We start from the raw sequence: 113,654 nt of genomic DNA, 5'->3' as shown, positions 1-113,654 counted from the left end.
CGTCTTCGTCGCGATCGGCAACGATCCCCGCACTGACCTGGTCAAGGGCAAGCTGGATCTCACCCCGGAGGGCACCATCGCCGTCGAGGGCCGGTCCTCGAAGACCAGCGTCAAGGGTGTCTTCGCCGCCGGCGACGTCATCGACCCGACCTACCGCCAGGCCATCACCGCCTCCGGTTCCGGCTGTGTCGCGGCCGTCGACGTCGAGCACTACCTCGCAGACCTTCCGGTCGCCTAGAACAGCACGCTACCCCTCCACGAAAAGGACAAGGTTATGAGCAACGCAAAAGACGTAACAGACGCAAGCTTCAGCACCGACGTGCTCGCTTCCGACAAGCCGGTCATCGTCGACTTCTGGGCCGAATGGTGCGGCCCGTGCCGCAAGCTGGGCCCCATCCTGGACGAGATCTCGGTCGAGTACAGCGAAAAGGTCGACGTGGTCAAGGTCAACGTCGATGACAACCCGGCCATCGCGGCCGAATACGGCATCACCTCGATTCCGGCCGTCTACCTCTTCCAGGGTGGCGAAGTGAAGGGCAGCGTCATCGGCGCCCGCCCGAAGCAGTACTTCGAGAAGGAATTCGCGGACGTCCTGTCCTAGTTCATCCTGACCGGCACCGGCCGGTCTCAGCACGACGACGGCGGCTCTCCCCACTAGGGGAGGGTCGCCCTTTCGTTTCTGTTCCGATGAGAGAGATATCGCGGTTGCCGCGACTATTATCGCTTGGCTGCCTAGTTCCACTCAGCCGGGTGAGCGTTATTCTGGCTGGATATCAACCGAATATGTTGGTATATACAGAGCGTATTTCCGTAGAGCTCCAGACACCCCATGCCACGGGGGCTGCGTCCTAGAGCCACCAGGAGTACCTCGACGAACAGGTCAATTTCTTCGGTGAATCCAGGAAGTGATCGACTTGGTCGTCAACACCTTGGCATCATTACCCGTCATGCGGAGTGTCGACACCGTCGTGTTTCACGTGAAACATGCAGTAGCAGCACTGGGCTCCGGCGGATGAAAACGGACTCACCGCAACTGAACTCAGACTGCTGCGACCTTTCGGAGGCAACACTCGGCCGGAACTGGAGTGCCCATTCACTGTTTCACGTGAAACATGACCTGTGCGTTCGCGTACTTTTCGAGACACCCTGAACTAGCTGGTGGCACCCTTGGCGGCATTCTCTGAGTCCCGCCTCCCACGGAGTGAGTTCGCCGCAGAATGGACTCACCTCAGCCGCCCTTGCGGTGAGGGCCCTGGATCGAAACGGCTGGACCGAATATGTGCATCTTGATCGGGTTCGAAAGCCGCCAGGGAGAGTGCCGATGCGGTTCCATCTGCTCCAGATCTTTAGAGAAGTGGTCAGGCCCCACACGGAGTGAATCCGGGATTCAGGAACCTTAAAAAATGCCGAGCCACCACAGTCAAACCCAGGAATATCCAGCTTCTAACTATTACGGTTTACTTTCTTCTCTAACAGCTCTCGGGCGCCCGACATTTCTACCTAGTTCTTGCGTCAAGACCGTAACCACCACCCATCTCCTCACACACGGCCAGGGTGTGCATCGCGGTCGCTTACGCGGGGAGACGAGCCAATCCCTCTCTATAACCTGTTTCACGTGAAACGTTCAATGCCGGTAGCGGTGTGCCTATGGAGGTAGGCCTCCGGAGGCAGGACATCAAAGCAACCCCACCGCGGTCGCAGGTACCGGGGATCAGGTTCCGGAGTGAAAATGACCATCGAGACCATGCCCGAGCCTTGTTTCACGTGAAACCCTCACAACCCTTCCCAGTCACCACCTCCACCCATCCCTGTGCCCAGAGGGGGGTGGGCGGCGAGAGGGGCAGAGCGAGTCTCCCAGCAGACGACGAGGGTGATACGAGGGCAGTGCTCCCAGTGGCGAATCCAACGGTCGGCCCGAAACCGGAGGATCAGGGAGGCCATTGTAAGTGTGGGAGTACGCTACCCAGGCTGAAGCGCTAATCCTCAGCCTTGCTTCGGGTGATCCACCTATCCAGGCCCGATACTGCTCAGGGACCTTCAAAGGCGCGAGTTGTGGGCCGCTTCGACCTACGACGGTCCACCTCATGACACCGGGCAGTCAGCTGGAAATGATCAGGTATTCAAGCCGACGGCGGTAACCGTCAGTTACGGGATGATCAGGTGAAGTTGAGAAGCTTCGGCGGGGTTGGGTTAGAGGGACGCGTACGCCCACGCACTTAGCGAATGGCCCCAGGTGGGGGATCGGTAGCCATGAGCATTCACGGCCGTGCTCCACTTTCCCGCCCTGCTGCGGTGTAAAGGTGTTGGAGGGACCCCAACATCTTGGTATCGACAACTAGCCTGTAGAGCCCCCAGGTCGATGGCGTCTATGAATTCCTTGCGCAACCGACTCCCGACAGCGTCCCACCTGACCATAGGGACCTACGAGAAAAATCCTGCTACGCGCTCGATTCAGGGAATGAACGGAACCACAGTGCTCTCTGGGGAGGACAGCAGGATGGGTCCGTTCAAGCCGAGCCGAGGTTGGTCGCTTGTCATCCAACCTGGGTGCCCCTCACCCTTATGGGTCGGCTGCGCCAGTTGGGCACGTAGTGTTCTGCTAGCGGCATCAGTGTGGGCCTGGCGCCCGCGCGAGGCACTCGTCCCCAGGGCCAGATCATCCTGAGCAACACACGACAAGCCCCCATGAGAGCGGCCGACTGCCATTCCGGGGGAGCCCGTCCTGGTCGTGGCTAACCCGAAGCGCCATGTACCTCAGCAGGACCGGCGCATCCCAACGGAACTTGCCTGAGGCGACGCATCGGACTGAGGACGCCGTCCAGTCGTCTGGCCCTTACCGAACCATCTCTTGCTGGTCACTCTGCGTCGCAGAGGGGCCAGTTCGGGCAATTGATCTCAGGCGCCATCGACATTGCCGGTAGCAACTAGATTGCCGTCGCTCACTCGACTGTAGTGACCATTCCCTCCATAGACACAGGGGGAGTGCAGGAGCATCTGCGCCGGCAGCCCTATGCTCGAATCCCTCAGCCCAGAGGCCCCGAAACCCTACGGCGAAGTCTTGGGGCCGCCCCGCTGTAACGGTGACAGCCGTGGATATCAGCGCGCACGGGCGCCAGCATTCAATCACCATGTCCATTCTCGGGCGTCTCCAAGCGTGGATATCCACTGTGGCTATCCACAGCGATATCCACAGTCCTCCGAGAGATTGCACACAGTCTTATCCACAGCCTCGCGATGCCTCATCAACAGTTCCCCTTGAGGGCGGGTCGGCCCGGACCAATCTCGCAGATGAGGAGAGGGCCGTCTCGTGGAGAAACGGAATTGTTTGTTTTGTTAGATGGCCGGGCCGCCGGCGGAAAGTTAACCCATTTGTGGCGAGATTTCGGCCAGTTCTGGGGATATTCGGCCGCACTCTGCCCGGCGGCAGTGTTTCACGTGAAACAAGCGCTGTCGCGGCTACTCCCACCGCTTACTTCACCCCAAGCAATATTCTCGGGTACTCACATCTGAGACCATTTAGACCACGATGTCCGCCGATCTTTCCACAAAGTTATCCACAGCAATATCCACCGGCAAATTGGCTCTCAGAACCTGTGGTGATGGCTGCGAAGTTCGCCCTCGGCCGGTACCGATTCAACCCACTCAGGCAAACGCGAAACGGTCGCTACCGAGTTCTGGAAATCACTGGCGACTCATCGATGACATCCACCCTCCGACGGCACGCCGTTAGTCGTCGTTACCTGCTCACCGTCTTGCCGGTATTGATATTGGCCATGCCTTACAAACCTGACGAGCAACTCCCATCCAGATATCGTCGGCCCCGGTTACGAGTTCAGCCGCCGCGGGCAGGGGAGCCGGCTTCCGGGGTGTGGAGTCCGCCGTGTGGCTCGGCCGTCCACGTGCTTGGGTCGAAGATCCGCACTCGGTTCTCCCCGGGCCGGCGTCCCGGGGCCGGTGTCCGTGGTCCGGTGTCCGTGGTCCGGCGTCCGGCGTCCGGGGCAAGTGTCCGGGGGCCGGCATCCGGCGTCCGGGGGCCAGCGTCCGTGGTCCGGCATCCGACTCTGGGTTTCGGTTTCGGAGCTCTGAGGTCCGAGGTCCCAAGTCGGAAGTCGTGGGGGAGACTCTCCATTGCGCGGCCCTGAAAAGACCTTGCCTATTAGGAGCCGACATCCGTCAACTAGCCTTGGGACTCCAGCAAGCATGTTGTCCCAGGCTGCCTGCTCTATGCGCCTCTTCGAACATCACCAGTCAGGACTGGGCAGCTGACCCCGATACCTGGCGCTTGCCGCAGATCAGTACCGCACATGAGAACAAAAGGCCACGACCTAGCCACGGGCAGTCTGTACAAGCCACTGATGCACCCGCCGAGCACGATGATCCCATCGAGAGCACTTTGGCGAGAACAAGCAGAGGGAGTGCGGCGCGGAACGAGAGTCGGCTAGTCGGAAGATGCTCTGCGCGATCCGCTCTCGGTCGCTGAGGCAATCTTCAGTAGCCGGAGCCCACTGATGCCGCAGTACATTAATCAGACTCGAGGTGGCACCCATAGGTTCAGGAGCGCACAACACTCAGGGTTGGGCGTCAGAGCGTCGACGAGCCCAGGAGCTCGCACACCTCCTTGAGCGCCCTGCAGACCCAAGTCTGAAGCCAGGTCGCCCTAGTACTAAAGGTAGCGCCGTGGCTATCCCGGGAGACCGTCAGTAGGCGGCCCAGCCTCCCCGCCCGGACAGCACCTCAGCCTCCCGTCGGGACGGATGCCTAGGACCTGGATTCTAGGACAGTAGCATCGAGCCGACGCAAACCGTTTCACGTGAAACATGTACACAGATCCATGATTGATTTGTAGGCTCCAGGCCTTTCATCCACGGTCTTCGCGCTTGTAGTCGAGACCTATCCTTCGCGGAACTGCGACGTTGTCTGCGGAACGCAGAGATGTGGATCGACCTGTCCAAGGAGGCCACAGCACATCGCGCCTGCAGACCTTTCGGAACTCTGAGGGAGGACCTACATCGCAATATGTACGCCGACGTCTCGGAACCTGGCCCATTAAGCATCAATCCACTCATCAGGCTCATGGGCGGGGACCTTGTTTCACGTGAAACAGCATCGAAAACAGCAGCCCCAAATGGAGGCAAGCCGAAGGCTGCCTTGGTTGATCCCTCAGTATCTCTTGATCGCCGCTAAGGCCCCCTAACATCAGAACGCCTAGGCGCCCCCGACAGGGGATGAGCACCCGAACAACAACAGCAAATCCGCCGCAGACTACCGAGCGCGAATAGCGACCAATCACCCAACTGCGCCTCGCCTCAAGCAATCCCTACGCACACCTCGCCCCACAACAAGTTCAAACCTAGTGGCACGAGAGGAGACCTACCGAGCCCGCCCAACGAGGTTTTGGCCTGGCCAAACCGACGAATAGGGGGTTGCTGGAGCCAAAGGTGGACTGTAACCGCCTCGAATGCGTCCGGAGAACCACAGTCGGCAGGGAAACTCAATGCGCCCCAGGGCAGGCTTAGAAGGCACCGTACAGCGCTGCAGAAGCAGGAAGGCGTCCACCGCGCACGTCCAGCTCGAATGAGGCTAGAAAGCGACATCCGGCGGATCTAAGCAGCCCTCTATGGTCGTCATCATCCGGTGAACCCGCAATCCGGTCTAACGTCAGGACATGGACTCCCGGGCCCGGCACGCAGCCGACGGGGCGCACCCAGACTCCCAGGCCCCTCGGCCGTGCGCCAAGCACCACACCGCGCCGCCGCACGCCCACAAAAGAGCCTCGGTTTGGGTGGTCTCATCGACCCAACCCGGTAGGAAAACCAGGATCACGCAAGCTACTGCGTGCGCGCAGGCCGGTACGTAGGATTTCTTGAACTGGGTAAGCCAACCGACATGCCGTTGACGCCACCAGGCTCGTACCTTCAACACCGGTGACACTGGTGGATACTAATGGGGGATTCGCACCCAGCGTGGACGTCATCACCACCCATAGCCACGAACACGCAGACCACCCAGCCGGCGATGGACGCACAAAAGAGGGCCCGTTTCACACGAAACGGACCCTCCCAAAGATGAATATAAACTCTAGGTCGGATTACCCGGTGTCAGAACATCCATGATGCGGTTCAGGTCTTCCACGCTGGCGAACTCGATACTGACGCGTCCCTTGCGCGCACCGAGGGAGATCTTCACGTTGGTGTCCAGACGGTCCGAGAGCGACGATGCCAGGTAGTCCAAGCGCTCGTGCCGTGCACCGGGGCGGGGGATGTTGTTCTTGGCCGGGGCAGCGGGGCTCTGGTAGAGAGTGACGGCCTCCTCAGTGGCCCGGACAGACATGCCCTCGGCAACAATCTTCTGGGCCAGCCGTTCCATCGCGGCGGCGTCCGGAAGTGCCAGCAGGGCGCGGGCATGCCCGGCCGACAGCACACCGGCTCCAACACGGCGCTGCACCAACGGCGGGAGCTTCAGCAGACGCAGGGTGTTGGACACCTGCGGACGGGACCGGCCGATGCGGTCCGCCAACTGCTCGTGAGTGGTACCGAAGTCTTCCAGCAGCTGCTGGTATGCGGCGGCCTCTTCCAGCGGGTTGAGCTGGCTGCGGTGAAGGTTTTCAAGCAGTGCGTCCCGAAGGAGGTCATCATCGGTGGTGTCACGGACGATTGCGGGGATGGTTTCCAGGCCGGCGGCCTGTACTGCCCTCCACCGGCGTTCACCCATGACCAGCTCGTAGGTTTCTCCACCTTCTTCGGTTGAAGTCCGGACGACAATTGGCTGGAGGACTCCGATTTCGCGAACGGAGTGAACGAGCTCCGCCATGTCGTCCTCATCGAAGACCGAGCGGGGCTGTTTACGGTTGGGGTGGATGTCGCCGACCGGAATTTCAGCGAAGCGGACCCCGGGGACCGCAACCAGGTCCACGCCGTTATCGGCAGCCGGAAGCTCGGGCTCAGACTCTTCAAGCGCAGGGGCCTCGGCCGCCACCTTCGATGCGGCCGCACGATTCCGTCCGGACGTGTCCGGACCAGCCGAGGCGGCCGACTTACCCTTCGCCGCGGCAGCAGACTTCCGGGCAGGTGCCTTGGCGGTCGTATCCGACGGAGCCGGTCGGGACGTCGTCGTCTCCTCCGGCCCAGCAGATGTGGACGCAGCAGACTCGGGGGCAGCAGCATCAGGGGTTGCCTCTACCGGGGCTTCCTCGACAGCCGGCGCCTCGCCGGAGCGCTTGCTGGCCGGCGGGAAGAACAGATCCACGGGCCGGGACGGGGCCGCACCGTTTCCGGAGGCGTTAGCCGAGGCGGAACTTGGAATCAGTGCGCCAAGTCCGCGGCCCAGGCCGCGTCGCTTATCGCTCATGGATAAATCCCTCCATTGGAAGAGCGCGGCATGCTCCGGCTCTGGCTAGTGCAATTGTTGAGAAGATTCTAACGTTCGGCGATTTCAGCGGCGGCTTCCAAGTAGGACAGCGCGCCGCTGGACGACGGATCATAGGTCATGACCGTCTGCTGGTAACTGGGTGCCTCCGAAATGCGCACGGAGCGGGGAACCACGGCACTCAGAACCTTCTCGGGGAAGTGCTCACGAACCTCCGCGGCCACTTGGGCGGCGAGGTTGGTACGGCCGTCATACATGGTCAGCAGAATGGTCGAGACCACCAGGTCGGCATTGAGGTGCTTCTGGATCATCTCAATGTTCTTCAGCAGCTGGCTCAGACCTTCCAATGCGTAGTACTCGCACTGGATGGGAATGAGGACTTCACTGGCGGCGCAGAAAGCATTGACCGTCAGGAGACCAAGGCTCGGCGGGCAGTCAATGAAGATGTAGTCCAGCCGCTCCTCGCCGTTCTTGGCGCGTTCCTTGGCGTAGACGTCGATCGCCCGGCGGAGCCGCTGCTCCCGTGCCACCAGGCTGACGAGCTCGATCTCGGCTCCAGCCAGGTGGATGGTGGCCGGTGCACAGATCAGCTTGGCGATGTCCGGGCACGGTGCGACAACGTCCTGCAACGGAACATCGTTGATAAGCACGTCGTAGATGCTGTCGACATCGGCATGGTGTTCGATGCCAAGGGCGGTGGAGGCGTTGCCCTGCGGGTCGATGTCGATGACCAGCACGTTGAGCCCGGCCGCGGCCAGCGCTGCGGCGATGTTCACCGTGGTGGTGGTCTTGCCGACGCCGCCCTTCTGGTTGGACACGGTGAAGATACGGGTCTTCTCCGGCTTTGGCAGCTGCCGGCCCAGGAGGCGCTCCCGGCGTTTGTTTTCGTGGGCGAGTTCCCGTGCAATCGGGCTGGAGTCATCAATCGAATCCAGTACATTGCCGGTAGACATCGCCGAGGTTTCACGTGAAACCGACGAGGAAGATGAGCTGCTTGCAACCAAAGAAGGTTTGCTTATGGCGGAGGAATGAGAGGCAGAAGGCGCCATGAACGATCGTGCAGACCCCAGGGACACAAACGGCGGAATCCGTTGCGCGGAGGCTTCGCTACTGCTCACTTGACACTCTCACTCTCGCTCGGCGTTGACTGCCGCTAACTAGCCTAACCTCTTACCCCTCAACACAGCGGGCGCCGGGCGGACGCTACGCCTTCTTTAGGGGCTTATTCACTACGATGCGGACCACGGTGGTGGGCTCCTCAAGGAGATCCTCCCCGACAACCACGACGGACGTGTCCACGCCCCCCAGTTTGCGGATGGTCTTTGCGGCTTTTTCGATCTCTTCACCGGCGCTGCGGCCCTTGATGGCCACGACTTCACCCTTGCCCTGGAGCAGCGGGATAGTAAGCCCGGCCAAGTTGGTCAGGGCGGATACCGCGCGCGCGGTGACCACGTCGGCGTCGACCTGTCCCACGGCCAGCTCGGCACGGGTGCGCATCACCGTGACGTTGTCCAGACCGAGGTCATCGACCACTTCCTGCAACCAGATCACGCGCCGCTCCAGCGGCTCGATGAGTGTCAGTTCAAGGTCCGGACGGGCGATGGCCAGGCATAGCCCCGGGAGCCCGGCTCCGCTGCCGACGTCGGCCACGTGTTTGCCGGGCGCAATCTCACGTTCGATCACGGCACAGTTCAGCACGTGCCGGCTCCACAGTCGGGGCACCTCACGCGGGCCGATCAGGCCGCGTTCGGTACCGGACGTGGCGAGGTGCTCCACATAGCGCCGGGCCAGGTCCAGCCGGTCACCAAAAATCGCTTCGGCGGCCTTGAGTTCGGCCGCGGTAATCTCCACCATCATGCTGCTCTGCGGAGTCACTCTGCGGAGACAACGATGTGCCGCTGGGCACCCTCGCCCTCGGACTCGCTGACGAAGCCTAGGTCCGCGACGGCGTCATGCACGATTTTGCGCTCGTAAGCGCTCATCGGCTTCAGCGCCACCGGACCACCGCTCTCCTTGACCGAAGCGATGGCATCCTCGGCAATCTGCTGCAGGTCGCCGGCACGGTCCGTGCGGTACCCGTTGATGTCCAGGACCAGCCGGGAGCGGTTCTCCGTGGCGGCGAGGACGGCCAGACGGGTCAGTTCTTGCAGGGCCTCCAGCACCTCACCGTCGCGGCCCACGAGGTTCTCCAAGCCGGAGTTGTCCTCCTCGGCCACGATCGAGATGTAGGTCCGGCCGTTGCGCACCTCGATGTCGATGTCACCGTCGATATCCGCGATGTCCAGGAGTTCCTCGAGGTAGTCGGCGGCGACGTCGCCTTCCTCCTCCAAGCGGCTGGCGGTGTTGCTCTTGCCCGCGGGCTGGCCGGCTTCGGTATCCGTGGCTTCCGGGGCTTCAGCATCGTTGCTGGGCGCGGCCTCGTCGCGGACGTCTTCCTGGGACAGCGGCTCGGCGGCAATGGCGTGGTCGGTGCTCTCGGCAGGCATTACTTCCTCTTCCTGTTCTTGCGCTGGGGCTGGACGCGCTGGCTCTTGGCGACGGCGGCGCTGGCAGCGGCTTCCGCCTCTGCCTCGGCGTCGGCCTTCTTCGCACCCAGCAGGGGCAGGTTGGGCAGGCCCTTGGCGGCACGGCGCTCGGCCAGGGCCTTGGCGGCGGGGGAACCGGGGGTGGGCATGCGACGGATCACGAAGAACTGCTGGCCCATGGTCCACAGGTTGGTGGTGGTCCAGTAGATGAGGACACCGATGGGGAAGTTGATGCCGCCGACGCCGAAGACCAGCGGCAGGATGTAGAGCATCATCTTCTGCTGCCGCATGAAGGGGCTGGCCATCGCGTCTTCAGACATGTTCTTGGCCATGATCTGCTTCTGCGTGATGAACTGCGAGGCGGTCATCGCCAGAATCATGACGATCGAGAGGATCCAGACGGCGGTCTGGTTTCCGCCGCCGCCATGGAGCAGCGAGGCCGACAGCGGAGCACCGAAGATGCTGGATTCGTCGAACTGCCGGACCTGATCGATGTTCATCGCGCCGATGCCGGTGCCACCGGCCTTGGCGGAGCTGATGCCGGAGAGGACCTGGAAGAGGGCGAAGAAGAATGGCATCTGGATCAGCATGGGGAGGCACGCGGAGAACGGGTTGGTTCCGTGCTTCTTGTACATCGCCATCTGTTCCTGCGCCATGGCCTGGCGGGAAAGCTGGTCGGTCTTGCCCTTGTACTTGTCCTGGAGCTTCTTCAGGTCCGGCTGCAGCAGCTGCATGCCGCGCTGGGCCTTGATCTGCTTGACGAAGACGGGGATCAGCGCGGCGCGGATGACCAGCACCAGGCCGATGATGGACAGGGTCCAGGTCCAGCCGTTGGCTGCAGGCAGGCCAATGAAGCTCAGTCCGTCGTGGAAGCCGATCATGATGGCCGATACCAGCCACTTGAACGGGGCCAGAATTGCTCCAAAGATGTCCATACGTTATTCCTCTTCGTCAGGCCGCGGGGCGGCCTTCTCCATCAGACTGTGCCGCCAGGTACTTGTCCGGGTTGTTCAGCACGACAATTCGGGGGGTGTGGCCGGCGGGCCACTCCCGGTGACCGGCGGGGACATGGTCCACACCGCCGGAATTCCATGGGTGGCAACGCAGCAGCCGGCGTACCGCCAGCCCGGTGCCCTTGACCGCCCCATGGACCGTCACCGCTTCCAGCGCATAGGCGGAGCAGCTCGGAAAGAATCGGCAGACCTGGCCGTACAGCGGAGACACAACCTTGCGGTAGGCCATCAGCAGCAGAATGATCAGGTTGCGGGGCAGGTGCCACAGCGCGCGGCCCAACCAGGCGGCGGCCTTGGACACGCGCGGTGCAGGACCGGGGACGACGGCGGCAGCTCGATTACGCACGCGGTGTCCCTTCCTGTGGTGTCTCACTCGAAACCTTGGCAACGGCCTGCGGCGCGCGGCCGGCCAGCCGCTTGAGGGTTGCTCCCAAGGCGGCATCGTAGTCATTACGCAGGGTCTCCCAGCCGGCGGACGCCGACGCGGGCAGGGCCCTGACGACGATGGCAAATCCGACGGGATAAGTGCGCAGCGACAACGCACCAGCTTCTCTCAGTCTCCTCTTAACGAGGTTCCTGACAACAGCGTTCCCGACACTCTTGGAAACGATGAAGCCGATGCGGCTAGGTTCGCCGTCAGGTAAAGCTGCCGTATATAACACTAAGTTCCGGCGTCCATTGCGGACGCCGGAACGTACAGTTGTTGAAAAATCGGTAGAGGTCCTCAGACGGTTCCGGGTGGCTAGCACCGCTCAACTCGCAAAAGGGTGATGACCGATAAGTCAGTATTTACGCCGACAGTTCGGTGCGGCCCTTGCCACGACGGGCTGCCAGGATGGCGCGGCCGGCACGGGTACGCATACGAAGGCGGAAGCCGTGCTTCTTGGCTCGACGGCGGTTATTCGGCTGAAAAGTCCGCTTGCTCACGTTAGTTACTCCAGTGGATCAAAGGTGCGCCCACCCGATCAAAAAAGGGGAAGAACTGGCCGACGCTAAGTTTTGTATGTGCCGCTACCCCGCTCCCGGTGACGCAGGCGTCTGGGAGAGCTTCAATGAAGCGAAAAGCGGACACAAAGGACTTCACAACGTTAGGGGAAAAACGGCTGCAGAGTCAAACCGGAGGGGTCGCCGGCGATCATCCCCAGCTGTGGCTAACCTGCCCCCGGGCCTGTGGATGAAGCACATCACAAGCCCCCGGAGAGAACCACAACGGTGTAATTATCCACAGGTCAGTTCCCAGCTATCTTCTGGGCTTTTCATCCCCTAGAGTGTCCCAGTAGCCCATTATCCACTGTCTGTGTACAACCCTGTGGATTACGCCGGGACCACACATCGAGTCCCGGGCGGTGCGGCTGCGGTAACGCCAGCAAGCAAGGTTTGAGGAATTCATTGATGACGGTAGACGAAGCCGACCACGCCAACACCGTCGGGAGCTCCTGGCGCCGGGTGGTTAGCCTCCTGGAAAACGACCACCGGGTTACCCCCAGGCAGCGCGGTTTTGTCATCCTCGCCCAGGCGCAGGGCCTCATCGGCTCCACACTGCTGGTGGCCGTTCCCAACGAACTCACCCGAGAGGTGCTCCAGACCCAGGTCAAGGAAGCCCTCGACGACGCACTGCGGGACGTCTTCTCCGACGAGATCCGCTGCGCGATTGACGTCGATACCGAACTGGTGCCCCTGCACGTCGAACCCGAAGCGGCACCGGAGCTGACCCGCACGGCCGATCCCGCCGTCGAACTCAAGCCGCAGCCCATGCTGCCGAGCACCTCACACGAATTCGGCCGGCTGAACCCGAAGTACGTCTTCGACACCTTCGTGATCGGTTCCTCCAACCGGTTCGCGCACGCGGCCGCCGTCGCCGTTGCCGAAGCCCCGGCCAAGGCCTACAACCCGCTGTTCATCTACGGTGACTCGGGCCTCGGCAAGACCCACCTGCTCCACGCAATCGGCCACTACGCCCGCCGCCTCTACAGCGGGATACGCGTCCGCTACGTCAACTCCGAAGAGTTCACCAACGACTTCATCAACTCGATCCGCGACGACGAGGGCACCAGCTTCAAGACCACCTACCGGAACGTCGACGTCCTGCTGATCGACGACATCCAGTTCCTGGCCGGCAAGGACCGCACGCTCGAGGAGTTCTTCCACACCTTCAACGCCCTGCACAACAACAACAAGCAGGTGGTCATCACCTCGGACCAGCCGCCGAAATTGCTGGCCGGCTTCGAAGACCGGATGAAGTCCCGCTTCGAGTGGGGCCTGCTGACCGACATCCAGCCGCCGGAACTGGAAACCCGCATCGCTATCCTCCGCAAGAAGGCGCTCAGCGAAGGCCTCTCCGCGCCGGACGATGCCCTCGAGTACATCGCCTCCAAGATCTCCAGCAACATCCGCGAGCTCGAAGGCGCCCTGATCCGGGTAACCGCGTTCGCCAGCCTGAACCGGCAGCCGGTGGACGTTGCCCTCGCCGAGATGGTGCTCAAGGACCTGATCACCGACGACGGCGCCCAGGAGATCACCTCGGCGCAGATCCTGACCCAGACCGCGGACTACTTCAAGCTCACCATGGAGGAGCTCTGCAGCAAGTCCCGGACCCGGACCTTGGTCACCGCACGCCAGATCGCCATGTACCTCTGCCGGGAGCTGACCGACATGTCGCTGCCCAAGATCGGCCAGGAGCTCGGCGGCCGGGACCACACCACGGTGATCCACGCCGACCGCAAGATCCGCGAACTGATGGCCGAACGCCGTGTGATCTACAACCAGGTCACCGAACTGACCAACCGGATCAAGCAGCAGCAGCGGAATTCCTAGCCCCGCATCCGCGTACTCATACCTTATTAACAGGGGGCTGTGGACAAGCCTGTGGATAGTTAAGGGGACAACGGCAGTTAATGGGCTTAAAACCCTTAAGCCGCCTGTGGATCGACGAAACGGCCAAAAATCTTGTCCCCATCCACACCCTGTTTAAAACCTGACGGACCCACAGCTCATGAACAGGGCTTAACCGCGGATCGGCGGGCCGGGACCGGGTTATCCACAGTTTCCACAGCAGTTATTAACACTACTAATCCCAAGAAAATGAAATTCCCTCAAACAACAATCTCCCTCCACCCCACCGCGGTCCGGCCCAGGCCGAACTGAGGGCCCGGCCGAAACCACAGCGATGTAAGCCGGGGATGGGAGAACCCGGATCTTGGGGCTAAGCTGTCTGCTGTGCGTCCGTCCCCGGTCCCACCGTGTCCCCGCGCCGTCCCGGCGCATCCGGGACACGTCGTCCGGGGAACCGCATGACCACCACAGACCAGCTCCGGCGGCGCCTTCGGCACCCGCCGGCCGGTCCGTTCCAGCGATGTCAGCAGCAATGAAAGGCGGCACCCTTCCGTGAAGTTCAGAGTCGAGCGGGATGTCCTGGCCGAGGCAGTGACCTGGACCGCCCGGTCCTTGTCTCCGCGGCCGCCTGTTCCGGTACTGTCCGGCCTGCTGCTCAAGGCCGAGGCGGGCACCGTGAGCCTCTCGAGCTTCGATTACGAAACCTCCGCCCGGCTGGAAATCCCGGCCGACATCAGCACCGAGGGCACCATTCTGGTTTCCGGCCGCCTGCTCGCCGACATCTGCCGCAGCCTGCCGTCCGCACCGGTTGACATCGAAACCGATGGCAACAAGGTGACGCTCTCCTGCCGCCGAAGCAGCTTCCACCTGGCCACCATGCCGGAAACCGAATACCCGCCGCTGCCGGCACTGCCCCCGATCAGCGGCACCGTCCCCGGCGACGCCTTCGCCCAGGCGGTGTCCCAGGTCATCATCGCGGCCAGCAAGGACGACACCCTGCCCATCCTGACCGGTGTCCGGATGGAGATCGAGGATGACCTGATCACCCTCCTGGCAACCGACCGCTATCGCCTCGCCATGCGCGAGGTTCCGTGGAAGCCCGCCACCCCGGGCATCTCCACCAGCGCGCTCGTCAAGGCCAAGACCCTCAACGAGGTGGCCAAGACCCTCGGTGGCAGCGGCGACATCCACCTGGCCCTGGCCGACGACGACAGCCGGCTGATTGGCTTCGAAAGCGGCGGCCGCACCACCACCTCGCTGCTGGTGGACGGGGACTACCCGAAGATCCGTTCGCTGTTCCCGGACTCCACCCCGATTCACGCCACCGTCCAGACCCAGGAGCTGGTCGAGGCCGTGCGGCGTGTCTCCCTCGTGGCCGAGCGCAACACCCCGGTCCGCCTGGCGTTCACCCAGGGCCAGCTGCACCTCGACGCCGGTACCGGCGAGGACGCCCAGGCGTCCGAGGAACTCGAATCCCAGCTCACCGGTGAGGACATCACCGTGGCCTTCAACCCGCACTACCTGATCGAAGGCCTCAGCGTCATCGAGACGAAGTTCGTGCGTTTCTCCTTCACCACGGCACCGAAGCCGGCGATGATCACGGCCCAGAAAGACGCCGACGGCGAGGACCAGGACGACTATCGCTACCTGGTCATGCCCGTCCGCCTGCCGAACTGAGCCTCCCAGCTTTACCCGTACCACCGCGCAGAAAAGAGTTCCCCGTGCACATTGGATTGATCGGCCTTGGAAAAATGGGCTTCAACATGCGCGAAAGGCTGCGGAACGGCGGCATTGAGGTCACCGGTTTCGACCGCAACCCCGAGGTTACCGACGCAGCCACCATCGACGAACTGATCGCCGCGCTTCCGGCTCCCCGGCTGATCTGGGTCATGGTCCCCGCCGGAGACATCACCGACGCCGTCATCACCGAACTCGGCGACAAGCTCGAGGCCGGTGACCTGGTCATCGACGGCGGAAACTCCCGCTTCACCGAAGACCAGAAGCACGCGGCCGCGCTGGCCGCCAAGGGTGTCCACTTCGCCGACTGCGGCGTTTCCGGCGGTGTCTGGGGCCTGCAGAACGGCTACGGCCTGATGGCCGGCGGCGACGCCGCAGACATCGAGCGCGCCCTGCCGGTCTTCGATGCACTCCGTCCTGAAGGTGACCGGGCGGACAGTTTCGTCCACGTCGGCGGTGTCGGCGCCGGCCACTACGCGAAGATGGTCCACAACGGCATCGAGTACGGCCTGATGCAGGCTTACGCCGAGGGCTACGAACTCCTGGCCGCCAAGGACATCGTCACCGATCTGCCCGGCACTTTTCGCGCCTGGCAGAAGGGCACCGTAGTGCGCTCCTGGCTGCTCGACCTCATGGTCAAGGCCCTCGACGAGGACCCGGGGCTGGAGTCGATTTCCGATTACGTCGAGGATTCCGGTGAGGGTCGGTGGACCGTCGAAGAGGCCATCGCCAACGCCGTTCCCGCCCCCGCCATCACCGCCGCGCTGTTCGCCCGGTTCTCCTCCCGCGAGGACAGTTCCCCGGCGATGAAGATGGTCTCCGCGCTGCGGCACCAGTTCGGCGGACACGCCACCCGGCCCGCCAAGTAATTTCAGGGACCCTGACCCCGGCGTGTACCTAGAGAAGCTTTCGCTGACGGATTTCCGCAGCTACGCCCAGGTTGACCTGAGCCTCGAGCCCGGGGTCACGGTCCTTGTCGGGTCCAACGGCATCGGTAAGACCAACCTGATGGAAGCCATCGGGTACCTCGCCACGTTGAGCTCGCACCGGGTCAGTTCGGACGGCCCGCTGCTGCGCTTCGGCTCCGAACGGGCCATGATCCGGGCCCGCCTGGTCCGCGGCGAGCAGTCGACGGTGCTGGAGCTGGAGCTCAACGCCGGGCGGGCCAACCGTGCCCGGATCAACCGCAGCAACCCGGTACGGGCCCGCGACATCCTGGGGATTTGCCAGACGGTGCTGTTCGCGCCCGAGGACCTGGCCCTGGTCAAGGGCGACCCGTCCAACCGGCGCCGCTTCCTCGACGAACTGCTGGTCAGCCTCATGCCGCGGCACGCCGCCACCCGCAGCGATTACGACCGGGTCCTGAAGCAGCGCAACGCGCTTCTCAAGTCCGGCCGGTCTGGCAAGTTCACCGCCGGGCACGAGGCGACCCTGGATGTCTGGGACCAGCACATGGCCCGGGCCGGCGCCGAGCTGCTGCATGCGCGCCTGGAGCTGGTGGAACTGCTGCTGCCGCACCTGAAAAGTGCCTACGCCCAGCTCACGGACGGGTCCAAGGAAGCCGGCGCGGTGTACCGCTCCACGCTGGACGGAATCTTCGACGGCGATGGCGACGGCTACGATTCCGTGGCATCCGCCGTGGCCGCCGCACCGGCGGAACAGGAGGAGGACCTGCGCCGGTTGACCGTGGAGGAACTCACCGAACGGTACATTCGCGCCTTTGCGGCGTCCCGCCGTCGTGAACTCGAACGGGGCATCTCCCTGGTGGGCCCGCACCGCGATGACCTGGACCTGACCCTCGGGCAGGCCCCCGCCAAGGGCTACGCCTCGCACGGCGAAACCTGGTCCATGTGCCTCTCGCTGCGGCTTGCCTCCTACTACGTCATGCTCGACGACGCCCGGACCGGCGGGTCGGCCCCCATCCTGATCCTCGACGACGTGTTTGCCGAACTCGACGTGCAGCGCCGGCGTAAACTGGCCGCTATAGTCTCCGGCGCGGAACAGGTCCTGGTGACCGCCGCCGTCGAAGGCGACATCCCGGCGGAACTCGCTGGCCGGCGGGTAAAGGTCATTCCGGGAGGCATCGATGAGCCGGACAAGCCACGAGTGACAGGCGATGAATAAGGACACCGACGGCGCGCTGCAGCCCGGCCGCGACCCCGACGACATCGACGCCGCCCAGGCGGCGCTCAATCGCATGCGTGACGCCGCGGCCGCGCGGGGCGAGATCCGGCGCAAGGCGCCGCCTAAGCCCGGAAGTACCCAGAAACCCGCCCGCGGCGCCGGCACCCGGGGCTTCAGCCAGTTCCATGGCAACGGCCGGGACCCCCTGGGCCTGGGTAAGGTGGTGGGCCGGCTGGTCGCCGAACGCGGTTGGACCTCCCCGGTGGCAGTCGGCTCGGTCATGGCACAGTGGCCGGCGCTGGTCGGACCGGAAATTTCGGCACACTGCACCCCCGAGAGCTTCACCGACACCACCCTGCACGTCCGCTGCGACTCCACCGCCTGGGCCACCCAGCTGCGCCTGCTCAGCCTGAGCCTGCTGGAGAAGTTCCGCGTGGAACTCGGCGACGGCGTCGTCACCAGCATCCAGGTCCTCGGCCCCGCGGCCCCCAGCTGGCGGAAGGGTGCCCGCACCGTCAACGGCCGCGGCCCCCGGGACACCTACGGCTAGGCCGCACGCCGCGCCATACCCCTATGCCGTCCACCGGCACCGCCGCCCGAAGGTATGAAGCAGTTGTTCCAAAACCATTGAAAAATCCACAAACGGCGTGTAGGGCGCTCGGACGCCCCGGTTCGGTATAGGAACCCATCCGGAACACCCCGGGAGCATTCCAGGCGGGGCCAGTGGCCTCTCAACGGCAATTACACCCGCGTTTACCCCGCCAGAATGCGGGATTCGGCCCTATAACACGGTAGAATCAGGGAAGATAACTGGGCGCCGATGCAACGTCGACTGAGTCCGTTTCCGACGCGGTTTCTCCTGCGTGGAATCGGTCCCGGCCAGCCATGCCGCCGGCGCCGTCAGTGACGTGCCCGTTGGCAGCGGCTGTTTCCTTGGAGACGGCCGCGGCCGGCCTTCAACGAACATAGAGGAGTCGAAAGCGCCTGTGGCTAACGACAATGCAGAAATCCCGGCAGCGGACACCGCGGACGGAACCGGCCAGGCGGCCGCGCCCGCCGAGACGGTCACTCCCCGCGAATACGGGGCCAGCGACATCACCGTTCTTGAGGGCCTGGAGGCGGTCCGGAAGCGTCCGGGCATGTACATCGGCTCCACCGGACCCCGGGGCCTGCACCACCTGGTGTACGAAGTGGTGGACAACTCGGTCGATGAGGCGCTGGCCGGGTACTGCACCCACATCGAGATCGTGCTGCAGGCCGACGGCGGCGTCAAGGTGGTCGACAACGGCCGCGGCATCCCCGTGGACATGCACCCCACCGAACACAAGCCCACGGTGGAGGTCGTCATGACCATCCTGCACGCCGGCGGCAAGTTCGGCGGCGGTGGATACGCGGTCTCGGGTGGCCTGCACGGCGTCGGCATCTCCGTGGTCAACGCTCTCTCCAGCCGCGTCAATACCGAGGTCCGCCGGCAGGGCCACGTCTGGCGGATGTCCTTCGCCGACGGCGGCAAGCCCCAGGGTGAGCTGGTCAAGGGCGAAGAGACCTCCGAGACCGGCACCACGCAGACGTTCTACCCGGACGGCAGCATCTTCGAGACCACGGAATTTGACTTCGAAACCCTCCGGGCCCGGTTCCAGCAGATGGCCTTCCTGAACAAGGGCCTGCGCATTACGCTGACCGACGAGCGCCGCGCCGCATCGGAGACCTCCAATGATGAGGACCTGAACCTCGACGCCGTCGAGACCGAGGGCGAGGTTCCGGCCGAATTCCACACCGTGGTCTACCAGTACGACGACGGCCTGCTGGACTACGTCAAGCACCTCAACTCCGGCAAGAAGGTCGACGTCGTCCACGAGGACGTCATCGCCTTCGAAACCGAGGACACCGAGCGGCACATCGCCCTGGAAATGGCGATGCAATGGACCAACGCCTACTCCGAAAGCGTCCACACCTACGCCAACACCATCAACACCCACGAGGGCGGCACCCACGAAGAGGGTTTCCGCGCCGCGATGACCTCCCTGATCAACCGCTACGCGCGCGAAAAGGGAATTATCAAGGAAAAGGACGACAACCTCACCGGCGACGACATCCGTGAGGGTTTGACCGCCGTGATCTCGGTCAAGCTCTCCGAGCCGCAGTTCGAGGGCCAGACCAAGACCAAGCTGGGCAACTCCGAGGTCAGGGGCTTCGTCCAGCGCGTGGTCACCGACGGGCTCGGCGACTGGCTGGAGCGCAACCCCGGCCCGGCCCGCGACGTCATCCGCAAGGCCATCTCCGCGGCCCAAGCCCGAATGGCTGCCCGCAAGGCCCGCGACAACGCCCGCCGCAAGAGCCCGCTGGAATCCTTCGGCATGCCCGGCAAACTCTCCGACTGCTCGTCGAAGGATCCGCAGAAGTGCGAGGTCTACATCGTGGAGGGTGACTCGGCAGGCGGCTCCGCCAAGCGCGGCCGGAACCCCGAGACGCAGGCCATCCTGCCGCTGCGCGGCAAGATCCTGAACGTGGAACGGGCCCGCCTGGACAAGGCCCTCGGCAACGCCGAAGTCCAGTCCATGATCACCGCCTTCGGCACCGGCATCGGCGAGGATTTCGACCTGGCCAAGCTGCGGTACCACAAGATCGTGCTGATGGCCGATGCCGACGTCGACGGCCAGCACATCACCACGCTGCTGATGACCCTGCTGTTCCGCTACATGCGCCCGCTGATCGAGAACGGCTATGTCTACCTCGCCCAGCCCCCGCTGTACCGGATCAAGTGGTCCAACGCCCCGCACGACTACGTTTACAGCGACCGGGAACGCGACGCCAAGCTGGTGTCCGGCCAGGCCGCCGGCCGCCGCATCCCCAAAGACAACGGCATCCAGCGCTACAAGGGCCTCGGCGAGATGGACTACACCGAACTCTGGGACACCACCATGGACCCCGAGCACCGGACGCTGCTGCAGGTCACCATGGACGATGCCCTCGCGGCCGACCAGATCTTCTCGGTACTCATGGGCGAGGACGTAGAATCCCGCCGAAACTTCATCCAGCAGAACGCCAAGGACGTTCGGTTCCTCGATATCTAGCGGCTTCGCCCCCTGCATATCCCGGAACCGATATATACCTGAAACGGAAAATATAGACTATGAGTGACGAAACACCGGAAGTTCCCGTCGAATCCGGCGCGGAGCCCGTGCTCGAAGGCAACGTCCTTGATACCGATGTGCTCACCGACCGCGTGGAGCAGGTGGACCTGCAGACCGAAATGCAGCGCTCCTACCTCGACTACGCCATGGCCGTCATCGTCGGCCGCGCCCTGCCGGATGTCCGCGACGGCCTGAAGCCGGTCCACCGGCGCGTGCTTTACGCGATGTTCGACGGCGGCTACCGCCCGGACCGCTCCTTCAACAAGTGCGCCCGCGTGGTCGGCGAGGTCATGGGCCAGTACCACCCCCACGGCGACACCGCCATCTACGACGCCCTGGTCCGCCTGATCCAGGACTGGACCATGCGCTACCCGCTGGCGCTGGGTCAGGGCAACTTCGGCTCGCCCGGCAACGACGGCGCCGCCGCCCCGCGGTACACCGAAACCAAGATGGCCCCGCTGGCCATGGAAATGGTCCGGGACATCGACGAGGAAACCGTCGACTTCCAGGACAACTACGACGGCAAGAACCAGGAACCGACCATCCTGCCGGCCCGCTTCCCGAACCTTCTGGTCAACGGGTCCTCGGGCATCGCCGTCGGCATGGCCACCAACATCCCGCCGCACAACCTCCGCGAGGTCGCCGACGGCGTGCAGTGGTACCTGGCCAACCCGACCGCCAGCCGCGAGGAACTGCTCGAGGAGCTGATCCAGCGAATCAAGGGCCCGGACTTCCCGACCGGCGCCACCATCCTGGGCCACAAGGGCATCGAGGACGCCTACCGGACCGGCCGCGGCTCCATCACCATGCGCGCCGTCGTCAACGTCGAGGAACTCCAGGGCCGCACCTGCCTGGTGGTCACCGAGCTGCCCTACCAGGCCAACCCGGACAACCTGGCGATCAAGATCGCCGAGCTGGTCAAGGACGGCAAGATCTCCGGCATCGCCGACCTCCGCGACGAGACCTCGGGCCGCACCGGCCAGCGCCTCGTGATCGTGCTCAAGCGCGACGCCGTCGCCAAGGTGGTGCTGAACAACCTCTACAAGCACACCCAGCTGCAGGACAACTTCGCGGCGAACATGCTGGCAATCGTGGACGGCGTGCCCCGCACGCTCAGCCTCGACGCCTTCATCCGCCACTGGGTCACGCACCAGATGGACGTCATCGCCCGCCGCACCCGGTACCGCCTGCGCAAGGCGGAGGAGGAAGCGCACATCCTGCGCGCCCTGCTCAAGGCCCTGGACGCTTTGGACGAGGTCATCGCCCTGATCCGCGCCTCCACCACCACCGAGGCCGCCCGCGACGGCCTGATGGAACTGCTGGAGATCGACGAACTGCAGGCCCGGGCCATCCTGGACATGCAGCTGCGCCGGCTCGCCGCCCTGGAACGCCAGAAGATCCAGGACCGGCACGCCGAACTCGAAGCCCTGATCTCCGAGTACAACGAGATCCTCGCCTCCGAGGCCCGCCAGCGGGAAATCATCAGCACCGAACTGGCCGAGATCGTGGCCAAGCACGGCGACGACCGGAAGACCAAGGTCCTGATGGGCTTCGACGGCGACATGTCGATCGAGGACCTCATTCCCGAAGAGGAAATGGTCGTCACCATCACCCGCGGCGGCTACGTCAAGCGCACCCGCAGCGACAACTACCGCTCCCAGCAGCGCGGCGGCAAGGGCATCAAGGGAGCCCAGCTGCGCGGCGACGACGTCGTCGAGCACTTCTTCGTCACCACCACCCACCACTGGCTGCTGTTCTTCACCAACCTGGGCCGCGTGTACCGGGCCAAGGCGTACGAACTGGCGGAGGCCGCCCGCGACGCCAAGGGCCAGCACGTGGCCAACCTGCTGGCGTTCCAGCCGGACGAGCACATCGCCCAGGTCCTGGACCTGCGCGACTACCAGCACGCCCCGTACCTGGTGCTCGCCACCAAGCGCGGCCTGGTGAAGAAGACCCGGCTCGAGGACTACGACACGAACCGGTCCGCCGGCGTCATCGCCATCAACCTGCGCGACGGCGACGAGCTCGTCTCGGCCCAGCTGGTCTCCGAGACCGATGACCTGATGCTGGTCTCCCGCAAGGGCCAGTCCATCAGGTTCACCGCCACCGACGAGGCGCTGCGCCCGATGGGCCGGGCAACGTCCGGCGTGACGGGCATGAAGTTCCGGGAGGACGACGAGCTGCTCGCGGCCGACGTCGTCCAGGACGGCTCGTTCGTCTTCATCGTCACCGAGGGCGGCTTCGCCAAGCGCACGGCCGTGGAGGAATACCGCCTCCAGGGCCGCGGCGGCCTCGGCATCAAGGTCGGCAAGTACCAGGAGGAGCGCGGACACCTGGTCGGCGCCCTGATCGTCCAGGAAGAGGACGAGGTCCTGGTGGTGATGGAAGGCGGCAAGGTGGTCCGCTCGTCCGTGGCCGGCGTGCCCGCCAAGGGCCGCGACACCATGGGCGTCATCTTCGCCAAGCCGGACAAGAACGACCGCATCATCGCCGTGGCCCGCAACAGCGAACGCGGCCTCGAATCCGAGGAAACAGCAGCCGAGGGCGATGCCGGAGATGAGGCTACGCTGCCGGATGACGTAACGTTGGCTGGAGAAAACGGAGCCCGCGAGGGGTCCGGAGACACAACATCAGTACCGGCCCCGGAGTCAGATGAGCCATCAGGGGATGCCGAGCTGGACGAAGACAACCCCGGAGGTAACCCGTGAGCAATTCCGACTCCTATCCCAAGTCGAGCAGTGGCCCCGGCAACGCACGGCAGCCGTCGGCGGCCCCCCGGGTGAATGCGCCGTCGCGTCCGCAGCAGCGTCCCGGCGTCGCGGGCTCCGGCCAGCGTCCCGCGGCCCCCGGCCAGCGGCCTTCCGTCCCCGGGCAGCGCCCCTCGGTCCCGGGCCAGCGTCCGGCCGGCCAGGCCAGCCGCCCGGAAACGGCCGGCGCGCGTCCCGGTCAGCCCGGACTGGTCAAGCCGGCCCCCAAGGCCAAGGTGCGCCGCGCCCGCCTGCTGGTGAGCAAGGTTGACCCGTGGTCCGTGCTGAAGATGTCCTTCCTGCTCTCGGTGGCCCTCGGCATCGTCACGGTGGTCGCCGCAATCGTGCTGTGGACCGTCCTGGACCTCACCGGCATCTTCGATCAGGTGGACGGCCTCCTCGGCACCCTGGCCGGGTCCGAGAGCGGCGGCTTCGAACTGAAGAAGGTAGCTTCGCTGGGCCAGGTGGCCTCCTTCGCGGTCATCATCGCCGTGATCAACGTGGTCCTGCTGACCGCCCTGTCGATGCTCTCCGCGGTGCTGTACAACATTGCTGCCACCCTGGTGGGCGGCATCGGTGTGACCCTCACGGACGACTAGAAATACCCGTTTTGCCCGTGATTTAGCGGGTAAATGCCTCGATTTGAGATCGGGCCGGGATGTGCTGTAAAGTCATATCTCGGCCCGATGAGGCATCGGGGCGTATAGCTCAGGCGGTTAGAGCGCTTCGCTGATAACGAAGAGGTCCCAGGTTCAAGTCCTGGTACGCCCACGGAACCTGTACTGGTTCTTGTAAAGGAACGCGCAAGCGGACCGGAACGGGGTGCATGTGAAGAAGTTGCTGGTAGTTGCAGCTACGCTCGCAGGCGTCCTGGTCTACAGGAAAGTCCAGGAAGCCGAAGCCCGGAAAGCAATCTGGAGCGAATCGACCGACACGGTCGACTAGCCGGATTGGCGGGTTGCTCCGATGGGGGCATGGCGCAATTGGTAGCGCACCTGCTTTGCAAGCAGGGGGTTCGGGGTTCGAGTCCCCGTGCCTCCACCATCGAGAAGTCCCGGTCAGCGGAAACGCCGGCCGGGACTTTTGCTTTAAGCCTCCCTTTCCCGGATTCCGTCACGGCACTGGCCACCGCTGTGCGCACATTAGGGTTGAGGCGTGACCTTCCTTCTCGCCGCCCTGGGCGTCCTTGGTGTGGCCTCCTCCGGCCCCCTGATCGCCGCCACCCTGGGCGCCACCACCGTCAGCGCCCTCGCCATCGCGTTCTGGCGGAACGCCATCGGTGCCGTCGTGATGGCCGGGCCCGTGCTGGTCCGCCAGCCCCGGCAGTTCGGCCGCGTCACCGGCGCCGAGTTCCGCTGGTCCCTGGCGGCCGCCGTCGCTCTCGCCCTGCACTTCGCCTGCTTCATCACCTCCCTGCAGCTCACCTCCGTGGCCGCCGCCACCGCGCTGGTCTGCCTGCAGTCGGGCTGGATTGCCGTCTTCCAGCTGTTCCGCGGCGTCCGGCACGGCTGGCAGGTCCTGGCCGGGCTGGGCCTGGCTTTCGCGGGCGTGGTTGCCATTACCGGGTTCGATATGGGGACCTCCCCGCAGGCCCTCACCGGGGACCTCCTGGCCGTCGCCGGCGGGATGCTGGCCGGCGTTTACACCCTCGCCGGCGGCAAGGCACGGCAGACAATGAGCACGGGTGTCTACACCAGCCTCTGCTACGGCATGTGTGCCGCTGTCGTCGCCGTCCTGGCGCTGGCCAGCGGACAGCCCCTGGGCGGCTTCGAGGCGGCCGGCTGGCTGGGCATCCTCGCCATCACCGTCTGCGCCCAGCTGGTGGGCCACACGGCCTTCAACCACCTGCTGGCCACCATGAGCCCGCTGCTGGTGTCCATGATCATCCTGCTCGAAATCCCGGGTGCCGCCCTGCTGGCAGCGGCGTTCCTGGGTGAGAAGCTGCCCGCCGGAACCTACGTTGGGCTGGCCATGATCCTGGTGGGACTCGCCGTTGTCGTCCTCGGCCAGCGCCGCTCACGCGCCGTGCGCCGCAGTGCCGCCCGTCTTGCTGAGCTCGGCACGGACTAGCCCGTTCGGAATTAACTGCGGGTTACTGGCCCCCGCGGCGTACCGGCTGGGCCGTGTTCACGGTGTGCAGGGCACGCAGCAGCTTGGCCGGGAAGTACACCGAGAAGAAGACCACCATGGGTGCCTTGAGCGCCATCTTCTTGACGTTGTGGGCCTTGTAGGTCCGGTCGAAGCGGGTGACGTAGTACCGGTAGTCGCGCGGCGAGTCCTCGAGCCGTCGTGCGGACATCCCGGAGATCATCTGCGGCCAGTACTGTATCCGGAGCTCGTGGTCGGCAAGGTGCAGCGACAGGTCGATATCCTCGTGCATCTCGTCCCGCTCGTCCCGGCAGGTTTCGTCCTTGATGGTTTCCCAGGCCGAGCGGCGCAGGGCCATGTTGGAGCCGAACAGGAAGTGGTACTGGTGCTTGGCGAGCTTGAGCATCAGCTGCCGCATTTTGTCGTCGGCCTTGAGCCCGAAGCGGCGCATCGGCATGTCGTAGTAGACCACCGGGCCGGTCGCGGCTGCGACTGAGGGGTCGGCGAAAGCCTTCTGGACCTGCTCCACCCAGTCCGGCTCCAGGACCGAGTCGGCGTCGATCCGTCCGAGCACATCGCCGGTTGCATGGTTCAGGCCGAAGTTCCGCGTGGGAATCAGGCCTTGGTCACTGTCCTGGCTCATGAGCAGGATCCGGCTCTCCGGGTATTCCAGCTGCATCTGCGCGACGATTTCGGCGGTCCGGTCCTTGGACATGTTGTCCACGACGATGATCTCCTGCGCCGGAACCGACTGGTAGACGGCAGCGATGAGACACTGCCGGATCACGCTTTCCTCGTTGTACGCCGGGATGACGATGGAGACGGCAGGCGGCAGCGCTGCATCGTCGGGGGAACCCAGCTGGGACTCTTCGCGTGACATCCCCCCAAATTTAGCATCCGGGCGGGTTGGGACCCCGGGCTGGTCGGCACAGATCGGAATAACAAAGGGAGGGCCCCGCCCGTGGCGGTGACCCTCCCTGTGTGGCCGCGGCCGCCAACTGGACGGCGGCAGCGGTGCTTACTTGGTCTTGCCCTCGTCGTTCAGGCTGGCCGCAATGTTGTTCATCGCGGTCTTGGCGTCCGTGGCGACCTTCTTATTGGCATCGGACTTCTCGGCCTCCTTGGCCGCTTCGTCAGCCTTGCTGGCGGCGGCGTCGGTGGCTTCCTTGGCGGCGTCGCCGACCTTGGACGCTGCGTCACCAAGCTTGTCGGCGGCGGCGGAGGAAGCGGAACTGACGGCGTCGGCGGCCTTGGAGGCAGCGTGCTTCGCCTCTTCCTTGACCTCGGTGACCGTGGTGGCCGGAACCGGTGCCGGCGTGGCGGGCTTCACCGGGCTGGGGGTCTTCCACGGGTCTTCGACCGGCTTGGACGCCTTCCAGGCGGCGACGCCGGCGGCAACGGCGGCGGTGATGATGCCGAAGATCAGGAATCCGCGGTGCTTGGGCTTCTGCTGCTTGGCGACCTCGCCGGTCACCGCGCGGCTGGCCTCGGAGGCGGCGGCCTTGATCTGCTTGCCGGCAGCCTGTGCCTGCTCCTGCACGTTCTGTACGACGCCGGAGTCAGCGAGACGCTGGGCGACGGCGTCGACGTGGGCCGGTGCGCCCTCAAGGGTGCGGTGAACGGCGTCGGACGCGGCACCGATCTGGTCCGAGAGCTTCGGCAGGTATTCAACCACGACGCGGTCACGCGCGTTAGCGATCACCGGGGTGGCCTTGTCCAGCGCGTCGTGCAGCCGCGGGGTGGCGGCGTCGACGGCGTCGTGGATCTTCGGCGCTAGCTGCGCCAGACCGTCCTGGATGCGGGGGGTGACGGTGGCGACGCCGTCGGCCAGGTTGTGGGCCGCAGACTTCAGGCCCTCCTGGATCTTCGGGGAAGCGGTATCCAGGCCCTGCTGCAAGCGCGGAACGGCCCAGTCTACGGCTGCCTCCACCCGGGGGGTGGCCCAGTCCTTGGCGTTTTCCACGGCGCTGGACACCGAGTGCTCCAGCTCACGGGCAATACGATCCGTTTTCTTCACAACTACCTCCCGATTAATGTGACGGTTCTGCAGTTAGCCTACGTGGCCGGAACTCCACCGGCTATTCTCAGCCCTTATTTCGCGGCGATTTCACCCAGCGCGGAACTCAGCCCGCGCCCCTGTACGCCGGAGGCCGCCGTGGAAGAATAGGCCCATGACTGCCATCGCAACTGCAAAAGCAACCATCCACACCAGCATGGGCGACATTGTCGTCAACCTCTTCGGCAACCACGCGCCGAAGACCGTGGACAACTTCGTTGGCCTCGCCACCGGTGAGAAGGCCTGGACCCACCCGGAGACGGGCGAGGACAAGACCGGCACGCCGCTGTACAACGGCACGATCTTCCACCGCATCATCAAGGACTTCATGATCCAGGCCGGCGATCCGCTGGGCCGCGGCATCGGCGGACCGGGCTACAAGTTCGACGACGAGATCCACCCGGAACTGAACTTCAACGAGCCCTACAAGCTTGCCATGGCCAACGCCGGCATCCAGATGGGCCGCGGCACCAACGGCTCCCAGTTCTTCATCACCACCATCCCCACCGGCTGGCTGCAGGGCAAGCACAGCATCTTTGGTGAGGTGGCCGACGAGGAGTCGAAGAAGGTTGTCGACGCCATCGAGGGTGTCCGCACCGGCATGGGCGACCGTCCGGTTGAAGACGTCGTCATCAACAGCATCGACGTCGAAAAGCTCTAGCCTCCGCCATGAGCTACGGAATCCCGTCGGCCGAGCCGTCCGCTGACGTCCCGGTATGCCCCCGCCACCCCGACCGGCCCGCCTACGTGCGGTGCCAGCGGTGTGGGCGTCCGGCATGCCCCGACTGCCAGCGGGCGGCCGCCGTCGGATTCCAATGTGTTGACTGTGTCAACGAAGCCCAGCGCTCCGCGCCGCAGGTCCGCTCCGCCTTCGGCGGGGTGGCCGCGGCAGGCCGGCCGCTGGCCACCCTGGGCATCATCGCCGCCTGTGCCGTTCTCTATGTCCTGCAGTGGATCGTGCCGAACGACTGGGTCTATCAGAACCTGGCCTTCGCCACGGTCTACGCCACCCCCGAGTTCGGGGCGTTCGAACCCTGGCGGATGCTGACCTCCGCGTTCCTGCACTCCCAGGGCTTCATCCTCCACATCTTGCTGAACATGTACATGCTGTGGATTTTCGGCCAGGCGCTGGAGCCCCTGCTGGGGCGGATCCGCTTCCTGGCCCTCTACCTGATCTCCGCCCTCGGCGGTTCGGTCGGCTACTACCTCCTCACACCGGCGTACGTTCCCGGCCAGCAACTGGCCGGTGTGGTCGGCGCCTCCGGGGCCATCTTCGGCCTCTTTGGGGCCATGCTGGTGGTGCAGCGCCGACGGGGCGGTGACACCCGGCAACTCTGGGTCCTGATAGCAATCAACGCCGTCATCGGATTCGTGGTGCCGCAGATCGCCTGGCAGGCACATCTCGGCGGCTTGGTCACCGGTGCCCTCTGCGCGGCGGCCATCGCCTACGTGCCCCGCGGCCAGCGGCAGGGCGTCCTGCAGTTCCTGGGCCTTCTCGTGGTGGTGGGCCTGCTAGTCGCCGCCACCGCCGTCCGCGCCGCCACCACAGCCGCCCTGCCGGTGTAGCTGCGGCCGGGCTGGGTCCAGCTTCGGCTCCGTTCCCATGCCAGCACGCCTCGCACCCCTCTCTCCGCGCCGATTTCGGACAGGCGCGCCCCACTCTCTTTCTTGCACCCATTTCAGAAAAGCGCCCCCGAGGCCAGGCATGCGCTGGTCCGAAATCGTAGCGGTCTCCGTTCAACCTCTCTGCTGACGACAGGTTCGACAGCCTTTGTTGCCAGAGATCGGGCTGTGCGGCCCCACGGTCCCGGTACCGGACTCCGCTGCTGATTACGGAGCTGTGGATCAATTTCTGTCCCTCCACCCTCTCGGCGCTGTCTCTGTGCCTGGGAACCCTCCCCTTTCGCGGCGGTTTCGGACCGCGGCACTTCGGACCCGGGGTGCGCTGGTCCGGAAGCGTAGCGGATCCGCGGTCGGGTGCGGGCGGGCAACAGGAGGGACGGACGCGGCAGAAGCCGGGCGGGAGCTTTTCCACAGGGCTTATCCACATTGTTGGTAACTTACAGCCCTGTAGTTCAAGAACGAGGATGCCCATGAGCCGCCCGTGCTGGCGGAATTAAGCCAATTGGTAACAGTTACACACCGGCTCCTCCACAGCTGTGGATAACTTTTGGGGAATCCGGTGTGGGTAAGTGGACAACTCGCGGGCGTCCAAGGCCGGTTCAGCCCGGCATCCGCCATAGTCACCCTGACCTGGACTTATAGATCAGATTTATGGCGGTTATGCACAGACTTTTTCACAGTGTTAATAACTCGACAGCCTAGTTACTCTTCGGTCGGTCCCGCCTCTACGGCCCAGTTGTCGCCGCAATCAAGGGCAGTGTCACCGTTATCCCCACTTGTGGATAACTTGTGGGTACTTAGCGTGGATAAAGCGCCCGGGGTGCTGATCGTGGCTGGTAGGCGGCTAGTGAGGCCAAGCCGATCAATCGAGTTCCCCTGTGGGGATCACGTGGATCTCCAAGACCGCGTTCCTCCGACGGATGCAGGGCTTTCCCATGGCCGTTGATAAACCTCGGGCCTTATCCACAGCCGTTTCCACAGTGTTAATAACTCACAGTCGTGTAAGTCGGTGGACGAAGTTCACAGTCGGAACCCCTCAAGCCCGTCAGCAGGCCCGAATTTGCGGGATGGTGGAGGTTATCCACTCGCTGGATCCACAGGCTGTGGATAACTTTGTGATTCTTGTGCACAGCTGGGGATGAAGAAAGGGAGCGATTTCAGTGCCGCGCGGCCGCGTTGGAGGCACGGGAGAAACGCTTGAGGTGGCGGCGTCGGAGCGCCCAGGCCACGCGGAGACTCTCTACCGGGGCCACACTCCGGAGCTGCCCCGGCGGTGGCTGTCCATGAGGTGGGTGTCGACCATGCCGATCGCCTCCATCAGGGCGAACATCGTCGTCGGGCCTACGAATGCGAAGCCGCGCTTGCGGAGGGCCTTCGAAAGCGCCACCGACTCGGGCGTGGTGGTGGGGATCTGGTGCAACGCCGTCGGCTCCGGCGTCGATTCCGGTTGGAAGCCCCACACGAAGTTCACCAGCCCGCCGTCGTTCCGCAGCTCGACGGTGGCCCGGGCATTGGTAATCGCGGCCTGGATCTTGAGCCGGTTGCGGACGATCCCGGCATCCTGCATCAGCCGCTCGACGTCGCTTTCCGTGAACTCTGCAACGGTGTCCGGGTGGAATTCGGCAAAGGCGGCCCGGAAGGCCGGGCGCTTCCGCAGGATGGTTGCCCAGGACAGGCCGGCCTGGAACGCTTCGAGGCTGATCCTCTCGTAGAGGCCCTGTTCATCGCGGACCGGGAGGCCCCACTCGGTGTCGTAATAGTCCCGGAGCATGGGATCGGAGGAGGCCCACACGGGGCGGCCCAGGCCGTCGTCGCCGATGACCGTTCCGCCGGTTGCCGTGGCGCCGGTGGTGGCGAGGGGTTCGGTACTCATGGGATTCTCCTGTCCGGGATGACTCCGAGCCTAGCGGGAGCCACTGACGTTATAGCCGGGAAAGAATGGCGTGAAAACAGGGCTGGCCTTAAACCAACGGACCGGCACACAAGGTGCCGGTCCGGAAGGTCGAAAAGGGGCTAGGAGCGCCAGCGGGTGGTCATCAGGAACCCGACGATGGCGATGCCGAAGCCGGCGATGATGTTGCCCGCGCCCCAGTCCTTGACCGGCAGGGTGCCTTCGCTGATGTAAAACGTGATGATCCACAGCAGGCCGATGATCATCAGGCCGAACATCACCGGCTTGAACCACACCGGGTTCGGCTTGTAGGCCTCCGCGGCGCGAGTCTGCTCGGGTGCGGCAGACCTCTTTCGGGGCTTCGACTCGGGCACGGGTCCTCCTTGGCGGGCGGCTGACGAGGCGCGAACGGCGGCTTGATATCCTGCAAAAAAGAAAAGCCGGCGGACTGCGCAATCGTGGACGGGTTTAAATCCCCACAATTCTAGCTGTTATTCAGGACACAGCCGCGCGGACGACGCGCATGCAGAGGGAGGAATCACGGTGCTGCTGCAGAAAGCGGATTCCGGACACCCTTTAGATGCATCGGGAGCGTCGGCCACGCCAGCGACGCCACGTGACTCAGGGAGCCGCTCCCCGGGCCGGTGGGTGCTGCTGATTGGCGGGGAAATGCTGGTCACCGCGGGCGTGGTGCTCCTCCTGTTCGTCGCGTGGGAGCTCTGGTGGACCAACGTCGACGCCGATTCCCGCCAGCAGGCCGCCGTCGCCGAGTTCGCCCGCTCCCTCGACGGGCCCGCCGCCCCGCCAGCCTCCGCTGCCGCGCCGGATCCCGGACCGCCGCTGGTCGCCGGGGAGCCTGCATCCGGCAGCACCATCGGCGTCGTTTATATCCCGCGTTTTGGTGAAACCTACACCCGGCCCATGGTGCAGGGAACGACGACGGCGGTGCTGGATTCCCTGGGCCTCGGCCACTACGAGGGGACGGCTATGCCGGGCGGCGTGGGCAACGTGGCCCTCGCCGGCCACCGGCAGACCCACGGGGCCGTGCTGGACGCCATCGACAGCCTGGTCCCCGGCGACCGGATCTACATCCAGACCCGCGACGGCTACTACACCTACGTGTTCCGCAACAGCCGGATTGTCCTGCCCACGGCCGTGGACGTGCTGCTTCCGGTGCCCTCCCAGCCCGGAGTGGCCCCGCGGGACCGGTACCTCACCCTCACCAGCTGCAATCCCCGGTTCGGCTCTCAGGAGCGTTTCGTCGCCTATTCGACCATGGAGGGCTGGCAGCCGGCGTCCGCCGGACCACCCGCAGAGATCGCCGCCCAGGTGGCGCGGACCAGAGGGGGCAGCTGAGACATGTACGCCTGGATTTTCCGCCACCTCCCCGGCCCCCTCTGGCTGCGCATCGTCACGGCGTTGGTGCTGCTGGCCGGGGTACTGATATTGATGGTTCAGTACCTTTTCCCGTGGATGGCGCAATTCGGCCCATTCACAGATTCAACGATTGGCACGGCACGGCACCCATGAGCGCAACCAAGATCCTGGTCGTGGATAACTACGACAGCTTCGTCTACACCCTGGTGGGCTACCTTCAGGAGCTCGGCGCGGAGACCACGGTGGTCCGCAACGACGACGTCACGCTCGCCGAGGCGATTGAGATGGCGGAGGCGCGCGACGGCGTGCTGATTTCCCCAGGCCCCGGTGCCCCCGCCGAAGCCGGCGTCTGCATCGACCTGATCAAGTGGTGCGGGGAGCACAGCAAGCCCATGCTCGGAGTCTGCCTGGGCCACCAGGCCCTGGCCGAGGCCTACGGCGGGACCGTCACCCACGCCCCCGAGCTGATGCACGGCAAGACCTCGCTGGTGGAACACCACGGCGGCAGCGTCTTCGCCGGGCTCCCCTCGCCGTTTACCGCCACCCGCTACCACTCCCTGGCCGCGGTCCGCGAGAGTATCCCGGCAGAGCTGGAAATCACCGCGGAGACCGGCACCGGCGTCGTCATGGGCCTGCAACACCGCTCCGCACCGCTCTGTGGTGTCCAGTTCCACCCCGAATCGGTCCTGACCGAAGGCGGCTACCTGATGCTGGGAAACTGGCTTGAGTCCCTCGGCATGGCCGGCGCCGCCGAGCGCGCTGCCGTGCTGAGCCCGCTGATCAAGCACTGACCCGCACGGTCCGGCACTAACCCACGGTCAGAGGCCGCCGAGGAGCCCGCCGGAACTGTTGTTGCCGGAGTCCTTGCCCGTTTTGGTGGGCGTCGGGGTGGGCGTGGGCGTCGGTGTGGGCGCGGGTGCCTTCGCCACGGTCACGGTGATGGTCTTGCCTTGCTCCACGGTGGAGTCCGCGGCGTCGCTCTGGCCCGTGACCTTGCCCGGTTCGACCTGGGAGTTTTCCACCTCGGTGACATTGGCGTTCAGGCCCGCGTTCTTCAGTGCGGCCTCCGCCTCGGCCCGCGGCAGGCCGACGAGCTGGGGAACCATCACCTTGCCGGTGGAGACGATGATCTCGACCGTGCTTCCCACCGCCACGCTCTGGCCGGGCGCGGGGTTGGTGGTGATGACGATCCCTGAAGGAACGGTGGCGCTGTTATTCAGCGTGGTCTTCGGCGCGCCCGTCAGTCCGGTCCGCCGCAGCACGTCGCGGGCGTCCGCCTCGGTCCGGCCGGGCAGGTCCGCGGGAATCTTGATGACACTGGGTCCCTCGGAGATATTCAGCGTGATGTCCGAGTTCCGCTCCAGGCTGCTGCCTGCCGACGGCACGGTTCCCACCGCGGTTCCCTTGGGAATGGTCTCGTGCTGAACGCGGCTGATCTGCGGCTTGAAACCAACGTTGTAGAGCTTCTGCAACGCCTCGGATTCACTAAGGGATGCCACAGACGGCACGTCGACCTTCGCCACCGGCGCCGGCTGCTGGTTGACCATGTTGTACAACCACAGTCCGCCACCGGCCAGGACCAGCAGGGTGAAGATGATCAGCGTCGCAATCCACATCCGGCGGCGGGACTTCTGCTGGCTGCTGGGCTCGCGTTCGGATGGCAGGTCCAGCGGCATGCCGCCGCTGTCGGGAACCTCGAGGGCACCGACCGCGGCCCCGCCGTCGTCGTGCCCGTCCAGGGACAGGCGCCCGGTGGGGGCATCGTCAAGGAATTTCGCGCCCGTCAGGGCGAACGCCGCCGTGGGCACGTCGGCCGGGGACTCGACCGTGTTCGTCGGGTCGGTGGGTGCCTCGCTGCTGGGCAGGGCCGCGACGCCGACGCCGTTGCGTGCCGCGCGCAGCGCCTGACGGAACGCGGACGCGTCCTGGAAGCGGTCTGCCCGGTTCTTCTGCAGCGCCTTCGCCAGCACGCTGTCCAAGGCCGGAGAGACCTCCGGGTTGAGGCTGCTGGCCGGCTCCGCGATCTCCCGCACGTGCTGGTACGCGACGGACACCGGGCTGTCGCCGACGAACGGCGGCCGTCCGGTCAGCATCTCGTACAACAGGCAGCCGGCCGAATATAGGTCGCTCCGGGCGTCCACGGTTTCGCCGCGGGCCTGCTCCGGGGACAGGTACTGGGCCGTCCCCACCACGGCCTGCGTCTGGGTCATGGTGGCCGAGGAATCAGCCATGGCCCGGGCGATGCCGAAGTCCATCACCTTGACGCTGTTGGTGTCCGGGCAGTACATGACGTTTGCCGGCTTGATGTCCCGGTGCACAATGCCCGCCTGGTGGCTGTACTCCAGCGCGGACAGCACGCCGAGCGCGAAGTCGACGGCCTGGTCGATGGTGACTTCCTTGGCCCGGATCAGGTCACGGATGGTCCTGCCGTCCACGTACTCCATCACGATGTACGGGACCCTGACCTGATCGTCGTGGCCGCCGGGGACCGAGTGGTCCCCGGTATCGAACACGGCCACGATCGAGGGGTGGTTCAGGGCCGCGACGGCCTGCGCCTCGCGTTTGAACCGGGCCTGGAACTGCGGATCGCGGGCCAGGTCCGGCCGCAGCAGCTTGATTGCGACGGTCCGGCCCAGCCGGGTGTCGAGGCCGCGGTACACGTCCGCCATGCCGCCGCGGCCGATCAGCTCACCCAGCTCATAGCGCCCGCTGAGGACGCGCCGGGTGTTCGCCGTGCCGCTGTCCTCCCGGTGCGAAGGAGTTCGGGGTGAGGTGGTCACAACGGCCTACTTGGTGGGGGTGGGGCTCGGGGACGGGGTCTGCGCGGCCGGGGCGGCAGCCAGGTGGTAGGTCACGACCGACCCGGCCTGGACCTGGGTTCCGGACGCCGGCTCGGAGCTGACAAACGTCCCCTCCTGCTGGTTCTTGGTACCCGGCAGCGGATCGCCCTTCTGCCAGCGGAGACCGGCGGCCTCGATGGCCTGCTGGACCGACGTTTCGCTGGCGCCCTGCTTGAACTGGGGCACCGCGACCATCTGGGGACCGGATGAGTACGTCACCGTGATCACGTCACCGCGCTGCACCGGCCCGGAGGGGTTGATGTCCGTGACGGTGCCGGGCGTGGACGGATCCGCTACCTGGTTGCCCTTGACCTGCAGCCCCATTCCGATCAGCTGGCTGCGCACGTCGTTGTACTGCCGTCCCAAATATGACTCCGGCACCAGGTTGATCGCCGGCGGCGTGGACACGGTCGGCGTCGCCGAGCTGACGGTCGGCGTCGGCGTGGGGGTCGTCGACGTCGGGGCCGCCGTCGTGGACGCCGGCTTGGACGTCGTGGCGGTGGAGGACGGGAACAGGCTGCCGGCCTGCGAGACCACGATCCCGACCAGGGCGAAGAGCACCAGCAGGATCAGGGCGATCAGCGGCCAGGTCCACGGGCTGCGGCCGCGGCGCTTCGGCTCCTCCTCCGGCTCATAGCCGTCGTAGTCCTCCTCGTCCTCCTCCGGCAGCCAGTTGCGTTCGGCGGCCAGGGCGTCGGCCCGGTTCAGGGCATTGCGCGCGCCGTAGCCGCTGGCGGCCGCGGCACCCGCAGCCAGCCCCGCGGCGGCGCCGGCACCGGCGGCTCCGACCACGGGCAGGGCCGAGGTGCGGTTGTCCCCCCCGATCACGCCGGTAGCGGCGGTCTGGACGCTCGTGGGAGCGGTGACGGGACCGTTGGTGTCCTCGAAGAGCAGCATGCCGGGGACTGCAGCGTGCGCGGCGGCGATGTCACCGTTGCGGATTGCGTCCGCGGCTTCGGCCAGCTTGATGGCGTCGGCCGGGCGGTTCTTCGGATCCTTGGCGAGCATGGACATCAGCAGCGCCCGGACCGGGCGTGGCAGGGTGTCCGGCAGCGGCGGCGGGGCGTCGTTGACCTGGGCCAGGGCAATGGCGATCTGCGATTCGCCCGAGAACGGCCGGTGGCCGGTCAGGCATTCGTAGCCGATGACACCCAGGGAGTAGATGTCCGAGGCGCCGGTGGCCGTCTGCCCGGTGGCCTGTTCCGGGGCGAGGTACTGGGCGGTGCCCATCACCTGGCCCGTCTGGGTGAGGGGAACCTGGTCCGCCAGGCGGGCGATGCCGAAGTCCGTGACCTTGACCCGGCCGTCCGGGGTGATCAGCAGGTTTCCGGGCTTAATGTCGCGGTGCACCAGGCCCTGGGCGTGCGCCACCGACAATGCCCGGGCGGTCTGCGAGATCATCGACAGCGTCCGCTCCGGCGAGAGCACCTGCTCGTGCTCGATGATGCTGCTCAGCGGCTGGCCGGGCACCAGTTCCATCACCAGGTAGGCCGAGCCCTCCTCCTCGCCGTAGTCGAAAACGTTGGCAATGCCGACGTGGTTGAGCAGGGCGGTGTGCCGAGCCTCGGCCCGGAAGCGCTGCAGGAAACCGGGGTCGCCGGTGTATTCCTCCTTGAGGACCTTGATCGCGACGATCCGGCCGAGGATTAGATCCTTGGCCTTCCAGACCTCGCCCATACCGCCGATCGCAATCCGGGTGGTCAGCTGGAATCTGCCGCCGAGGGTGATACCCGATGAAGGCCTCACTTGTTCAACACCGCCTCAAAAATCTTCTTCGCATTAGGACTGGTTAGCTGTGCTCCGGTGGTGATGTCCACGCCTTGCATGACGATGGTGACAGCCACTTGCGGGTCATTGGCCGGGGCGAACCCGGTAAACCACGAGTTGTTCTTCCCGTCGCCGAGTTCCGCGGTGCCGGTCTTGCCGGCCACCTGGACGCCCGGAACGGCCGCGCCCTTGGCGATGCCGTCGCTGACCACGCTGGCCATCCACTCGCTGATCTGCCGGGCGATCTCCGGCGTCGTGGAGGTCCGCAGTGGCTCCGGCTTCGGTTCGTTGATGATCCGCAGATCGGGGGCCCGGAGGGTCTTGATCAGGTTCGGTTTCATCTCGACGCCGCCGTTGGCGATCGCCGAGGTCATCAGGTTGATCTGCAACGGGGTGGCCCGCACGTCGCGCTGGCCGATCGCGGACTGGGCCAGGCCGGCGTCGTCCAGCGGTTCGGTCGGGAAGAAGCTCTTCGCCGAGTCCAGCTTCAGCTGGTCGCCGAAGTCCTGGCCGAAGCCGAACTTGGCCGCCTGATCCGCGATGGCCTTCTGGCCCAGGTCGAGTGCGATCTTGGCGAAGGGGGTGTTGCAGGACTGCTGCAGGGCGAACGCGAAGGACGCCGTATCCCTGGTGTAGCAGTTGCCGCCGGCGTAGTTCGGCAACTTGTACTGGATACCGGGGAACGGCAGCTCTGCCGGGTTGGGCAGTTCGCTGTCCTTATTGTATTTCCCGGAGCCCAGGGCGGCGGCGGTGTCGATGATCTTGAACACCGAGCCCGGTGCCAGCAGGGCGCCGGTGGGGCCGCTGACCGACTGGTTCAGGTTGATGCCCGGGATCTTGTTCAGCGCGGTGATGTTCGCGGCCTCGGCGTCGCTGTCCTGCGTCGCCACGAGGTTCGGGTTGTAGGACGGCTTGGACACCATCGCCAGGATGGCGCCGGTCTTCGGGTTGGTCACCACGATCGAGCCGCGCTGGCCGTCCGGAATCAGGTCGTAGGCGAGCTTCTGTATCTTCGGATCCAGGGTCAGCTCCACCGAGGCGCCCTTGGGCTGGTTGCCCAGGAAGAGCTGGCCGACGCGGTCCAGGAACAATTGGTCCGAGCTGCCGGCGAGCTGCTCATTCATGGCCAGCTCCATGCCGGTCAGACCATAGTTCCGGGAGAAGTAGCCGGTGACGCCGGCGTAGAGCTCCGGCTGCGTGTAGGTGCGCTGGAACTGGCAGCTTTCACTGCCCGGCACGGACTGGGCGATCGGGGTGCCGCCGACGATGATGGCGCCCCGGTCGTTGCAGTAGTTCTGGATCAGGGTGCGGGTGTTCCAGGCGTTGGCCTTCAATTCGTCGGCGCCAACCACCTGCACGTAGCTCAGGGCCCCGAAGATCAGCGCGAACATGGCGATCGCGGCGATCCAGGAGTTTCGGATGGCCTGGTTCACAGGGAGGTCACCGCCTCGGTCGGAGCGTCTGGACTGGAAGGTTTGCCGGGCCGGGCCGCGGGGGCGGCCGCGGGCTTCGGCGGGACGGCCGGGGCGTCGGCGTGGGTCTCGGGAGCCTGGCCCGGCGGCAGCGGCGTGGTGTCGACCGGGCCGCGGGCGGTGTGCGAGATCATCAGCAGCAGCCCCACGATGATCCAGTTGGCCAGCAGCGAGGAGCCGCCGGCGGCCAGGAACGGGGTGGTAAGGCCCGTGAGCGGGATCAGCCGGGTGACGCCGCCGATGACGACGAAGCACTGGAGCGCGACGGCGAAGGACAGGCCCGTGGCCAGCAGCTTCCCGAACGCGTCCCGGGTGCCCAGGGCGGCGCGGAAGCCGCGGGTGAAGAGCAGCAGGTACATAAGCACGATTGCGAACAGCCCGATCAGGCCCAGTTCCTCACCGAAGGAGGCGACGATCATGTCGCTGTTGGCGAAGGGGACCAGGTTGGGCCGGCCCTGGCCCAAGCCGGTGCCGACGAGGCCGCCGTTGGCCATGCCGAAGAGACCCTCGACAATCTGGCGGCTGCCGCCGAACTCGCGGCCGTAGACCTCCTCCGTGAAGGCGTTCCACCAGCCGTCGATCCGGAGCGCCACGTGGGAGAAGACCTTGGCGGCGGCGAACCCGCCGGCCACCATCAGGACGACGCCGATGATGACCCAGCTGATCCGGCTGGTGGCGACGTAGATCATCACGAGGAACAGGCCGAAGAACAGGATGGAGGTGCCGAGGTCGCGCTGGAATATCAGCACGCCGATGCTGACCAGCCAGGCCGTGATCATCGGGCCCATGTCCTTGATCCGGGGGAATTGCACGGGGCCGACCTTGCGGCCGGCGAGCAGGATGAGGTCCCGGTTCGAGGAAAGATACCCGGCGAAGAATATGGCGAGGGTGATCTTGGCGACCTCGCCGGGCTGGAAGGTCATCGAGCCCAGCTTGATCCAGACGCTGGCGCCGAGCACCTCGCCGGCGGAGATGCCGGGGACCAGCGGGAGGACCAGCAGCACCGCACTCGCGGCAAGCGAGATGTAGGTGAACCGCCGCAACAGGCGGTGGTCCTTGAGGAAGAATACGACGGCGATGGCGACGGCCATGGCCACCAGCGTCCACCGGAGCTGGTTGTTGCCGGTGTCCTCGCCGACGCGGTCGAGGCGGTGGATCATGGCCAGCCCCAGGCCGTTGAGGGCGATGACCAAAGGAAGTATTACCGGATCGGCATACTTCGCGCGGAACCGCAGCACCAGGTGGAAGGCGAGTGCGGCGGCGGTCAGCAGACCGGACTGGAACCAGAAGTCGGTGTCGAAGGCCTTTTGCCGGTCCACACCCACGAGGGCATTGGCGCCGATGCCGACCAGGAGAGCCAGGATCAGCAGGACCAGTTCGACGTTGCGACGGGGCTTGGGCGTGGGATCGATGGGTGTCATTTTGATCCCTCGCAGTTGGGTGTGGGGGTGGGCCGGGCGGAGCCGGACGGCGCCGGGGCGGCCGCGGAGCCGGACGGCGAAGCGGTCGCCTGCCCGCTGGGGCTGGCCGATCCGGTGGGGCTGACCGTGCCGGTGGGGCTGGGGCCGGGGGAGGGCGTCAGGCACTCATCGGCCGGGGAGGTCAGGCCGGTGCGTTCCAGGTTCTTCACGATCCGCTGCGCGTCGTACAGGTCCCGGGCCGGGACGGTCTGGCGGACCCGCTGCTGGGAGAACTCGGGCAGGTCGGACATCTTGATGTCGGTGACCGTCTCCAGGGTGGAGAGCGGAATCGGCCCCAGCTGCTGGGAGACGCCGTTGAAGATCGCCACGTGCTGGTTGTGCTCGCCGATGTAGTAGCGGGTTTGGGTCCAGGCGTAGCCCAGCCACAGTCCGAGCCCCAGCACAATCGCGATGGCGGCGGCGATCGAGATGGTCAGCCAGCGGCGGCGCTTGACCGGCGGCTTGATCTCGTCGGTTTCCTCGCGGGCCGGATCGGCCTTGTGGGTGAGGACGGTTGCGGCGCGGCGGGCCACGGTGCGGCCGGCGATCGACGGAATGGATCCGCTCTCGGCGGCGGAGGCGGCGGCACCGACGAGTTCGTGCGGGCGGCTGGACAGTTCCTCGCGCAGCACCTCGGCGGAGAGATGCTCGCCGAGGTTGGGATCGGTGGCCGGCGACGGTTCGTCCGCGGCCTTTCCGGCGTCGCCGTCCTTGACCCCGTCGCCGGTGGTGTCCTTGGAACCGGGCATGCTGGCCGCGTAGGTGCTGCCGGCCGCATCGGTTTCCGCGGCGGCCGACGCACCGGCGGCTGCGCCGGTAGCAGGCTTTCCGGAGGGCTTGCCGGCGTCGGTCGTCTCGGCGGGTGGCTGCACGGTGGCGGACACGGCTCGGGGCAGCACCACCTCAACTGCGGCGGTGTTGACGTCGTCACCGGTCTGCTCGGCGATGTCGAGCACCACCACGGTCACGTTGTCCGGGGAACCCGCCTCAAGGGTGAGGTCCACCAGCGTTTCGGCGCATTCGCGCAGGCTCTTCGTCTCGCGGATGGTCCGCTCCACGACGTGGCCGGCCACGTAGTTCAGGCCGTCCGAGCAGAGCAGCCAGCGTTCCCCGGCCTGGACGTCGAGGATGTCCAGGTCGAGTTCGGGGCTGGCGTCCACGTCGCCCAGGACGCGCATCAGGACGTTCTTGTGCGGGTGGGTTTCGGCTTCCTCCGGGCGGAGGCGGCCCTCGTCGATGAGCCGCTGCACGAAGGTGTGGTCCACGCTGACCTGCTCGAAGACCCCGTTACGCAGCCGGTAGGCACGGGAGTCGCCGATGTGGGCGAAGTGCAGCTTGCCGCCGGCCAGCAGGAGGGCGGTCACGGTGGTGCCCATGCCGGCGAGCTTCGGGTTCATGTGGACCAGCTCGGAGAGCAGGGAGTTGGCCGTCTGGATCTCGTCGGCCAGGACGGTGTCCGCCTCGCCGGCCGCGGTGTCGTAATCGTCGCGGTCCAGGTGGATCATGTCCAGCACGGTCGCGGCGGAGGCGACGTCACCGCCGGCGTGGCCGCCCATGCCGTCCGCGACGACGGCGAGGTGCCGGCCGACGTAGGCGGAGTCGTCGTTCTTGGAGCGGACGCGGCCGACGTCGGAGCGCGCGGCGTAGCGCATGATGAGCGGCCGCTCCTGGGCAGATGCCTGGTTCGCGGGGGTTTGGGTAGCAGCCACGGCTACGGCCTCAATTCAATGACCGTCTTGCCGATTCGCACGGGGACTCCCAGCTCCACCGGGAGGGCCCGGGTCAGCTGCTGCTCTGCGAGATAAGTGCCGTTGGTGGAACCGAGGTCCTCGATGAACCAGCGGCTGCCCTGCGGGAACAGGCGGGCGTGCCGGCCGGAGGCATAGTCGTCCTCGAGGACCAGGGTGGCTTCCTGCGCGCGGCCCAGCAGGATGGGGCTGGCCGCCAGCGGCAGGGTGGTGCCCTTGAGGGGACCCTCCGTCACTACGAGCTGGCGGGCCTGCTGCTTCACCGGCGCCGGTGCGGGCTCGGCCAGGGACGGGTTGCGGCGTACCTGCCGGGCGGTGGGGGCACCGGCGGCGGCCTTCCGGCCGATCATCAGGTCGCGCCGCATGGCCGAGACAATGCTGAAGATGAGGACCCAGAGCAGGATGAGGAAGCCAAACCGCAGGGCCGTTATGGTCAGTTCGCTCACGGGCGGCCGCCCTGGCTGGGGGGCAGAAGGCGGAAGATGATCTTGGTCCGTCCCATGGTGATGGTGGCGCCGTCGGAGAGTTCCGCGGAGCCGACTACTTTGTGTCCGTCGACGTAGCTGCCGTTGGTGGAACCCAGGTCGATGGCCTGGGCCGTGCCGTGGCCGGACCGGATTTCCAGGTGCCGGCGCGAGACGCCAGTGTCATCGATCAGGATGTCCGCCTCCGAGGAGCGGCCGAGGACGACCGAGGGCGCATTCAGCGAATACCGCTGGCCGTTGATGTCGAGCACCGGCTGCAGGTTCGCCGCGGGCTGCCGTGGCGGCGTGACCGGCATCGGCGCGGGCGCGGCGGCCTGGGCCCCGCCGGACTTTTCGGTCCGGGAGGTGATGTCGAAGTCGCCTGCCTTGCGGTCGCCGTCGTGGCGGAAGCTGATCCGCACGGGACCCTGCAGGGTGTAGCCCTGGCTGCGGACGTGGTTGATGACGACGTCGCACAGTTCTTCGGCCAGCGGGGTTCCCCATTCCTGGGCCCGTTCGAAATCGTCGCCGCTGAGCAGTACATCGAAGACGTTGGGGGCCAGTGTGCGGCCGGCGGCGATGGTGATGGCCTTATCGTCCACCTCGCGGCGGAGGTGGCTGGCGATCTCGACCGGCTCTACCCGCGCCCGGGAACCGGTGGAGAAGACGCCGCGGACGGCCTTTTCAATGCCGCGCTCGACCTTGTCCAGCAAGCCCATGGTCCCTCTCCTTTCCTGACAGCTGCGGGGCAGCGTTTTGTTCCGGAACTCGGTTTCCAACTAACGCGGGAGTCCGCCGGGATCGGGCACTCCTACATCAGATACTACTGTCCATGGCTGGGAATGGCCTTAATGCGGCCCGCCGTCGGGGCTGTTATTCCTCGGGTCGCCACCGTCGCTGACGTGGGCGGATGCCCGTCAGGGCGGCAGTGTGACGGCGGCCGGACGGGGCGGACAGCCGCCCGGCGGCGGGCCTGGAAAGCGGGTGCACGGCGGTCGAAAATGGCCCCTTGAGACGCCTCCAGGAGGGGCTGAAACGACCGATTAGTGTTTTCCCGCAGGTGTCCGTTATGCTTGATCTCGCTGCTTTCACGAGGCGGAGGTTCCGGAAACGGACTACCGCCGAGCGGAAGAAGTTGCGCGCGAGTGGCGGAACGGCAGACGCGCTGGCTTCAGGTGCCAGTGTCCGAAAGGGCGTGGGGGTTCAAATCCCCCCTCGCGCACGCATTCAAAGAACCCCGGTCTTAGGACCGGGGTTCTTTGTTTTCCCCGGCGCGGTCCCCTCGGGCGGGCCGCTCCCGCAGCGGGACCTTGACCGGATAGGCCCGACGACGGTATTCCCAGCGGACGTTCACATCCCGGCCAACCGGTGCCACCCGGGAGTTCAGCTGCCGCCGTGACCATGGTCCGCGTGACTTCACCATGCAAGGCCCACGAGGCCATCACCCCCGCGCTCTCTCCCAGCCGCCGAGGCTTCCTCGCCGCCGCCATGACCGGCGCGGCCCTGACGCTTGCCCCCATGAACTTCGCGGCCGCCGCCGACGGCAGCGCCACCACCAAGACCCTCACCGGCCACCTCGATCCCGGTGCCGCCGACTTCGTTTATCTGCCGGTCGAGGTCCCCGCCGGGGTCAACAAGATCAGCGTCAGCTACAGCTACAGCAAGCCCTCCGTCGCCGCCGGCCTGCTGAACAACGCCTGCGACATCGGCGTCTTCGACGAGAAGGGCACCGCGCTCTCCGGCAAGGGATTCCGTGGCTGGTCCGGCGGATTCCGGACCGAATTCTTCATCAGCGCCGCCGAGGCCACCCCCGGCTACCTGCCCGGCCCCGTCGGCAAGGGCACCTGGAACATCGCCCTCGGCCCCTATCAGGTGGCCGAACAGGGCATGGACTACACCGTCACCGTCACGCTGGACTTCGGCCCCGACGCCGCACCCTACCGCCCGCAGTATCCGCCGCAGCAGGTGGCCGGCAAGGGTCCGGGCTGGTACCGCGGCGACGCGCACCTGCACACCGTCTACTCCGACGGCAAGCGCACCCCCGAGGAAGTGGCCGCGGGTGCCCGTGCCGGCCGCCTGGACTTCATGATCAGCACCGACCACAACACCCCGGCCTCACACGGCGTCTGGGGCCCGCTGGCCGGAAGCGACCTGCTCATCCTCACCGGCGAGGAGGTCACTACCCGCAACGGCCACTACCTGGCGCTGGGGCTGGAACCGGGGGACTGGATCGACTGGCGCTACCGCGCCCGGGACAAGGGCTTCGAGCAGGAGGCGCAGCACATCCACGCCTCCGGCGGCCTGGTTGTCCCCGCCCACCCCTACTGCCCCTACGTGGCTTGCCGCTGGAAGTTTGGCTACGACGACGCCGACGCCGTCGAGGTCTGGACCGGCCCGTGGACCGCCGATGACGAGTACGCCATCAACACCTGGGACTCGATGCTGGCCCAGTCGGCCCGGACCGGCGGCCGCTGGCTGCCCGCCATGGGCAACAGCGACGCCCACAGCGCACCGCAGGTCATCGGCTTCCCGCACAATGTGGTCTACGCGAAGGCGCTGTCCCGGGACGGCGTGCTGGAAGGCATCCGCACCGGGCGCAGCTGGATCGCCGAGTCCGCGGACATCACCGTTGACTTCAGCGTCGCCGTCGGCGGCCGCGCCGCCGGAGTCGGGGAGCGGCTCGCAGCGGCCCCGGACGCGCGGGTCACCGTCACGGCCAAGGTCTCCGGCGTCGCCAACGGCGTGGTCCGGTTCATCACCGACGAGGGCCAGACCCAGCAGTTCACCCTCCCCGCCTCCGGGACGGGCACCTGCACCTGGCTGACGACGCCGCAGCTCGCGGCCTACATCCGGGTGGAGGTCCGGCACCCGCTGCCCGACGGGACGGCCAGCAACGGAACGGCGATGGGCACCACGCTCCAGCTCGGTCCCATGGCGGCGCTGACCAACCCGGTGTTCTTGGACGCCAAGTAGCCCGCCCGGAAGGCTGCGCCTAGGATCTCAGGGCGCCGAAGCCCGCGATCAGCGCCTCCAGACCCAGGCTGAAGGCGGTGTCCGCCTGGTTGGCGTAGCCTTCCGTGCCCAGGCTGGCGACGGCGGCGGTGAAGTTCGGCGTCGACGCGGCGAGGCTGCCGGCGTCGAAAATGTCCGCCGGCGCCGTGACGTCGTAGGCCGAACCGAAGATAAAGGACTCCAGTGCCACGATGGCCGCGACGATCCGGTCCTGCGGGAAGCCCGCGCGGCGGAAACCGGCGCTGACCGCCTCGTACATGGCCAGGGTCTTCGGCGCGTCCGCCACCGGCAGCACGGCAATGACCGGAATCAGCGGGGTGTGCCGGGAGAACACGTCCCGGTAGCTCCAGGCCCATTCCCGCACGGCCTGCTCCCAGGGCAGGGTCTCGAACGCCGAGACATCGACGAACGAGGTCAGGTGGTCCTGCACCAGCACCAGCACCTCGCGCTTGGAGGCCACGTGGTTGTACAGGGCCGACGGCGCCACGTTGAGCGTTTTCGCCAGGGCGGCCATGGTGAACCCGTCGTAGCCACTCTTGCGCACCAGTTGCAGGGCCGCGGCGGTGATGCCGTCCTGGTCCAGGACCGCGGCGGCGGGGCGGCCGACGCGGCGGCGCGAGACCGCCGGGCGGTGCGGTTCCGTGGTGGCGTTGCTGGCTGCCGGCATGCCCTGCCCTTCTCTTCCTGCGGATCCGGGAAGCTCCCGGCGGGTGTCCTCTGGATTATTCCACCGACGGCAACCTTGCGCCGGGGTCTTCCCTCCGCGCCCCTCCGGCGTTATAGTCGTCACTAAATGAATGGCATTCATTTAGTGGTTCGCATCACTCAGCGGACCCCGGAGAGGACATCATGCTGGAATTTGACCGCGACGTCGCCATCGTAGGAGCCGGCCCCGCGGGCCTGACCGCGGCCCGCGAACTGCGGAAGGCCGGGCTGAACGTGGCCGTGCTGGAGGCCCGCGACCGCGTGGGCGGCCGGACCTGGACCAACACCATCGACGGCGCCATGCTGGAAATCGGCGGCCAGTGGGTCTCCCCGGACCAGACCGCCCTCCTGGAACTGCTGGACGAACTCGGGCTCGAAACCTACGACCGCTACCGCGACGGCCAGGCCGTCTACCTCGGAGCCGACGGCAAGCGCACCCTCTACACCGGGGAAACCTTCCCGGTCAGCGAGACGACGGCGGCCGAGATGGCCAAGCTGACCGACCTGCTGGACACCCTCGCCGCCGAGATCGGCCCCACCGAGCCGTGGGCCCACCCCAAGGCCCGCGAGCTGGACACCATCTCCTTCCACCACTGGCTCCGCCAGAACTCCACCGACGAGGAAGCCTGCAACAACATCGGCCTCTTCATCGCCGGCGGCATGCTCACCAAGCCGGCACACGCGTTCTCCGCCCTGCAGGCCGTGCTGATGGCAGCGTCGGCCGGCTCCTTCACCCACCTCACCGACGAGGACTTCATCCTGGACAAGCGCGTGGTGGGCGGCATGCAGCAGGTCTCCGTGCTCCAGGCCGCGGAACTGGGCGACGACGTCGTCCTCTCCAGCCCGGTGCGCAGCATCACCTGGGCGGAGGACACCGCCACCGTGGTCTCCGACCGTGCCACCGTCACCGCGCGCTACGTCATCATGGCCGTCCCGCCGAACCTTTACTCCCGCGTCTCCTACGACCCGCCGCTGCCGCGCCGCCAGCACCAGATGCACCAGCACCAGTCCCTGGGCCTGGTCATCAAGGTCCACGCCGTCTACAGCTCGCCGTTCTGGCGCGAGGAGGGCCTTTCCGGCACCTGCTTCGGCGCCGACGCCCTGGTCCAGGAGGTCTACGACAACACCAACCACGAGGACCCGCGCGGCACCCTGGTGGGCTTCGTCTCGGATGAAAAGGCGGACGCCATGTTCGAACTCAGCGCCGAGGACCGCCGCCGCGCCATCCTCGAATCGATCGCCGGGTTCCTGGGCCCGAAGGCGCTGGAACCGGAGGTTTACTACGAATCCGACTGGGGCTCGGAGGAGTGGACCCGCGGAGCCTATGCCGCCAGCTACGACCTGGGCGGCCTGCACCGCTACGGCAAGGACCAGCACGCCCCCGTCGGTCCCATCTACTGGGCCTCCTCCGACCTCGCGGCCGAGGGATACCAGCACGTCGACGGCGCCATCCGGATGGGCCGCCAGGTGGCCGCCCGCATCGTCGCCGCCGCCGACCGGCTCCCGGCCGGCCGCTGACCCGGCGCGCCACCCCGTGACCCAGCTTGTGACCCGGCTTGTGACCCAGTCCAGCACCCAACCAGAGAGGTCGGTCAGTATGCGATATGTAGTGGGATATTCCGCGAACGCCAGAGGCCGCGACGCCGTCAACCTGGCCGTCTCCCTGGCCCGTGGCCGCGGGGCCGCCCTGGACCTCGTCGTCGCCATTCCGGAGGCCGCGCCGTTCAACGCCGCGCACGCTCCCGCCGCCGGCTACGACAACTACCTGCACCAGCAGGCGCAGGAATGGCTCGACGAGGGGCTGCGGCTGATCCCCGCGGACGTGGCCGCCTCGGCGCACATCCGCAGCGGCGAATCCGACGCCCAGACCCTGATCGATGCCTGCGAGGAGTTCGGGGCGGACATGCTGGTCATCGGAGCCACCAGCAACGGGCTGTTCAAACGGTTCACCGTGGGCTCAGTGGCCGGTGCCCTGCTGCACGCCGCCACCGTGCCGGTGGCCCTCGCACCGCACGGTTACCACCGGCGCGAAGCGCTGACCCGGGTCAGCTGCGGGCTGGGCGACCGGCCCGGCGCCGAGGAGCTGCTGGACTACGCGGTGTCGATGGCCACCAACCGGCACGTCCCGCTGCGGGTCGTCTCCCTGCTCACCCTCGACGAGGGCGACTCGGCCGAGGCCGCGGAAACCGCCCGAGCGTACGCCGCCCGCCACCTCGCCGCCGCCCTCCCCTCCACCGGCACTGCGGGGGAGGCCGGCAGCCCCGGCGCCGACGGCGGGCCCGCAGCGGCCGCCCACCCCTCCGACGTCGTCGTGGCCCAGGGCCGCAGCGTCGAGGAGGCCGTGGACCGGCTCGACTGGGAGGACGGCGAAATCCTGCTGATCGGCTCCAGCCGGCTGGCCCGGCACCGCTCCATCTTCCTCGGCAGCACCGCCAACCGGATCCTGCGCGCCCTGCCGGTTCCCATGATCGTGGTCCCCAGCGACTACGAGCTCAAGAGTCCGTCCCATTCAACGTCGAATGACCCATCCCGAGAGGCACAAGCATGAGCATCAAACACGCGACGTCCGGCGCCGCCGGCACCGTGCAGCAGCACGGTCTGAGCGAGAAGGGCCTGAAGGCCGGCTCGGTAGGCCTGATCGGGGCCGTGGTCATCGGCGTTTCCTGCATCGCCCCCGCCTACACCCTCACCGCCGCGCTCGGCCCCACCGTCTCCGAGGTGGGCGTCCACCTGCCGGCGATCTTCCTGGTCGGCTTCATCCCCATGCTGCTGGTGGCCCTGGGCTACCGCGAGCTGAACAACGCCATGCCCGACGCCGGCACCTCCTTCACCTGGGCCTCCCGGGCGTTCGGACCGTGGATCGGCTGGATGGGCGGCTGGGGCCTGATCGCGGCCACCATCATCGTGCTCTCCAACCTGGCCGCCGTCGCCGTCGACTTCTTCTACCTGATGCTCGCCCAGATCTTCAACAACCCCGAACTGGGCGACCTGACCAAGGTGCTGCCGTTGAACATCGCCACCACCCTGGTCTTCATCGCCCTGGCCTGCTGGATCTCCTACCGCGGCATGGAAACCACCAAGACCGTGCAGTACGTCCTGGTGGGCTTCCAGCTGCTGGTCCTGGGCTGGTTCGCCATCGCGGCCTTCAGCCACGTGGCCAACGGCACCGCCTTCGACGCCACCGCGATCGCCCCGGACTGGTTCAACCCGTTCGCCGTCGAATCTTTCTCCGCCTTCGCCGCCGGCGTCTCTCTCTCGATCTTCATCTACTGGGGCTGGGACGTCACCCTGACCATGAACGAGGAAACCCGCAACCCGGAGAAGACGCCGGGCCGCGCCGCCACCGTCACCGTCCTGGTGATCGTGATCATCTACATGACGGTCGCACTGGCCACCCTGGCGTTCGCCGGCGTCGGCGAGGAAGGCCTGGGTGCCGGCAACCCCGAGAACCAGGGCAGCATCTTCGCGGTCCTCGCCGGACCGGTCATGGGACCCTTCGCGATCCTGATGTCCCTGGCCATCCTCAGCAGCTCCGCGGCCTCCCTGCAGTCCACCTTCGTCTCGCCGGCCCGCACGCTGCTCTCGATGGGCCACTACCGGGCGCTGCCGGCAAAGTTCGGCACCATCAGCCCCAGCTACAAGTCCCCGAGCTTCGCCACGATCGCCTCCGCGGCCGCGGCCGCCGGGTTCTACGTCATCACCCGCACCCTGTCCGAGAACGCCCTCTGGGACACCATCACCGCGCTGGGCATGATGATCTGCTTCTACTACGGCATCACCGCCCTGGCCTGCGTCTGGTTCTTCCGCGCCCAGGCGTTCCGCGGCGCGCACTCGTTCTTCTTCAAGTTCCTGGCACCCCTGCTGGGCGGCGTGATCCTGCTGGTCATGTTCGTCAAGACCGCCTACGACTCGATGGACCCCGAGTACGGCTCCGGCTCCTCGATCGGCGGCCTGGGCCTGGTGTTCATCCTGGGAATGGGCGTGATCCTGCTGGGCGTGGTCCTGATGCTGGTGATGGCCAGGCTGCGGCCGGAGTTCTTCCGTGGCCAGGTGCTCTCCCGCGGACGGCAGCTTGAAAACTAAGCACCCTTATCAATAGGCTGGCGGCAGGAGGACTTCCCTCCGGACTTCTCAAGACGAGGTGAGCACATGTCGGACGCGCAGGACATCAGCAAGGTGACGGACATCATCAACCATTCCCGGATCGGAATGTTCACCACCATCAACGAAAAGAACGCCCTGGTCAGCCGTCCGCTGGCGGTCCAGGACGTGGAGAACGACGGCGACATGTGGTTCTTCACGTCGCAGGACACCTCCCAGGTGGCCCACGTCAAGGCCAACCCCGCCGTGAACGTCTCCTTCGGCAAGGGCACCGAGTGGGTCTCCGTGGCCGGGACCGCGGAGATCGTCACCGACCGCCAGGCGATCCGCGACCGCTGGAACCAGGCCGTCGAGGCCTGGTTCCCGGACGGTCCGGGAACCCCCGGCGTGGTCCTGCTCCGGGTCGACTCGGACTCCGCCGAGTACTGGACCAGCCCAGGCGGCACCGCGGCCACCGTGCTGCAGTGGGTCAAGTCCAAGGTCACCAACAGCCGGATGAGCGTGGGCGAGAGCGGCACCGTCGAGCTGTAGCCCTTACGGCCCCGAACCGCGACGGCGGGCGGTCCGGTCTGATGATCGGGCCGCCCGCCGTCGTTTGCGTCTCTTGCCTCTTAGTCGATGACGTTTAGCGCCGTCTGCCAGTTGAAGGATTCGTAGGCCGGATTCATCTGCAGCCCGATCATCAGCAGTTGGATCCCCTCCAGCTCGCGGGCGTGCCGGAGAGCGCCGACCTGCAGTGGCCGGAGGCCTGCCTTGGCGGCAAAGGATGCCACCTCGTTGCGGGCCTGCTCCGAGTCGGAGGCGATGAACACGTCCAGTTGCCGGCCGCCTACCGACCCCTCCGCCAGGGGCCCGGCAAAGGTTGTGTTGAAGGCCTTCACCACCCGGGCGCCGGGCAGCAGCCGGGCCACCTCCTCCGCCGCCGAGGTGCCGGGCTCCACCAGAAGCGAGTCCCCGGTCTCCATGTTCACCGGGTTGCTGATCTCCACCACGGTCTTGCCGCTGAGGGTGTCCCCGTAGTGCGCCGCCACCTCCTTGGCCGGCTCGAAGTACAGCGCCAGGACAACGATGTCGCCCTCGGTGACGTCGCCCAGGCTGCCGGACGTGGTGTCCCCGCCGAGCTCCGCCGCCAGCCGGGCCGCGTTGTCCGGGCTGCGGTCCAGGATCTGGATGGATTCCCCGGCCGCTGCCGCTCTCAGCCCGATGGCCCGGGCCATATTGCCGCTGCCGATGATGGTGATGTCTGTCATTGCGCACTCCCTGGTGAAAGCCGTGGCTGGCCGAGTGCACCGGCGGAACGCTCGGCCTCGGCCAGGGCGGTTTCCAGCCGCGCCACGGCGTCGCTGTAACTGGGTCCGTCCGCCCGGGTAGGCCCGCCGGGACCTGCGCTCCCGCCGCGACCCGCAACGGGCCGCAGCAGTTCTGCCCGCCGCATGGCCTTGAACAGGGCAGAGGTCTCCGGGTGCCGGGCGTCGCTGAGCTGCGGGTAGTCGATGCAGAGGGCCGGATCCAGCTCGTAGCGCTGCCAGCGGGCCAGCACCTCTCCGTGCCGGGCCGCGGCTGCCGCGTACTCAGCCGTCGCCCGCCTGCCGTCCTGCCTCATCCGCTGCCGGCACAGGAACGCCGGGGTCCAGCGGAAGCTGGCCACCGCCGAAGCTATGGCGACGGCGGCGAGCATCAGACCCGCCGCGGGCGAGGCGAGGGCGCCCAGCAGGACCGCGGGCGCCACCACGGCCACACCGGCGAAGACGTCCCAGAAGACGGAGTCGGGGAGGGGCGCGGGGTCGGCGTGGTGCTTGCGGGCCAGAGCGGCGGACCCGGCGGCGCCCACGGCCACCACCAGCGTCAGGGCCAGCAACTGCCACAGCCCCGTCACGGCAAAGATTGCAGGAAACGGCATCGCGCACCTCCCGCGGAACCCCCGGGCGGGTGCGTTCCGCTCCTTCCATTGCAGGTCATCCGGGCCGGGCCGTCAATGGCGCAAAGTCCCGGGCGGGGCCGCTTGCACCCGTTCCCAGGGCGGCGGCCGCCGCGTAGCCTAGGGCCCATGCGACTGAAAATGTGCAGTATCCATGTCAAGGACCCGGCCGCGGCCCACGAGTTCTACACCGGCATTCTCGGCTTCGAGACCATGATGGCCATGCCGGAGCACAATCTCTACATCATCAAGGACCCCCAGGGTGCGGCCACGGTGGGGCTTCTGCTGGAACCCAGCGACAACCCGATCGGCGCCTCCTACATGAACGCCGTGCACGACGCCGGGCTGCCCGCGATCGTGTTCGGGGTGCCGGATGTGCGGGCGGAGTACGAGCGGCTCACGGCCAAGGGCGTCATGTTCCTGACCGAGCCCTCCGACGGTCCCGGCGGCACCACGGCCATCCTCGATGACGGCTGCGGGAACTACGTCCAGCTGCACCAGGACTGAGACGGGCTGTCTCCTCCGGCGGAGGTCCTACTCGGTGCGGGCCTTCTTGGCGGCCTTCTTCGCCGCCTCGTCCTTGACCCGCTGGGCCTCGGCGCGGACGGCGGCGTGGGTGGCACGCTCGGACACCAGCCAGGCCGGGGGAGCCTGCAGCAGCGCGGTGATTTCCGCCGTCGTCAGCGCTTCCTCGACGCCGCCGCGGGCCAGGCCGCTGATCGAGACGTTGAGCTTCTGCGCGACCACGGGACGCGGGTGCGGGCCGTTGCGGCGCAGTTCGGCCAGCCACTCCGGCGGATTGGCCTGGAGCTCGGCGAATTCCTCACGGGTAATGACCGAATCCTGGAACTCCTGGGGCGTGGCGGGCAGGTAGATGCCAAGTTTCTTGGCAACGGTGGCCGGCTTCATGGACTGGGAGTTTGCAGAGGTCATGGTTAAAGGGTATCGGTCGGCGTGCCCGCGGGGCACCAATGCACCCACTCCCGGGAGCGACGCCGGGATAGACCCCGGTGCCGCCCCCGCGCGCCGGAGGCCCGGGCGGTACTGTGAAGCTGTGCCCGCAGCAGAAGAAACCACCCAGCCCCATGACGAGTCCGCGCCCCAGCCCCGGGAGCTGCGCTTCGCCTACGTGGCCGGGGTGACGCCCGGCAAATGGATCCGCCGCTGGGAGGAGCGGATGCCGGACGTGCCGCTGGGCTCCTTTATGACCGACGACGCCGCCCAGCTCGCCGTCCTGCGCGACGGCTCCGCGGACCTGAGCTTCGTCCGCCTGCCGGTGGACCGAGAGGGCCTTAGTGTCATCCCGCTCTACGAGGAACAGCCCGTGGTGGTGGCGCCCAAGGGCCACGAAATCTCCCTCTTCGAGGAGGTGGCACTGGAGGACCTGTCCGCCGAGACGTTCCTGGACGTGGCCGACCTCGGCGGTGCCGAACCCGCCCTGCAGGTGGTAGCCTCCGGCGCCGGGCTGGTGATCCTGCCGATGTCCGTGGCGCGGCACTTCAGCGTCAAGGACACCGTCGCCCGGCGTCTCACCGGAGCTCCCGTCACGCAGATCGCCCTGGCTTGGCCCAGCGAGTCCACGGACGAGGTGATCGAGGAGTTCATCGGGATTGTCCGAGGACGCACCGCCGCCAGTTCCCGGCAGCCCTCTGCCCAGCAGGAGAAGCCCAAGCGGGCGCCCAAGCCGGACCGCCGCGGACCGGCCGTGAAGCAGCCCAAGGTTGCCCAGCGCTACGCCCCGAACCCGGACAAGGGCCGGGGCAAGGGCTCCCGCAAAAAGGGAAAGCGCTAACCCGCATAGAAAATTGTTGAACAATCCTCATTCATGGTGCATCCTAGGTAGGAAGCAACCTTGAGACGAGGATCACACATGGCCACCACCGGGCTGAACACCATTGACCTGAACAGCGACGTCGGCGAATCTTACGGGCGCTGGAGCCTCGGCGACGACGCCGCCATGTTCCGCTCCGTCTCCAGCGCCAACGTCGCCTGCGGCTTCCACGCCGGCGACCCCAGCGTGATCCGCCAGACCTGCCGGGACGCCGTCGTCGCCGGGGTCACCATCGGCGCGCACGTCGGCTACCGCGACCTTGCCGGCTTCGGCCGCCGCTTCGTGGACATCGACCCGGGCGAACTCGCGGACGACGTCGTCTACCAGATCGGCGCGCTGCAGGCCCTCGCCGCCGCGGAAGGCGGCAAGGTCACCTATGTCAAGCCCCACGGCGGCCTCTACAACGCGATCGTCTCGCACACCGCCCAGGCGAAGGCCGTCGTCGACGCCGTGAAGTCGGTAGACCCGGGCCTGCCCATCCTGGGGCTGCCCGGCTCCGAGGTCCTGCGCCTGGCCGAGGCCGCCGGTCTCCGGGCCGTCACCGAGGCCTTCGCCGACCGCGCCTACAACCCCGACGGAACCCTGGTGTCGCGCACCCGCCGGGACGCCGTCCTGCACGACCCCGCCGAGGTCACCGAACACGTCCTCCGGATGGCCACGGACTCCGCCGTCCGCGCGATCGACGGCTCAATCCTGAAGATCCGCGCCGAAAGCATCTGCGTCCACGGCGATTCACCCGGCGCCGTGGCCATGTCGGCTGCCGTCCGTGCCGCCCTCAACGACGCCGGCATCGGCACCGCCCCGTTTGTCTAGGCCCGTGATGACCCAGACAACGGGGGAGGCACTGCAGGCCGGAACGGGCCGGGTGGCCGGCGTCCGCCCGGCCGGGACGCGCGCGGTCCTCGCCGAACTCGCCGGCACCGAAGACGTGCTGGCCCTCCAGGCGCTGCTCCAGGAACACCCGCTGCCCGGCCAGGTGGACGTGCTGGCCGCCGCGCGGACGGTCCTGGTCACCGCCGACTCCCCGGCCTCCGCGCGCCGCATCGCCGCCACCCTCCCGGAACTCGACCTCACCGCCCCGGTCCAGCGCGACGGCGGCCTGGTGGTCATCGACACCGTGTACGACGGCGAAGACCTCGCCGAGGTGGCCCGGCTGACCGGGCTGGGCCCCGACGGCGTCGTCGCCGCCCACACCGGCCAGCTTTGGACCGTGGCCTTCGCCGGGTTCGCCCCGGGCTTCGGTTACCTGCTGGGCGAAGACAGCGTCTTGGAGGTGCCGCGCCGCAGCTCGCCCCGCACCGCCGTCCCCGCCGGGGCCGTCGCCCTGGCCGGCACCTACTCCGCCGTCTACCCGCGCCGTTCACCGGGCGGCTGGCAGCTGATCGGACACACCACCGCCCGGATGTGGGACCTCAGCCGGGACCAGCCCGCCCTCGCAGCCCCCGGCCAGCGGATCCAGTTCCGCGCGGTCCGGGAAAGCCTGGACATCACCCCCGAATCCGCGCCGGCCGCAGACGCACCGGCGCAGGAAGCCTCCTCCGGACTTCGCATCATTTCGCCCGGGCTGCAGAGCCTGATCCAGGATCTGGGCCGCACCGGCCACGCCGGCCTGGGCGTATCCGCGGCCGGGGCCCTGGACCGAGCCTCGCTCCGCCGGGCCAACCGCCTGGTGGGGAACGCGGCGTCCGCCGCCGTGATCGAGACGGTGGCCGGGGGATTGCAGGTCCGCGCCGTGGGCGACCAGGTCCTCGCCGTCACCGGTGCCCCAGCCGGGCTGACCATCACGGCCGGTGACGACGGCGCGGCGCCCGACCGGACCGTGCCCATGGCCACCCCGTTCGCGCTGCTCGACGGCGAGACCCTGACCCTCGGCGCCCCCGCCAGCGGGTTCCGCAGCTACCTGGCCCTGCGCGGCGGCGTCGACGTCCCGCCGGTGCTGGGCAGCCGCTCCACCGACACGCTCGCCGGCCTCGGGCCCGCCCCCCTGGCCGCCGGGCAGGCCCTGGCCGCCGGCGGCAGCGCAGAGTCGGGCGTGGTGGGCCACCCCGAGATCCAGCCCGACTTCCCCGATGAGGGCGTGACCGTGCTCGACGTCGTCCCCGGACCCCGCTCGGATTGGTTCGACCAGGCCGCCCTGGACGCCCTCACCGCCCAGGAGTGGACCGTGAAGCCGCAGTCCAACCGCGTGGGCATGCGGCTGGACGGTACGCCGCTGCGCCGCACCCGGGACGGGGAACTGGCCAGCGAGGGGACCGTCTCCGGTGCGCTTCAGGTCCCGCCCGAGGGCCTGCCCGTACTCTTCCTGGCCGACCACCCCGTCACCGGCGGGTATCCGGTGATCGCCGTCGTCGTCGACGAGCACCTTGACCGGGCCGGGCAGGTCCCGATCGGCGGAATCATCCGCTTCCGCTGGGCCGACAGGGACAGCGCCAGCGACAACCCAACAGTCTCCGACACAGAAGTGAGTTCCTGATGCGCAAGGTCCTGATCGCCAACCGAGGAGAGATTGCCGTCCGGATAGCCCGGGCCTGCGACGACGCGGGGCTCGCCTCCGTGGCCGTGTACGCCGACGTCGACGCCGACGCCCTCCACGTCTCCGCAGCCGATGAGGCCTACGCGCTCGGCGGCAACTCGCCGGCTGAGACCTACCTCAGCATCCCCAAGCTGCTCGCCGCGGCCGCCTCGTCCGGCGCCGACGCCGTGCACCCCGGCTACGGCTTCCTCTCCGAAAATGCAGACTTCGCCCGGGCCGTCCTGGACGCCGGGCTGACCTGGATCGGGCCGTCGCCGGAGGCCATCCTGCTGCTGGGCAACAAGATCACCGCCCGCGAGACGGCGGTCCGGGCCGGAGCCCCGTTGGTGGCAGGCAGCGACGGCCCGGTCGGCTCAGCGGCGGAGGCCCGCGCCTTCGCCGAGGAGCACGGCCTGCCCATGGCCATCAAGGCGGCCTTTGGCGGCGGCGGCCGCGGCCTGAAGGTGGTCCGCTCCCTCGACGAGGTCGAGGAGGCCTTCGATTCCGCCGTCCGCGAGGCCGTCGCCGCCTTCGGTCGCGGCGAGTGCTTCGTAGAGCGGTACCTGGACCGGCCCCGCCACGTCGAGGCCCAGATCCTCGCCGACACGCACGGAAACGTGGCCGTCGTCGGCACGCGCGACTGCTCACTGCAGCGACGCCACCAGAAGCTGGTCGAGGAGGCCCCGGCACCGTTCTTGACCGATGAACAGACCCGGCAGATCTACGACGCCGCCAAGGCCGTCTGCCGGGAGGCCCGCTACACCGGGGCCGGGACCGTGGAGTTCCTCGTCGCGGCCGACGGGACCGTGGCCTTCCTTGAGGTCAACACCCGCCTGCAGGTGGAGCACCCGGTCACCGAGGAAACCACCGGCGTGGACTTGGTGCAGGAGCAGTTCCGGATCGCCGCCGGAGAGCCGCTGGGCCTCGACGGCGACCCGGCACCCCGCGGCCACGCCTTCGAATTCCGGCTCAACGCCGAGGATGTGGGCCGTGGGTTCCTGCCCTCTCCCGGTACCGTCACCGGTTTCAACGGCCCTACCGGCCAGGGCATCCGGCTCGATTCCGGGGTGCGCGCCGGCTCGATCGTGGCACCGCAGTTCGACTCGCTCCTGGCCAAGCTGATCGTCACCGGCGCGGACCGGCAGCAGGCCATCCGCCGTGCCCGCCGTGCCCTCGCCGAACTGGAGATCACCGGCGTCGCCACCGTGCTGCCCTTCCACCGAGCCGTCCTCGACGCCGAGGATTTCACCGCCCCCGACGCCCTGAAGGTCCATACCCGCTGGATAGAGACGGACTTCGCGGACCGGATCCCGGCCGACCCCAACTACAGCCCGGCCGCACCCGAGGGCGCGCGCCGCACCATCACCGTTGAGGTGGACGGCAAGCGCCTCGCCGTCGGGCTCCCCGGGGAGCTGCTGGACGGGTGGATGCGCAGCGGGAACGGCGTCGCCGCTGCGCCCGGCGTGAGTGCCCGCGACGACGTCGCCGACTCCGCCGGCCGTGGGGATGCCGACCCGGCCGAACTCCGCGCCGACATGGCCGGCACCGTGGTGAAGTGGCTGGTGGAGCCCGGGACCGAGGTCGCCGCCGGCGATGCCGTGGTGGTCCTCGAGGCGATGAAGATGGAAACCCAGGTCTCCGCGCACCGGGACGGGACCCTCACCGACGTCCGTGCGGACGCCGGCGGCACCGTCAGCGCCGGTGCAGTCCTGGCCCTGATCGGGTAGCGGCCGGCGGGCAGTCCGGCCCTACCGGCGCCTCCGGTCCAGTCCGATGCTGGGGGAATCAGCCCCACATCGAGAACGGAGTCGGACCATGTCTGTCTACAGCCTGGGGATCTGGCTGGTGCATCCCGGCCGCGAGAACGACTTCGTCCAGGCCTGGCGGGACCTGGCCAGGAAGACGCAGGAGGACTATCCCGGCGCCCAGGCCGTGCTGATGCACGACGAGGACGTCCGCCAGCGCTTCATCAGCACCGGCGCCTGGGAATCCCTGGAGCAGATCGAGCAGTGGCGCGCCTCGGAAACCTTCACCCACGGGCTGGCCGCAATCCGCCCCATGCTGGAGCACTTCGAGGCACGGACCCTGGACGAGGCGGCGCGGATCGGCTGAGCCACTGCCGCGCCGTCACCTTTAGCCGGCCGCCAACGCCCCCAGGACGGCGTCGAAGAGCAGATCGTTCCGGCCCCACACGGGGTCGAAGATCTCCACGTACCAGGACTCTGCCAGCACCAGGGCCAGAGATTCGTTGGTCTCTCTCGACCAGTCGGTGAGCTGTTCCGCCTCGACAGGGCCCTCGCTCGAGCCCAGCACGGTCACAATCTCCGCGTCCAGCAGGGTGACGGGAATCGATGCCCGGCTGGTTTCGCCCGGCGCGTGCCCCACGGTGACCAGCTCGGTGCGGGCGGAGAGGTCCAGGAGCGCACCGGCCGACTCGGGCAGGCAGAATCCCGTGACGTAGGCCCGCTGGGCCAGGCCGCGCTCCCGGAGTCCGGGCTGCGATTCCTTCGTGAAAAGGCCGCTCCGGTTCAGGGCCGCGAGCTTCGGGGCGATCGCCTCCGTCTCGGCGTCGATGCCCGGGCTGAAAGTTCCGGGCTGGTACTGGCTGGCCCCTTCCAGCCAGCGTGCGGTGAGTTCGCCTGCGGCCGGTATGGTCGTCGCCTGCCGCCAGACCTGCCTGTCCGCCAGGAGCCTGCCGAATCCGTCACGCTCGGTGGTGTACTGCTCGTCCATGGCGGCGGCCTCCTCTCTGGTGACTGATTGTCCGCAGCAAAGCACGAAACTACAGGTGCCGGCTAGCGGGCGAGGGTTTCAGTTGCCCGCCAAGGTACCGCGCGGCTCCCGCTTGCGCTGCCTTCCATTGAGGCTAGGCGGCGTCGGCGCGAACCGCGCACCCGCCCGTCTCATCGCGTCACGAGGGTCAATCTTCCGTAACCACCCTCCGCCTCGTCTAGGCGTCGCGCAGCGGACGGCGCGCCAGCCAGGCGGCCACGATGGCCCCCGAGACGTTGTGCCAGAGCGAGAACACGGCCGAGGGCAGGGCTGCCAGGGCGCTAAAGTGCGCGGTGGCCAGCGTCGCCGCCAGGCCGGAGTTCTGCATGCCCACCTCGAACGCCAGGGCGCGGCGGGCCTTGTCGTCCAGGCGGCCCAGCTTGCCGGCGAGGTAGCCAAGGCCGAGGCCGAAGCCGTTGTGCAGCACCACGGCGAGGAAGACGATGCCGCCGGCGGCGACGATCTTGCTTGCGCTGCCGGCCACCACGATCGCCACGATCAGGGAGATCACCACTGCCGAGGCCCACGGCAGGGCCGGGAGGACCTTGGCCACCGCGCGCTTGAGGAACAGTCGCGCCAGCAGGCCCGCGACCACGGGCAGCAGCACGGTCTTGACGATGTCCAGCACCATTCCGGCGGCGTCGATCTGCAGGTAGGAACCGGCCAGGAACAGCACCAGCAGGGGAGTGACAACCGGGGCGATCAGCGTCGAGACGGAGGCGACGGCAACCGAAAGGGCGACGTCGCCCTTGGCCAGGAAGGCCATCACGTTCGAGGCGGTGCCCGACGGCGCGCAGCCCACCAGGATGACGCCGACGGCGAGTTCCGGCTCGAGGTGCAGCGCCTGAGCGATCAGCCAGCCGGCCCCCGGCATGATGACGTAGTGCGCCACGATGCCCAGCACCACGGCCCACGGCCGCTTCGCCACGGAGGCAAAATCCGGCGGAGTGAGGGTCAGCCCCATGCAGAACATGATGATGCCGAGCAGATACGGGACGCTCGGTGCGAGCGGCTTGAAGGCGCCCGGTGCCAGGAAGCCCACGACGCCGGCCACCACCACCAGGAGCGGGAAGACCGTAACGGCGATGCGGGCGATCCGGGCCTCGGCGGCGAGGGCGGGATTGGCCGGGGTGTCCGCGTCGGCGCGGGAGTCTGAAGATTTAGTTGCCTCAAGCATCCAAGAATGGTGCCATTCGGCGCGCCCGCGGGGCCACTTTGTGACCGGGGGGGCGGGGAGTGTGTCAGGCGGGGCTAGGCGGTCCTGCGGCCCAGCATGGCGATGAACTCGTCCGCCTGGGCGAGGTTGCGGGCCATCTTGGCGCGCTGGATTTCGGCGCGCTCCAGAAATGCGGCGAGGGGGGTGGTGGCGGCGGGGGTGTCCGCGCCGAGCAGGGCCAGGATCTCGGCCATTTCCTCCAGGGAAAATCCGAGCGGTTTCATCTGCTTGATCACCATCAGCCGTTCGGCGTCGGCCTCCGAATAGACGCGGAAGCCGCCATCGGTGCGGGCGGACGCGGGCAGCAGGCCGACGTCGTCGTAGTGCCGGATGGTGCGCAGGGACAGGCCCGTGCGTTCCGCCAGTTCGCCGATGTGCATGGTGGTGCTGTTGGCCGTCATGAAGGTCTCCGTCCGTTCGACGTTCAACTCTACCATCACGTTAGGGTAGAGTTGGTGGTAACGCGGTGTGATGGCCAAGCCGTCCCGCTCTTCTCAGGCGCAGTGAGGCGCCCGTAATCGACGCATTCAAGCATTCGCCAGACCCGGGCAGGTCCCGGGATCCGTGGCGCCCCGGCGCCCCATCAGAAACGGAGCCAGCAGTGGCCGTGACAACCGCCGTGCCCGCACCCGCCCCAACGCCCGAAAAACGTCAGTCCGTCCGGGCCACCTTGGCCTCCCCGCGGCGGCTGAAGACCGAGGTCCTCGGCGGCCTCGTCGTTGCCCTCGCGCTGATCCCGGAGGCGATTGCGTTCTCTATCATCGTCGGCGTCGATCCGCGGATCGGCCTCTTCGCCTCCTTCACCATGGCCGTCACCATTTCGATTGTGGGCGGCCGTCCCGCCATGATCTCCGCCGCCACCGGGGCCGTGGCCCTGGTGATGGCACCGCTGGTCGCGTCCCACGGCGTGGACTACCTCATCGCGGCGGTCATCCTCGCCGGCATTTTCCAGATCATCCTGGGGCTGTCCGGTGTGGCGAAGCTGATGCGGTTCATCCCGCGCTCGGTCATGGTGGGCTTCGTCAACGCCCTGGCCATCCTGATCTTCATGTCCCAGGTCCCGGAACTCCTCGGCGTCCCCTGGCTGGTGTACCCGCTGGCGGCCCTCGGCCTCGTGATCGTCTTCGGGCTGCCGAAGCTGACCACCGCCGTCCCCGCCCCGCTGGTGGCGATCGTGGTGCTGACGCTCATCACCGTGCTGGCCGCCGTCGCCGTCCCGACCGTGGGGGACAAGGGTGCACTGCCGGATTCGCTGCCGTCCCTGCTGATCCCGTCCATCCCCTTCACTGTCGAGACGCTGCAGATTATCTTCCCGTTCGCCCTGGCCATGGCCTTCGTGGGGCTGCTGGAGTCGCTGATGACGGCCAAGCTGGTCGACGACATTACCGACACCCGTTCGCCCAAGTCCCGCGAGGCCTGGGGCCAGGGCGTGGCCAACATCGTGACCGGCTTCTTCGGCGGCATGGGTGGTTGCGCGATGATCGGCCAGACCATGATCAACGTCAAGGCCTCCGGCGCCCGCACCCGGATCTCCACCTTCCTGGCCGGCGTCTTCCTGCTGATCCTGGTGGCGGTGCTGGGCGGCATCGTGTCCCTGATCCCGATGGCGGCACTGGTGGCGGTGATGATCTTCGTGTCGGTGGCCACCTTCGACTGGCACAGCATCCGGCCCCGCACCCTGAAGATGATGCCCAAGAGCGAGACCGCGGTCATGGTGGCCACGGTCATCGGCACCGTCGCCACCCACAACCTGGCAGTCGGCGTCGGCGTCGGGGTGCTCGTCGCCATGGTGCTGTTCGCCCGCCGCGTGGCGCACTTCGTGACCGTGGAACGCACGGTTTCCACCGCGGGTGGCCATGACACCGCCACCTACACGGTGACCGGTGAGCTGTTCTTCGCCTCCTCGAACGAGCTCTATACGCAGTTCGACTATGCGCTGGACCCGGAGTTCGTGGTGATCGACCTGCACGCGTCCCACCTCTGGGACGCCTCCACGGTGGCGGCGCTGGATGCGATCACGGAGAAGTATCGCCACCACGGCAAGGACGTGAAGATCGTGGGTCTCAACGACGCCAGCGTCCGGATGCGGGAACGGCTCGGCGGGAAGCTCGGCGCCGGGCACTGATCCCCGACGGCGTGCCCCGGGCCTAGGTTCAGGGCCTACGTCCCGGGCTTCGAGTCCTTGCCGTCGAGCCAGAGGGTGTCGGTGGCGTCGCTGTGCGCGCCCGTGGTGCCGACGTGCTTGGCGCTGATTCCGGGGCCATGCTTGAACACATGCACCAGGGCCATCCCGTGGCCGCGGCCCAGTCCGTAGTCGGCCTTGAGCCAGTCGAGGATCTCCCCGGCCTTCACGGAGGTGCCCGTCAGGCCCCGCTGGTGGGCGGCGTTGAGGAACTCCCTGGGGGTGAGTCCGGTTTTAGCCTCGATGGAGTCAAGGTAGGCCTGAAATGACATCGATGTCCCTTCGTTGGACCGTCTTTTGAGCGTTTGGGGGCCACTCTAGGCACGGGGCGGGGGCCGCGCCAGAGCCGGAGGGGCCCTCTGTGCGGGCGTTCGGGGGCTTCCGGCGGGTTTCGGGCGGGCCTCCGGCGGGTCCGACGACGTGCGTCCCATCCCGCCCGCCCGCGGATCATCGTGGCGCGGCATGCCGCCGGGTGTTTTACTAAGGCCATGACTGACGCCACGCTGCACGCCAACGAACCGCACGACGAGAGCATTGCCGCCAGGCTGAACTGGTTGCGGGCCGGCGTCCTCGGCGCGAATGACGGCATTGTTTCCGTCGCCGCGACCGTGGTGGGCGTGGCAGGTGTAACGAACGATGTCACCCCCATCCTGGTGGCCGGCACGGCCGCCGTCGTTGGTGGCGCGGTATCTATGGCTCTTGGGGAATATGTCTCCGTCAGCAGCCAGAGCGACAGCCAGCGAGCCTTGATCGAGAAGGAGCGCCGCGAATTGGCGGAGGATCCCGAGGGCGAACTGGCGGAGCTCGCTGCGATCTACCAGGCGAAGGGACTCTCGGCGGCTACGGCCCAGACGGTGGCACGGGAATTGACCGACCATGACGTGCTGGGTGCGCACCTTGAGGCCGAGCTGAAGATCGACGAGCACGAGGTGGTCAGCGCCTGGCACGCCGCCATGGCCTCGGCCATCGCCTTCACCGTTGGCGCGATCCTGCCGTTCCTGACCATCATCCTGACCCCCGCGGAGGTGCGCATCCCGCTGACCTTCGTCGCCGTCGTCATTGCACTGGCCATCACGGGCACCATCAGCGCCAGGATCGGCGGCAGCTCCAAGCGGAAGGCCACCCTGCGCCTGGTGATCGGCGGTGCGCTGGCCATGGCGTTCACCTACGCCGTGGGCCTGCTGCTCGGCACCACCGGCATCGCGTAAAGCCCCTGCCGGAGGTCAATGACAGCGGCGGCGTCGCCCTGAGTCGATCCTTGCGTGGGTCAGCGGGAGAGGACGATGCTGGCGGCCACCGCCGCGGCGAGCAGGAGGACCGCACCGGCGGCCGTGCGGAGCAGGGCGGCGGACGGGGCGTCGGTGCCGCGCCGCAGGACCCGGGCCCGGACAATGACGCAGCCCGCGATCAGCACCGTTGCCGCCGCGGCGGCCGCGGCGGCGATCCCCAGGCCCAGCGCGTAGCCGCCGGGTCCGCCCTGTCCGGGGGAGTGTTCCTGGCCGTGTTCCAACCCAAGGTGAGTGAGCCAGGAGCGCCAGATGAAGAAGTCCGCCACCAAGAGCGCCAGCAGGGTCCGCCGCCAGGCCAGAGAGGTCCGCTCCGGTTGAAGGCCGGGGTCCCGGCCCGGGACCGTTCCGCCGTCGGCCGCGGCGCTCATCGGCCCAGCAGAATCAGGACTGCGAAGACGACGGCGGCCGCGGCGATGACTCCGGTCATCGCCACCAGCAGCCAGGCATGTGGGAGTTCGCGGTTGTTCCGCATGGCTTGTTCCTGCAGGGCCCAGCGGCGGTAGGCCTCGATGGCCAGCAGGGCGCCAATGACCGAGAGCACCAGGCACAGCACCACCCGCACGGGCTGGGGTGCGATCTGCGGCGTGAGCTGGTCGATGGCGATGGCCCCCGCGAGGATGGCCATCGCGGTGCGGATCCAGGCCAGGAAGGTACGTTCGTTGGCCAGGGAGAACCGGTAGTCGGGCATCTGCCCCTCCCGACGCCAGCCGGGTTCGCGGGACAGGATCTTCTTCACGGGACTCCCTTCCCCGGCCTGAGGGCCGGCGGCGGCCCGGGTGGCCACCGGATCTAGGCTAGCCCGGACATGGCAATGGCGGGGGAGCCGACCAGGTCAGCACCCCCGCCATTGCCGGGTTACGCGGTACTTAGACGCGCGAGGATCGTCCACGGACGAAGTGGAAGATCAGGACGATGACGGCGACGACGAGCAGCAGGTGGATGAACCCGCCGCCGATGCTGCCGAGCAGGCCGAGCAGCCAGAGAACGGCCAGGATGATCGCGATCCAAAGCAACATGATGACTCCTTGATGACTCTTTGGGTGAAGATATGGATGGTTCTTGGTGAGTCCCGGCCCGGGGGCCGCTTCAGAGGAAATAGTAAGGGTGCTTGCGATCTTTTGCCAAGCGGCGCGCCGATGATGCGTCTGGCATGGATCCGCAGGTCAGGTGGGTCAGCCCGTGCGGCCGCCGGTGGTCAGGATCCTCCTTCTAGAACTGAGTGGTTCCCCGCAGCCGCCGCGGCCTGCCGTCCGGGTCAACGACGAGACGGTAGAGCGGTTCGGCCCAGAGCCGCTGCAGCCGGGTCACGGTCTCGACGGAGTGGCGGCGTACCTGGCCCGCGGGGCGGTGCCCCGGGCGGCCTCCGTCGTGCCAGTTCTGCAGCGCGGCCGCCGTCCCCTCCCAGAGGCCGGACCAGGAATCGGCGTCGTCCATCCGGGGGTCGGCCGGGTCCAGGCCCAGGTGCTCGGCCCAGAGTTCGTGCCGGAGCTCCCGGGCCAGGGCCGGGGCCACAACGGCGCAGGTCAGTTCGCTGTCCGTGGTCCAGGACCGGAGGTTGAAGTTATCCGAACCGCAGGTGAACCAGGTGTCGTCGATGATGCAGACCTTGGCGTGGACGTACACCGGGGTTCCGTCGGCGTTTTCCAGGTCGAACACGGACACCCGGTCCGGTGCGGCCCGGTGCAGCCGGTGCAGGGCCTTCAGCTGGCCAAGCCGGCGGGGCGGCCCGCCCAGGCTGCCGTCCGAGTCCGGATAGCGCGGCACGACGGCGATCACCCGAAGGTCGGGATTGCGTTCCAGGGCCTGGGCGATCCCGTCCGCCACCTCGGGGGACCACAGATACTGGTCCTCGATGTAGATCAGCGACCTCGCGCGGCCGAACGCCTTCGCGTAGGCACGGGCGATGCTGCGTTCGCCGTCGGACGCGAACGGGAAGGGCGGCCGCTTCACCCCGTAGGTGCGCAGCAACTGGACCGCGTGGCCACCCGCCGGCGGGGGCGGCGGCGCCGTCTCCGGAAGCGGTTCGGGATGCCGCGGCATCCGGGCCAGGCGCTGCAGCAGCATCCGGTAGGGGGTCTTGCGGTCCAGGGGGTGGGGGTCGTTCCAGCGTTCGGCGAAGACGGCCAACACGTCCGCCACGACGGGACCGCGCAGCTCCAGGGCGGCGTCATGCCACGGCGGGCGGTCACCATAGCGCGGGTCCATCTCCACGGCCTGCGGATCCCCGGCGTGGCCGGCATCGTCCCTGCGGCTGTGCGACAGGTCCAGGCCGCCGACGAACGCCACGTCCCGGGCCGGATCATCCCGGCGGCGGATCACCACCAGTTTCTGGTGGTGGGAGCCAAACATCCGCACGCGCTGGTCGAGCAGGACCTCGCCGCCGGCGTCGTTAATCTCGCGGCCCAACCGCTCGTTGGAGCGGCCGCTGATCGGGGCGGAGATGCGCTCACCGTGGGAGCGCCACACCAGGCCGCGGACCTCGACGCCGGAGCGCGCCAGGGATGCCAGCAGGTCGCCGATGGTGGGGCCGTCGGGCACCAGGCGCTCGTTGGCGTCGCCGCGCCAGTCCGTGAACCAGACGCGGTCGCCGGCGGTCAGGGAGGACAGTTCCTCGTGCAGGCGGGCGAAGTAGGTGGCCCCGTGCACCAGGGGCCGGACCAGGTTCCCCTCCGACCAGGCGGGACCTCCGTTCCGGCCGTCCTGGACCTCGCTGGCGGGGTTTCCCCGCTCCGGGCCGCTGAGGAACCATGCACCGGCGTCGCTGTCCATCCAGACCTTCTTTCGGCTGTCGGGGCGGGAGGTAGCCTGCCGCCTGCCTCCAAAGGTAGCCGCTGGCGCGCCGATGACGGCTAGTCTCGAAGCACACCGCCCCTGATACCGCCGGAGGAACCCGCACCCATGACCGCCGACAGTCCCACCATCCTCGCCACGTCCGGCGGCCTGCGCCCCGGCACCCGGACCCGTTTCGAGTTCAACAAACTGGTGCATCACGCCGTCGAACTGTCGGGGGTCTCCGGGCGGGCGCCGCGGATCAGCCATGTCGGCACGGCCAGCGGCGACCAGCGCTGGTTCAACCACGAACTCAGCGAGGCCGGCAGGGTAGCCAAGTTCGACCTCAGCCACCTGAACCTGTTCACCATGCCGAACGTCGGGAACATCGAGGAGTACCTGCTAGGCCAGGACGTCGTTTGGGTCAACGGCGGCTCGGTGGTCAATCTCCTGGCGGTCTGGCGCGCACACGGCCTGGACGGCATCTTCCGCCGCGTCTGGGAGGCCGGCGTCGTCCTCGCCGGGGTCTCCGCCGGCTCCATCTGCTGGTTCAAGGGAGGCACCACCGACTCGTTCGGCCCGGAACTCCGGGCCGTGGACAACGGGCTGGCACTGTTGCCGTACGACAATGGCGTCCACTACGACACCGAGGCCGCGCGCCGTCCCACGGTGCACCGGCTGGTGGCCGACGGCACGCTGGGGGAGACGCACTGCACCGACGACGGCGTGGGCCTGGTCTACCGCGGCACCGACCTCGCCGACGTGGTCACCGAAGTCCCCGGCAAGGCGGCCTACCGGGTGCGGCTCGAGCGGCCCGGAACACCCGAGGCCGGCGTCCTCGAGGAGAGGCTGGAGCCCACGGCGCTCTAGCTCCGCTGTGTCCTACCCCTTGGTGAGCCGGTAACGCTCGATCTGCTTCAGGCGGCGCAGCAGGCTGTCCCGGCGGGGGTGCGGCACGGTATCGGCGGGCTCGGCCGTGAGGTCGATGTGGGCGTGCCCGTACTCCCAGAGCAGCAGGTCATCGAGCAGCCGGTCCGGCCCGGGCGAGTAGCGGTGGTCCAGGGCCTTGCGGACCTCGGTGATGCGGGCAGCGCTCAGCAGCCCCGCGAGCTCCACGGTCTGGTTCAGCCCGTGGGCCGCCATCAGTTCCGCGGCCCAGCCCCAGTCGTCGTCGACCTTCCGGTCAACGTGCGGCAGCAGGGTCCGCCAGACGTCGCGGATCCGGTTCGGCGTCAGCTGCGCGGCTCCCTCGCCCTCCATGTCCCAGTAGCCGCGGACCTCCTCGTAGCGTTCGTGCAGGTCGGCGAACGCGCTTTCCACCGTCTCGAGCATCGCGGCGGTCGCGGTGAACTGCCGGTCGAACTGCGGGGTCCAGGCGCGCGGGTCCTCGGCCTTGAAACGGATGTCGTGCTCGATCTCGCTCCAGGCGTGGGCGAAGACCGTCCGGATCTGGCATTCGAAGAAATAGCTGCCGTTGGGCTGGGCCTCCGGGTTGAAAACCTGCTGGTACTCCTTGACCGCCTCATTCTGGATGCTGCGCAGGATCAGGTGCCGGCTGGAGTACCCGTAGGTCCCCGACTCGATCGAGCCGATGTCCTTTTCCCGGTCACCGCGGCAATCGAAGAGCTGACGCTGCCGCTTGATCAGGTTGGCCACGACGGCGTTCTCCGCCGGAAGCTTGGTGATCACCCGGATTCCCACCATGTCATTGAGCGTCCGGAACGGGTCCGGGAACTTCAGCACCGGCGGCGCCCCGGGTTCCACCGATTCCTCTACCCGGGAGATCTTCTCGCGGAAGGATTCCACCGTCTTGGTCCGCCCGGTGACGAACAGCGGGGTCACCTCGGTGCCCTTCAGCATGGTCCGCAGCGTCAGCAGTACGTCCCGGGTCACGAGTTTCAGGGCAGGGCGGACCCGCTCGTAGAGCTCCACGTTTTCCTGCACCGATTCGCGCAGTGCGGGGTCCAGACGGTCCCAGTTGCTTGCCATGCGCCCCAGCATACGGTGCGGCACCGACAGCGTGCCCGGGCCCCGCCGCCCTCCGGTTCCCCGTGGACGTCCGCCCGGGCCTCCGCCGCCCGGACCAGGGCCCACGGTAGGCTCTGGGCATGGCTGATCTGCGGCGTCGGGTGTTGCTCGGTGCCGCGGCTACGGCGGCTCTGGGGGCCGCCGCCGTGGCATGCTCACCCGGCCCCCCGGAGGACACCGTGAAGCGGCAGAAGTATCACTACGGGGACGACCCCAGCCAGTGGGCCGAGTTGTTCCTGCCCGGCGGCACCGAAACCAGGGGCGTGGCGGTGGTCATTCACGGCGGCTACTGGCGTTCGCAGTACGGGGCCGAACTGGGCGAGCCGCTGGCCAAGGACCTCGCGAGCCACGGCATGGCCGCCTGGAACCTCGAGTACCGCCGGGCCGGCAATGGCGGCGGCTGGCCGCAGACCTTCGCGGACGTCCTGAACGGCATCGACAAGCTCCGGGATGCCGCCGGCGAGCACGGCCTGGGCCTGGACCGCGTGGTAGCGCTGGGCCACTCGGCGGGCGGCCATCTGGCCGTCTGGGCCGCTGGGCGGAGCCGGCTGGGCGCGCTGGGACTTCCGGACGCGGACCGGCAACTGCAGCGTAACGACGACGGCGCGGCGGTGCACCTGACGGGCGTCGTGAGCCAGTCCGGTCTGCTGAACCTGGCCGAGGCGGACAGGCTGGACCTCAGCAACGGGGCCGTCAGCAACTTCCTGGGCGGCTCCTCGGACAGATACCCCAAACGGCATAAGTATGCGGACCCCATGACCGCGCTGCCCCTGGACGTACCCGTCGTTGCGATCCACACCACGGAGGACGACACCGTCCCGATCAGCCAGTCCGAGACGTATGCCGCCGCCGGCCGGGCCGCCGGAGCCGCGGTTCAGCTGGTCAAGGTCCCCGGCGACCACTTCGCCCTCATCGATACGAAGGCGCCGGCCTACCGGAAGTCGCGGGAACTGGTCCAGCAGCTGCTCGCCTGAGCCGGCGACAGGACCGGCCATCGGTGAGCCGTGCCCATCGCCTAGACTGGAGTCAGGTGCGCCGGGAAGTCTGGTCGGCATGATTTCGCCGACCCCACCGTGAGGACTTCCCAGATGAGCCAGACACCCACGACCCCTTCCCCGCAGCCGCCGGGACCGAAGACGCCGGGCCAGAAGACGTCGGGTCCAGAGCAGCCCGCCTCCCGTCCCGCCCTGTTCAGCCGCGGCAGCTACGCCGAATCACTGCGCATCGGCGAAATCCTTCGCAAGGAAACCGTCGGCGGCGCGCTGCTGGTGGCCGCCGCCGTCGTCGCCCTGATCTGGGCGAACTCCCCGGCGTCGGGGAGCTACTTCGCGCTCCGCGACCTGACCATCGGCTACGAACCCTGGCATCTGAACCTGAGCCTCGGCGCCTGGGCAGCGGACGGCCTGCTGGCGATCTTCTTTTTCCTGGTGGGGCTCGAACTCAAGCGCGAATTCATTGCCGGCGACCTCCGGCAATTGAGCAAATCGATCGTCCCGGTGGCGGCCGCGGCGGGCGGCGTCCTGGTACCGGCGGTGCTGTACGTGCTGGTGAACCTGGGCAACGCCGAGACGCTCCGGGGCTGGGCCATTCCCACCGCAACGGACATCGCGTTCGCCGTTGCCGTCCTGGCGATCATCGGCTCGCACCTGCCCAGTGCCCTGCGGATCTTCCTGCTCACCCTTGCGGTGGTGGACGACCTGATCGCCATCACCATCATCGCGGTGTTCTATTCCGGGGAATTGCATGTGCTGCCCCTGCTGCTGGCGCTCGTGCCGCTGGGCCTCTACACGTTCCTGGCCCACCGGTACCGGCGATTCTTCGGCCTGAAGGCTCCCGCCGCCTGGCTGATCCTGCTGCCCCTGGGTGTCATCACCTGGGCCCTGGTCCACGCCTCCGGAATCCATGCCACGGTGGCCGGCGTGCTGTTGGGCTTTGCCATCCCGGTGATCCGTTCGCAGGCCAGCGGCGGACCCGAGGCCGGGCCCGGCCTCTCGGAGATTTTCGAGCACCGCTTCCGGCCCATCTCGGCCGGCGTGGCCGTGCCGGTCTTCGCGTTCTTCTCCGCCGGGGTGGCGGTCGGCGGCTGGGAGGGCCTGGGCTCGGCGCTGTCGGATCCGGTGGCTCTGGGCATCATCGTGGCGCTGGTCCTCGGGAAGCCGATCGGCATTCTGGCGACCACGTGGCTGCTGACCAAACTGACCCGCGCGCGGCTGGACGGCTCGCTGCGCTGGATCGATATCACCGGGGTGTCCATCCTCGCCGGCATCGGGTTCACCGTCTCGCTGCTGGTGGCAGAGCTGAGCTTCGGCCAGGGCAGCCCCCACGACGACCACGCGAAGGTTGGCATCCTGGCGGCCTCCTTCATCGCGGCCCTGCTCGCCAGCGCGGTGCTCACCACCCGGAACCGGCAGTACCGGATCGCGGAGGAAGAGGAGCGCCGGGATTCGGACCAGGACGGTATTCCGGACGTCTACCAGCGGGACGCTGCGGGTTCCTGACGACGGCGGCGGGTTCCTAACGACGACGGCGGCCGGGGCGGGGCGCGACGTCGGCCCCGCCTTGCGGTCGTTTAGCGCCGGTGGTCCGTGCCGCGCATCCGCAGGGCTACCACCACGCCGGACGCCGCGGTGAGGGCGGCCACCACCATGATCGTCGACGGAATCCCGTAGGCGTCGGCCAGGATGCCGGACAACAGTGCGCCCACGGCGAAGCCGCCGTCGCGCCAGAGCCGGTAGACGCCCACGGACCGTGCCCGCCAGCCCGGATGGGCGACGTCGCCGATCGCTGCCAGCAGCGTGGGGTAGACCATGGCCGTCCCGACGCCCATCAGCACGGCGGCGGCCAGCCAGACGCCGAACCCGTGGCCCGCCGCGACCATCACCAGGCCCGCCGCCTGCACGCCCATCCCGCCGGCGATCAGCCACTTCCGGCCGAAGCGGTCGGACGCCGCCCCGGTGACCAGCTGCACCGCGCCCCAGACCGCCGGGTACACGGCGGCCAGGATCCCCACCTGCTCCAGCGGCAGGCCTGCGCTGGTGAACAGCACCGGAAACAGTCCCCAGGCGAGGCCATCGTTGAGGTTGTTCACCATCCCGGCCTGGCTCACCGCGGACAGGGAGCGGTCCCGGAAGCTGGTGAGCGTGAAGACCTCGCGGCTGCTGAGTCCGCCCGAAGCAGCGCCCGCAGCCGGACCCGCCGCCGCACCCGGCTGGGTCTCCGCCACGGAACCGGAGCGTGATGCCGCCTCGGCCTTGGCGTGGTGGTGCGTTTCGCGGACGGTGAGGATGGACAGGCCCAGACCCACGGCAATGAATGCGGCGCCCAGCAGGAACGGGGCCGGCCGCAGGCCGTAGGTCGCCGCGAGATAGCCGGTGAAGAGTGCGGTGCCGGCGACACCCAGGTAGCCTGCCGCCTCGTTGAAGCCCATGGCCAGGCCCCGGCGGTGCGGTCCCACCAGATCCATTTTCATCACCACGGTGGTGGACCAGGTCAGGCCCTGGCTCAGGCCCAACACGACGTTGGCGGCAACGATCCAGGCCCAGCTGGACCCGAAGATCAGCAGCAGCGGCACCGGGAGGGCGATCAGCCAGCCGGCCACCAGCACCGGCTTGCGCCCGAACCGGTCCGACAGTGTTCCGGCGGCGTAGTTGGTGGCCGCCTTGGCCAGCCCGAAGGCCAGAATGTACGTCAGGGCGGAGCTGTAGGAGTCAAGGTGGAACACGTCGCCGGCCAGCAGCGGCAGCACGGTGCGTTCCTGGCCCAGGGTTCCTCCCACCAGGGCGTTGACCGCCACCAGCAGCAGGAACTGCGGGAGGTTGCTGCGCAGGCCAAGGATGACGGCGGAACCGACGGCATCGCGGCGCGCGGCATGGCTGGGGGCGGGAGTCGACATGCCTCAATAATATACCCCTGGGGGTATCACTAGAAAGTGGTCCGGGAGCGGCGCCGTGCAGGATTCTCTGGCAGAGTATGACCATGCTCACAGTCATTGGCGAGGCCTTGGTAGATGTCGTCCAGCGGTCCTCCGGCACCCAGGCCCACGTCGGCGGCAGCCCCTTGAACGTCGCCATCGGTTTGGCCCGGCTGGACCACCCGGTCCAGTTCATCGGCCGCTACGGCCGGGACGAGTACGGCGACGCGGTGGCGGCGCACCTGAAATCCGGCTCCGTGCTGCTGCCCCTCGGCCCCGATGACCTGCCCACCTCGGTGGCGACGGCACTGATCGACGACGCCGGGGCGGCCAGCTACACCTTCGACCTCGCCTGGCAGCTGCCCGACCTGACCGAGCGGCTGCCGCGCATGCTGCAGGCCACCACCCTGCTGCACACCGGCTCCATCGCCACCATGCTGGCGCCCGGCGCCGCCGCCGTATTCGCCGCCGTCGAACGCGCCCATCCCTCCGCCACGATCGGTTTCGACCCGAACTGCCGACCCAGCATCATCACCGACGCCGACTACGCCCGGCACCAGGCCGAAAAGTTCGTCGCCCTCGCCGACGTCGTCAAGGCCTCGGACGAGGACCTCGAATGGCTCTACCCCGGCGTGGATCCGCTGGATTCGGCCCGGCGCTGGCTCACCCTGGGCGGCTCCGAGGGCCCCGCGCTGGTGGTGGTCACCCGCGGCGCGGACGGCCCCTGGGGCGTCAACGCCGACGGCGAAGCGCAGGCCCCGGCGCCGCGGGTCAAGGTGGCGGACACCGTGGGGGCGGGGGACTCCTTCATGGCGGCGCTGCTGTCCGGCATCGTGGACCGCGGCTTGGACGGTGCGCAGAACCGCGGCGAGCTGCGCTCCCTTTCCGCCGGCAGCCTGCGCGAGCTCCTGGTGCACGCCGCGGCGGCCGCCGCCGTCACCGTCTCCCGGGCCGGCGCCAATCCGCCCGGCCGCGCGGAACTCTCCGCAATGGAACTTGGTAGCGTGAACACCAGCACGGCCCCGTAAGCTCCCGACCTCCGCGTTAGACCTGAAAGGCAGCCATGACCTCCCACGACCCGTACGCCCCGCTCCCGGACGTTCCCGCCTTCGACCTCCGCAGTGATTCCTTCGCCGACGGGGAAACCCTCCCGCCGCCGCAGCGCAGCGGGCTCATGGGCGCCGGCGGCGAGGACGAATCCCCGCAGTTGAGCTGGAGCGGCGCCCCGGAAGGCACCAAGAGCTACGCCGTCACCGTTTACGACCCGGACGCGCCGACGGCCAGCGGCTTCTGGCACTGGGCCGTCCTGAACATCCCCGCGGATGTCACCTCGCTGCCGGCCGGCGCGGGCTCAAAGGACGGCGCGCACCTGCCGGAGGGTGCCCTGCAGCTGAAGAACGACGCCGGATTCGCTGGCTTCGTGGGGGCAGCGCCGCCCAAGGGCCACGGCCCCCACCGCTATCTCGTGGTGGTGCACGCCGTCGACGTCGAGCACCTCGACGTCGACGCGGACGGCAGCCCCGCCTTCCTCGGCTTCAACCTCTTCAGCCACAGCATCGGACGGGCCCGGCTGACCGGCATCTACGAACAGCACTGAGACTTTCCGAACAGCACTGAAGCGTCGGCGCCCCGGACAACCGCCCGGGGCGCCGACGTAGACTGGCAGCATGCGGCTGGTAGCGAGCGATATCGACGGAACGATCCTGGGACACGACGGCAGGATCAGCGAACGGACCGTCCGCGCCTTCCACGCCTGCCGCGACGCCGGCGTTGAGCTGGTGTTCGTCACCGGCCGGCCGCCGCGCTGGCTGCACCCCCTCCGGGACCAGCTGGGCCACACCGGAACCGTGATCTGCTCCAACGGGGCCGTGGTCTGGGACCTGGAATCCGACCGGGTCATCTCCTCCCGCTCCTTGGCCCTCGAATCAGTCTTCGAGGCCCGGCGGATCATCCAGGGCATCCGGCCGGACGCGCTGTTCGCCGCCGAAACCCTCGACGGCTTCCACCTGGAACCGCACTTCCTGGGCGGCAACTCGGCCGGCCTGCTCGACGAGGTCACCCCGGCCCCGCTGCACGAGACGCTCCGCCCCGGCGATTCCGTCGTGAAGCTGATGGCGATCATCCGGGAAGGCACCGCGGACGAGTTCCTCGCGGACGTCTCGCCCGCCGTCGCCCACCTGGCCGCCGCCACCCACTCCGCCCCCAACATGGCCCTCCTGGAGCTCTCCCTCCCGGGCGTCAACAAGGCCGTGACCCTGGCCGAATATGCCCGCGCCCTGGGCCTCGGCGCCGAGGACGTGGTGGCCTTCGGGGACATGCCGAACGACATCGAGATGCTGCGCTGGGCCGGCCACGGCTACGCCATGGCCAGCGGCCACCCCGACGCCATCCGCGCCGCCGCGCACACGGCCCCGCACTTCGACGACGACGGCGTGGCCCAGATCCTGGAGGCCCGGCTCGCCGACCTCGGCGTCCGCCAGCCCTGACCCTCCGCCTTCTGTCCTGACCCGCTGCGCCGCGCTGACCCGCCGCGCCGCGCTGACCCGCCGTCGCGCCGCCCGCCCCGCCGTCGCGCCGCCCGCCCCGCCGTCGCGCCGCCCGTATGCCGTCGCGCCGCCCGCGCCGCGGACATGTGATTCCCAGCTGGCGGCCAACTGCCGTTCACCTTGGCCTCCTACGCTCAAATCACTGAACGGATCGGATGACTGAGGGCGGGCAATCATGGCCAGGAACGTGAAGCGACACATTGACGACCAGCCGCTGCGGCGCGTCACCCCGGACGCCCACTGGCAGAGCCTGCGCCAGGGCGACCGGGTCCGGGTGCGGCTGTCCCCGGGCTACGAGGCGGCCGGATTCGTGGACGCGCTCACCGTGGACCACACCACCGTCTGGGTGGACCTCGACGGCGGCGGACGCACCCTGCTGCACTGCAGCGACGGCGTCGAAATCCTGCCCCACGGCTAGGACCGCGGCTCCGGTACGCTGACCGGATGAGCGCAGAGCACCCCTTCCTCGCCCACGGCGGCAGCCCAGCCACTCCCGTGGCCATCGCCCACCGCGGGTTCTCGCCGGAAGGTGCGGAAAACTCGATGGCCGCGTTCCGCGCCGCCGTCGGCCTCGGCTACCGGTACCTGGAAACCGACGTCCACACCACCGCCGACGGCGTGCTGCTCCTCTTCCACGACGAGACCCTGGACCGGGTCACCGACGGGGCCGGGCGGGTGTCCGAACTCTCCGCCGAGACGGTGGCCCGGGCCCGGATCGCCGGCACCGAACCCATCCCGGAACTCGCCGAACTGGTCACCGAATTCCCCGACGCCCGCCTCAACCTGGACGTCAAGGACTGGAACTCGGTTGAAACCCTCGCCGCCGCGATCGAACGGCACGGGCTGCACGACCGGGTGCTGGTGGCCAGTTTCTCCGACCGCCGCCGCCGGGCGGTGCTGCGCCGCCTGAGCCGTCCCGCCGCCAGCTCCGCCGGCATGGCCTCCAACGCCCTCTTCGTGCTGCTGGGTCCGCTGCTCCCGGCGCCGGTGATGCGCCGCGTGACGGCGCGGGCACTGCGCGGGGTCCACGCCCTGCAGGTCCCGGTCCGGTTCGGGGCGGTTCCCGTGGTGACGGCGGGCTTCGTCCGGCGCGCCCACCTACATGGCCTGCATGTCCACGTCTGGACCATCAATGAGGAGGCGGAGATGCACCGGCTCCTGGACCTCGGAGTCGACGGCATTGTGACGGACAGGGCGGACCTGCTCAAGGCTGTGCTCCAAGACCGCGGCCAGTGGCGGGACTGACAGCACGTCCCTGGCTGTCTGCCCCGGCTGGCAGGATGGACCCATGCGCATCCTGATTGCCCCGGACAAGTTCAAAGGCAGCCTCACCGCGGCCGAAGCCGCCGCCGCCATGGCCGAGGGGGCCCTCCGGGTCTACCCCGAGGCCTCCGTGCTGCAGCTGCCCGTCGCCGACGGCGGCGAGGGGACGCTGGAGGCCGCAGTTGCCGCGGGCTACGAGGAGCGGCTGAACGCCGTCGTCGGGCCCATCCTGGCGCCGATCGGCGCGGCCTGGGCGCTCAGGATGGACGCCTTTGGCGGGGCCACCGCCGTCATCGAGACCGCCCAGGCCTCCGGGCTCGCCCGCATGGAACCCGCGCCGGAAAACGCCCTGCGTGCCCACAGCTACGGCTCCGGGCAGTTGATCGCCGCCGCCCTCGACGCCGGCGCCACCGAGATCATCCTCGGCGTGGGCGGGTCCGCGATGACCGACGCCGGGAGCGGCGCCCTGCGCGCCCTGGGCCTCAAGCCGCTGGATGCCAACGGCAACGTGGTGCCCCTCGGCGGCGGCTCGCTGGCTGACGTCGTGGCCGTCGACGTCCGCGGACTGGACCCCCGACTGTCGGCCGTGACGCTGCGCATCGCCGTCGACGTGCAGAACCCGCTCTACGGCTCCGACGGCGCCGCGCACGTCTTCGGTCCGCAGAAGGGCGCTGACGAGGACGCCGTCGAACGGCTCGACGCTGGCCTGCGGAACTGGGCCTCCGTGCTCCGGCAGTCCACCGGCCGGGACGTCAACGTCCCCGGCGCCGGCGCGGCCGGCGGCTTCCCGGCGTCGTTCCTGGCCTTCAGCAACGCGGCGCTGGAAAGCGGTTTCCAGCTCGTGGCGGGCCTCACCGGCCTCGCCGACAAGCTGCGCGGCGCGGACCTGGTGATCACGGGGGAGGGGTCCCTCGACGAGCAGTCGCTGACCGGCAAGGCCCCCGTGGCGCTGGCCGACGCCGCGCACGCCCTCGGCATCCCGGTGATCATGGTCGCCGGCCGGATCCTGGTCACCCCGGAAGACCTGGAACGGCGCGGCGTGGTTGCGGCGGCGCAGCTTGTGGACACGGCCCCTTCGCCCGAGGAGGCGCAGGCGAAGGCGGCCAAGTACCTCGCCTGGACCACCAGCCAGGTGCTCGAGGGCGCCTAAGTGGCGGTGAAGACTCTGGTTTAGCGGCTCCCCGCTGAATAAGATTGCTTCATTGGGGGCCGTGACCCCCTGCCAGGGCCACGCGCATACCGGTGGCCGTGACAGGAGATCCGCATGTCCATGAAGCGCAGCACCGCCCGCCGCCCCAAGCTCCGGGAACGGCGGCTCGAGGTCGAACACATCAATGTCGTGGACCGGCGCGTGATGCGCAAGGCCCTCGGCGGAACCATCGTCGGCAACACCATGGAATGGTACGACGTCGGCGTGTTCGGCTACCTGATCACCACCATGGGCCCGGTCTTCCTGCCCGAGGCGGACAAGACCGTCCAAAATCTGTTCCTGCTGGGTACGTTCGGCGCCACCTTCGTGGCCCGGCCGCTCGGCGGAGTGTTCTTCGGCTGGCTCGGCGACAAGATCGGCCGACAGCGGGTGCTGGCCATGACACTGATCATCATGGCCGCGTCCACCTTCGTGGTGGGCCTGCTACCCGGGTACGCCACCCTCGGAATCTGGGCTGCCGTGCTGCTGGTCGCCACCAAGCTGATCCAGGGCTTCTCCACCGGCGGCGAATACGCCGGCGCCACCACGTTCGTCAGCGAGCACGCCCCGGACGCCCGGCGCGGTTTCTTCGCCAGCTTCCTGGACCTGGGCAGCTACATGGGCTTCGCCATCGGCGCCGCACTGGTCACGCTGCTGCAGGTCACCCTCGGCGAGGACACCATGCAGGCCTGGGGCTGGCGGCTCCCGTTCCTGATCGCCGGCCCGCTGGGGCTGATCGCCATCTACTTCCGGATGAAGATCGAGGAATCCCCGGCGTTCCAAGCCAGCCTCGACGCGCAGACCGGCGGGGCGGAAGGCGAATCCGCGGACGCCAAGGGCCCGGTAGCCATCTTCGCCTCGCACTGGCGCGGAATCCTGCTGGCGATGATCCTCGTGGCCGCCGCCAACACCGTGGGTTACGCGCTCACCTCCTACATGCCCACGTACCTGACCTCGAACAAGGGCTACGACGAGCTCCACGGCACCCTGCTCACCATCCCGATTCTGGTCCTGATGTCCGCCGCGATCCCGCTGACGGGCAAGCTTTCGGACCGGATCGGCCGCCGTCCGGTGCTGTGGATCGGCTCGCTGGGCACCGTGGTCCTGGCCCTTCCGGCCTTCCTGCTGATCGGTATCGGCGCCATCTGGTCCACGCTGCTGGGGCTGGCGTTGATCGCCTTCCCGCTGACCTTCTACGTGGCCAACCTCGCCTCCACGCTCCCGGCGCTCTTCCCGACGGAAAGCCGCTACGGCGCCATGGGCATTGCGTACAACTTCGCCGTCGCCATCTTCGGCGGCACAGCGCCGTTCATCATCGCCTCCCTCATCGCCGGCACGAACAACGAGATGATGCCCGCCTACTACCTCATGGCCACGTCGGCGGTGGGTGCGGTCGCCGTCTACTTCATCAAGGAAACGGCCGGCCGACCGCTGATGGGCTCGATGCCGAGCGTTGACACGGTCGAAGAGGCCCACGAACTCGTGGCGGGACAGGAGGATAACGAGCTGCTGGATCTCAACGAGATGCCGTTCGACGAGACCTACCATCCGGCCGAGTCGGACCAGCCGGCCTCGGACCAGCGCGCGTCGGACGCGTCGGCCCGGGAGGGCGACGCCGAGCGGAGGGAGCACCCCGCCGGCTAGTGGTCAGGGCCATTCACGGTGCTGCGCCCCGGGGCCTTCCGCCGAAGCCGGTCCGGCACCAGGACCAGCAGCACCAGCAGGACCGCCAGGAGCGCCGCGCCGGCCACGATCCCGGCGGTCCGCCCGATCGTGACGTCGAAAACCAAAGCCGACGTCCCTACGCTGAGAAGGGCGACGGCGGCCAGGGCGGTCTTCGCGATCCGGTCCGCGCTGGAGACCAGAACCTCCTTCAGGCCCTGCCGGAACAGCCGGCGATGAGCGCTGACCGGCAAGAGAATCAGGGCCGTGGTGAGCGCAGCGAGGACCACGTTGCAGAGGTAAAGCCCGATCTCGAAGCCGTCCAGCTTCTCGAAGCGGCTCTGGAACGGCAGCGTCAGCAGGAAGCCGGCCAGGATCTGCACGCCCGTCTGCAGCACCCGGAGTTCCTGCAGCAGCTCGCCCCAGTTGCGGTCCATCTTCTCGTCAAAGGTCTCACTCCGCCCGGCCTCCCGGGACTCATCGGCGCGCGCCATCGCTGCTCCTCACCTGAGATTTCGCTCTGGTACTAAGCTTACTGACGATTTTCGGGTACGGTGGAAGAGCAGGGAAATTCTGCCAGGCTGACCGCCGGCCGCCGCTAACCAGGAGGAAGCACATGTCTGAAGACCAGCACCGCGTCGTCGAGGAAGAAGCAGGCGGCTACGGCACACCCACCGCCGAGCAGGAGATGCCCGGCGGCGACACCAAGAGCTTCGCCCAGCCGCGCGACGAAGAAGCGTTCGACGCCGCGGGCCTGAACCAGGACAGCCCTGACGGTGAGACCTTCCCGTCCGGCGCCCCGGATCTGAGCCAGTTCGGCGCGGAAGACCAGGACAGTGCAGGAGAACCCGGAGCGGGACGCTTCGGAGGAACGGAGGAGCAGATGAACGCGGAAAACGAGAGCACCGAGCAGGGCTTCGAGTCCGGCGACGAGACCGCAGCCGAGAACGGCGGCGCCGTGCCGTCGTCGGAAGCTGACATGGACTCCGCCAACACCGAGGAAGCCGAACCGGGCCGCCCGTTCTCCTCGGAGTCCGGGCAGGACGCCGCCGGCATTCCGGACGGCTCCGGCACGGACCTGCCGGAGGAGCACTCACCGAAGGATCGCGACGACGAGGACAAGGATTCCTTCAACGCCGGCTAACCGCCGGCTTCGTCAGCATTAAACAGCAAGGGCGGCGCCCCTCCTTCCCGGGAGAGGCGCCGCCCTTGCCGTGTTCCAGGCCGCGGGTCCGCGCTTAGCGGCGCTTCTTGGGGGCGCGCTTGGCTGCGGCGTTGACGGCGCCCCGGGCAGCGGCCGCGACGGCGCCGTCCTCGGTCTCCGGCTCGGCGACCGTACCGCGGGCCTTCGCGATGGCCTTCATGCCGTGGTAGATCACCAGCGCGGCGGTCGAACCGAGGGCGATGCCGGTGAACTTCAGGTCGCCAATGGTCCAGGTGTAGTCCGCGATGCCGACGATCAGGGCGACGGCGGCCGTGGTGAGGTTGACCGGGTTGGAGAAGTTGACCTTGTTCTGCACCCAGATCTTCACGCCGAGGACGCCGATCATGCCGTAAAGCATGGTGGCGGCGCCGCCCAGGACACCTGCCGGGACGGTGGCGATCAGTTCGCCGAACTTCGGCGAGAAGCTGAGGATCACGGCGAAGAGGCCGGCAACCCAGTACGCCGCCGTCGAATAGACCTTGGTGGCGGCCATGACGCCGATGTTTTCGGCGTAGGTGGTGGTGCCGGAGCCGCCGCCGAGGCCGGCGAGGACCGTCGCGGCGCCGTCGGCCATCAGCGCGCGTCCGGAGACGCCGTCGAGGTTCTGCCCCGTCATGGCTGAGACGGACTTCACGTGGCCGATGTTCTCGGCCACCAGCACCAGGACCACCGGGACGAAGAGACCGACGACGCCGAGGTGGAACTCGGGCGTCTGGAAGTGCGGCAGGCCGATCCAGGCGGCGGCGTCGACCTTGGCGAAGTTGACCTCGCCGCGGATGATCGCGACGAGGTAGCCGACGACGACGCCCACCAGGATGCTCAGCCGGCCGAGAATGCCGCGGAAGAAGACGCTGACCACGATGATGACGGCGAGCGTGATCAGGGCGGTGATGGGGGCGGCGTCGAAGTTGTTCTTGGCCGCGGGGGCGAGGTTCAGGCCGATCAGGCCGACGATGGCACCGGTGACGATCGGGGGCATGAGGCGGTTGATCCAGCCCGCCCCGAACTTCTGCACGATCGCGCCGATGATGGCGAGGCCGATGCCGGCCATCACCACGCCGCCGAGCGCACCGGGGATTCCGAACTGCTGCTGCGAGGCCATGATCGGGGCGATGAAGGCGAAGGAAGAGCCGAGGTAGCTGGGAACGCGACCCTTGGTGATGACCAGGAACAGCAGGGTGCCGACGCCGGAGAAGAACAGGGTGGTGGCCGGGGGCATGCCGGTGATGATCGGAACCAGGAAGGTGGCGCCGAACATGGCCACGACGTGCTGCATGCCGACGCCGATGGTCAGCGGCCACGCCAGGCGCTCGTCCGGCCGGACGACCTCGCCGGGGCGGATGGACTTGCCGTTTCCGTGGATCTTCCAGTTGGTTCCGAGCATGCTCATGGCAGTGAGCCTTTCAAAAGGTGTCGCGGGGCTGGGAAGGAATCTTCCGGGTGACACTTTACCGCGACGGCGTCAGCGGGCGGCGGTCCGTGGCTGCGGTCCATTGCCTTTGCGGAACAGGAGCACGGCCTGGGGCTGCTTCTCCGACTCCCTCTGCGGCCGGAGCAGTTGCTCCAGCGGCGCGAAGCCGTGGGCGGCGAAGCAGCGCGTGACGTCGCCAGGGTCGTGCAGTTCGGCGCGGAGCACGACGTCGTGCCCGTACGCGCGCGTCACGGTGCGGGAGCCGCTTCCGACCTGGAAGGCGAGCAGCGCGGCGCCGCCCGGCCGGAGGACCCGAGCGAACTCGCGGGCGACGGCCGGCATGTCGCCGGGCTCGAGGTGGATGATCGAATACCAGGCCACGACGCCGTCCACGGACCCATTGTCGGCCGGCAGTGCGGTGAGCTCGCCCGCTGCGAACTCGATTCCTGGGTGCAGACGCCCGGCCACCCGGACCATGGTCGGTGAGAGGTCGACGCCGGTGACGTTCAGCCCGGCGCCCGCGAGGTGGGCGGCGAGCCGGCCGGTGCCGCAGCCGGCGTCGATCACTTTTCGTTCCGGCGAGGCGCCGACATCCTTTACGAAGCGCTGGATCATGGCCAGATCTTCGGCGGATTCGAAGCTCAGATCCGGCAGGACCCGGGCGTAGGCTTCGGCCACCGTGTCATATGCGGACCGGACGGCGGCGTGATCGGCGGGCTCCGGCATGGCCCGAGCCTACCGCGGCATGACAGTGCCGCCCGGCGATGCCGCTGTATCGTGGGCCCGATGACGACGACTGAGCTCCTCGCGGCCTATGACCAGCAGCTTCGCACCGACGCCGAAACCCCAAGTGCCGTGGCCGTCGAACGGTTGGGTCCGCTGCGTCTCGTCACCTTTTCCGGCGGCAGGGGGTTCGTCACCTATCAGGATCTGGGCGGGGCAGATGCGCCGACGATCGCCGGGTGGGTGGCGGAGACCGTCGAGTATTACCGCGCCCAACCCGGGATCGACCGCTTCGAGTGGAAGACCCGCGGCCACGATCACGCCCCCGGACTGCACGACGCCCTTGTGGAGAATGGCCTGGAGGCCGACGAGACCGAGTCGATCATGATCGGCGGGGCCAGCGGATTGGCGGCCGGCGTCGACCTTCCGCCGGGTGTGACCGTCCGGCAGGTGTCCGACGAGGCTGGCATCCGGGCGATGTGCGCCATGCAGGACGAGGTCTTCGGCAGTCCGGCCTCTGACGGCAACGCGGAGGCGGTGTTGCGCCGCGCGGCCAGCGAGGACGGAATGCAGCTCTGGGTGGCCGAACACGACGGCATGATCATCAGCGCCGGGCGCCTGGAACCCGTCCCCGGAACCGATTTCGCCGCCATCTGGGGTGGTGCAACCCGGCCGGAATGGCGCGGCCGGGGCATCTACCGCGCTGTCACGGCCGCCCGGGCGCGTGCGGCGCTGGACCTGGGCAAGACGCTCATCCACAGCGACTCGACCGAGTTTTCGCGTCCCATCCTGGAACGCTCCGGACTGGTCCGGGTGTCGACCACGACGCCGTATCTCTGGCGGCGTTCGTCCGGAGCCGACGGGAACTGATGACCGACGTGGCTGCCTCGGCCTGAGGACATCCAAGTTGGTGGCTCCTTGCCCTCGGACTGACCGCCGGGCTCCAGCGGAGTCCGTGCGCCGCAAGTGGCCGTCGCCGTTACCGCAGCCTCTGCCCACACAGGCAGTTGCTTCTGCGGCGCGCCCTTCTCGAGTCAGCCTTGTAGATCGGAGTGACGCTCCATACCGTCCGCGCCCTTCCGCTCTGCCTTCACTATGTGAAGTAGTGGTTTTGTCGGGGTTTTTGGTGGGGGTCGAGGTGGGGTGGCGGGGTGTACCAGGGGGTGCCGTTGCGGGTTTGGATGGTCCATTGTTCTTTGTGGATCAGGTGGTGGTGGTGTGAGCAGAGCAGGACACCGTTGTCTGTGCTGGTTGGGCCGCCGCGGGACCAGTAGTCGATGTGGTGGGCTTCGCACCAAGGGGCGGGGATGGTGCAGCCGGGGAAGGTGCAGCCTTTGTCGCGGGCGGTGATGGCTTTGCGGATGTGGGGCGGGAAGATTCTGCTGGTCCTCCCGATGTCCAGGATCCGGCCGTCGGTGCCGAGGAGGACGGGGATGATGTCCGCGTCGCAGGCGATTTTGCGGATGGTGGCGGCGGTGACGGGTCCGGTGAAGGCCAGCGTCCCGGTCGCGGCCAGACCCAGGGTCCCGGAAGCCGTCACCCCTTCACCGGCTGTTTGATCCCCGATGCCGGAGTCGGTGGTGAGGCGGGTGAGGAGGTCGCGGTAGTCGATGGTGACCATGACCTGCGGGCGGAGTCCGCCCGTGGCGGGTAGCCCGCCGGTGGCGAGGGCGGCCTTGCAGGCGCCGATCAGGCCGTCGAGCAGCCGTTGCGGACGGGTCCGGAGGTCCAGCCGTTCCTCGGAGACTCCCGATTCCGCAGCGAAGGCCTTCTCCGCCGAAACTGCGCAGCCTTGGGCAGGGGCTTTGTCGGCAGCGGCCGGGGTGGTCCCGCTGGCATCCACTGCGCCGGGAACGGTCGCGGCTGTTCGTGGGTTGGTGGCGGTGTTCATGACGGTGAGGAGGTGTTCGAACTGGTCGGTGGTGGCGAAGATTTCCAGGTGCTGGAGTCCGTGCCGGGGTCGGCGGATGAACGCGCCCTGGAGTTGGCGGAGGAGTTCTTCGGTGGGTTCGGTGCCGTCCTGGTCGAGGCCGTCGATCCAGCGGCGGGCGACCCGGGTGAGGAAGTCCGGGTCGTGAACCGCCGCGACCGTGGTCAGGGCTTCTTCCATCCGGGCCACGGTGGCAGGGTCGGACAGGAGCCGGACCCGGTCCAGGGCTTGGGTGATGATGGTCGCGGACCGGGACGGGACCTCCCCGTCCGCGAATGCTGCGGCCAGTTCCTCGTGAACGGCCGGGATCGGCTGGCCGGTCAGCCCAACCCGGGGCAGAAGTTCCCCGGCAAGGCAGAGGCGGCGGTGCGCCTCGGCGGCGCTGATCCGTAGGCGGTCCCGCAGGAAGTCCGTGGTCCGCCGATACCCGTCACCCACCGGCCCAGCGACCGTTGATTTCAGGGCGGCACCTGGTCCGCCGGCCTCGTCCTCAGCGGTCAGCCCCGCGCCGCCGCGCTTGGATGCTGCCGATATCGCCGCTTGGGTGCGCGTTCGGTCGACGGCGCCCGCAGCAACCACCTGCAGGAACTCCACGGCTCGGGCGATTTCCTCCACATCCCCGGCGAAAGCCGCCGCCTCAGCGAAACCCAGGACCCCGGCGTCGTCGACCGCCGCCGCGCAAACCTCCCGCAGCGAAGCGGCGATATCCCCCAACGCAATACCGCCGCGCCCGCCAGCGACCGGCCCGGGGACCGGCAGAAACGAAAGCGCAGCTGTTGCGTTCATGGGTTAAGCCTGCCGCCGACCACTGACAATTAACCTCGCCCAGGCGGGCCGCATGCGCCCGTCACCGACCGGCCGTTGAGCCGGCAGAAATGAATCCGCAGTCAGTGCGTCCATGACCCAATACTCCCGCCGACCTCTGACGACTAAGCCCGTCCCGCGAACCGGGGCAGCCAAGGCCGCCCACAACAACGCCCGCCAACAACGGCAGCCAATCCCGCCCGCCAACCAGAGACCAGCACCAAAGCCCCGGAACCGCATAGATTGGTCCGGTGGAGAACGAAGAGGTCCTGGACGGCGGCAACTCGAGCGTCGTGGTGCGCGTGGGGGACACCGTCCGCCGCAACACCGGTCCATGGACACCCGCGGTACATGACTTCCTCCACGCCCTCCACGCCGGCGGCGTCACCAACGTCCCGGAAGCGCTCGGCCTCGACGAGCAGGGCCGCGAGATACTCACCTTCGTGCCGGGCGACGTCGTCCGCTACCCACTCCCCGCCTGGATCTGGCACCCGGACATCCTCCGCGACGCCGCCACCATGCTGCGGAAAATCCACGACGCCGGAGCCCACCTCGCGGACACAAGCCGGCCCTGGCTTCTGGCCAGCCACGAACCGGCAGAGGTGGTCTGCGCCAACGACTTCGCCCCCTACAACATGGTCTTCCGGGACCGGAAACTCACCGGGGCTTTCGACTTCGACGCCGCCTCTCCCGGTCCCCGCATCTGGGACGTCGCCTACCTGGCCTATCAGCTGGTGCCCTTGATCGAGGGGACCGGTTCCGGGGAACCCGCGGAGGAGGAAAAGCCCAGCCGGCTGGACGATCTCATCGAGGCCTACGGTCAGCCCTTCGCCCACGCCGACATCTTTGAAACCCTCGGCCGGCGGCTGCTGGAACTCGCGGAGTACTCCGACCAGCGCGCCGTCGAGAGCGGACGCACGGATTTGCACGAGCACGCCGCCGGCTACCGCCGGGACAGCGCCCGGATGTTCGCCCGCGCACAGGCGTCGGATGTGGCTGATCTCACGCCTGAGGCGGGAAGCGGCCGGTGAACGCCCCGGTTAATTCCTAAGACAGCAGCGCTCCCAATGCACGGACAACGCGCGGAAATCCACGGACAACGCACGGACCGGGCCGGGAAGCAGCCACGCAGACCAGGAAAAGAGACGCATATGACCATCGCCCACGAAGAAGCAGTAATCGACGCCGAGGCGGTAGACGCCATCTTCGCCCAGGCACGCACCGCGAACGCCTTCACCGGCGAGGTCACCGACGAGCAGGCCCGTGCCATCTATGAGCTGACCAAGTTCGGCCCCACCGCCTTCAACTCCCAGCCGCTGCGTATCACCTACGTCCGCTCGGACGAGGCCCGCGCCACGCTGGTGGACGCCCTGTCCGCCGGTAACCGCGCCAAGACCGCCTCCGCACCGCTGGTCGCCATCCTCAGCACGGACACCGCCTGGCACGAACAGTGGGACGCCTTCCTTCCCGGCTACAACGCCCCGAAGGCCATGTACGACGCCTCCCCGGACCTCGCCGCCGCCACGGGCAACAACAACGCCCACCTGCAGGCCGGTTATTTCATCCTCGCCGTCCGCTCCCTCGGCTTCTCCGCCGGCCCGATGACCGGCGCCGACTTCGCCGCGATTGACGCCTCGTTCTTCCCCGACGGTAGCCAGAAGAGCTTCATGGTGGTCAACATCGGCCGTCCCGCCGAGAACGCCTGGGGCGCCCCGAAGCCGAAGTTCGCCTACGAGGACGTCGTCCGCACCGTCTAGCTCGGTGGCAGACTGGGCCCATGCGGAACCTGGTCGCCGTCGCCTTCGTAGAACCCGTCAGTGCGGGGCAGGTCTTCGCCCGCGACGCGTGGCCCCTGCACATCACCCTGGTGCGCTTCGACGTAGCGGACCCGCCTGCGGAGGCAAAGGACGACGACGTCGGGTACCGGGCCTCGGCGTCGGGCGCGGCGCCCTCGGCGTCCGGGAGTCCGGAGACTGGCCCGCAGGAGACCGACCCGTTGGCGGACGAGGTCGCCCGGCGGATGGACCCGGTGGTGCGCGCCGCGCTCGGTGAGGTCCTCACGGCCGGGGTACCGGCCAGCTTCGGCCGTAACGGCTCCATACCGGTCACCCTGATCGAACCCAGCGACCGCCTGCAGCGGCTGCACGAAGGGCTGCTGGACGTCGTCGAATCGCTGCACGGGCGGGTCGCCACCGGTGCCTATACCCGGTCCGGCTACCGCCCCCACGTCTCCCATCAGGGCGCCAAAATGCTGAAGACCGGCGACCGGCTGGTGCTTGACCGGGTGGCGCTGGTGGACATGGCACCGGGCGGAACCCACAGTTCCCGCCAGGTCCTGACGCTGTGGGATGCCACATTGTGAATTAAGCTCTTCATTTCTATCGAGGGGTGCCATACTGGGGGCACATGGGGAGTCTGACACCGCTGAAATGGGGTCAACGGGTGCTGGCGGGAGAAATAGCGGATGGTGCTTGATACGTCGACCCTGCGAGTTTCACTGGCCGTCGTCACGCTGACCTTGCTGTTTCTCTTCTTCTTCATTACGTACCGCAAAACCCGCTCGGCCTACAGCGCCTGGTGGTGTTCCGCGTTGCTGCTGTTCCTCACCGGCTCCGCCTCCTACCTGCTGGACGGAACCGTGCACCAGGAGTGGGCCAACCCGCTCGGGAACACCCTGCTGGTCGGCGGCGCGGGGGCTATGTGGGCGGGCGCCCGCTCGTTGCGCTACACCAGTCCCAAAATCTGGTATCTGATCGCTGGTCCGGTTCTCACCGGTTTGGTATCCATCTTCGACAGCCCGGCCACCAACAACTGGTCCGGCGGACCAGTGATGCTGGCCTTCATGGCCCTCATGCTGGGGCTTTCCTCGCGCGAGCTCTTCCTCCTCGAGGTCGACTACTCCCGCGTCCACAGGCCGCTCGCCTATGGCTCCGCCCTGCTGACCATTTTCTACGTCGGCCGCCTGGTGGTGTTCCTGCTGCAGGGGCCGAACAGCCCGGTCTTCGTCACGTATTTCGGTTCGGTGGTGACCACCATCCTGACCACGATGGTCCTGGTGGTGGCCTCCTTCACCATGGTGGAACTGAGCAACGAGCAGCTGACCCGTGACCTCCGGTCCCGGGCGACGATGGACGGCCTGACCGGGTTGCTGAACCGGACCGCGTTCATGGACCTCGCGGCCGAGGAACTTCGCCGGCTCAGCAACGCCCGGACGCCTGCCGCCCTGGTGCTGGCCGACCTTGACCACTTTAAGACCGTCAATGACCGGTACGGCCACGCCGCCGGCGACGTGGCGCTGCAGGCTTTCGCGGAGGCGTGTACCGAATCTGTCCGCTCCACCGACCTGGTGGGCCGCTACGGCGGCGAGGAATTCATCCTGCTCCTGCCCGGTGTGAGCCCCGAGCGCGCCGAGGACATGACCGCCACCATCAGCAGGCGGCTGCAGGAGAAGCAGCCTCGGGTGGAGGCCAAGCTTCCCACAGTGAGCTACGGGATCACTGCCACCGGAACCGGCCGGGCGGACCTGAAGGCCCTGGTGGAGTGCGCCGACGCTGCCCTCTACCGGGCCAAGACCCAGGGCCGCGACCAGTCGGTGCTGGCGGCCAGCCTCCGCGAGGAAGAGACCGCCGGCACCGTCTGATTCGGCCGGGTCAGGAAACCGGGGCGCCGCAGCGCCCAAGCGTCCGCCGAAGCGGACGCGCACGCCAGGACCGGGGCGCCGCAGCGCCCCGGGGAACGGGTCAGGAGATGACCGAGTCCACCAGCGCCTTCGCCTCGGCCTGGACCTGCTTGAGGTGTTCCTCGCCCTTGAAGGACTCGGCGTAGATCTTGTAGACGTCTTCGGTACCCGACGGGCGCGCCGCGAACCAGGCGTTCTCCGTGACCACCTTGAGGCCGCCGATGGCCGCACCGTTGCCCGGGGCCTCGGTCAGCTTTGCGGTGATCGTCTCGCCGGCCAGTTCCGTCGCGCTGACGTCCGAGGAGGAGAGCTTGCCCAGGGCGGCCTTCTGCTCGCGGGTCGCAGCCGCGTCGATCCGCGCGTAGACGGGGTCCCCGAACTGGTCGGTCAGGCCCTTGTACAGCTCGGACGGGGAGCTGCCCGTGACGGCGGTGATCTCGGAGGCCAGCAGGGCCAGCAGGATGCCGTCCTTGTCGGTGGTCCAGACGCTGCCGTCCATTTTGTTGAAGGAAGCACCGGCGGATTCCTCGCCGCCGAAGGCACCCTCGCCGGAGAGCAGTCCGGGGACGAACCACTTGAAGCCCACGGGTACCTCCACGAGCTTCCGTCCGAGGCTTTCGGCGACCCGGTCGATGATCGAGGAGGACACGAGGGTCTTGCCGATCACGGACTGCGGGTTCCAGCCGGTGCGGTGCCGGTACAGGTAGTCGATGGCGACGGCGAGGTAGTGGTTGGGGTTCATCAGCCCGCCCCGGCCGTTGACGACGGGCGTCACGATGCCGTGGCGGTCGGCGTCGGCGTCGTTGCCCGTAGCGATGTCGAACGGGGCGGCGCCGTCCGCGCCCGCTCCCATCCGCTGGATCAGGGACGCCATGGCGGCGGGTGAGGAGCAGTCCATTCGGATCTTCTCGTCCCAGTCGAGGGTCATGAAGGCCCACTGCGGGTCCACCGTGGGGTTCACGACGGTCAGGTTCAGGTGGTGGCGTTCACCGATCTCGCCCCAGTAATCCACGGAGGCGCCGCCCATCGGGTCCGCGCCGATCCGGACGCCGGCGTCGCGGATGGCGTTCAGGTCCAGGACGGAGGGCAGGTCGTCGACGTAGCTGGAGAGGAAGTCGAACTTGCCGGTGGTGCCGGCGGCCATCGCCTCGGCGATCGGTACCCGCTTGACGCCGCGGAGGCCGTTCTCGAGCAGCTCGTTGGCGCGGTTGGCGATCCAGCCGGTCGCGTCGGTGTCCGCCGGGCCGCCGTGCGGGGGGTTGTACTTGAAGCCGCCGTCGCCGGGCGGGTTGTGGCTGGGGGTCACCACGATGCCGTCTGCCTGCGGAGCGCCGGCCGCGGCCTTGTTATTGTGCGTCAGGATCGCGTGGCTGAGCGCCGGCGTGGGCGTGTAGCCGTGGCGGGCATCGATCAGCACGTGCACGCCGTTGGCGGCGAGGACTTCCAATGCGGAGTTCTGCGCCGGCTCGCTCAGGGCGTGGGTGTCCTTGGCCAGGTACAGCGGGCCGGTGATGCCCTGCCCGGCTCGGTATTCCACGATTGCCTGCGTGATGGCGAGGATGTGCGGCTCGTTGAAGGAGGCCTTGAGGCTGGAGCCCCGGTGGCCGGAGGTGCCGAACACCACCCGCTGGCCGGGGTCTTCGAGGTTCGGCGCGACGTCGTAGTACGCGTCGAGGAGCGCTGTGAGGTCAACAAGGTCCTGGGGTTGGGCAACTGTGCCCGCGCGGCTAGCCATGGCTCCAGCATGCCAGAACCACGGGCCCGGTGGCACGGTTTGGTCGCAATGCGGCCGAGGGTGACGGTGTAAACGACGGCGGGACGGGCGGCGGACCGACGGCGGGAACGGCTGCCGCCCGGGCCGGCATGGCGGCGGTACGCTGGACGAACACACGTCAACAAGGGGAGTGCCATGACCGAGCAGACCGGGCCCGGGTACGACGGCGGCTACCGCGGTCAGGTGCCGCCGATGCCACCGTCCGCGCCCCACCAGGGGATCCCCGCCGGCGATTACGGCCCGGCCGGCTCGGGTATGGGCGGCCCCGGCGCCTACGGACCCCCGGACTACCGGGGAGGCGCCCGGCAGCAGCCTCCCGCCGTCGACGCCTACGGCCAGCCGCTCTACTACCCGGTGCCCGCCGCCCCAAAGGGCCTCAGCATCGCCAGCCTCTGCTGCGGCATCGCGGCCTTCCTGGGCCTGGGCTTCTTCCTGCTCCCGCAGCTCGCCGCGGTGCTGCTGGGGCACTTGGCCCTGCTCCGCGAACCGGGCGGCCGGGGCCTGGCCATCGCCGGACTGGTCTTGGGCTACATCGCGATCGCCATCACGCTGCTGGTGGTCATCGTCCTGGGTGTCGCCTTCTCCAACGCGGACTTCTTTACCCGCTGAGGGCCTCCAGCAGCCGCCCGGCGTTGGCCTCCAGCCAGTCGCGGCGGCGCAGGATCAGTCCGCCCACGCCCTCGTCCCACATCCTGGCCCAGCCGCCGCCGAGCGTCCGGGCCCGCTCCTGCATCCGGCCGTAGCTCAGCTCCGCCGCCCCGACGCCCAGGGCGGGCACCCGGCGTCGTTCTTCCGGGGTCCAGCCGTAGGCGTCGGCGAAGATGCGGAGCCGGTGGAAGGGGTCCGTGCCGGCCCAGCCGGGCCAGACGTCCTCGGGGGCCCGCAAAGGCACCCAGTGCATTGCCGCGTTGTACGAATCGCGCAGGGCGGTGGCGGCACCGGCGAGGTCGAAGTCCACCAGCCCCACGGCCAACCCGTCCCGCACCACAACGTTCTGTGGCGTCACGTCCAGGTGGCACACGAGGGTGGGGCCGCCGGAGTCAGTGGAGGCGGAATCAGGAACAGGGAACGGCCGGTCCGGGAAGGGGTGGGCGTCCGGGACGAAGCCGGCGGAGGCCCCGTGCAGCCGGCGGACCAGCCGGGCCACGGAGAGGCCAGGAGCTCCTCGGACTGCACCCAGGACTCGGGCTCGGCCCCGGCGCACGCGCCCGGCAGGTAGGTCAGCACGTCCCGGCCCTGGTCGTCGCGCCCCAGGAACCGCGGCGACCCGTCGAATCCAGCGTCCTCCAGCCAGTCCAGGTAGGCCGCGACGGCGAGGCTCTGGGGCTGGTGCGGCCGACGGATGGTCCCGCCGACCCGCACCACCCCCTCAGTAACATCGCCCGCCGGCATGAGTTCGACGTCGGACGTCTCGCCGGGGGCGGGGACGTAGACGCGCGCCTCAACCGGCGGGCGATGCGGGGTGCTCATTCGGCCTAGCGTACGCCGCCCATGAGCTTCTTGATGGCCGGGGACGCGGCCGCGAGGCCGACCGCCAGGATCATCGCGGTGCCACCGACACCGATGAAGTACGGCAGCTCATCGTCCGGGTTGTAGAGGCCCGAGAGAATGCCGGCCAGCGTGGTTCCGAGGGACACCGAGAGGAAGAACAGCGCCACCATCTGGGTGTGGAACGCCTGCGGGGCCAGCTTGGTGGTCACGGACAGGCCGATCGGGGAGAGGAACAGCTCCGCGAGGGTGAACAGGAACAGGATCCCGATCAGCGCCAGCAGCGGGGTCTTTCCGCCGCCGGCCAGCGGAATGAACGCCAGGAACGCCAGACCCATCACGAACAGGCCGATGGAGAACTTCAGCGCCGAACCGGGCTGCTTGCGGCCCAGCCGGGTCCACAGCGCGGCCATCACGCCGGCGAAGACGATGATGAACACCGGGTTGATCGACTGGACCCAGGCGGCGGGCATTTCCCAGCCGAAAAGGTTCCGGTCCAGCTTCTCCTCCGAGTACACGGCGATGAAGGTGAACTGCTGCTGGAAGAGGGCCCAGAACGCGGCCGAGGCGATGTACAGCGGGATGAACGCGGTCACGCGGCCGCGCTCCAGCGTGGTGACCTTCTTGCTGCTGTAGATCAGCACGAAGTACAGCACCGAGGCGCCGATCGCGGCGTAGGCCATGGACATGGCCAGGTTATTGGCGTTGACCGCGCCGGTGCCCAGCAGCAGGGCGATGACGACGACGATCGCCGCGAAGATCAGGCCGTAGCGGGTGCGCTGGTTGGCCGGCAGCGGGTTGGGAACGCGGTGCGCCTCGGCCGGGAGCTTGCCGCGGCCCATGGCGTAAATACCCAGGCCGATGGCCATGCCGATGGCGGCCGCGCCGAAGCCCCAGTGGAAGCCCTGGCTTTCCTGCAGCCAGCCGGTCACCAGCGGGCCGATCAGGCCGCCGGTGTTGATGCCCATGTAGAAGATGGAGAAGCCGGCGTCGCGGCGTTCGTCCTTTTCCCGGTACAGGCTGCCCACGAGCGCGGTGGCGTTGGCCTTCAGGCCACCGGAGCCGATGCCCACGAGCACCAGGCCGGTGATGAGGCCGGGGATGCCCGGGATCAGCGCCAGGCCGATGTGGCCGGCCATGATCATGATCGCGGAACCGAAGAGGACCCGCTCGGAGCCGAAGAGCCGGTCGGCGAGCCAGGCGCCGAGGATGGTGGAGAGGTAGACGCCGCCGCCGTACGCGCCAACCAGGCTGGCGGCGAGGGCCTTGTCGATCTCGAGGCCGCCCTGGGTGGCGGAGAAGTACATGTAGTACAGGAGGATGCCCTGCATTCCGTAGAAGGAGAAACGCTCCCACATTTCTACGGAGAAGAGGCTGGCCAGCATTTTCGGGTGGCCAAAGAAGGAGGTGTCGCCCGGCGTAGTCGCGGGGGGATCAGCTAAATGAGTTGTGCTCATTTACTTAATGCTGACACCGTAGCCCGGGATTGTCACATTCGGAAAGGCCCCGGCGCAAGTCAATACCGGGGTGTTTCGCGATGTTTCCGCACGTGGATCCGCTAGTCGGCGTCGAACAGGATGACCTGCCGCACGGCCTTCCCGTCGGCCAGCTGGTCCATGGCCTCGTTGATCCCGGACAGGCTGATCCGCGAGGTGATGAGCTCCTCGACCGGCAGCTTGCCCTCCCGCCAGAGCCGGGCGTAGGTGGGGATGTCGCGGGCCGGGACCGCGGAGCCGAGGTAGCTGCCCACGATGGTCCGGGCCTCCGCGGTGATTGTCAGCGGGGAGAGGTGCGCGAGGGCGTCCGGGGCGGGCAGGCCGGCGGTGACGGTGGTGCCGCCGACGGCGGTAGCGGCGAATGCGGTCTCGAAGGCGCGGGCGCTGCCGGCGCACTCGATGACGTAGCGCGCCTTCACGCCCAGCTCGGGCAGTTCCTGCGGGGTGTACGCCTCGTGGGCGCCGAGGCGCCGGGCGTGTTCCAGCTTCTCCGGGAGGGTGTCGACGGCGATGATGCGGGAGATCCCCTGCGACACGGCGGTGATCAGCGCGGCCATGCCGACGCCGCCCAGGCCCACGATCATCACGCTGTCCTCGGGACGCGGTTTCGCGGCGTTCAGGACGGCCCCGCCGCCGGTGAGGACGGCGCAGCCGAGGACGGCGGCGATGTCGGCGGGAATGTCGTCGTCCACGGGCACGGCGGAGGCGCGGTCGACGACGGCGTGGCTGGCGAAGCCGGAGACGCCGAGGTGGTGGTGGACCGGTTCGCCGTCCCGGCTCAGGTGCCGGCTGCCGTGCAGCAGGGTGCCCTCGTTGTTGCTCTTGGAACCGGCGGTGCAGGGGAGTCGGCCGTCGGCGGCGCAGTTTTCGCACTGTTCGCAGCGCGGCAAGAAGGACATCACCACGCGCTGGCCGGGCGCCAGGTCCGTGACCTCGGCGCCGACCTCCACCACCCGTCCGGCCGCCTCGTGGCCGAGCAGCATCGGCACGGGCCGGACCCGGTTCCCGTCCACGACGCTGAGGTCCGAGTGGCAAATGCCCGCGGCCTCGAGCTTGACCAGGATTTCGGTGGGGCCGGGGCCGGTGAGTTCCAGGTCCGCGATGCTGATGGGTCGGGACTCCGCGAACGGCCGGGACCGGCCGATCTCCTCAAGCACTGCTCCGGTGATCTTCATCGATCCCTCTTCCGTCGTCGGGGCCGCCAGTGGCCGTGTCCGCTCCAGTAAACCGCAGCCGGGGGCGGCCGGGAAATCCGTGGCTCCGGCCCGGTGGGTCAGGAGGCCGGCGTCAGTAGCCCAGCTGCGCCGCGACCTGCAGGAGCAGGGCCTCCGAGCCCATCGGCCCGACCAGCTGGATGCCCATCGGCAATCCTTCGCCCGGCTGCCCACCGGTCCAGTGCACAGGGATGCTGATGGCCGGGAGCCCGCAGACGTTGATCATCGAGGACCAGGGCGCGAACTGGCACTGCCGGCGGTAGTCCTCGTCGGCGTCGCCGGCCCACTCCGCGGCGGGCCAGTACCCGTCGCCGTGCACGGCCCCGGTGAACCAGCCCACCGGGCGCGGGGTCTGCGCCAGCGCGGGCATCAGCATCAGGTCCCACGCTGAATACTGGGCCAGGGTGTCCCGCTGGAAGGTTCGCAGGAAGGAAAGGGCCTCCTCCAGCTTGGCCGCGCTGCGCTGCTGTGCCCGGCGCCGGAACGTCCGGGTCAGCGCGGTGAGCAGCGGCTCGCGCTGCGGCGGGATCCGGGCGCTTCCGACGCCGGCCGTCCAGGCGGTGGTAAAGGCCGCCGGGTACCGGTTGTCGTACCGGATGGACGCCTCGCCGGTCCGGTGCCCGGCCCGCTCCAGCAGGTCGATCCCGGTGGCCAGCGCGGCCAGGGCCTCGCGCTCGGGGGTGATCGGGTAGGCGGCCTGCCACGGGCTGTCCAGGCTGACGCCGATACGGAGCGGGGGAGGAGCCTGCCCGGTGCGCTCCAGATACCCGGGCTGGCCAGGCTCGGGCGGTGCGAGGGCGTCCAGCAGGAGCGCGGCGTCGGCGGCGGAGCGCGCCAGCGGCCCGGCCACCACCAGCCCGGCCCGGTCGCCGGGACTTTCCCCGGCGGGCACCAGTCCGCGGCCGGGCTTGAGCCCCACCAGGCCGCAGGCCGACGCCGGGATGCGGATGGACCCGCCGCCGTCGGAGCCCGGCGCAAACGGCAGCAGCCCCGCCGCCACGGCCGCCGCGCTGCCGCCGGAGGAACCGCCGGAGCTGCGGCTCAAGGAATACGGATTACGGGAGGGCGGGGCGATCCGGTTCTCGCTGTACGCGGTCAGCCCGAACTCAGGAACCTGGGTCTTGCCGAGGGACACGACGCCCGCCCCCTTCAACGCCGCGGCCAGGGCGCCGTCCTCCGGAGCCGGCCGGGCCTCCAACGCCGCACTGCCGTGGCTGGTGGGGACCCCGGCGACGTCGGTCAGGTCCTTGAACGCGACCGGCATCCCGTGCAGCGGCGGCAGCGAGTCCACGGCGCCGGCCTGGGAGGCCCGGTGAAACGCCGCGTCGGCGTCGTCGGCGTCTCTGACGGCCTGCTCCGCGGTGACCGTGATGAAGGCGCCCAGCCGCGGATTCTGCTCCCCGATCCTGGCCAGGAAATGCGCCGCTGCCTCGCGGGTTGACAGCGCGCCGGCGCGGAGGGCGTCCCGCAGCGCCACGGCGGACAGTTCGTGGATCTCAGCCAAGGTTCGCTGCCATCGGTCTCCCTACGTTGTCCCAGAAGCGTAACCTGACGCGGCGGACGCGGGAGGGTGCGGGGCTGGCGATACGCTGGAGGCACACCTGGTACTGCGGAGAGGACTGCCATGAGTGACATCGATACCGTGACCGTTTCCGACATCCCCGAGTCGGCCAAGATTCTGGATGTCCGCGAAGACTACGAATGGGCCGCCGGCCACGCCGAGCGCGCGCTGCACATCCCGCTCGACCAGCTGCCCGGCCGCATCGACGAACTCGACCCGGACGAGGACCTCTACGTCATCTGCCGCACCGGCGGCCGCTCCTTCCGCGCCGCCCAATGGCTGGTGGGCCAGGGCTACTCGGCCCTGAACGTCGCCGGCGGCATGGACCAGTGGCTGGAGACCGGCCTGCCGCTGGTGTCCGACAACGGCCTCAAGCCCGTTATCCTCTAACCCCAAGGGACCCCATGCCTGCCGCACCGCACACGTACACGTTCCTGGGACCGGAAGGAACCTTCACCGAGGCGGCCCTGCTGCAGGTTCCCGGCGCCGCGGAGGCCATCCGCGTCCCGGCGTCGAACGTCAATACTGCCCTGGACAAGGTCCGCGGCGGCGAGGCGGACGCGGCCATGGTGCCGATCGAGAACTCGGTGGAGGGCGGCGTGACCGCCACCCTGGATGCCATCGCCTCCGGCCCCGAGCTGCGGATCCTGCGTGAGGCGCTGGTGCCGATCACGTTCGTGCTGGTGGTCCGGCCCGGTGTGCGGCTCGAGGACGTCCGCCGGGTCTCCACCCACGGCCACGCCTGGGCGCAATGCCGGCTCTGGGTGGACACTCATATTCCCCATGCGGAATACATTCCGGGGTCGTCGACGGCGGCCGCCGCCATGGGCCTGCTCGACGGCGCCACCTACGAAGCCGCCATCTGCGCGCCGATCGTCGCGGCGGAACAGCCCGGCCTGCAGGTCCTGGCGGAGAACATCGGCGACAACCCCGGTGCCGTCACCCGGTTCGTGCTGGTGGGACGTCCCGGTGAGCTGCCGGCGGCCACCGGTTCGGATAAGACCACCGTGGTGGTGCCGCTCCCGGAGGACCGGCCCGGCGCGCTGATGGAGATCCTGGACCAGTTCGCCACCCGCGGGGTCAACCTGAGCCGGATCGAGTCCCGCCCCACCGGGCAGTACCTGGGGCACTACTTCTTCAGCATCGACGCCGACGGCCACGTGCTCGACGCCAGGGTGGCCGACGCCCTCGCCGGATTGCACCGGATCAGCCCGGCCACCCGCTTCCTTGGCTCCTATGGCCGTGCGGACGGTCAGCGCACCGAGGTCCAGCCGCACACCTCGGACCAAGCATTCCGCGCCGCCCACGCCTGGGTGGAGGGCCTCCGCTCCGGCACTGCCCCGGATTCCGACGGGGAAACCCTGCCCGCCGGATAGCGCTCCCCGGCATTCGCCCAAAGCGTAGACAAATGCCCCATCCTGCACTTTCGCCCCTCGTAAACGGGCGTATGCTGGCGGGAACCAAACCGGGATAGACCTCGACTGGAGGGAGCAGGGCATGTCAACGACGAGCAACGACAACGATGGCCAGGGGATGATCGTCAACCCCAAGCCGACGGCGGAGAACCAGGACTGGGACGGTGACGACGCAGACCGCGCGGACCGCCTGCGCTTCGAAGAGGAGCAGGCCATGATCCGCGAACAGAGCGAGGCGCGCGCCGCCAAGGCCGCCGAGGACGCGAAGAAGGCCGAAGAGGCCGGCAAGGAAGCCAGCTAGGCTAGACGGCTTCGTCTTCCCGGACCCGCACCAGCAGGGATCGGGGGGCGATCTGGACGGTGACCTTCGTGGCCGCGCCCGAGGGGTCACCGTCCACCTGCGTCGGCATCGGCTCGGCGCAGGTGATGACGACCTTGCCCGAGCGGTAGTAGGTCATCACGGGCAGGTTCCGCTTGTGCTTGAGCACGATCTTCCAATACATCGCCAGCCAGCCGATTGCGCTGCGGGGGCTCATCACCACCACGTCCAGCATCCCGTCGTCGATCATCGCCTGCGGAATGAAGTCGATGCCACCGGGAATGAGCCCGCAGTTGGCGAACAGGACGCTACGGATCTTGCGTGACTGCTCCGGTTCGTCGTCCAGGGAAATGGACACCCGCTTCCGCCGGCCCGGCAGATGCCGCACCCCGGCCTCGGTGTAGGCCAGCCAGCCCACCGCCTTCTTCAGGCCGTCGCTGGTGTCACTGACGACCTCTGCGTCCATCCCGATCCCGGCGATCACCAGGAAGGCGTGCTCCGACGACTGTCCGGTGATGCCGTTCGCCACCCTCATCCGGGCGGTGTCGATGAAGCGCTGGTGCCCGAACAGGGCGGTCTCCACGCAGGAATGCAGGTTCCCGATGTCCAGGTGGATGTTGCGGGCCAGCAGGTTTCCGGTGCCCAGCGGCAGCAGCCCCATGGCGATGTCCGAGTGGGCCAGGACGTCGGCGACCACCCGCACGGTGCCGTCCCCGCCGCCCACGAGGACGACATCGGCGCCGGATGCGACGGCGGCACGCGCCTGCGAGAAGCCGGGATCCTCCGCCGTGGTCTCGAAGAAGAGCGGGGCCTCCCAGCCGGCCGCCAGGCACGCCCCTTCCACCAGGGCACGCGCCTCGGCCGCACGGGCCTTGATGGGGTTCAGCACCACCGCGACCTTCTGCCGCTCCAGGCCCGGATGGTGGGTCTCCTCCCAGACGGCGCTGCGCGTGTGTTTGGCCTTGAGTCGGCGCACGCCCCACCAGCTGGAGACGGCAAAGGCCAGGGCTCCAGCGATGACGAGGTAGAGCAGCCAGTCGCGCATGGTGCTCCAACACTAACCCGGGCCCGCCCCGCGGCCGGACTGCCCGGCGTCACCGTGCGGATTCGATACTCTTGTCTGGTGATCGACGTAAAAGACCTCAGCGAAAATCCGGACAAGTTCCGCGCCAGCCAGCGCGCCCGCGGCGCCGACGAATCCGTGGTGGACGCGATCATCGCCGCGGACGCGTCCCGGCGGGCGGCCCTGATCCGCTACGAGAACCTCCGCGCCGAGCAGAACGCCTTCGGCAAGAAGGTGGCGCAGGCCAAGGGCGAGGAGAAGCAGGCCCTGCTGGCCGAGGTCAAGGTCCTTGCCGCGTCGGTCAAGGAAGCGTCCGCCGAGGCCGACGCCGCCCAGACCGCCCAGGAGGAGCTGCTGCGCGGCATTCCCAACCTGGTCGAGGACGGCGTCCCGGAGGGCGGCGAGGACGACTATGTCGTGGTCAAGACCGTCGGCACCCCGCGCGAATTTCCCGATTTCGAGCCGAAGGACCACCTGGAAATCGGTGAGCTGATAGGTGCCATCGACATGGAACGCGGCGCCAAGGTCTCCGGTTCCCGCTTCTACTTCCTCCGCGGCGTGGGCGCCCGGCTCGAGATGGCCCTGCTGCAGATGGCCATGGAACAGGCCATCGACGCCGGCTTCGTCCCGATGATCACCCCCACCCTGGTCCGTCCCGAGACCATGCAGGGCACCGGCTTCGACGTCAAGCACGATGCCGAGATCTACCGCCTCGCCGAGGACGACCTCTACCTGGTGGGCACCTCCGAGGTGGCCCTCGCCGGCTACCACGCGGACGAGATCCTGGACCTCTCCGCCGGTCCGATCCGGTACGCGGGGCAGAGCTCCTGCTACCGCCGCGAGGCCGGCTCGCACGGCAAGGACACGCGCGGCATCATCCGCGTGCACCAGTTCAACAAGGTGGAGATGTTCATCTACACCACGGTCGAGGAGGCCGCCGCGGAGCACGCCCGGCTGCTGGCCTGGGAAGAGGAAATGCTGGCCAAGTGCGAGCTTCCCTACCGCGTGATCGACACCGCCGCGGGCGACCTCGGCACCTCCGCGGCGCGGAAGTTCGACTGCGAGGCGTGGGTCCCCACCCAGGGCGCGTACCGCGAGCTGACCTCCACCTCCAACTGCACCACCTTCCAGGCGCGCCGGCTTAACATCCGGGAACGCGTGATCACCGAGGACGGCACCGCCAAGGGCACCCGCGCGGTCGCCACGCTGAACGGCACCCTGGCCACCACCCGCTGGATCGTGGCCATCCTGGAACACCACCAGAACCCGGACGGCTCGGTCAACGTCCCGGCCGCGCTGCAGAAGTACCTGGGCGGGATGACCGTCCTGCCCGTCCTCTGACCATTCGCTCCAGCCCCTCCGCCAGCCCCCCGCCGTCGGCCCCGCCATTCAGCCACCCAAGTGTTCACGGGCGCTTCATCTCGTGCTGTGGCGCGCGTCCTAGCTGGCTGTCGGGGGTGTCTGCTCTACTTGTTAGATGACTACATTGACTGAAACCTCAGTCGCTGGCAACGACGACCAGCGCAACGCCAACGACAAAATGATGATCGCCCTCGACGTCGACGGAACCCTCGTCGACCACGACGGCCACATGTCCGTTCCCGTCCGGGAGGCCGCGCAGGCCGTGGTGGCCGCGGGGCATGAGGTGATGATCGCGACCGGCCGCTCCCTCGGCGCCACGCTGCCCATCATCGAGCACATCGGCATCGAGACCGGCTACGCCGTCTGCTCCAACGGCGGCGTCACCCTCCGCGTCGACTCCGGCCTCGCCGACGGCTACGAGGTGCTGCACAGGGCCACCTTCGATCCCGGACCCGCGCTGCGGGCACTCCGGAAGCGGCTGCCCTCCGCCAAGTACGCGCTCGAGGACGCCGACGGCAACTTCCTCTCCACCGAGCGCTTCCAGGACGCCAGCTTCGGCGTCGAGGCGATCGGCGTGGACTTCCAGACCATGCTCGAGGCCACCGCCGTGCGCGTCGTGGTGTTCAGCTCGGAGAACACCCCGGAGGAATTCAACGCCGCGATCCGGCACGTCGGGCTCGCCGGCGTCACCTACTCGGTGGGCTGGACCGCCTGGCTGGACATCGCCGCGGCCGGTGTGACCAAGGCCAGCGCGCTGGAACAGCTGCGCGGCCGGCTGAGCATCGGGGCGCACCGCACCGTGGCGGTCGGCGACGGACGGAACGACATTGAGATGCTGACCTGGGCCCGGCGCGGGGTGGCCATGGGCCAGGCTCCCGCCGAGGTCATTGCCGCCGCGGACGAGGTCACCCACTCGGTGTTTGAGGACGGCGCGGCCCACGTGCTGCGCAGCCTGCTCTAGCGCACCTCGAGAATCAGGGACAGCAGCCGTGCGGCGGCCGGCCGTGCGGCGTGCTCCTCGTTCCACTGGGCGCGGGCCACGGCCTTGCTCACCGCCTGCGTGGTGATGCCGAGCTCCTCCGCCACGGCCTTCTGCTGGCCCCGGACGCCGGGCGTCAGCAGGTCCAGGACCCGCCATTCCGCCGCGCTCCGGTCGTGCACGATCTGGCCCAGGAGGCGCAGCACCGCCTCCGCCTCCGCGGCCAGCTCGGCCAGCGGGCCTTCGACGGCCACCGGGATCCGCTCCTTGCCGTTGCGCAGCCGGTCCACGGCCCGCCGGGCGTAGACCAGCCCGTGGCCGGAGGCGTCCTTGATCTGGTTGGGCAGCGGTTCGTTGACCGGCCCGACGCCGATCCCGACGTACCAGGCGCCGGTGCGCAGGGCGATCAGCGCCGCGTCCACGGCCTGCCGCGGGCAGTCGACGATGCCCTGGACCTCATCCTCGACGGACCGGTCGAAATCGAGGCGCGCCGGAATGTGCCGCAGGTCCTTGAGGAGCTGCGGCACGCGGTCGCCGTCGTGACGGCTGTCGGTCTGGTTGATCGTCAGGGTGAACATTCTGGATGCCACACTACCCGGTGGCCGTGCCGCCGCAAACGGACTGCATCCGCGCTCCCACGGCGTTTATCCGGCCGCTATCAGGGCGTCCAGGCCGCCCGTTGGCACGTGGATCCAGCCCTCGGTCCGGGCCGCCGCGGCGTGGGTTTCATCCGGCCCGACGGTTGCCCCCACCGCCACGGCCCGGGCCGTGAGGGCCGCGATGACGGCGTCGAACAGGTCATCGGAACCGGCCAGGCGTTCCTCATGGCCGGCGAGGTCCAGCCACGGCGCGGCGTCGCGCAGCGCCGCCAGCAGCCCGCCCAGCCGCTCCGCCTCGGGCCCGCCCCGGCCCTTGTAGCCGCGGGCCAGCAGCCCCCAGGTCTTGAGCGACCCCGCCGGGTAGACCTCGGCCAGCCGGCCGCTGCCATCCCGCGGCTGCAGCCCGTGCTCCCGGGCGATCTTGGCCTGGATCACCGCGCAGCGCATCGCCGGGTGCGCCAGCCGGTCTGCGGAGACACTCAGCGGGATCAGGCCGGTCAGCCCGGTGGTGAAGCGGTCCGTTTCCCGGTATGCGAGCAGCCGGCGGCCCTCGATGCCGTCATAGTCCAGCACCGGGTATGGCTCGCCGGCCAGGTGCGCGGCGATGAAGGGCAGGAACGCGTCGGGCCAGCCCACCGGGCAGTCGATGCCTGTCATGGCGCAGCCGCCGAAGAGCCGGACGATGTCGGCGTCGTCAACGTCGAGGGCCAGGTGCACCAGCGTTGCCGTCCCGCCCTCCCACTCGAGGATGGCGGCCGCGGTCTTCTTGGTCGCCGCGGCGAGGTCCACCCCGAGGGTCCGCACGGCTTAGACCGCCCGGTAGCGGAGTGCGCCGGGGATCCCGCCGTCGGCGTCGAGCCCTTCACCGGAGGCGAAGCGGGCCCAGAGCGACCGCATCGCCTTGCCCGGGACGTTGACGTCCTCCCAGCTGGCGCCCGCGAGCAGGCCCACCCCGGCCCAGGTCTGCTCGTCGCCGAAGAGCAGCGGCAGGTCCACGGTGTGGGCGGCGCCGTAGATGTTGCCCGGGGCGTGCCAGGAGAGCAGGTAGCGGTGCGCGCGGCCGCCCGCGCGGACGTGGCGGCGGGCGAACTTCCGGGACGCCCGGCCGTAGACGGCCTCCGTGACGGCCCAGTTGATGGCCTTGACGACGGCGTTCCCCAGCACCGGGACCCGGCCGATCCGGCCCACGATGCGGTTGCGCGGCAGGAACATCCGCGCCTCCTCCGTGGTGTGCCCGATCAGGACCTCGATCCCGGGGGCGGTGGCGTCCCAGGCCTGCTCGATGGCGGCCTCGGGCGGCAGCGGTTCGTGGCCGTACTGGGTGCCGAACGGCATGGCGGAGGCCAGCCCGAACTTCCGGGCCGCCCGCGCCACCCGGGCCTCGGCGGCCACGACATCCAGTGCCGGGGTGTCCTCGGTGACGTGTTGGGCCGCGGCCCCCATTGCGGCGCTCATCTTGTCGCGTCCGCGGGTGATGCCCAGTGGGGCGCTCTGGATGATGGCGCGGCGGAACAGCGACGGCGCCTCCGGCACGGCCATCAGGTGGGCGACGGCGTCCCCGCCCGCGGACTGGCCGAAGGCGGTCACGTTTTCCGGGTCGCCGCCGAACGCGGCGATGTTGCGGCGCACCCAGCGGAAGGCCTCCAGCTGGTCCAGCAGGCCCAGGTTCGCCGGGCGGCCGTCGCCGGCGGCGAGGTAGCCGAAGAGGCCCAGCCGGTAGGTGACCGAGACGACGATGACCCGGTTCTCCGCGACCAGGGCCTTGGGGTCGAAGATTGCCAGGTCGCCCGAGCCGGAGGTGTAGGAGCCGCCGTGCAGCCACACCATCACCGGGACCCGCTCGTCCGGGCCCAGGCCCGCCGGGATGGTGATGGAGAGGCGCTGGCAGTCCTCGCTGCCGGGCAGTTCGCCGTACCGGGTGCCCAGGATGTCATCCAGGAACGGCACGGGAGCCTGCGGGCAGGCGGGGGAGAGGGTGGTCGCTGCGAAGGGCGCGGTCCATCCCGGCGCCGGTGCCGGCGGCTGGAACCGGGCGGCCGAGGCATAGGGGATGCCGGTGGCGCGCAGCACCTCGCCGTCGTGCCAGCCGGTCACGGGGCCGCAGGGCGGGTTAAACGCGGGCTCTGTGGTCATGAACCAACGATTTCACATCTTCCTGATTCACGGCTGGCAGTGTCCGCCGTCCACCCGGTGTCAGCAGCTGATCAATGGTCCGCCGTAAACCCATCTCTACCCGTTAAACGCCGGAGGCCACCCGGCACCGCCGCCCCTGACGGCCGGTCGGCGCGGGGTGGCCCCGGCAGATGACGCTTAATGCTTTGTCGTTTACCGACGCGGCCTTAGTGAGCGTGCGGAACGAAGCGCTTGATTGAGGCTTCCAGCTCGGCTTCGGCGGCGGCGCGGTCGCCCCAGCCCTCGGCCTTGACCCACTTGCCCGGCTCCAGGTCCTTGTAACGGGTGAAGAAGTGCTCGATTTCCTTGATCAGGAACTCGCTGACGTCGCTGATCTCGTTGATGTGGTCGAAGCGGGCGTCGGCCGGCACGCAGAGGACCTTGGCGTCCCCGCCGCCGTCGTCGGTCATGTTGAACACGCCAATCGGGCGGGCCTCGACAATCACGCCGGGGTGCAGGTCGAAGTCCTGCAGCAGGACCAGGGCGTCCAACGGGTCGCCGTCCTCGCCCAGGGTGTTCTCGAAGAAACCGTAGTGCGTCGGGTACTGCATGGAGGTGAACAGGACGCGGTCCAGGCGGACGCGGCCGGTCTCGTGGTCGACTTCGTACTTGACGCGCGATCCCTTGGGGATCTCGATGGTCACGTCATGCTTCATGGAATGCTCCTCGACGGATGTAAGGGGGTGCGCGGCACGGGCTGGCGCCCCAAAAAGGCCACCCGGTACCGCCGACTATTATTGAGGATATAGCGACAGGCCCTGGTTTCAGGAACTAGTGGGGACATTTCGGAACTAAGGACCATCAGCACCATGACACGCACAACGAGCCCGCGCGGGCAGGATTCCCGGGCCGCCGGGTGGCGCCGGAGCGTTCCGGCCGTGCTGCTGGGGCTGCTGGTCATCGCGCTCGTGATCCCCGCCGGCATCGCCGTCGGCCCCGGATTCGCCGGCCCGTCCCGTCCCCCGGCAGTGCCCGCGGCGGGCCCGTGGCAGCTCCCGCCGTCGGCCCTCACCGCCGTCCCCGGCGCGGTTAAACCGCTCGACGACGCCGCCCCCGTCCCCAACGCGGCCACCCTCGCGGAGCGGCTCAACGCCACCCTGAAGACCGACGGCGGCGGCACCTTCACCGGCATGGTGCAGGACGCCGCTACCGGCGAGGTCCTCTTCGACCGGGCGGGCGACGAGGGCCGGGCGCCGGCATCGAACATCAAACTGCTCACCGCGGCCGCGGCCTTCCGAACCCTCGGCCCGGACAGCCGCTTCACCACCCGGGTGATCGCAGGTGCCACCCCCGGCACCGTGGTCCTCACCGGCGGCGGGGACGTGCTGCTGGGCGCCGGGGACTCCGCCCCGGACGCGGTGCTGGGCCACGCCGGCCTGGCGACCCTGGCCAAGTCCACCGTCACGGCCCTCCGGCAGGCAGGCGTGACCGGTCCCGTTACCGTGCAGCTGGACGATTCACTCTTCACCGGCCCGTCCCTCAGCCCCGCCTGGAGCCCGGATGACGTGGCCGCCGGCGAGGTGGCGCCGCTGTTCCCGCTGGCTCTGAACGGGGCCCGGTTCGCGCCCGGAAGCACCGCCGGGGCCCGGCCGCAGGACGCGGCCATGACCGCCGCCGAGGCCTTCGCCGCCCGGCTGGGGGAGGCCGGCGGTTCCACGGGCATCACCGTGGCACCCGGCGTCGTGCGCGCGAAGGCGCCCACGCAGGACGTGGGCAGCAAGGGCCAGGGAGGCAATGATCCGGCAGAGAAGGGCGACGGCGGCGGGCCCCGCGCCGGAGCGGTCCTGGCCGAGGCCGAATCCGCGACCGTCAGCGAACAGGTGGACCTGTTGCTGCGCACCTCGGACAACTACCTCGCCGAGGTCATGGGCCGCATGGTGGCCCTGGCCAGCGGACAGCCGGGCAGCGGCGAGGGTGCCATCGCCGCCGTCCTGAAACAGCTGCAGGAACTCAAGATTCCCACCGACACCCTGCACGCCGCGGACCTGGCCGGGCTCACCCTGGAGAACCGGGTCACCGCCCGGCAGCTCACGGCGCTGGTGCGGGCCATGACCAACGGCCCCGACACCCGGCTCCGTTCCGCCCTGGCCGGCTTCCCGGTGGCAGGGCTGACCGGAACGCTCGGCAGCCGGTACACGGATGCCACCACCGCCGCCGGCGCGGGCCTGGTCCGCGCCAAGACCGGGACGCTGAACTCCGTGATCGCCCTGAGCGGCTACGTGGTGGACGCCGACGGCCGGCTCCTGGTCTTCTCCTTCATCGGCAATGGCCTGACCCCGGGGGCGGCCGGCAACAAGGAAGCCCTGGACCGGACCGCCTCCACCCTTGCGGCCTGCGGCTGCCGCTGAGGAATTGCCCGAACCGTCGAAACGGGCCCGGTCCGGGACGGATTCCTGTGCGGTGGCCCGGGCCCTGTGATCTGATGGGGACTATGGAGACCCCCTCGCCCGCCGGATCAGCAGAGACGTCAGCCCAGGCCCAGGCCCTGGTGAATTGGGAGCTCGCGGCGTCCACTGCCGCGCGGCTAACCCCGGCCGGTCCCACGCTCGGGGCCAAGGAAATCGGAGCCGCGGTGGAGAACCTCCGCCTGATGGCCGACCTCTCCGTCCCGCACGTCCACGACATCACCGGCCTCGAGGCCGCCCGGGACCTGCGCGACTCCTCCGTCCTGGTGGTGGACCGCGCCTCCTGGGCCAAGGCCAACACCCAGAGCTTCGCCGTCATGCTGCAGCCCGCCATCGAGAAGATGCTGGAGGGCCGCCGCGGCAGCATCAGCCCCGGCAGCGCGAGCGTCGGCGGCGCCATCACCGGCAGCCAGCTCGGCGCCATCCTGGCGTTCCTTTCCAGCAAGGTCCTCGGCCAGTACGACCCGTTCTCCGCCCTGGCCCCCGGCTCCATGGCCCCGGCCGCCGGCCGCCTGCTGCTGGTGGCGCCGAACATCATCTCGGTGGAGCGGGAACTGAACGTCGCTCCCGAGGACTTCCGGCTCTGGGTCTGCCTGCACGAGCAGACCCACCGGGTCCAGTTCGCCGCCGCGCCCTGGCTGCGGCACCACATGCTGGACCAGATCGAGGGCCTCAGCGGGCACCTGCTGGGCAACGTCGACTCGATCATGGAGCGCGCCGCCGCGGCGGCCAGGTCGCTCAAGGACCGGTCCGCTCCCGGCGCAGCCCCCGGCCGCGGCGCCATCCTGGACCTGCTGCAGGACCCCGAGGAGAAGGCCGCGATCTCGCACCTGACCGCCGTGATGAGCCTGCTCGAGGGCCACGCCAACGTGGTCATGGATGCGGTGGATGCCAGCATCGTGCCGTCGGTGAAGACCATCCGGCAGCGCTTCAACGCCCGCGGCAAGGACCGCGGCGCGGTGGAGAAGTTCATCCGCAGCCTTCTCGGCCTGGACGCCAAGATGCGCCAGTACAGCGATGGCTCCAAGTTCGTCCGCGAGGTGGTGGACGCCGTCGGCATGGCGGGTTTCAACCGGGTCTGGGAGTCCGCGGACCACCTGCCCACCGAACCCGAAATCCACGACCCCAAGCTCTGGGTCGAACGGATGGGCCTCTAAGCGGCATGAGCCCCACGAACGAACCCGCCACCGCGGACGCCCACGCCGACACCACCCAGCCCGCCAGCGAAAGCGCCGTACGTCCCGCCGGCCGGCGCCGGCCCGGCCGCCTCTCGCCCGTGCTCGGCAAGGCGCGGAAGCTGCTCGAGACGGCCCTCGCCGACGCCGGCTACCCCGAACGCGTACTGGTCGCCTGCAGCGGCGGCCCGGATTCCCTGGCCCTCGCGGCCGCCGCGGCGTACTTCGCCCGCCGCGGCCACGTGCACGGCCACCCGATCAGTGTCGGCGCCGTCGTCGTCGACCATCAGCTGCAGCCCGGCTCCGCGGAAGTCGCCCGGGCCGCCGCGGCGGCGCTGCGGGAGCTGGGACTGGCTCCCGTGGAGATCCGGACCGTCACCGTCGCCGCCACCGGGATGGGGCCGGAGGCCGCCGCCCGGGAGGCCCGGCATGCCGCCCTGGACGCGGCCGCGGATGACGCCGGAGCGCAGGCCATCCTGCTCGGCCACACCCTGGACGACCAGGCCGAGCAGGTCCTGCTGGGCCTGGCCCGGGGCTCCGGCACCCGCTCCCTGGCCGGCATGCGGCCGGCCCGCGGGCGGCTGCTCCGGCCGTTCCTGGGCCTGCGGCGGGCCGAGACGCTGGAAATCTGTGCGGCCGAAGACCTGGACCCCTGGCACGATCCGAGCAACGCAGACCCGGCCTTCGCCCGTTCCCGCACCCGGGTAGAGGTCCTGCCGATGCTGGAGGAGAAACTCGGCCCCGGCGTCGCCGAATCCCTCGCCCGCACCGCGGCCATCCTGCAGGCCGACGCCGACTACCTCGACGCCGTGGCGAACGACACGTACCTCACGCTGAAGACCTACGACGGCGGCGACCTGGGCCTGCCCGAGGACGAGCTCCGCGCCCTGCCGGCCGCGCTCAGGTTCCGGGTGATCGCGAAGGCCGCGGCCGAGGTCGGCGGCCAGCAACCCAGCCACCAGCGCCTGCTCGCCGCGGAGGACCTGCTGCGCCGCCGGGGATCGGCCGGACCCGTTCAGCTGCCCGGGGGCGTCAGCGTCTACCGGCTCTCGCTCGCCCAGCTCCGTGCGGCGGGTCAGTCGGCGGGTCAGGCGCCCGGCAGCCCCACGGAGGGCGGCCCCGCCGCCGGCGGCGTTCCCCGCGAGGCGGCCCGCTGTGGGAAGCTAGTATTCCGGCCTCACAAACGGCCCCAAGATTAGTCGCACCCGCATCTACACAGGAGCCATTGGTGGATTCAAACGACGTCCAGGCGGACCTTAAGCACGTTCTCTACTCCAAGGAACAGATCCAGTCCCGCATCACCGAACTCGCCGCAGAGATCGACCGGGACTACGAGGGCCGCGAGCTGCTGATCGTCGGCGTGCTCAAGGGCGCCGTGATGGTCATGGCCGACCTCGCCCGCGCGCTGCACAGCCACGTCTCCATGGACTGGATGGCCGTTTCCTCCTACGGCTCCGGCACCCAGTCCTCCGGTGTCGTCCGGATCCTCAAGGACCTGGACACGGACCTGATGGGCAAGGACGTCCTGATCGTCGAGGACATCATCGACTCCGGCCTGACCCTGTCCTGGCTCAAGACCAACCTGGAATCCCGCGGCACCGCGTCGGTGGAAATCTGCACCGCCTTCCGCAAGCCCACCGCGGCCAAGGTCCAGATCGACGTCAAGTACGTCGGCTACGACATCCCGAACGAATTCGTCGTCGGCTACGGCCTGGACTACGCAGAGAAGTACCGCAACCTGGACTTCGTGGGCACCCTCGCCCCGCACGTCTACGAGTAAGTCCGCCGCGCCGCCGCCGGCGCCCACGGGACCCGGCGGCCGGGCCGGACCCCGCCCTCCGCTACGCCCATAGGGAACTTTTGATCCCGACCGTGCGTGAGGTACAGCGACGGTGTATAGCTAGACTGACGCAGCACCACACGCGCGCCCATGGGACGCCGTGCAGCACTACCAGGAGGGACGGGGCCAGCCCCCGATCAGATGAAAGCTAAGAGTTTCTTCAAGGGCCCCGGCATCTGGATTGTCGTCGTCATCGGCATGCTCCTGCTGGCCTTTGCCACCCTCGCCCCGGGCGGGTCGAGCCGCATCGACACGGACAAGGGCCTGGCGCTCCTGACCGACGGCGGCAAGGTTGAACAGGCCAAGATTTTCGACGCCGAGAACCGAGTGGACCTGGTCCTGAAGGACAATCTGCAGATCGACGGCCAGGACAAGGGCAAGAACGTCCAGTTCTACTTCGTCAACGCCCGCGCGGCCGACGTCGTCAAGGCCGTCACGGACTCCAAGCCGCCGAGCGGCTTCACCGACCAGCCGGTCGAGAGCAACTGGTTCTCCGGCCTGTTCTCCCTGCTTGTTCCGGTCCTGCTGCTGGGTGTGCTCTTCTGGTTCCTGCTCTCCCGGATGCAGGGCGGCGGCTCCAAGGTCATGCAGTTCGGCAAGTCCAAGGCCAAGATGGTCAACAAGGACATGCCGCAGGTGACCTTCAGCGACGTCGCCGGCGCGGACGAGGCCGTCGAGGAGCTCCAGGAAATCAAGGAATTCCTCCAGGAACCGGCCAAGTTCCAGGCCGTCGGGGCCAAGATCCCCAAGGGCGTGCTGCTCTACGGCCCTCCCGGCACCGGTAAGACGCTGCTGGCCCGCGCCGTCGCCGGCGAGGCCGGCGTCCCCTTCTTCTCCATCTCTGGCTCGGACTTCGTTGAAATGTTCGTCGGCGTCGGCGCCTCCCGCGTCCGCGACCTCTTCGAACAGGCCAAGTCCAACTCCCCGGCGATCATCTTCGTCGACGAGATCGACGCCGTCGGCCGTCACCGCGGCGCCGGCATCGGCGGCGGCAACGACGAACGCGAGCAGACCCTCAACCAGCTCCTCGTGGAGATGGACGGCTTCGACGTCAAGACCAACGTCATCCTGATCGCCGCCACCAACCGGCCCGACGTGCTGGACCCGGCGCTGCTGCGCCCCGGCCGCTTCGACCGGCAGATCTCCGTCGAGGCCCCGGACCTGATCGGCCGCGACCAGATCCTCAAGGTCCACGCCAAGGGCAAGCCGATGGCTCCCGGCGTCGACCTCAAGGCCGTGGCCAAGAAGACCCCCGGCTACACCGGCGCCGACCTGGCCAACGTGCTCAACGAGGCCGCGCTGCTCACCGCGCGCTCCAACGCCAACCTGATCGACGACCGGGCCCTCGACGAGGCGATCGACCGCGTCATGGCCGGCCCGCAGAAGCGCAGCCGCGTGATGAAGGAACACGAGCGGAAGGTCACCGCCTACCACGAAGGCGGCCACGCCCTCGTCGCCGCGGCCCTGCGGAACTCCGCCCCGGTCACCAAAATCACCATCCTGCCCCGCGGCCGGGCCCTCGGGTACACCATGGTGGTACCGGAGAACGACAAGTACTCCGTGACCCGCAACGAGCTCCTGGACCAGATGGCTTACGCCATGGGTGGCCGCGTCGCCGAGGAACTGGTCTTCCACGACCCCTCCACCGGCGCGTCCAACGACATCGAGAAGGCCACCGGCATCGCCCGGAAGATGGTCACCGAATATGGCATGAGTGAGCGCGTCGGCGCGGTCCGCCTCGGCCAGGGCGGCGGCGAGCCGTTCCTGGGCCGCGACGCCGGGCACGAGCGCAACTATTCGGACCAGATCGCCTACGTCGTTGACGAGGAGGTCCGCCGCCTGATCGAGAACGCCCACGACGAGGCGTACGAGATCCTGACCGCCAACCGCGACGTCCTGGACCAGCTGGCCCTCGAGCTGCTCGAGCGCGAGACCCTGAACCAGAACGAGATCGCGCAGGTCTTCGCGGATATCCGTAAGCGCGACTTCCGTGAGATCTGGCTCTCCAAGGACACCCGGCCCATCCACGACGTCGGCCCGGTGGAGTCCCGCCAGGAGAAGGCCGAGCGTGAGGCACAGGAGGAGGCCACCAAGGCCCGCCTTGAGGAGCCGCTGGACACCCGGCCGCCGCACGCCCAGGGCGTCCCCGGCCAGGAGCCCTTCCAGGGCGGGACCACGGATCTGGGGCCTGACGGCCTTCCCGGCTAGGCTTCTGCTGTGACTTCCTACTTCGACGACGACGACGTTTCGGCCGCCGCCGCTCCCTTCCGCCCGGAGAATTCCGGGACGGCAGGGGCCGACGGCGGCACCGCCACCCTGGTGGACCGGCCCCGGATCGAGGCGGCGGTGCGCGAAATCCTGCTCGCCATCGGCGAAGACCCGGACCGCAGCGGCCTGCTGGACACCCCCAAGCGGGTGGCCAAGGCCTACGCGGAAATGTTCGCCGGCCTGCACCACGACCCGGCCGAAATCCTCGCCACCACCTTCGACCTGGACCACGAGGAACTGGTCCTGGTCAAGGACATCCCGTTCTACTCCACCTGTGAACACCACCTGGTGCCGTTCCACGGCGTCGCGCACGTCGGGTACATCCCCTCGCACGACGGCAAGGTCACCGGCCTGAGCAAGCTGGCCCGGCTGGTGGACCTGTTCGCCCGCCGCCCGCAGGTGCAGGAACGGCTCACCACCCAGATCGTCGAGGCGCTCACCACCCACCTCAAGCCCCGCGGCGCGATCGTCGTCGTCGAATGCGAGCACCTGTGCATGTCAATGCGCGGCATCCGCAAACCCGGCGCGAAGACCGTCACCAGCGCGGTCCGTGGGCAACTGCATGACCCGGCCACCCGTGCCGAAGCCATGAGCCTCATCCTCGGAAGGTAAGAAAGACACACTATGGACTCCCTCGCCGCAGCCCCCGGAACCGGGCCTGCCACCTCGCCGCTGCCCGTGCTGCGGAAGCCGAGGCCGGCCGCCGCCTTCAAGGACCTGCCCACGAACCGCACCCTGGTCATGGGAATCCTCAACGTCACCCCCGACTCCTTCAGCGACGGCGGCCGCAACGCCACCCCGGAACAGGCCATCTCCGCCGGGCTGCGGATGTACTACGCCGGCGCGGACATCATCGACGTCGGCGGCGAGTCCACCCGCCCCGGCGCCGCCGAGGTCACCCCGGACGAGGAACAGCGCCGCGTGCTGCCCGTGATCGAGGCGCTGGTGAAGGCCGGCGCTTTGGTCAGCATCGACACCACCCACGCCGCCACGGCCGAGGCGGCTCTGGCCGCTGGCGCCGCCATCATCAACGACGTCTCCGGCCTGACCATCGAACCGGAGATGGTGGAACTCGTGGCCCGCAGCAAGGTGCCCTACGTCCTCACCCACCGCCGCGGGGACGCCCGCACCATGGACTCCCTGACCGACTACCGGGACGTCGCCGCCGACGTGGCGGCCGAGCTGGCCGGCGTCCGCGACAAGCTGGTCGCCGCCGGCGCCGCGCCGGAGCAGATCATCGTGGACCCGGGACTGGGCTTCGCCAAGAACGAAGCCCAGAACTGGGAGCTCCTGCAGCACTTGGACGTGCTGCAGGCGATGGGCCACAAGGTGCTGGTGGCCGCATCCCGGAAGCGTTTTCTGGGCAGCCTCCTCACGGTCGCCGGCAAGGCCGCCGCCCCCGGGGACCGCGACGCCGCCACCGCCGCCATCACCGCGATCAGCGCCTTCCGCGGCGCCTGGGCCGTCCGGGTCCACGACGTCGGGCCGAACCTCGACGCGGTCAAGGCCGCCGCCCGGATGACCCCGTCCGGCAACAGCTAGGCCGGCGGAACCATGGACCGGATCACGCTCAGCGGCGTCACCGCCGTCGGGCACCACGGCGTG

107 protein-coding genes and 3 tRNA genes (2 of these 110 only partly in view) are annotated in these 113,654 nt (G+C 68.3%); 62 read left to right on the top strand and 48 right to left on the bottom strand.

The genetic code is table 11. From position 1 onward, the window contains the following. A protein-coding gene (gene trxB, locus QWJ39_RS07555) for a thioredoxin-disulfide reductase (protein ID WP_290257118.1) crosses the window boundary here: on the top strand, window positions 1-238 show its final stretch. 722 nt of this gene lie to the left of the window's left edge; the window shows 238 of its 960 coding nt (coding positions 723-960); its start codon lies off the left edge, out of view; it ends in the stop codon at window positions 236-238. 36 nt (window positions 239-274) lie between these two features. Continuing rightward, the gene (gene trxA, locus QWJ39_RS07550) at window positions 275-601 is read left to right on the top strand and encodes a thioredoxin (protein ID WP_290257117.1); all 327 of its coding nucleotides are present in this window, start codon (window positions 275-277) and stop codon (window positions 599-601) included. Window positions 602-6,078: 5,477 nt separating this feature from the next. On the opposite strand, the gene QWJ39_RS07545 is transcribed toward trxA, so the two are convergent. From QWJ39_RS07545 to rpmH, 8 genes are all read right to left on the bottom strand, one after another. Next, entirely contained in the window at window positions 6,079-7,347 is a 1,269-nt protein-coding gene (locus QWJ39_RS07545; protein WP_290257116.1) for a ParB/RepB/Spo0J family partition protein, read from the bottom strand. 68 nt (window positions 7,348-7,415) lie between these two features. Beyond that, window positions 7,416-8,483, bottom strand: coding sequence for a ParA family protein (locus QWJ39_RS07540; RefSeq protein ID WP_290257115.1), 1,068 nt, complete (start codon window positions 8,481-8,483; stop codon window positions 7,416-7,418). Between the two features lie 85 nt (window positions 8,484-8,568). Then, entirely contained in the window at window positions 8,569-9,219 is a 651-nt protein-coding gene (rsmG, locus tag QWJ39_RS07535) for a 16S rRNA (guanine(527)-N(7))-methyltransferase RsmG (RefSeq protein WP_290257309.1), read from the bottom strand. A 17-nt stretch (window positions 9,220-9,236) separates the two neighbouring features. Then, on the bottom strand, window positions 9,237-9,851 hold the full coding sequence (locus QWJ39_RS07530; RefSeq protein ID WP_290257114.1) for a R3H domain-containing nucleic acid-binding protein: 615 nt from the start codon (window positions 9,849-9,851) through the stop codon (window positions 9,237-9,239). Next, the gene (gene yidC, locus QWJ39_RS07525) at window positions 9,851-10,825 is read right to left on the bottom strand and encodes a membrane protein insertase YidC (protein ID WP_290257113.1); all 975 of its coding nucleotides are present in this window, start codon (window positions 10,823-10,825) and stop codon (window positions 9,851-9,853) included. The genes QWJ39_RS07530 and yidC overlap by 1 nt, the downstream gene beginning before the upstream one ends. 16 nt (window positions 10,826-10,841) lie before the next feature. Further along, window positions 10,842-11,204, bottom strand: coding sequence for a membrane protein insertion efficiency factor YidD (gene yidD, locus QWJ39_RS07520; protein WP_290257308.1), 363 nt, complete (start codon window positions 11,202-11,204; stop codon window positions 10,842-10,844). 37 nt (window positions 11,205-11,241) lie between these two features. Then, window positions 11,242-11,652: a ribonuclease P protein component gene (rnpA, locus tag QWJ39_RS07515; RefSeq protein ID WP_290257112.1), complete on the bottom strand. Its 411-nt coding sequence runs from the start codon at window positions 11,650-11,652 to the stop codon at window positions 11,242-11,244. A gap of 40 nt (window positions 11,653-11,692) precedes the next feature. After that, entirely contained in the window at window positions 11,693-11,830 is a 138-nt protein-coding gene (gene rpmH / locus QWJ39_RS07510) for a 50S ribosomal protein L34 (RefSeq protein WP_003800212.1), read from the bottom strand. A gap of 465 nt (window positions 11,831-12,295) precedes the next feature. Here rpmH and dnaA point away from each other — a divergent pair, with 465 nt between their 5' ends. From dnaA to QWJ39_RS07450, 12 genes are all read left to right on the top strand, one after another. Then, window positions 12,296-13,717, top strand: a complete 1,422-nt coding sequence (dnaA, locus tag QWJ39_RS07505) for a chromosomal replication initiator protein DnaA (RefSeq protein WP_290257109.1) — start codon at window positions 12,296-12,298, stop codon at window positions 13,715-13,717. 570 nt (window positions 13,718-14,287) lie between these two features. Next, window positions 14,288-15,412: a DNA polymerase III subunit beta gene (dnaN, locus tag QWJ39_RS07500; RefSeq protein ID WP_290257108.1), complete on the top strand. Its 1,125-nt coding sequence runs from the start codon at window positions 14,288-14,290 to the stop codon at window positions 15,410-15,412. A 44-nt stretch (window positions 15,413-15,456) separates the two neighbouring features. Beyond that, entirely contained in the window at window positions 15,457-16,341 is an 885-nt protein-coding gene (gene gnd / locus QWJ39_RS07495) for a phosphogluconate dehydrogenase (NAD(+)-dependent, decarboxylating) (RefSeq protein WP_290257107.1), read from the top strand. A gap of 22 nt (window positions 16,342-16,363) precedes the next feature. Continuing rightward, entirely contained in the window at window positions 16,364-17,596 is a 1,233-nt protein-coding gene (gene recF / locus QWJ39_RS07490; RefSeq protein WP_290257106.1) for a DNA replication/repair protein RecF, read from the top strand. Beyond that, window positions 17,589-18,146: a DciA family protein gene (locus tag QWJ39_RS07485; RefSeq protein ID WP_290257105.1), complete on the top strand. Its 558-nt coding sequence runs from the start codon at window positions 17,589-17,591 to the stop codon at window positions 18,144-18,146. Before recF ends, QWJ39_RS07485 begins: the two co-directional genes overlap by 8 nt. Window positions 18,147-18,582: 436 nt before the next feature. Next, window positions 18,583-20,670: a DNA topoisomerase (ATP-hydrolyzing) subunit B gene (gyrB, locus tag QWJ39_RS07480; RefSeq protein WP_290257104.1), complete on the top strand. Its 2,088-nt coding sequence runs from the start codon at window positions 18,583-18,585 to the stop codon at window positions 20,668-20,670. Between the two features lie 59 nt (window positions 20,671-20,729). Next, the gene (gene gyrA, locus QWJ39_RS07475; protein WP_290257103.1) at window positions 20,730-23,438 is read left to right on the top strand and encodes a DNA gyrase subunit A; all 2,709 of its coding nucleotides are present in this window, start codon (window positions 20,730-20,732) and stop codon (window positions 23,436-23,438) included. Further along, entirely contained in the window at window positions 23,435-24,076 is a 642-nt protein-coding gene (locus QWJ39_RS07470; RefSeq protein ID WP_290257102.1) for a DUF3566 domain-containing protein, read from the top strand. Before gyrA ends, QWJ39_RS07470 begins: the two co-directional genes overlap by 4 nt. A gap of 98 nt (window positions 24,077-24,174) precedes the next feature. Then, window positions 24,175-24,248, top strand: a tRNA-Ile gene (locus tag QWJ39_RS07465). 57 nt (window positions 24,249-24,305) lie between these two features. Next, the gene (locus tag QWJ39_RS07460) at window positions 24,306-24,422 is read left to right on the top strand and encodes a DLW-39 family protein (RefSeq protein WP_290257101.1); all 117 of its coding nucleotides are present in this window, start codon (window positions 24,306-24,308) and stop codon (window positions 24,420-24,422) included. 23 nt (window positions 24,423-24,445) lie between these two features. After that, window positions 24,446-24,521: transfer RNA gene (locus tag QWJ39_RS07455), tRNA-Ala, on the top strand. Window positions 24,522-24,632: 111 nt separating this feature from the next. Next, window positions 24,633-25,547 carry a DMT family transporter gene (locus tag QWJ39_RS07450; RefSeq protein ID WP_290257100.1) on the top strand — a complete coding sequence of 305 codons (915 nt, stop codon included), beginning with the start codon at window positions 24,633-24,635 and terminating at the stop codon, window positions 25,545-25,547. Window positions 25,548-25,569: 22 nt separating this feature from the next. Here QWJ39_RS07450 and QWJ39_RS07445 read toward each other — a convergent pair whose 3' ends face one another. Continuing rightward, complete coding sequence (locus QWJ39_RS07445) at window positions 25,570-26,445, bottom strand: glycosyltransferase family 2 protein (RefSeq protein ID WP_290257099.1); 876 nt, start codon at window positions 26,443-26,445, stop codon at window positions 25,570-25,572. 138 nt (window positions 26,446-26,583) lie between these two features. Continuing rightward, window positions 26,584-27,582: a hypothetical protein gene (locus tag QWJ39_RS07440; protein ID WP_290257098.1), complete on the bottom strand. Its 999-nt coding sequence runs from the start codon at window positions 27,580-27,582 to the stop codon at window positions 26,584-26,586. A gap of 154 nt (window positions 27,583-27,736) precedes the next feature. Between QWJ39_RS07440 and QWJ39_RS07435 the strand changes: the two genes are divergently transcribed. Next, on the top strand, window positions 27,737-28,282 hold the full coding sequence (locus tag QWJ39_RS07435) for a peptidylprolyl isomerase (protein ID WP_290257097.1): 546 nt from the start codon (window positions 27,737-27,739) through the stop codon (window positions 28,280-28,282). A gap of 8 nt (window positions 28,283-28,290) precedes the next feature. After that, on the top strand, window positions 28,291-29,187 hold the full coding sequence (locus tag QWJ39_RS07430) for a rhomboid family intramembrane serine protease (RefSeq protein ID WP_290257096.1): 897 nt from the start codon (window positions 28,291-28,293) through the stop codon (window positions 29,185-29,187). Window positions 29,188-30,484: 1,297 nt separating this feature from the next. On the opposite strand, the gene QWJ39_RS07425 is transcribed toward QWJ39_RS07430, so the two are convergent. Further along, window positions 30,485-31,117 carry a DNA-3-methyladenine glycosylase I gene (locus QWJ39_RS07425; protein WP_290257095.1) on the bottom strand — a complete coding sequence of 211 codons (633 nt, stop codon included), beginning with the start codon at window positions 31,115-31,117 and terminating at the stop codon, window positions 30,485-30,487. Window positions 31,118-31,257: 140 nt separating this feature from the next. After that, window positions 31,258-31,509 carry a cell division protein CrgA gene (locus QWJ39_RS07420; RefSeq protein ID WP_290257094.1) on the bottom strand — a complete coding sequence of 84 codons (252 nt, stop codon included), beginning with the start codon at window positions 31,507-31,509 and terminating at the stop codon, window positions 31,258-31,260. A gap of 274 nt (window positions 31,510-31,783) precedes the next feature. On the opposite strand from QWJ39_RS07420, the gene QWJ39_RS07415 reads away from it, so the two are divergent. Both QWJ39_RS07415 and QWJ39_RS07410 read left to right on the top strand, forming a co-directional pair. Further along, a complete protein-coding gene (locus QWJ39_RS07415) occupies window positions 31,784-32,491 on the top strand; it encodes a class E sortase (RefSeq protein WP_290257093.1) in 708 nt (235 codons plus the stop codon). 170 nt (window positions 32,492-32,661) lie between these two features. After that, the gene (locus QWJ39_RS07410; RefSeq protein ID WP_290257092.1) at window positions 32,662-33,303 is read left to right on the top strand and encodes an aminodeoxychorismate/anthranilate synthase component II; all 642 of its coding nucleotides are present in this window, start codon (window positions 32,662-32,664) and stop codon (window positions 33,301-33,303) included. 27 nt (window positions 33,304-33,330) lie between these two features. On the opposite strand, the gene pknB is transcribed toward QWJ39_RS07410, so the two are convergent. From pknB to QWJ39_RS07375, 7 genes are read right to left on the bottom strand one after another with little or no spacing between them, the layout of a single operon-like run. Further along, a complete protein-coding gene (pknB, locus tag QWJ39_RS07405; RefSeq protein WP_290257091.1) occupies window positions 33,331-35,292 on the bottom strand; it encodes a Stk1 family PASTA domain-containing Ser/Thr kinase in 1,962 nt (653 codons plus the stop codon). Between the two features lie 6 nt (window positions 35,293-35,298). After that, window positions 35,299-37,098 (bottom strand): protein kinase, encoded by a 1,800-nt coding sequence (locus QWJ39_RS07400; RefSeq protein WP_290257090.1) that lies wholly within the window; start codon window positions 37,096-37,098, stop codon window positions 35,299-35,301. Beyond that, the gene (locus QWJ39_RS07395; protein WP_290257089.1) at window positions 37,095-38,552 is read right to left on the bottom strand and encodes a penicillin-binding protein 2; all 1,458 of its coding nucleotides are present in this window, start codon (window positions 38,550-38,552) and stop codon (window positions 37,095-37,097) included. Before QWJ39_RS07395 ends, QWJ39_RS07400 begins: the two co-directional genes overlap by 4 nt. After that, complete coding sequence (locus QWJ39_RS07390; protein WP_290257088.1) at window positions 38,549-40,012, bottom strand: FtsW/RodA/SpoVE family cell cycle protein; 1,464 nt, start codon at window positions 40,010-40,012, stop codon at window positions 38,549-38,551. The genes QWJ39_RS07395 and QWJ39_RS07390 overlap by 4 nt, the downstream gene beginning before the upstream one ends. Then, complete coding sequence (locus QWJ39_RS07385) at window positions 40,009-41,703, bottom strand: PP2C family serine/threonine-protein phosphatase (protein WP_290257307.1); 1,695 nt, start codon at window positions 41,701-41,703, stop codon at window positions 40,009-40,011. Before QWJ39_RS07385 ends, QWJ39_RS07390 begins: the two co-directional genes overlap by 4 nt. A gap of 59 nt (window positions 41,704-41,762) precedes the next feature. Further along, window positions 41,763-42,245: an FHA domain-containing protein gene (locus QWJ39_RS07380; RefSeq protein WP_290257087.1), complete on the bottom strand. Its 483-nt coding sequence runs from the start codon at window positions 42,243-42,245 to the stop codon at window positions 41,763-41,765. After that, on the bottom strand, window positions 42,242-42,982 hold the full coding sequence (locus QWJ39_RS07375) for a DUF3662 and FHA domain-containing protein (RefSeq protein WP_290257086.1): 741 nt from the start codon (window positions 42,980-42,982) through the stop codon (window positions 42,242-42,244). Before QWJ39_RS07375 ends, QWJ39_RS07380 begins: the two co-directional genes overlap by 4 nt. Window positions 42,983-43,402: 420 nt before the next feature. Here QWJ39_RS07375 and QWJ39_RS07370 point away from each other — a divergent pair. Beyond that, a tRNA-Leu gene (locus QWJ39_RS07370) sits at window positions 43,403-43,485 on the top strand. A 188-nt stretch (window positions 43,486-43,673) separates the two neighbouring features. Beyond that, window positions 43,674-45,236 (top strand): CehA/McbA family metallohydrolase, encoded by a 1,563-nt coding sequence (locus QWJ39_RS07365; protein ID WP_290257085.1) that lies wholly within the window; start codon window positions 43,674-43,676, stop codon window positions 45,234-45,236. Between the two features lie 19 nt (window positions 45,237-45,255). Here QWJ39_RS07365 and QWJ39_RS07360 read toward each other — a convergent pair whose 3' ends face one another. Further along, on the bottom strand, window positions 45,256-45,942 hold the full coding sequence (locus QWJ39_RS07360; RefSeq protein ID WP_290257084.1) for a TetR/AcrR family transcriptional regulator: 687 nt from the start codon (window positions 45,940-45,942) through the stop codon (window positions 45,256-45,258). Window positions 45,943-46,124: 182 nt separating this feature from the next. Here QWJ39_RS07360 and QWJ39_RS07355 point away from each other — a divergent pair, with 182 nt between their 5' ends. The 4 genes from QWJ39_RS07355 to QWJ39_RS07340 all read left to right on the top strand — a co-directional run bounded on the left by QWJ39_RS07355 (window position 46,125) and on the right by QWJ39_RS07340 (window position 50,612). After that, window positions 46,125-47,498, top strand: a complete 1,374-nt coding sequence (locus QWJ39_RS07355; RefSeq protein WP_290257083.1) for an NAD(P)/FAD-dependent oxidoreductase — start codon at window positions 46,125-46,127, stop codon at window positions 47,496-47,498. Between the two features lie 79 nt (window positions 47,499-47,577). Then, complete coding sequence (locus QWJ39_RS07350) at window positions 47,578-48,528, top strand: universal stress protein (protein WP_290257082.1); 951 nt, start codon at window positions 47,578-47,580, stop codon at window positions 48,526-48,528. Further along, window positions 48,525-50,063 carry an APC family permease gene (locus tag QWJ39_RS07345; protein ID WP_290257081.1) on the top strand — a complete coding sequence of 513 codons (1,539 nt, stop codon included), beginning with the start codon at window positions 48,525-48,527 and terminating at the stop codon, window positions 50,061-50,063. The genes QWJ39_RS07350 and QWJ39_RS07345 overlap by 4 nt, the downstream gene beginning before the upstream one ends. Window positions 50,064-50,129: 66 nt before the next feature. Beyond that, entirely contained in the window at window positions 50,130-50,612 is a 483-nt protein-coding gene (locus tag QWJ39_RS07340; protein ID WP_290257080.1) for a pyridoxamine 5'-phosphate oxidase family protein, read from the top strand. Window positions 50,613-50,692: 80 nt separating this feature from the next. On the opposite strand, the gene QWJ39_RS07335 is transcribed toward QWJ39_RS07340, so the two are convergent. Then, window positions 50,693-51,331: an NADPH-dependent F420 reductase gene (locus tag QWJ39_RS07335; protein ID WP_290257079.1), complete on the bottom strand. Its 639-nt coding sequence runs from the start codon at window positions 51,329-51,331 to the stop codon at window positions 50,693-50,695. After that, window positions 51,328-51,981, bottom strand: a complete 654-nt coding sequence (locus QWJ39_RS07330) for a hypothetical protein (RefSeq protein ID WP_290257078.1) — start codon at window positions 51,979-51,981, stop codon at window positions 51,328-51,330. Before QWJ39_RS07330 ends, QWJ39_RS07335 begins: the two co-directional genes overlap by 4 nt. A gap of 147 nt (window positions 51,982-52,128) precedes the next feature. Here QWJ39_RS07330 and QWJ39_RS07325 point away from each other — a divergent pair, with 147 nt between their 5' ends. Next, window positions 52,129-52,506, top strand: a complete 378-nt coding sequence (locus QWJ39_RS07325) for a VOC family protein (protein ID WP_290257077.1) — start codon at window positions 52,129-52,131, stop codon at window positions 52,504-52,506. A gap of 27 nt (window positions 52,507-52,533) precedes the next feature. Here QWJ39_RS07325 and QWJ39_RS07320 read toward each other — a convergent pair whose 3' ends face one another. After that, on the bottom strand, window positions 52,534-52,932 hold the full coding sequence (locus QWJ39_RS07320) for a DUF5997 family protein (protein ID WP_290257076.1): 399 nt from the start codon (window positions 52,930-52,932) through the stop codon (window positions 52,534-52,536). A gap of 121 nt (window positions 52,933-53,053) precedes the next feature. Between QWJ39_RS07320 and QWJ39_RS07315 the strand changes: the two genes are divergently transcribed. The 5 genes from QWJ39_RS07315 (at window position 53,054) to QWJ39_RS07295 (ending at window position 58,454) form a co-directional block, all read left to right on the top strand. After that, on the top strand, window positions 53,054-53,791 hold the full coding sequence (locus QWJ39_RS07315; RefSeq protein ID WP_290257074.1) for a LysR substrate-binding domain-containing protein: 738 nt from the start codon (window positions 53,054-53,056) through the stop codon (window positions 53,789-53,791). A 93-nt stretch (window positions 53,792-53,884) separates the two neighbouring features. Then, window positions 53,885-54,643 (top strand): 5-oxoprolinase subunit PxpA, encoded by a 759-nt coding sequence (locus tag QWJ39_RS07310; protein WP_290257305.1) that lies wholly within the window; start codon window positions 53,885-53,887, stop codon window positions 54,641-54,643. A 7-nt stretch (window positions 54,644-54,650) separates the two neighbouring features. After that, a complete protein-coding gene (locus QWJ39_RS07305) occupies window positions 54,651-56,303 on the top strand; it encodes a 5-oxoprolinase/urea amidolyase family protein (RefSeq protein ID WP_290257072.1) in 1,653 nt (550 codons plus the stop codon). Continuing rightward, the gene (locus QWJ39_RS07300; protein ID WP_290257071.1) at window positions 56,303-58,069 is read left to right on the top strand and encodes a biotin carboxylase N-terminal domain-containing protein; all 1,767 of its coding nucleotides are present in this window, start codon (window positions 56,303-56,305) and stop codon (window positions 58,067-58,069) included. Before QWJ39_RS07305 ends, QWJ39_RS07300 begins: the two co-directional genes overlap by 1 nt. A gap of 88 nt (window positions 58,070-58,157) precedes the next feature. Beyond that, window positions 58,158-58,454, top strand: coding sequence for an antibiotic biosynthesis monooxygenase (locus QWJ39_RS07295; RefSeq protein WP_290257070.1), 297 nt, complete (start codon window positions 58,158-58,160; stop codon window positions 58,452-58,454). Window positions 58,455-58,475: 21 nt separating this feature from the next. Here QWJ39_RS07295 and QWJ39_RS07290 read toward each other — a convergent pair whose 3' ends face one another. From QWJ39_RS07290 to QWJ39_RS07280, 3 genes are all read right to left on the bottom strand, one after another. After that, a complete protein-coding gene (locus tag QWJ39_RS07290) occupies window positions 58,476-59,075 on the bottom strand; it encodes a hypothetical protein (protein ID WP_290257068.1) in 600 nt (199 codons plus the stop codon). A gap of 217 nt (window positions 59,076-59,292) precedes the next feature. Continuing rightward, window positions 59,293-60,291, bottom strand: a complete 999-nt coding sequence (locus QWJ39_RS07285; protein ID WP_290257067.1) for a bile acid:sodium symporter family protein — start codon at window positions 60,289-60,291, stop codon at window positions 59,293-59,295. A 74-nt stretch (window positions 60,292-60,365) separates the two neighbouring features. Then, window positions 60,366-60,767, bottom strand: coding sequence for a MerR family transcriptional regulator (locus tag QWJ39_RS07280; protein ID WP_290257066.1), 402 nt, complete (start codon window positions 60,765-60,767; stop codon window positions 60,366-60,368). 164 nt (window positions 60,768-60,931) lie between these two features. Between QWJ39_RS07280 and QWJ39_RS07275 the strand changes: the two genes are divergently transcribed. Continuing rightward, entirely contained in the window at window positions 60,932-62,455 is a 1,524-nt protein-coding gene (locus QWJ39_RS07275) for a SulP family inorganic anion transporter (protein ID WP_290257065.1), read from the top strand. Window positions 62,456-62,490: 35 nt separating this feature from the next. Here QWJ39_RS07275 and QWJ39_RS07270 read toward each other — a convergent pair whose 3' ends face one another. Further along, window positions 62,491-62,784 carry a DUF4287 domain-containing protein gene (locus QWJ39_RS07270; protein ID WP_290257064.1) on the bottom strand — a complete coding sequence of 98 codons (294 nt, stop codon included), beginning with the start codon at window positions 62,782-62,784 and terminating at the stop codon, window positions 62,491-62,493. A 216-nt stretch (window positions 62,785-63,000) separates the two neighbouring features. Between QWJ39_RS07270 and QWJ39_RS07265 the strand changes: the two genes are divergently transcribed. Next, window positions 63,001-63,720: a VIT family protein gene (locus tag QWJ39_RS07265; RefSeq protein WP_290257063.1), complete on the top strand. Its 720-nt coding sequence runs from the start codon at window positions 63,001-63,003 to the stop codon at window positions 63,718-63,720. 59 nt (window positions 63,721-63,779) lie between these two features. Here QWJ39_RS07265 and QWJ39_RS07260 read toward each other — a convergent pair whose 3' ends face one another. The 4 genes from QWJ39_RS07260 to QWJ39_RS07245 all read right to left on the bottom strand — a co-directional run bounded on the left by QWJ39_RS07260 (window position 63,780) and on the right by QWJ39_RS07245 (window position 66,570). Then, window positions 63,780-64,169: a DUF202 domain-containing protein gene (locus QWJ39_RS07260; RefSeq protein WP_290257062.1), complete on the bottom strand. Its 390-nt coding sequence runs from the start codon at window positions 64,167-64,169 to the stop codon at window positions 63,780-63,782. After that, the gene (locus QWJ39_RS07255) at window positions 64,166-64,537 is read right to left on the bottom strand and encodes a DUF202 domain-containing protein (RefSeq protein WP_290257061.1); all 372 of its coding nucleotides are present in this window, start codon (window positions 64,535-64,537) and stop codon (window positions 64,166-64,168) included. The genes QWJ39_RS07260 and QWJ39_RS07255 overlap by 4 nt, the downstream gene beginning before the upstream one ends. 130 nt (window positions 64,538-64,667) lie before the next feature. Beyond that, window positions 64,668-64,817: a lmo0937 family membrane protein gene (locus QWJ39_RS07250; protein WP_290257060.1), complete on the bottom strand. Its 150-nt coding sequence runs from the start codon at window positions 64,815-64,817 to the stop codon at window positions 64,668-64,670. Window positions 64,818-65,010: 193 nt separating this feature from the next. After that, window positions 65,011-66,570: a phospholipase D-like domain-containing protein gene (locus QWJ39_RS07245; RefSeq protein WP_290257059.1), complete on the bottom strand. Its 1,560-nt coding sequence runs from the start codon at window positions 66,568-66,570 to the stop codon at window positions 65,011-65,013. Window positions 66,571-66,699: 129 nt separating this feature from the next. Here QWJ39_RS07245 and QWJ39_RS07240 point away from each other — a divergent pair, with 129 nt between their 5' ends. Further along, window positions 66,700-67,440: a peptidase E gene (locus tag QWJ39_RS07240; protein WP_290257058.1), complete on the top strand. Its 741-nt coding sequence runs from the start codon at window positions 66,700-66,702 to the stop codon at window positions 67,438-67,440. A gap of 12 nt (window positions 67,441-67,452) precedes the next feature. Here QWJ39_RS07240 and QWJ39_RS07235 read toward each other — a convergent pair whose 3' ends face one another. Further along, a complete protein-coding gene (locus QWJ39_RS07235; protein WP_290257057.1) occupies window positions 67,453-68,559 on the bottom strand; it encodes a (p)ppGpp synthetase in 1,107 nt (368 codons plus the stop codon). A gap of 218 nt (window positions 68,560-68,777) precedes the next feature. Between QWJ39_RS07235 and QWJ39_RS07230 the strand changes: the two genes are divergently transcribed. Both QWJ39_RS07230 and nhaA read left to right on the top strand, forming a co-directional pair. Next, window positions 68,778-69,572: an alpha/beta hydrolase gene (locus QWJ39_RS07230; protein WP_290257303.1), complete on the top strand. Its 795-nt coding sequence runs from the start codon at window positions 68,778-68,780 to the stop codon at window positions 69,570-69,572. Between the two features lie 114 nt (window positions 69,573-69,686). Next, window positions 69,687-71,096 (top strand): Na+/H+ antiporter NhaA, encoded by a 1,410-nt coding sequence (nhaA, locus tag QWJ39_RS07225; protein ID WP_290257056.1) that lies wholly within the window; start codon window positions 69,687-69,689, stop codon window positions 71,094-71,096. A gap of 71 nt (window positions 71,097-71,167) precedes the next feature. Here the strand turns inward: nhaA and QWJ39_RS07220 are convergent, their stop codons facing one another. Next, a complete protein-coding gene (locus QWJ39_RS07220; protein ID WP_290257055.1) occupies window positions 71,168-72,490 on the bottom strand; it encodes an MFS transporter in 1,323 nt (440 codons plus the stop codon). Between the two features lie 83 nt (window positions 72,491-72,573). Between QWJ39_RS07220 and QWJ39_RS07215 the strand changes: the two genes are divergently transcribed. From QWJ39_RS07215 to QWJ39_RS07185, 7 genes are all read left to right on the top strand, one after another. Next, window positions 72,574-73,536 carry a carbohydrate kinase gene (locus QWJ39_RS07215; RefSeq protein ID WP_290257054.1) on the top strand — a complete coding sequence of 321 codons (963 nt, stop codon included), beginning with the start codon at window positions 72,574-72,576 and terminating at the stop codon, window positions 73,534-73,536. A 35-nt stretch (window positions 73,537-73,571) separates the two neighbouring features. Continuing rightward, on the top strand, window positions 73,572-74,105 hold the full coding sequence (locus tag QWJ39_RS07210; RefSeq protein WP_290257053.1) for a YbhB/YbcL family Raf kinase inhibitor-like protein: 534 nt from the start codon (window positions 73,572-73,574) through the stop codon (window positions 74,103-74,105). A gap of 70 nt (window positions 74,106-74,175) precedes the next feature. After that, complete coding sequence (locus QWJ39_RS07205) at window positions 74,176-74,994, top strand: HAD family hydrolase (protein WP_290257052.1); 819 nt, start codon at window positions 74,176-74,178, stop codon at window positions 74,992-74,994. Between the two features lie 235 nt (window positions 74,995-75,229). Continuing rightward, a complete protein-coding gene (locus QWJ39_RS07200; RefSeq protein WP_290257051.1) occupies window positions 75,230-75,472 on the top strand; it encodes a hypothetical protein in 243 nt (80 codons plus the stop codon). A gap of 26 nt (window positions 75,473-75,498) precedes the next feature. Then, window positions 75,499-76,299, top strand: a complete 801-nt coding sequence (locus QWJ39_RS07195) for a glycerophosphodiester phosphodiesterase (RefSeq protein ID WP_290257050.1) — start codon at window positions 75,499-75,501, stop codon at window positions 76,297-76,299. A 43-nt stretch (window positions 76,300-76,342) separates the two neighbouring features. Further along, complete coding sequence (locus QWJ39_RS07190) at window positions 76,343-77,467, top strand: glycerate kinase (protein WP_290257049.1); 1,125 nt, start codon at window positions 76,343-76,345, stop codon at window positions 77,465-77,467. A 120-nt stretch (window positions 77,468-77,587) separates the two neighbouring features. Then, window positions 77,588-79,150, top strand: a complete 1,563-nt coding sequence (locus QWJ39_RS07185; protein ID WP_290257302.1) for an MFS transporter — start codon at window positions 77,588-77,590, stop codon at window positions 79,148-79,150. Here QWJ39_RS07185 and QWJ39_RS07180 read toward each other — a convergent pair. Then, complete coding sequence (locus QWJ39_RS07180; RefSeq protein WP_290257048.1) at window positions 79,147-79,662, bottom strand: DUF6328 family protein; 516 nt, start codon at window positions 79,660-79,662, stop codon at window positions 79,147-79,149. The two genes, QWJ39_RS07185 and QWJ39_RS07180, sit on opposite strands and share 4 nt — an antisense overlap. A 122-nt stretch (window positions 79,663-79,784) precedes the next feature. Here QWJ39_RS07180 and QWJ39_RS07175 point away from each other — a divergent pair, with 122 nt between their 5' ends. Next, window positions 79,785-80,312 (top strand): hypothetical protein, encoded by a 528-nt coding sequence (locus QWJ39_RS07175; RefSeq protein ID WP_290257047.1) that lies wholly within the window; start codon window positions 79,785-79,787, stop codon window positions 80,310-80,312. Window positions 80,313-80,406: 94 nt separating this feature from the next. On the opposite strand, the gene QWJ39_RS07170 is transcribed toward QWJ39_RS07175, so the two are convergent. After that, complete coding sequence (locus QWJ39_RS07170; protein ID WP_290257046.1) at window positions 80,407-81,762, bottom strand: solute carrier family 23 protein; 1,356 nt, start codon at window positions 81,760-81,762, stop codon at window positions 80,407-80,409. Between the two features lie 72 nt (window positions 81,763-81,834). Continuing rightward, on the bottom strand, window positions 81,835-82,509 hold the full coding sequence (locus QWJ39_RS07165; protein ID WP_290257045.1) for a class I SAM-dependent methyltransferase: 675 nt from the start codon (window positions 82,507-82,509) through the stop codon (window positions 81,835-81,837). A 60-nt stretch (window positions 82,510-82,569) separates the two neighbouring features. On the opposite strand from QWJ39_RS07165, the gene QWJ39_RS07160 reads away from it, so the two are divergent. Continuing rightward, window positions 82,570-83,376 (top strand): GNAT family N-acetyltransferase, encoded by an 807-nt coding sequence (locus QWJ39_RS07160; RefSeq protein ID WP_290257044.1) that lies wholly within the window; start codon window positions 82,570-82,572, stop codon window positions 83,374-83,376. A 223-nt stretch (window positions 83,377-83,599) separates the two neighbouring features. Here QWJ39_RS07160 and QWJ39_RS07155 read toward each other — a convergent pair whose 3' ends face one another. After that, a complete protein-coding gene (locus QWJ39_RS07155; protein ID WP_290257043.1) occupies window positions 83,600-85,222 on the bottom strand; it encodes an HNH endonuclease signature motif containing protein in 1,623 nt (540 codons plus the stop codon). A 269-nt stretch (window positions 85,223-85,491) separates the two neighbouring features. Between QWJ39_RS07155 and QWJ39_RS07150 the strand changes: the two genes are divergently transcribed. The 4 genes from QWJ39_RS07150 to QWJ39_RS07135 all read left to right on the top strand — a co-directional run bounded on the left by QWJ39_RS07150 (window position 85,492) and on the right by QWJ39_RS07135 (window position 88,880). Next, entirely contained in the window at window positions 85,492-86,271 is a 780-nt protein-coding gene (locus tag QWJ39_RS07150) for an aminoglycoside phosphotransferase family protein (RefSeq protein WP_290257042.1), read from the top strand. 120 nt (window positions 86,272-86,391) lie between these two features. After that, on the top strand, window positions 86,392-86,997 hold the full coding sequence (locus tag QWJ39_RS07145; protein ID WP_290257041.1) for a malonic semialdehyde reductase: 606 nt from the start codon (window positions 86,392-86,394) through the stop codon (window positions 86,995-86,997). A 20-nt stretch (window positions 86,998-87,017) separates the two neighbouring features. Next, window positions 87,018-87,602 carry a hypothetical protein gene (locus QWJ39_RS07140; protein WP_290257040.1) on the top strand — a complete coding sequence of 195 codons (585 nt, stop codon included), beginning with the start codon at window positions 87,018-87,020 and terminating at the stop codon, window positions 87,600-87,602. 102 nt (window positions 87,603-87,704) lie between these two features. Then, a complete protein-coding gene (locus tag QWJ39_RS07135) occupies window positions 87,705-88,880 on the top strand; it encodes a GGDEF domain-containing protein (RefSeq protein ID WP_290257039.1) in 1,176 nt (391 codons plus the stop codon). Between the two features lie 100 nt (window positions 88,881-88,980). On the opposite strand, the gene pgm is transcribed toward QWJ39_RS07135, so the two are convergent. Beyond that, window positions 88,981-90,654, bottom strand: coding sequence for a phosphoglucomutase (alpha-D-glucose-1,6-bisphosphate-dependent) (gene pgm, locus QWJ39_RS07130; RefSeq protein ID WP_290257038.1), 1,674 nt, complete (start codon window positions 90,652-90,654; stop codon window positions 88,981-88,983). 174 nt (window positions 90,655-90,828) lie between these two features. Between pgm and QWJ39_RS07125 the strand changes: the two genes are divergently transcribed. Further along, on the top strand, window positions 90,829-91,302 hold the full coding sequence (locus QWJ39_RS07125) for a DUF4190 domain-containing protein (protein ID WP_290257037.1): 474 nt from the start codon (window positions 90,829-90,831) through the stop codon (window positions 91,300-91,302). Here QWJ39_RS07125 and QWJ39_RS07120 read toward each other — a convergent pair. From QWJ39_RS07120 to QWJ39_RS07100, 5 genes are all read right to left on the bottom strand, one after another. Next, entirely contained in the window at window positions 91,292-91,699 is a 408-nt protein-coding gene (locus QWJ39_RS07120; protein ID WP_290257036.1) for a hypothetical protein, read from the bottom strand. The genes QWJ39_RS07125 and QWJ39_RS07120 overlap by 11 nt on opposite strands. Next, a complete protein-coding gene (locus tag QWJ39_RS07115) occupies window positions 91,696-92,163 on the bottom strand; it encodes a hypothetical protein (RefSeq protein WP_290257035.1) in 468 nt (155 codons plus the stop codon). Before QWJ39_RS07115 ends, QWJ39_RS07120 begins: the two co-directional genes overlap by 4 nt. Before the next feature lie 5 nt (window positions 92,164-92,168). Continuing rightward, window positions 92,169-93,638 (bottom strand): peptide MFS transporter, encoded by a 1,470-nt coding sequence (locus QWJ39_RS07110; protein WP_290257034.1) that lies wholly within the window; start codon window positions 93,636-93,638, stop codon window positions 92,169-92,171. Between the two features lie 101 nt (window positions 93,639-93,739). After that, complete coding sequence (locus QWJ39_RS07105) at window positions 93,740-94,852, bottom strand: alcohol dehydrogenase catalytic domain-containing protein (protein WP_290257033.1); 1,113 nt, start codon at window positions 94,850-94,852, stop codon at window positions 93,740-93,742. Between the two features lie 112 nt (window positions 94,853-94,964). Then, window positions 94,965-96,395, bottom strand: a complete 1,431-nt coding sequence (locus QWJ39_RS07100) for an amidase (protein WP_290257032.1) — start codon at window positions 96,393-96,395, stop codon at window positions 94,965-94,967. 120 nt (window positions 96,396-96,515) lie between these two features. Between QWJ39_RS07100 and QWJ39_RS07095 the strand changes: the two genes are divergently transcribed. From QWJ39_RS07095 to QWJ39_RS07085, 3 genes are all read left to right on the top strand, one after another. Then, a complete protein-coding gene (locus tag QWJ39_RS07095; RefSeq protein WP_290257031.1) occupies window positions 96,516-96,842 on the top strand; it encodes a rhodanese-like domain-containing protein in 327 nt (108 codons plus the stop codon). A 14-nt stretch (window positions 96,843-96,856) separates the two neighbouring features. After that, window positions 96,857-97,828 carry a prephenate dehydratase gene (pheA, locus tag QWJ39_RS07090; protein ID WP_290257030.1) on the top strand — a complete coding sequence of 324 codons (972 nt, stop codon included), beginning with the start codon at window positions 96,857-96,859 and terminating at the stop codon, window positions 97,826-97,828. A 121-nt stretch (window positions 97,829-97,949) separates the two neighbouring features. Then, on the top strand, window positions 97,950-98,168 hold the full coding sequence (locus QWJ39_RS07085) for a hypothetical protein (RefSeq protein ID WP_290257029.1): 219 nt from the start codon (window positions 97,950-97,952) through the stop codon (window positions 98,166-98,168). A gap of 1 nt (window position 98,169) precedes the next feature. Here QWJ39_RS07085 and QWJ39_RS07080 read toward each other — a convergent pair whose 3' ends face one another. Then, on the bottom strand, window positions 98,170-99,231 hold the full coding sequence (locus tag QWJ39_RS07080) for a diacylglycerol kinase family protein (RefSeq protein WP_290257028.1): 1,062 nt from the start codon (window positions 99,229-99,231) through the stop codon (window positions 98,170-98,172). Window positions 99,232-99,309: 78 nt separating this feature from the next. Between QWJ39_RS07080 and serS the strand changes: the two genes are divergently transcribed. Next, entirely contained in the window at window positions 99,310-100,590 is a 1,281-nt protein-coding gene (serS, locus tag QWJ39_RS07075) for a serine--tRNA ligase (RefSeq protein WP_290257027.1), read from the top strand. A 136-nt stretch (window positions 100,591-100,726) separates the two neighbouring features. After that, window positions 100,727-101,572: an HAD family hydrolase gene (locus tag QWJ39_RS07070; RefSeq protein ID WP_290257026.1), complete on the top strand. Its 846-nt coding sequence runs from the start codon at window positions 100,727-100,729 to the stop codon at window positions 101,570-101,572. Here the strand turns inward: QWJ39_RS07070 and QWJ39_RS07065 are convergent. The 4 genes from QWJ39_RS07065 to QWJ39_RS07050 all read right to left on the bottom strand — a co-directional run bounded on the left by QWJ39_RS07065 (window position 101,569) and on the right by QWJ39_RS07050 (window position 105,017). Beyond that, window positions 101,569-102,168, bottom strand: coding sequence for a hypothetical protein (locus QWJ39_RS07065; protein ID WP_290257025.1), 600 nt, complete (start codon window positions 102,166-102,168; stop codon window positions 101,569-101,571). The two genes, QWJ39_RS07070 and QWJ39_RS07065, sit on opposite strands and share 4 nt — an antisense overlap. 66 nt (window positions 102,169-102,234) lie before the next feature. After that, on the bottom strand, window positions 102,235-102,993 hold the full coding sequence (locus QWJ39_RS07060) for a DUF429 domain-containing protein (RefSeq protein ID WP_290257024.1): 759 nt from the start codon (window positions 102,991-102,993) through the stop codon (window positions 102,235-102,237). Between the two features lie 3 nt (window positions 102,994-102,996). Next, window positions 102,997-104,322, bottom strand: a complete 1,326-nt coding sequence (locus QWJ39_RS07055) for a carboxylesterase family protein (protein WP_290257023.1) — start codon at window positions 104,320-104,322, stop codon at window positions 102,997-102,999. Between the two features lie 206 nt (window positions 104,323-104,528). Next, entirely contained in the window at window positions 104,529-105,017 is a 489-nt protein-coding gene (locus tag QWJ39_RS07050; RefSeq protein WP_290257022.1) for an inorganic diphosphatase, read from the bottom strand. Window positions 105,018-105,170: 153 nt separating this feature from the next. Here QWJ39_RS07050 and dacB point away from each other — a divergent pair, with 153 nt between their 5' ends. The 8 genes from dacB to folB all read left to right on the top strand — a co-directional run. Beyond that, complete coding sequence (dacB, locus tag QWJ39_RS07045; protein WP_290257021.1) at window positions 105,171-106,709, top strand: D-alanyl-D-alanine carboxypeptidase/D-alanyl-D-alanine-endopeptidase; 1,539 nt, start codon at window positions 105,171-105,173, stop codon at window positions 106,707-106,709. A 74-nt stretch (window positions 106,710-106,783) separates the two neighbouring features. Next, window positions 106,784-107,923, top strand: a complete 1,140-nt coding sequence (locus tag QWJ39_RS07040) for a zinc-dependent metalloprotease (protein WP_290257020.1) — start codon at window positions 106,784-106,786, stop codon at window positions 107,921-107,923. 140 nt (window positions 107,924-108,063) lie between these two features. Continuing rightward, window positions 108,064-109,140, top strand: coding sequence for a tRNA lysidine(34) synthetase TilS (tilS, locus tag QWJ39_RS07035; protein WP_290257301.1), 1,077 nt, complete (start codon window positions 108,064-108,066; stop codon window positions 109,138-109,140). 29 nt (window positions 109,141-109,169) lie between these two features. Then, window positions 109,170-109,721, top strand: coding sequence for a hypoxanthine phosphoribosyltransferase (gene hpt / locus QWJ39_RS07030; protein ID WP_290257019.1), 552 nt, complete (start codon window positions 109,170-109,172; stop codon window positions 109,719-109,721). 201 nt (window positions 109,722-109,922) lie between these two features. Then, a complete protein-coding gene (gene ftsH / locus QWJ39_RS07025; RefSeq protein ID WP_290257018.1) occupies window positions 109,923-111,989 on the top strand; it encodes an ATP-dependent zinc metalloprotease FtsH in 2,067 nt (688 codons plus the stop codon). A gap of 111 nt (window positions 111,990-112,100) precedes the next feature. Continuing rightward, window positions 112,101-112,661 (top strand): GTP cyclohydrolase I FolE, encoded by a 561-nt coding sequence (gene folE / locus QWJ39_RS07020; protein WP_290257300.1) that lies wholly within the window; start codon window positions 112,101-112,103, stop codon window positions 112,659-112,661. Window positions 112,662-112,673: 12 nt separating this feature from the next. After that, window positions 112,674-113,591: a dihydropteroate synthase gene (gene folP, locus QWJ39_RS07015; RefSeq protein ID WP_290257017.1), complete on the top strand. Its 918-nt coding sequence runs from the start codon at window positions 112,674-112,676 to the stop codon at window positions 113,589-113,591. Window positions 113,592-113,603: 12 nt separating this feature from the next. Continuing rightward, window positions 113,604-113,654, top strand: partial view of a dihydroneopterin aldolase gene (gene folB / locus QWJ39_RS07010; RefSeq protein WP_290257016.1) — the 5' portion only. It continues 309 nt past the right edge of the window; only the first 51 of its 360 coding nucleotides appear in the window; its start codon is at window positions 113,604-113,606; its stop codon lies beyond the right edge, outside the window.

The organism is Arthrobacter sp. YD4, from assembly GCF_030410515.1.
Lineage (GTDB): Bacteria > Actinomycetota > Actinomycetes > Actinomycetales > Micrococcaceae > Arthrobacter.
The sequence above is the reverse complement of the archived record's forward strand: the minus strand, read 5'-3'. Positions and strand labels throughout refer to the sequence as shown.

Excerpts from the sequence above, each read along its gene's own strand:
- QWJ39_RS07260 (WP_290257062.1), bottom strand. The coding sequence starts at position 64,169 with ATGAGCGCCGCGGCCGACGGCGGAACGGTCCCGGGCCGGGACCCCGGC.
- QWJ39_RS07340 (WP_290257080.1), top strand. The coding sequence starts at position 50,130 with ATGTCGGACGCGCAGGACATCAGCAAGGTGACGGACATCATCAACCAT.
- dnaA (WP_290257109.1), top strand. The coding sequence starts at position 12,296 with ATGACGGTAGACGAAGCCGACCACGCCAACACCGTCGGGAGCTCCTGG.
- QWJ39_RS07530 (WP_290257114.1), bottom strand. The coding sequence starts at position 9,851 with ATGCCTGCCGAGAGCACCGACCACGCCATTGCCGCCGAGCCGCTGTCC.
- QWJ39_RS07335 (WP_290257079.1), bottom strand. The coding sequence starts at position 51,331 with ATGACAGACATCACCATCATCGGCAGCGGCAATATGGCCCGGGCCATC.
- QWJ39_RS07085 (WP_290257029.1), top strand. The coding sequence starts at position 97,950 with ATGTCAACGACGAGCAACGACAACGATGGCCAGGGGATGATCGTCAAC.
- QWJ39_RS07185 (WP_290257302.1), top strand. The coding sequence starts at position 77,588 with ATGAAGCGCAGCACCGCCCGCCGCCCCAAGCTCCGGGAACGGCGGCTC.
- rsmG (WP_290257309.1), bottom strand. The coding sequence starts at position 9,219 with ATGGTGGAGATTACCGCGGCCGAACTCAAGGCCGCCGAAGCGATTTTT.
- QWJ39_RS07070 (WP_290257026.1), top strand. The coding sequence starts at position 100,727 with ATGACTACATTGACTGAAACCTCAGTCGCTGGCAACGACGACCAGCGC.
- QWJ39_RS07140 (WP_290257040.1), top strand. The coding sequence starts at position 87,018 with ATGCGGAACCTGGTCGCCGTCGCCTTCGTAGAACCCGTCAGTGCGGGG.
- QWJ39_RS07285 (WP_290257067.1), bottom strand. The coding sequence starts at position 60,291 with ATGCTTGAGGCAACTAAATCTTCAGACTCCCGCGCCGACGCGGACACC.
- QWJ39_RS07155 (WP_290257043.1), bottom strand. The coding sequence starts at position 85,222 with ATGAACGCAACAGCTGCGCTTTCGTTTCTGCCGGTCCCCGGGCCGGTC.
- QWJ39_RS07250 (WP_290257060.1), bottom strand. The coding sequence starts at position 64,817 with ATGTTGCTTTGGATCGCGATCATCCTGGCCGTTCTCTGGCTGCTCGGC.
- QWJ39_RS07080 (WP_290257028.1), bottom strand. The coding sequence starts at position 99,231 with ATGCGCGACTGGCTGCTCTACCTCGTCATCGCTGGAGCCCTGGCCTTT.
- QWJ39_RS07430 (WP_290257096.1), top strand. The coding sequence starts at position 28,291 with ATGAGCTACGGAATCCCGTCGGCCGAGCCGTCCGCTGACGTCCCGGTA.
- QWJ39_RS07160 (WP_290257044.1), top strand. The coding sequence starts at position 82,570 with ATGACGACGACTGAGCTCCTCGCGGCCTATGACCAGCAGCTTCGCACC.
- QWJ39_RS07270 (WP_290257064.1), bottom strand. The coding sequence starts at position 62,784 with ATGTCATTTCAGGCCTACCTTGACTCCATCGAGGCTAAAACCGGACTC.
- QWJ39_RS07115 (WP_290257035.1), bottom strand. The coding sequence starts at position 92,163 with ATGAGCACCCCGCATCGCCCGCCGGTTGAGGCGCGCGTCTACGTCCCC.
- QWJ39_RS07220 (WP_290257055.1), bottom strand. The coding sequence starts at position 72,490 with ATGTCGACTCCCGCCCCCAGCCATGCCGCGCGCCGCGATGCCGTCGGT.
- QWJ39_RS07320 (WP_290257076.1), bottom strand. The coding sequence starts at position 52,932 with ATGACCTCTGCAAACTCCCAGTCCATGAAGCCGGCCACCGTTGCCAAG.
- QWJ39_RS07435 (WP_290257097.1), top strand. The coding sequence starts at position 27,737 with ATGACTGCCATCGCAACTGCAAAAGCAACCATCCACACCAGCATGGGC.
- QWJ39_RS07210 (WP_290257053.1), top strand. The coding sequence starts at position 73,572 with ATGACCTCCCACGACCCGTACGCCCCGCTCCCGGACGTTCCCGCCTTC.
- QWJ39_RS07300 (WP_290257071.1), top strand. The coding sequence starts at position 56,303 with ATGCGCAAGGTCCTGATCGCCAACCGAGGAGAGATTGCCGTCCGGATA.
- QWJ39_RS07375 (WP_290257086.1), bottom strand. The coding sequence starts at position 42,982 with ATGGGCTTGCTGGACAAGGTCGAGCGCGGCATTGAAAAGGCCGTCCGC.
- QWJ39_RS07145 (WP_290257041.1), top strand. The coding sequence starts at position 86,392 with ATGACCATCGCCCACGAAGAAGCAGTAATCGACGCCGAGGCGGTAGAC.
- dacB (WP_290257021.1), top strand. The coding sequence starts at position 105,171 with ATGACACGCACAACGAGCCCGCGCGGGCAGGATTCCCGGGCCGCCGGG.
- trxA (WP_290257117.1), top strand. The coding sequence starts at position 275 with ATGAGCAACGCAAAAGACGTAACAGACGCAAGCTTCAGCACCGACGTG.
- QWJ39_RS07125 (WP_290257037.1), top strand. The coding sequence starts at position 90,829 with ATGACCGAGCAGACCGGGCCCGGGTACGACGGCGGCTACCGCGGTCAG.
- QWJ39_RS07205 (WP_290257052.1), top strand. The coding sequence starts at position 74,176 with ATGCGGCTGGTAGCGAGCGATATCGACGGAACGATCCTGGGACACGAC.
- QWJ39_RS07235 (WP_290257057.1), bottom strand. The coding sequence starts at position 68,559 with ATGGCAAGCAACTGGGACCGTCTGGACCCCGCACTGCGCGAATCGGTG.
- QWJ39_RS07105 (WP_290257033.1), bottom strand. The coding sequence starts at position 94,852 with ATGAAGATCACCGGAGCAGTGCTTGAGGAGATCGGCCGGTCCCGGCCG.
- QWJ39_RS07245 (WP_290257059.1), bottom strand. The coding sequence starts at position 66,570 with ATGGACAGCGACGCCGGTGCATGGTTCCTCAGCGGCCCGGAGCGGGGA.
- QWJ39_RS07330 (WP_290257078.1), bottom strand. The coding sequence starts at position 51,981 with ATGCCGTTTCCTGCAATCTTTGCCGTGACGGGGCTGTGGCAGTTGCTG.
- QWJ39_RS07175 (WP_290257047.1), top strand. The coding sequence starts at position 79,785 with ATGTCTGAAGACCAGCACCGCGTCGTCGAGGAAGAAGCAGGCGGCTAC.
- QWJ39_RS07055 (WP_290257023.1), bottom strand. The coding sequence starts at position 104,322 with ATGACCACAGAGCCCGCGTTTAACCCGCCCTGCGGCCCCGTGACCGGC.
- QWJ39_RS07200 (WP_290257051.1), top strand. The coding sequence starts at position 75,230 with ATGGCCAGGAACGTGAAGCGACACATTGACGACCAGCCGCTGCGGCGC.
- QWJ39_RS07305 (WP_290257072.1), top strand. The coding sequence starts at position 54,651 with ATGACCCAGACAACGGGGGAGGCACTGCAGGCCGGAACGGGCCGGGTG.
- QWJ39_RS07190 (WP_290257049.1), top strand. The coding sequence starts at position 76,343 with ATGCGCATCCTGATTGCCCCGGACAAGTTCAAAGGCAGCCTCACCGCG.
- QWJ39_RS07425 (WP_290257095.1), bottom strand. The coding sequence starts at position 31,117 with ATGAGTACCGAACCCCTCGCCACCACCGGCGCCACGGCAACCGGCGGA.
- QWJ39_RS07280 (WP_290257066.1), bottom strand. The coding sequence starts at position 60,767 with ATGGTAGAGTTGAACGTCGAACGGACGGAGACCTTCATGACGGCCAAC.
- QWJ39_RS07445 (WP_290257099.1), bottom strand. The coding sequence starts at position 26,445 with ATGTCACGCGAAGAGTCCCAGCTGGGTTCCCCCGACGATGCAGCGCTG.
- pheA (WP_290257030.1), top strand. The coding sequence starts at position 96,857 with ATGCCTGCCGCACCGCACACGTACACGTTCCTGGGACCGGAAGGAACC.
- ftsH (WP_290257018.1), top strand. The coding sequence starts at position 109,923 with ATGAAAGCTAAGAGTTTCTTCAAGGGCCCCGGCATCTGGATTGTCGTC.
- QWJ39_RS07265 (WP_290257063.1), top strand. The coding sequence starts at position 63,001 with ATGACTGACGCCACGCTGCACGCCAACGAACCGCACGACGAGAGCATT.
- QWJ39_RS07065 (WP_290257025.1), bottom strand. The coding sequence starts at position 102,168 with ATGTTCACCCTGACGATCAACCAGACCGACAGCCGTCACGACGGCGAC.
- QWJ39_RS07410 (WP_290257092.1), top strand. The coding sequence starts at position 32,662 with ATGAGCGCAACCAAGATCCTGGTCGTGGATAACTACGACAGCTTCGTC.
- QWJ39_RS07485 (WP_290257105.1), top strand. The coding sequence starts at position 17,589 with ATGAATAAGGACACCGACGGCGCGCTGCAGCCCGGCCGCGACCCCGAC.
- QWJ39_RS07095 (WP_290257031.1), top strand. The coding sequence starts at position 96,516 with ATGAGTGACATCGATACCGTGACCGTTTCCGACATCCCCGAGTCGGCC.
- QWJ39_RS07325 (WP_290257077.1), top strand. The coding sequence starts at position 52,129 with ATGCGACTGAAAATGTGCAGTATCCATGTCAAGGACCCGGCCGCGGCC.
- folP (WP_290257017.1), top strand. The coding sequence starts at position 112,674 with ATGGACTCCCTCGCCGCAGCCCCCGGAACCGGGCCTGCCACCTCGCCG.
- QWJ39_RS07195 (WP_290257050.1), top strand. The coding sequence starts at position 75,499 with ATGAGCGCAGAGCACCCCTTCCTCGCCCACGGCGGCAGCCCAGCCACT.
- QWJ39_RS07345 (WP_290257081.1), top strand. The coding sequence starts at position 48,525 with ATGAGCATCAAACACGCGACGTCCGGCGCCGCCGGCACCGTGCAGCAG.
- QWJ39_RS07135 (WP_290257039.1), top strand. The coding sequence starts at position 87,705 with ATGGTGCTTGATACGTCGACCCTGCGAGTTTCACTGGCCGTCGTCACG.
- nhaA (WP_290257056.1), top strand. The coding sequence starts at position 69,687 with ATGAGCCAGACACCCACGACCCCTTCCCCGCAGCCGCCGGGACCGAAG.
- QWJ39_RS07050 (WP_290257022.1), bottom strand. The coding sequence starts at position 105,017 with ATGAAGCATGACGTGACCATCGAGATCCCCAAGGGATCGCGCGTCAAG.
- QWJ39_RS07170 (WP_290257046.1), bottom strand. The coding sequence starts at position 81,762 with ATGAGCATGCTCGGAACCAACTGGAAGATCCACGGAAACGGCAAGTCC.
- QWJ39_RS07040 (WP_290257020.1), top strand. The coding sequence starts at position 106,784 with ATGGGGACTATGGAGACCCCCTCGCCCGCCGGATCAGCAGAGACGTCA.
- QWJ39_RS07165 (WP_290257045.1), bottom strand. The coding sequence starts at position 82,509 with ATGCCGGAGCCCGCCGATCACGCCGCCGTCCGGTCCGCATATGACACG.
- QWJ39_RS07240 (WP_290257058.1), top strand. The coding sequence starts at position 66,700 with ATGACCGCCGACAGTCCCACCATCCTCGCCACGTCCGGCGGCCTGCGC.
- QWJ39_RS07545 (WP_290257116.1), bottom strand. The coding sequence starts at position 7,347 with ATGAGCGATAAGCGACGCGGCCTGGGCCGCGGACTTGGCGCACTGATT.
- yidC (WP_290257113.1), bottom strand. The coding sequence starts at position 10,825 with ATGGACATCTTTGGAGCAATTCTGGCCCCGTTCAAGTGGCTGGTATCG.
- QWJ39_RS07350 (WP_290257082.1), top strand. The coding sequence starts at position 47,578 with ATGCGATATGTAGTGGGATATTCCGCGAACGCCAGAGGCCGCGACGCC.
- QWJ39_RS07390 (WP_290257088.1), bottom strand. The coding sequence starts at position 40,012 with ATGACACCCATCGATCCCACGCCCAAGCCCCGTCGCAACGTCGAACTG.
- QWJ39_RS07295 (WP_290257070.1), top strand. The coding sequence starts at position 58,158 with ATGTCTGTCTACAGCCTGGGGATCTGGCTGGTGCATCCCGGCCGCGAG.
- QWJ39_RS07180 (WP_290257048.1), bottom strand. The coding sequence starts at position 79,662 with ATGGCGCGCGCCGATGAGTCCCGGGAGGCCGGGCGGAGTGAGACCTTT.
- QWJ39_RS07110 (WP_290257034.1), bottom strand. The coding sequence starts at position 93,638 with ATGAGCACAACTCATTTAGCTGATCCCCCCGCGACTACGCCGGGCGAC.
- pgm (WP_290257038.1), bottom strand. The coding sequence starts at position 90,654 with ATGGCTAGCCGCGCGGGCACAGTTGCCCAACCCCAGGACCTTGTTGAC.
- QWJ39_RS07290 (WP_290257068.1), bottom strand. The coding sequence starts at position 59,075 with ATGGACGAGCAGTACACCACCGAGCGTGACGGATTCGGCAGGCTCCTG.
- QWJ39_RS07215 (WP_290257054.1), top strand. The coding sequence starts at position 72,574 with ATGCTCACAGTCATTGGCGAGGCCTTGGTAGATGTCGTCCAGCGGTCC.
- QWJ39_RS07355 (WP_290257083.1), top strand. The coding sequence starts at position 46,125 with ATGCTGGAATTTGACCGCGACGTCGCCATCGTAGGAGCCGGCCCCGCG.
- QWJ39_RS07360 (WP_290257084.1), bottom strand. The coding sequence starts at position 45,942 with ATGCCGGCAGCCAGCAACGCCACCACGGAACCGCACCGCCCGGCGGTC.
- QWJ39_RS07385 (WP_290257307.1), bottom strand. The coding sequence starts at position 41,703 with ATGCGCTACGCCGCGCGCTCCGACGTCGGCCGCGTCCGCTCCAAGAAC.
- gyrA (WP_290257103.1), top strand. The coding sequence starts at position 20,730 with ATGAGTGACGAAACACCGGAAGTTCCCGTCGAATCCGGCGCGGAGCCC.